This is a genomic window from Gluconacetobacter aggeris, assembly GCF_014174395.1.
In the GTDB taxonomy this organism is placed as follows: Bacteria; Pseudomonadota; Alphaproteobacteria; order Acetobacterales; family Acetobacteraceae; genus Gluconacetobacter; species Gluconacetobacter aggeris.
Genome location: NZ_JABEQD010000008.1, coordinates 1 through 111,469, shown reverse-complemented (window position 1 = coordinate 111,469; position 111,469 = coordinate 1). Strand labels below are relative to the sequence as shown.

Sequence of the window (111,469 nt, the reverse complement as noted above, 5' to 3'; positions counted from 1 at the left end):
GCCCGCATCATGAAGCTGTTCGCCTGCCAGTCCTGCAATCAGGTCCTGTTCTTCGAGAACACGGCCTGCGAGCGGTGCGGTCACAGCCTGGGCTACCTGCCCGAGGAAAATGACCTCAGCGCGCTGGAACCGGTGGCGGGCGAGGATGGCACATGGCACCCGTTGTCGAAGGCCGCGACCGGCTCATCCTACCGGTTCTGCGCCAATGCGGGGCAGAATGCCTGCAACTGGCTGGTGCCGGCCGGCGGTGATGCCTTCTGCCTGGCCTGCCGCCTGAACCGGACGATCCCGGACCTGACGGAGCAGGAGCATCTGGACCAGTGGCGCAAGCTGGAAACGGCGAAGCACCGGCTGGTCTATACCCTGCTGCGCCTGAATTTGCCGATCGTGGACCGGCTGGAAGACCCTGTGGGCGGGCTGGCCTTCGATTTCCTGGGCGATCCGCCCGATGGTGGAAAGGTGCTGACCGGCCATCAGGACGGGCTGATCACCATCGCGCTGCGCGAGGCCAACGATGCCCAGCGCGAGGCGATGCGGATCGAGATGGGGGAGCTGTATCGCACCCTGCTGGGCCATTTCCGGCACGAGGTCGGTCATTACTACTGGAACGTGCTGGTGCGCGACGGCGGGCATCTGGACGGTTTCCGTACCCTGTTCGGGGACGAGCGCGCCGACTACCGGGCGGCGTTGCAGCACCATTATCAGGTCGGGGCGCCCCCGAACTGGCAGGACAATTTCGTCAGCGATTACGCGACCACGCACCCGTGGGAAGATTTCGCCGAGACCTGGGCACACTACCTGCACATCGTCTCGACGCTGGAAACCGCGCGGTCCTATGGCCTGTCGGTCGATATCCATGTGTCCGACGATCCGGTCTTGCAGACCCAGGTCGCGTTCAACCCCTACGCCCCCGGCCCGTTCCAGCGGATCGCCGACGCGTGGTTGCCGCTGACCTATGCGATCAACAGCCTGAACCGCTCGATGGGCCAGATCGATTTCTACCCGTTCGTCCTGGCGCCGCCGGCGCTGGAAAAGCTGGCCTATGTCCATGACCTGATCCACGGCCCTGCGCCGGGCTGACGGGGCCCTTCGGAGCGACCCTTCGCAAGACCGTTTACTGTTGGCGCCGCTTCGCCCATACAACCATGCATCATGGACATGGCGCCCATCCCTGTTGACGAGATGGTTGACGGTCATGGCGGCGTCCGGCCTCACTGGCGGCGCCTGCTCGGCGCGATCAGCGATCTCGGCCATCGTGAACTGCTCGAACGCGGCAGGCAGATGGCGCGCGCCCTGCACGACCAGGCTGGCCCCGCCGAAGGCGCCGCTGCTGGGTGCGACCCGGTCCCGCTGCTGCTGACGGCGCAGGAATTCGCCCGCCTGTCGGAAGGGGTGGTGCAGCGCGCCCGCGTGCTGGAGGCCACATTGCGCGACCTCTACGGGCCGCGCACCCTGCTGGCGGATGGCGTGCTGCCGACCGCCCTGGTCTACCCGGCGCCCGGTTTCCTGCGCATGGGCGGTCCGGTTTCGGGCGCCTTCCTCAATTTCTATGCCGTCGACCTGATTCGCGGCCCCGACGGCGCATGGCACGTGGCCGCCGACCGGGTGGCGCGCGCCAACGGCATCGGCCAGGCGCTGGAAAACCGGCGGCAGATGACCCGAACGCTGCCCGAACTGTTCGCGGGGCGCGAAGTCCAGCCTCTGTCGCCCTTCTTCGACGCGTGGCAGGACAGCCTGCACCGGCTGGCCGGCCTGCCGGACCGCAATCCCGGCCTGGCGCTGCTGACGCCGGGTCCGCGCGGCACGCTGTGGGCCGAGCATGTGATCCTGGCGCGGGAACTGGGCTGCGTGCTGGCCGAGGCCGGCGACCTGGCGGTGCGCGACGGCGCGCTGTGGCTCAAGACGGTGCGCGGCCTCCGCCCGGTGGATGTGCTGCTGCTGCGCCAGGACGGATGGACGGTCGACCCGCTGGAACTGGAAGGCGGCGGCACGCCCGGCATCGCCGGCCTGCTGGACGCCGCGCGCGGCGGCGCGGTCCATCTGGTGAACCACCCGGCATCCGGCCTTGTCGAGGCTCCGGGCCTGGCCGCCTTCATGCCCGCCCTGGCCCGCCGGTTGATCGGCGAGGATCTGACACTGCCCGACGTTCCGGCCCTCTGGCCGGCCCGATACGGGGTCGCTGCCCTGCTGTCCGAAGATCGGAGCCGCTGGTGGCTGCGTGACAGCGTCAGCACCCGCGGGGCGTCCTGCCGCCTCGATCGGGCGAAGGACAGCATGCTGGCAGCCCTGCGCCGGACTCCGGAGCGGTTCGTGGCGGTCGAGGCATTGGCCCCCTCGGTCATGCCGTCGATCGGGTCTGCCGGGATCGAACCCGGCGGCATCGTCCTGCGCCTGTTCGCGCTGTTCGATGGCGGTGCCTGGCAGGTCATGCCCGGCGGCATGGCGCGCCTGCTGCCCGATTCCGACCTGCCGCCCGGTGGCCCGATGGATCGCGCGCGCGGCGGACACAGCATCACCAAGGATGTCTGGGTCACGGTCGAGGACAGCCGGAACCTGGTCGGCATCGCGGCCCCTCCCATGCCGGTCCTGGCCATCCGTCGCGGGCAGGGGGACCTGCCCAGCCGGGCGGCCGACGATTTCTTCTGGCTGGGCCGCTATCTGGAACAACTGGAAGATGCCGGCCGCGTCCTGCGCGTGCTGATGCGCCGGGTCGGCCGGATCGACGGCTCTCCCCGCGAGCGGGCGGAACTGGAAACCGTGCTGCGCCTGGCGGTCCATATCGGCCTGCTGCAGGACGAAAGCATGGCCGGCGCGGGCTTCGCCACCCAGGTGCGGGCCCTGGCCGCCGTCACGCTCGATACCGGCATGCCCCAGCGCCTGCTGTCCGAAATCGCGCGGGTATCGGCGGGCTTGCGCGACCGGATGACGGTCGAGACGTTCGAGACCATCGTCCAGGGCACCGATGCGCTGCGCAGCCAGTTGCGCGAGGCTCGGGTGACGGGCGATGCCGGGCGCACGCTGGAACGGATGGGCCGCGTCACCGACGGCCTGCTGCGCTATGGCGCGACCATCTCCGGCCTGACGGCGGAAAACATGGTGCGCAGCGGCGGCCGCCAGTTCCTGGAACTGGGCCGTCGGGTCGAACGGGCCGGCGCGATCCTGACCTCGACGGCGCTGATCCTGCGCCAGAAGGATGTCGCCCAGCGCGGCCGGATGGAGGGGGCATTGCGGCTGATGCTGGAACTCAGCGACTGCGCCATCACTTATCGGTCGCGCTATTTCGCGGTGTTCCAGCCGGCCCCGGTGCTGGACCTGCTGCTGCTGGATGGCGGCAATCCGCGCGGCGTGGCCAGCCAGATGGCGATGGTCGCCGACGCGCTGGCCGATCTGGAACCCGGCGACGGGACGGGCCTGGCCGGCGCGGCGGCCCAGGTCATGGAACGCCTGCGCGGGGTGGTGAATGACGTGCTGTCGGCACCGCAGCAGGATGTCGCGGCGGCGGCGCTGCCGGAGCGATTGCTCGCCATCCATGCTGGTCTGCGCGACCTGGGGCAGCAGATCGCACGGCGTTATTTCGTCGTGCTGACCTCTCCGCGCGCGGTCGGCGGCTTGCGCACCGTCGATCGTGGCGAGGCAACGGACGAATCATGATCTATCGCGTGCGCCACCTGACCCGTTACGTCTATGGCAGCCCGGTCGACCTGGCGGCCCATATCGTGCATGTCACGCCGCGCGCCCTGCCGGGGCAGGCCGTGCACTGGACGCGGCTGGAAGTTACGCCGGCCCCGGTGCGGCGGGTGGATGGCGTCGATTATTTCGGCAACCTGATCGCCTGGCTGTATCACGAAGCCCCCCATGACAGTTTCGACGTGCTGGCGGAATCGGAGGTCGAGGTCGCCTTCGCCCCGCCGCCGCCCGAAGACGCCACCCTGTCATGGGAGGATGTGGCCGCCCTGGCGCGCGCGGGCGGCGCGCCGGCATGGCAGGCGGCGGAATTCCTGTTCGACAGCCCGATGTGCGCGGCCAACGCGGCGGCGGGCGATTATGCCGCCCTGTCCTTCACCCCCGGCCGGTCGGTCCTGGCGGCGCTGCTGGACCTGAACATGCGGATCTACACCGATTTCCGCTTTCGCGCCGGCGTCACCACGCTCTCCACCCCGATCGAGCAGGTCCTGGCCCGGCGCGAGGGCGTATGCCAGGATTTCACGCATCTCATGATCAGCGCCCTGCGCTGGGTTGGCGTGCCGGCGCGCTACATGTCCGGCTATATCCGCACCCGCCCGCCGCCGGGGCAGGCACGGCGGCTGGGGTCGGACCAGTCCCACGCCTGGGTCGGGGCATGGCTGGGCCCGGCCCATGGCTGGATCGGCCTGGACCCGACCAATGGCATCGTGATGCGCGACGAGCATGTCGTCCTGGGCTGGGGGCGCGATTACGCCGATATCAGCCCGGTACATGGGCTGATCCTGGGCGGCGGCAATGACAGGCTGAAGGTGGGCGTCGATCTGGTCCCCGCCGAGGAATGGGAAGATTCGCCCGCCGAACCGGTCGACGAGACGCCCTGACGCCGGGTCAATGCGCGCCGGACGTCTTCAGCCCGGCTTCGAAGCCTTGGCTCTGCCAGACTTCCTTCTGGGTCTTCGGGGAATGTTTGTGCTTGCCTCCCCCACAGGCGGCAACCGAGAGAACGAGGGCCGCCAGGCCAATAAACCGCATCGTCTGGAGCAAAGGGGGCCTCCTGCCCGGTCTCCGCCCGGCGGAGACTGGATAAAAAGAATATCCTGGTCGCCTGCCGGTCTCGGAAATTCATGCATGAATTTCGCATGCGGGATACCAGGCCGCAGCCGTTCATAGCAGACATTCCGGCTCACGCGGAAGAGATGGCGCCGGCCTTTCCATGCCGGGGAAACGGGCCGATATAACCGGACGCAACCCTCCACGGACGGCAGGACAGATGCTGGAAACGCTTACCACCGACATGCGGACGCTCCATGCCGTCGCCGACTTGCGGCAGGCGGTGCGCGACTGGAAACGGGACGGGCTGACGGTCGGGCTGGTGCCGACGATGGGCGCGCTGCATGAGGGGCATCTCAGCCTGGTGCGCGCGGCCCTGCGCGCCACCGATCGGGTGATCGTCTCGATCTTCGTCAACCCGACCCAGTTCGATAATCCGGCGGACCTCGAAACCTATCCGCGCGTCATGGAAGCCGATGCGCGCCTGCTGGCGGAAGCCGGCGCGCATGTGCTTTACGCGCCGACGGTGGCCGAGATGTATCCGTCCGGCTTCGCCACCACCGTGTCGGTGCGCGGCGTGTCGGATGGCCTGTGCGGTGCCCATCGTCCCGGCCATTTCGACGGGGTGGCGACCGTGGTGTGCAAACTGTTCCTGCAAAGCCAGGCCGACGCGTCCTTCTTTGGCGAGAAGGATTTCCAGCAGGTGCATGTCGTCCGCCGGATGGCCGCCGATCTGGACATCCCGATCCGGGTGGAAACCTGTCCGACCGTGCGTGAGGCCGACGGGCTGGCGATGTCGTCGCGCAACCGTCGCCTGACCGGTCCCGGCGACCGCGACCGCGCCCGCGCCCTGCCACGGGCGCTGGAAGACGCGGCTCGCGCGATCGCCGATGGCCAGTCCATGGACAGGGTCATGGCGACAACGCGCGACCGCCTGCTGGCGGCCGGGTTCAGCGATGTGGAATATCTGGACCTGCGGCGCGAAGCCGATCTGGCGCCGGTGGCCCGCTTCGACGGCCGGCCGGCGCGCCTGCTGGTCGCCGCGTGGCTGGCCGGCGTGCGGCTGATCGACAATGTGCCGGTTCTGCCCGCGAAGATGTAGGCTGCGTCAGGCCAGGGCTCTGCCCTGGACCCGGCAGGGCCTGAGGCCCTGCACCCCGATCATTTGATAACGAATGGGTTTCCAAAGGACGACTGCCCTTTGGTGGGTCAAGGGCAACGCCCTTGTCTCAGGCGTCGAGCGAACGGGCCTCGTCCGGCAGCATGATGGGAATGCCGTCGCGGATCGGAAAGGCCAGACCGGCCTGGCGGCTGATCAGTTCCCCGGCCTCGCGGTCATAGATCAGTGGCCCCTTGGTGACGGGACAGACCAGGATCGACAGCAGGCGCGGGTCCAGGGGGGGCTGGGCGGTTTCGGTCATCGGCTGGTCTCCTGTACGCATGGCCGGTTGCGGAGGCAGCCCATCCGGCGTCGTGTGGATGGGGCCTCACACTGGTGGGTGAGATGCATCGTCGCCGGGTTCATGTCCAGCCAGTTCCAGCAGGGTCTGCAATGTCCGCGCCCGGTCGTTCAGCGAGGCGGATTCGAGCAGCGCCTGTTTTTTGGCGGCGGGGAAGGGGCAGATCATCGGCAGGGTGATCAGCAGCGTCTCGTCATCCATCTGCTCGATCACGTTCCAGCGCGTGCCGAATCCCCGCAGGCTGCAATAGCGCCGCAGCGCCGTCAGCATGCGGCTGCGATCGAAGAACAGGTCCGCACTGTCCGTCAGGTCGCTGGCGAAGGACGACACATCGATTCGCGCCCGGCGATAGCCACGGTGCAGGCCGGTTTCGCGCAACAGGCGGAACCGGGCCAGGCCGGTCAGCGTCACGGCATAGGTTCCGTCGGCCCGTTCGGTGAACGAGGTCACACGCCCGACGGCGCCGATATCGTACAGGGGCGGGAACTGATCCTCGCCGTTCTCGCCATCCTCGTCGTCCATGGCATCGTCACGCGGCTGGATCATGCCGATCAGCCGGTTCCCGGCCAGCGCGTCCTCAAGCAACGCGACATAGCGCGGCTCGAAGACATTCAGCGGCAGCTTGCCCCGTGGCAGCAGCAGAACCTCGCGGAGCGGGAACAAGCCCAGTTCGGCCGGCATGTCCGCCAGCGTCATGTCCCGCAGGCGCGGGACAGCACGGGGAACGTCGTCGTCGATCAACGCTGGCAGGCCATGGGGGCGCACGTCACGAAAACAGCAATGCGGACATGCGCCGCCGCGCCTGCAAGGTCGCGGGGTCGTCATGCCCCCAGGCTTCGAACAGCCGGATCAACTGCAACCGCGCGGCATCGTCATTCCAGCCACGATCCTGACGCATGATGCTCAGCAATTCGTCGGCGGCTTCCTGCCGCAGGCCCGCCGCGTTCAATGCTGCCGCCAGCTCATAGCGTGCCTCATGGTCGGCCGGGTTGGCGGCCAGACGCTGGCGCAGCTCCTCGGCGGCCTCGGCAGCCTTGCGGCCTTCACGCTTCAGGTCCAGGGCCGCGCGGGCACCGGTGATTTCCGCATGTTCGGCGATCTTGGCCGGCACGTCGGCCAGGGCGGCCTCGGCGGCGTCCTCGTCCCCCATGGCGATCAGGGCCCGCGTCAGCCCGCCCCAGGCGGCCGGGTTCTCGGGCTCGATTTCGATGGTCTGGGAATAGAGTCCGGCTGCTTCCTCGGCGCTGCCGGCATCCAGTGCGGCGCGGGCGGCGGCAATCAGGTCCGCGGCCGGCATGCTGCCGCCCCCTGCCGCCTGCAACAGGCCTTCGACGAAACGCTTGATCTCGCTTTCCGGCTGCGCGCCCTGGAACAGGTCGAGAATCTGCCCCTGCCAGAAGGCCGCGACCAGCGGAATGGATTGCAGCGGCAGCCCGACCTGCGCCAACTGCTGGGCCAGGGCCCGGTTGGCATCCACGTCGATCTTGACCAACTTGACCCGGCCACCGGCCGACCGGACGATCTTTTCCAGAACCGGCGTCAACTGTTTGCAGGGCCCGCACCAAGTGGCCCAGAAATCGACTAGGACCGGCATGGTGCGGCTGGCTTCCAGCACGTCCTGCATGAACGTGTCCTGGTTGCCATCGACGATCATCCCGGCGTCGTTATGTGCTGCGGCGCTTGCCATCGCAGGGGCCCCCGCTTCGTCAATCAGGCCACCCGCCGGGCGCTGAGCTGCTCGGGACTGACCGATGATGTACTCCATGAAAACCGATCCTGCCTGTTTTTATCGTGCTCTACCGCCGGGTATGCCCGGCCTCATGCTGACTCTAACATTGTCATCGCCCACCTGTCTCACAAGCGGCAAAGCACCCCCGACATAAAAAACACGGAAGGGCATTTTCCCCCCTTGTCAGCCGATCTGCTTTCCCTTAAACCCCCGTTCACCGACACGGTGAGCGGGCGTAGCTCAGGGGTAGAGCACAACCTTGCCAAGGTTGGGGTCGTGGGTTCGAATCCCATCGCCCGCTCCAGATTTCCACAGGAAATCAGTCGGATACGAGAAAGCCGCCGCAAGGCGGCTTTCGTCGTTTTGGAGCGTGTTGCGCCCCGGACCGTCCTGCAAGCTGTTTAATGACGGCCATTGAGCAACGTGCGACAATCATGGACCGGGCGATAGGTAAGGTTTTATCCTGACGATAGGCATGGCCGCTGGCCCGCCTGATCTATCTCCGCGGAACTGTCCGGATTCTCCGAGATTTATCGAAGTCCCAGAACGTCTTCCATGGTGTACAGGCCCGGCGGGCGGCCCCGCAGCCACAGTGCGGCCCGCACCGCGCCGGCGGCGAAGACGCGCCGATCGAAGGCGCGATGCGTCAGGGCGATCTGTTCGCTGGCCGAGGTGAAGGTCAGCGTATGTTCCCCCACGATCTGCCCGCCGCGCAGGGATGCGAAACCGATCGCGTCGGCCTGGCGCGGGCCGGTATGGCCGGTGCGCCCGGATTCCATATGGCTGGACAGGTCGATGCCCCGCCCGTCGGCCACCGCCTGGCCGATCGCAAGCGCGGTGCCGGATGGTGCGTCGACTTTCTGGCGGTGGTGCATTTCCAGGATTTCGGCATCGTAGACCGCAGCGGGCAGCACTTCGGCCATCTGGCGTGCCAGGCGCGTGACCAGGGTGACGCCCGGTGAGTAATTCGCGGCCTGCACCACGGGGATGGTGCGGGCGGCCGTGGCGACGGCTTCCTGGTCGATGTCCGACAGGCCGGTCGTGCCCAGCACCCAGGCCACGCCTGATTTCGCCAGGGCGGCGGCGTGCGCGCGGACGGTGACGGCATGGGTGAAGTCGATCACCGCATCGCACAGCGGGGCCAGATCGCCGAGCGTGGCGAACAGGCCCTCGGACCTGTCGGCATGCGGATCGCGGCTGGTACCGCCAGCCAGGGTGGCGCCGGCCGCCGCGACCTCTTCGCGCAGAAGGCGCCCGACGCGCCCGTTGATGCCGGCGATGCCGATCCGCATCCTGTCTGTCGTCATTGTCATGCTCCAAAAGCGGCGAGAGGCACGATTGCCCGATAGGTCTGCGCCCCCTGGGACGCATGGATTCCGGCGGTCTTCGTCCACAGGGGGATTCGCCGATGCTTATGCGAACCGGCTGGGCCGATAATCGGAGAGCCAGTCGACGGGAACACCGTTCAGGACTTCCATTGCGATGCATTGTCCCATGATCGGAGCCTGCGTCATGCCGCTGTGCATGACGGCGGCATAGACGTTCGGATCGCTGGCCGAGGCGCCGACGATAGGATGCCCGTCGACCGGCAGTACCCTGTGGCCGAGGGTCATGAATTCGAGCGGCAGGGGGGCCAGGTGAGGGAAGAACTTTCGGACTTGCGCCAGGAACCTCGCGCCCGTGGCGGCGTCGGCCGGCGTATCGCCGCTGTCGCCGAAATTGGAGCCGGTGACAAGGCGCCCATCGGGATTCTGCTTGATGTCGCAGCCCGGCGGCATGACCACCCGCCCGAAAAGAGGGCGAAGCGGCTCCGTATGGGCCAGAACGCCTCTTGATTCCTTGAGCGGAGTCTTCAGTCCCGCCGTTGCCGCCATTGCCGGTGTATCATTGCCCATGCAGAGCACGACGTGATCCGCGCGGATCAGGCCTTTGCCGGTCTGCACGCCCGTGACACGCCCGCCCGTCCGGTCAAGGGCCAGTACATTGGTGCCCATGGCAAGACGCGCGCCCTTCCTGGCCGCGGCCGCGACCAGGGCTTCCGCCGCGGCGACCGGGTCCACCGTCCCGTCGATGTCGGATTTCCAGGCAATGGCGCACGACCCGGTCCGAACGCCCGGCAACTGGGCCTCGACCTCCGCCTTGCCGATCCTGCGGATGGGATAGCCCCAGCCTTCGAGCCTGCGAATGATGTCCAGTGTTTCTTCCACGGCATTCTGTTCGTCGGCGTGCCACGAGACGCCGCCGCCCCATTGGATGGCGAGGTCCGTGCCGATTTCCTGCTGGAGGCGACGCCAGCCCAGGATGCCAAGCATGTTCAATGTATAGTAGGAATAGGGTTTCTTGTTGAATGCATTCAACCAGGCAAAGGATTTGGCCGTGGTTTCCTGCCCTGGGCCGGCACGATTGATAATCGTGACGTCAGCGCCGTAGGAGGCAAGGTGGTAGCCGACCGACGCGCCGATGATACCGGCCCCGACGACGACCACGGATTTGCGGGGCGACGCGGCCAGGGCCGCGGGGGCCGCCGCGCAGGCCAGGCCCGTCAGCAGGTGTCGTCTCTTTAAAAGCATCGGCTTTACTCCTGTACTGTTGGGTATTTTTCTCGCGATCGAGGAGTCAGCAATTCCGCGCCGCCGGCACGACATGGCCGGGCGGGTGCATCAACCGGTTAGCCCAGCCGAAGATCGCAACGGCATGGATAAGGCCGATGATGTCCAAGCTGCTGCGGGCCTGCCCGGGCGATGTCGACCGGTTCGACATAAGGCACCCGCTTCCAGGAAGCGGACGCGAACTCTCCCAGGCATTGCTCAGCCTTTCAGCAGGCGCAGGCCGGCCATCCCCGCGCCGACGACCGCGACATCGATGACCTGCTGCCGATCGACGGATTGCGGCGGCACCCACGGACGCGTCGGAAGATCGAGCCATCGCAGATCCTGCCGTACCCGTTCGTTCAGCCGCTCCAATCCGCCGGAAATTTTCTCGATCCCGGAAGGCGACATTTCCATTTTCCTCTCAGGGAACACATGGATATCACATTATTACGAAATCGGAACTCCTCGCGCCGTGCCCGGGTGCCTGGCCGTGAACCGGCATGGGCGGGGCGGCCTCATGCCGCAAACGCCATTCCATCGCCAGAGGGGAGGGTGGCTGGCGCCGGCGGAGATAAAAAATCCCGGTCGGCCGCTCGATGGCGGCTGAGGCCACGGCCCGTACGCAGAGCGGCGAGCGAAGACTCATGCCTCATCCAGGTGGAGGAAACGGCACGAAATCTTTCCATGAGGTGATCATACGATGAATTTTTTTCGTCTTCGAAATAAAAAGCGATCGATACATTCCGGATTTTCTGAGCGAGGATCGGTCATGCAAGAGGCACAGATCCTGCGCGGCAGATACCAAACAGGGACGATGTCCGGAAACGCGGAAGCGGGAATTCTTTTCATCTTAACCGTAAAAACAATATCAGATCGCGACCTATATATGTTTTGTTGCTTATCCGAACTGAGATAGGCTTCCTCATGCATCGGGTTCGATGCCTGGCGGAATGAGGCAACCATTCTCGATCGGAGCGATCCCGTGTCTGGAGAATGCCGCGTCGCGCGGCGCAGAAGAGGCGAAGAAGGCAGAGCAGAATGAAGCGTCAGGCACTTTTCTCGACGGCTCTCGCCGTTGTACTTCCGGCCGTGATCGCGTCCGAGGGTTTCGCGGCGACCGGTCAGAATACCAAGGCGGCGCGTGCGGCGAAGGGTCACGCCGCCGCGTCGGCGCGCAGTCCGTCCGCGCCGGCGCCACGGCCTGCCTCGCTGCCGGCGCCGATGGCGGCCTCCGTCCTGGCGCCCGTCAAGGCGTCCCCCGCACGCCATTTTGCCTCTGGGGAAGCCGATGAACAGGTGATCGTGACGGGGACCCGCGATCCGCATGCGAAAGCCCGCGACAGTATCAGTCCTGTCGTCGTCATCTCGGCGGCACAGCTCAAATCCACCGGGCAGGCCGACCTGCGCGACGCACTGACCACGCTGATTCCGTCCCTGACCCGCCAGACCGTCGGCACGGGCACAGCCAATACAATCGATTCGATCAACATGCGCGGCCTGACATCGAACCAGACGCTCATTCTGGTCGATGGCAAGCGCCGCCACACCACGTCGACCGTCTATTACGCGCCCGGCCCGCAACAGGGCACCACACCGGTCGATATCGACATGATTCCGGTCTCGGAAATCGATCATATCGAAGTGCTGGAAGACGGTGCTGCCGCTCAGTACGGGTCGGATGCCATCGCGGGGGTCATCAACGTCATCCTGACGCACCGCAAGCATGGTATCCAGATGTCGGCCAATAATGGCGGATATTACAAAGGGGATGGTTTTACCTCGAAGGATTATATCGGGGCCGGCTTCGAATTGCCGAACAATGGCTTCTTCAACCTGGGTGCGGATTTCAAGTTCCAGGATCATGCCATCCGTGGCGGATGGGACAAGCGCACGAACAGATACGACAATCCGATCATGAGCATGCCACGCGCGGTCCAGGTCGTGCTCGGCTACAACATGGAATACAATGTCAGGAACGACCTGACGCTTTATTCCTTCTCGACCTTCGGCCACAAGGTCGCCGACGCGTTGCAGAATTTCCGGACCGGCGTGGACGTGCCGGGGGCGACCTTCCCCACGCTCTTCCCCAACGGCTATGTTCCCATCATCCAGACCGACGAGACCGATTACGGTGTCACGGTCGGCTTCAGGGGGAAGACGTTCCTGGGCTTCGATTTCGATCTGTCGACGACATATGGCGGCAACCATAACGACGTGAACATCGCCAATACCGGCAGCCAGAGCTTGCTGCAAACCTACGGCTACACACCGACCGAATTCCACCAGACCGCCTACACGACCACGCAGTGGACGAACAACCTCGATTTCCGGCGCAGCTTCGATACGGGGGTTCTGGCGGGCCCGCTCAACTTCGCGATCGGTGCCGAATATCGGTACGAGACCTACAAGATCGGTGCCGGGGATTACAACGCCTATTATATATCGGGCGCCCAGGGCCAGCATGCGATCCCGCCCGGCCTCGCCAGCACGTCGAGCCGCGACGTAACGGCGGGGTATATCGATGTCGGGACGGAATTCCTGAAGGGATGGAAAGCCGATTTCGCCGGACGGTTCGAGCACTATACCGATGTCGGCGATACCGAGATCGGCAAGGTCTCGACCCGTTATGACGTGAACAGGTATTTTGCCGTTCGTGGCACCGTCAGCAGCGGTTTTCGCGCGCCGACCCTCGCCGAGCAGAATTTCTCCAGTCTGACGGAATCGCCGACATCGGCCTCCGGTGTCCTGGGCGTGCACTCGCCCGGCGCCCGGCTGCTGGGCGCCCGGCCGCTGAAACCCGAACGCTCGACGAGTTTCAGCGCCGGCATCATCCTCAATCCCATCACGAACATGCATCTCTCTCTGGATGCCTATCAGATCGACATTCGTGACCGTATCGTGATCGGCGGCGTCTATGGCGGTGCCAAGGCCATTCAGGCGATGGAACTGTCCGGGCTCTTCTTCCCTTCCACGTCGGCGACCGCGACGGCACAGTATGAGACGAACGGCGCATCGACGCGCACGCGCGGCATGGACATCACGGCCACCTATCTGACCAATCTGGGCCGATATGGAAGAATCAACTGGGACGCGGCGGTCAATTTCAACCAGACCAACATCCGCTCCGTCGGGACCGACCTGAACGGAAACACGCTGCTGAACGCGCAGCAAAGGTCGTTCCTGACCTCGTACATGCCGCGCAACAAGCTGATCTTCGGCGGCCGCTGGACCTGGGGAAAGCTGGATTTCTCGGTGCATGAAACCCGCTACGGACGCACGACGTCGAACAATACCTATTGGAACGACGTGCCGGCGTCCATGGTCAATTCGGTCACGCAGTTCCTGCGCTGGGTCCAGACGCCGCGCTTCCAGACCGATCTTGCGATAGGCTACCAGGTGACGCCGCGCCTGCACGCCACGCTGGGGGCCAACAATGTCGGCAACGCCTATCCCCGCAAGCTTCCGTACGCGGTGCAATATCTCGGGTCCGAAATCTATAACATGGATGTTCAGCAGATGGGTCTGTTCGGCGGCTACTACTACATGCAACTGGACCTCTCCCTCTGACCCGATCCGGGAATTGTCCCCATGACCAGGAGAGGCCGCCTTGGTGAACGCACCCCAGAAGACCATGTCCCTCGGTCTTTCGATCCGGTACCTGGGTTATCACGCGGCCGGATGGCGACATTCGGCTGCCGACCCTGGCGGCAGTACCAGCTTCCGGCATTTTGCCAAGGTCGCCCGCCTGGCGGAGGAAAGCTGTTTTGACATGCTTTTTCTTGCAGACGGCATCGGTGTGCGGGTCACCGATGCGCCGCCCGGCACCATCGGCCAGTCCTCGCAGGTCGCCGATCTCGAACCGCTGACGCTTCTCTCCGCGCTGTCGGCGGTGACCGAGCGGATCGGCCTGGTGGCGACGGCCTCCACCACCTATAACGAGCCATTCCACATCGCGCGGAAATATGCCTCGCTGGACCGGATCAGTGGCGGCCGCGCCGGCTGGAACATCGTCACGTCATGGTCCGACGCCGAGGCACGCAATTTCGGCCGCGACAGCCATCCCGACTATGACACCCGATATGACCGGGCGCTCGAATTCGCCGAAGTCGTCAAGGGATTGTGGGATTCATGGAGTGCCGATGCGCTGCTCGGCGACAAGGAGGGGGCGCGCTTTCTCGACCCGGCCGGCCTCCATGTCCTGAATCACGAGGGGCCGCATTTTCGCGTGCGTGGTCCGCTCGATGTGCCGCGCAGCCCCCAGGGCCGGCCCATCCTCGTACAGGCGGGGGCGAGCGACGCCGGTATCGAACTGGCCGGACGCAATGCGGAGGTGATCTACGCCCTGCCGCGCTCCCTGGCGGAAGCGCAGGCCTATTCCGAGAAATTGCGTGCGGCGCTGGAGCGACACGGCCGCCGTCGCCAGGACCTGAGGATACTGGCCGGCATCACGCTCTTCTATGGCGATCCGGTCGTACCTGCCCGCGTGGAGCCGGTATCATGACGATTGTCATCATGGGCCATCCGGATATTTTCGCCTTGTTCCGAGGCTATTTTCCAAAGGCCCATTACCTGTCCACGACCGACCAGCCCGTGTGGCACGCCGAGCCTTCGGTCGGGCGGCTGCTGATCACGCAGTTCAGCCTGGCAGTTTTCTGCGGCCTGTTTTTCGGCGCCTACAGCACGGTCGTCGCCGAGGTGTTCGAGCCGGGGTCGCGGACCACGGTGCTGGCGACGGTCCACAATATGACGGTCATGCTGGTGGGCGGCACGTCGCAGGCGACCGTGACATGGCTGCTGGCCGCGACCGGGTCCGCGCTGGCCAGCGGGCTGTACGTTGCCGGGGCGCTTCTGGTCGCGACCGCGGGGGCCGGCTGGCTGGCGGCGGAGCGGCACCCGGCCCGGCGCATGGCGGCCCCCGCGCCGGAACAGGCGGCGTTGCATGTCTGACGTCGGTTCGGGCTCCATGGCCATGCGCAGGCTGCTGCCGCGCTGGGTGGCCCTGGTCGCGGGGTCGATGGTGCTGGCCGAACTGTTGCGCCGCGCCGGCCTGCCGGCATCGGCGCTGCTGGGCCCGATGATCTGTGCCATCGTCGCCGGTGTCACCGGCCAGGAATTGCGCTTTTCCGGCCCGATCTTTCCGCTGGCGCTGGGGGTGATCGGCTGCCTGATCGCCACCAGCCTGCCCTTGTCCGTCCTGGCCAGCATCCTCGACAGGGGGCCGGTCTTTTTCGCCGGGGTCCTGGCCGTCGTGCTGGTCAGCGCCGCCGCAGGTTTCGCCCTCGCGCGGACCGGCGTCCTGCCGGGGACGACGGCGTTATGGGGGTCGTCGCCGGGTGCCGCGACCCCGATGACGATCATGTCCGCCAGTTACGGCGCCGATATGCGGCTTGTCGCCTTCATGCAATATCTGCGCGTGATCTTCGTCTCGGGCAGTGCCGCGGCGGTCACGCGGTTTTTCGCCGCGGCTCCGGCGATGCCGGCCCCGCTGCCGGCGCCCGCGACCGGCGGAGACGCCGACGCGATCGCCGAAACGCTACTGACCATTGCCGCGTCGTCGTTCCTTGCCCGGAAATGGCGTATTCCCGCGGGTGCGCTGATGGTACCGCTGGTCGTCTGCGCGGCGTTGCAGGATACGGGCCTGCTGACGATCGCCCTGCCCGGATGGGTCCGCGTTCCGGCCTATGCGGCGCTGGGGTGGGGGATCGGCCTGCGCTTCACGCCCGGGATCGTGCGCCATGCCCTGCGCGCGTCGCCCTGGGTCGTGCTGTCGACCCTGCTGGTCATCGCGGCGTCGGGCGCGGTGGCGTGGCTGCTGGTCCTGTGCGGCCAGACGGACCCGCTTTCCGCCTGGCTGTCCTGCAGCCCGGGCGGCGAGGATACGATCGCCATCATCGCCTCCACCACGCCTGGGGTGGATATGTCCTTCGTGATGGCGATGCAGACGGTGCGTTTCGTGCTGGTCCTGTTCACCGGGCCGGGCCTCGCGCGCTGGCTCGGCCGCTGGATTCCTTCGGCCTCCGACCCCGGCAGCCACCCGCTTTTCTCGAAAGACGATGCCTCCCGATCCGGGTGATGCCGCGGCGGGGGCGCCTGTCAGCCGGCCAGCGCGGTGGCGATGATTTCAACGCGGATGTCGGGCAGCGCGAGCTTGACCTCGCCGCAGCAGCGCGCCGGGGCCCGGCCGGGAACGATCCAGGAATCGTAGACCTCGTTCATGGCCTTGAAATCGTCCATCGAGGCCAGCCAGATCGTGACGCTCAGCAACCGGTCCTTGCCGCTTCCGGCTTCGGCCAGGATCTGGTCGATCGCGGCGAGGATCTGGCGTGTCTGGCCGGCGGCGTCCTGGCTGCGGTCGGCGGCGGTATGGCCGGCCACGTAAACCACGCCATTCGCCACGACGGCGCGGGATCGGCGATGATTCGTATCGACGTAGAGAATGTCGCTCAATTTCTCGTTCCTTCATATCCGTTGAAATGCAGGGTCCCCGGCGCGGCCTCGCCCAGCCCGCCATAGGCGGCGCTTTCCGCGCAGATCCAGCGGATAAAGGCGGAGATGGCGGGGTCATGGGCTTTCTCGACCGGCGTCACGACGTAATAGGCCCCGCGCGAACGGATCGTCTCGTTGGAGACGACACAGAGCGTGCCATCGGCCAGCTCGCGTTCCACGAAGATCGTGGGGACGAGCGCCACGCCGAAGCCTGCCATCGCCGCCTCGATCGTCGCGTTGAACTGGTCGAAGACATGCCCCTTGAAGGAAGCGGCGCCGGAGACGTTCACCTGTGCGAACCAGAAATCCCACAAGGCGGGACGGGTGGTCAGTTGGATAAGGCTGGCCCGTGCAAGATCCTCGGCCGTCTCCAGTTTCGTCGCGTCGCGAAAGGCCGGGCTGCATACCGGGACGATCGTCTCGTCGAACAGATGATGGAGCTGCCCGTCCGGCCAGACCGGCGCGCCGTAATGTACCGCGATATCGCAGTCGGACCCGTCGAAGCTGAACGGTTCGAAGACCGTGGTGATGTTGACCCTGATCTGCGGATATTGCCTGATCAGCCGCGGCAGGCGGGGGATCAGCCACCGGGACGAAAAGGTCGAGAACATATGCAGGTTCAGCGTGTTCTCGCCGTCTCCCGCGGACAGGACGCGATAGGTCGTGCCGGCGATCTGCTCCAGGATCGAAATCACGGACGGCAGGATCGACTTGGCCTGGCGCGTCATGATCAGACGCTTGCGGCGCCTGTCGAACAGCGAAACGCCCAGCGTCATTTCCATGTTTCGGATCTGCTTGCTGATCGCGCCCTGGGTGAGGCTCAGCTCCTCGGCGGCGGCGCTGAAATTCTGGTGCCGGGCCGCCGCTTCGAAGGCAACGAGTTCGGGCACCGACGGCATCAGGCGGCGGGGAAGGAGCACGGCAACCTCCTTTTCATCTTGCGGCTCAGGCTCAGCAAGGCTGCCGACCAGGCAACGGCAGCCGCGTAGTCCAGGCATAGCAGCGTCGGCCGGTCTGCCACCCGGGCCATGATCATGGCCACCAGCGTCGCGCCGCAGGTCTGTCCCATGATGCGCGCAAGCGCGATCATGCCGCTGGCACTGGCGTTGCGATCATGCGGTGCGGCCAGCACGATGGCGCGGTTGTTGGGCGAGACGAACATGGCGAACCCCATGCCCGCCAGCGCGAAGCGCCACATGATATCGAAACCGCCGGCATCGAGCGGCGTCATCCGGACCATCAGGAAACCGAAGCCATTGATCGCCAGCCCCAGCGAAGACAGCGTGCCCGCCGGAATCCGATCCGAGAGCCGGGCGACAAGCGGCCCCGTCAGCACCATCGCGCCCGGCCATGCCGTGATCAGCAGCCCTGTTGCGACCGGCGAGCGGCCGAACAGGCCGGTCAGGGAGAACGGGATCGAGATCATGAAGAAATTCGCCGCCGTATAGCCCAGGAAACAGGTCATGACGCCGACCGAGAAAGCGGGGCGCGCCAGCAGGTCGACCGGCAGGAGGGGAGAGGCATGCTCTTTCTGGCGAATCAGCAGCAGCCCGCCCGCCACCGCCCCCAGCAGGACCAGGATCGTCCCGCCCGATGCCCATTCGTTACGGGCCACGAAATCGCTGCCGGTCAGGATGAGGCAGAAGGCCGCCATGTTCAGGACGATCGACAGCGGGTCGATCATGCGCTGGAGTGGCGGCGTGGCGGGCAGGCGCGCCTTGCACAAGGCGAACACCAGCGCGCCGGCCGGCAGGTTGAACAGGAACAGCCAGCGCCACGAACCGGTGCAATAGAGGATCGCCGCCGCGACGGAAGGGCCCAGCGCCACGCTCAGCGCCGTGGTCAGCGAATTGAGCGCGAGACAATGTCCGAGACGGGCAGGGGGGCAGACCATCCGGATGAGCGCGGTATTGACCGCCATGATCGCGGCACCGCCCGCCCCCTGCACGCCGCGCGCGAAGGCGAGGGTCGCGATATGGTGCGAAAGCGCGCAGAGCAATGATCCCGCCATCAGCACCGCCAGGCCGCCCAGGCAGACCTTCTTCGCGCCGATCCGTTCGGCGAAGGCCGCAAGCGGCAGAAGCAGCATGCAATTGACGAGCTGATAGGCGTTGACGACCCAGATCGAGACCGAAGCGGAGGCGTGGAGATCCGCCCCGATCGTCGGAAGGGCGATATTGGCGACCGCGTAATCGAGAACCGCCAGCAGGACCGAGAGCAGGATCGCCATCAGCGCGCCCTGCCGGATGGCGGAAAGGCTCTCAGCAGCCGGTGATTCGGGCGCGATCGCGTTCATGCCGCGTTCAGAGACGGAACCGGAGGAACCGGGCGGGGTCGTAGGGCGCGGCCTCGGGGACGCTATCGCCGCCGACCATCCGTCCGATCAGCTCCGCGGTCCAGGGGGCGCTGACCAGCCCCAGATGCCCATGGCCCGTGGCATAGAACACGCCCCGCGTCGAGGGCGAGGGGCCGATGACAGGTAGGCAGTCCGGTGTCGACGGCCGATTGCCCATCCAGTGCCGGACCGTGGAAAAGCCCCCAATCTTGACCAGGGGCAGGCCCTCGCGCAGGCAATCCAGCAGGATACGGGCCCTCCGCCAGTCCGGCGCCGCTCCCTCCGGCGCGAATTCCACCTGCCCGGCGGCGCGCATCCCCCCCTTCATCGGGGTGATGCCGAATTTGAGGTCCGACATCATGACCGGAACGGGCGGTTCGTCCGCCAGGTCGGGAACCTGGACATGATAGCCGCGCTCGCTCACCAGCGGCACGGAATCTCCCAGCATCCCGCCCAGCGCGCGCGCGCCCATCCCGGCGGCGACGATGACGCTGTCGCAGGCCACGACCTGGCCCGCCATGCGCACGCCGCGCACCTGCCCGCCCTCGATCACGAAGCCATCGACATGGCCGTCGGCGAAGCGCGCGCCCTGCGCGCGCGCCAGCGTGGCCAGGGCCGCCACATAGCCCCCCGGGTCGGCGCAATGGGCGCCATCGGGCAATTGCGCCGCAAAACCGTATCGGGGGCTCAGGCCGGGACACGCCGCTTCCAGCGCCGCGCGGTCGAGCATATTCCACCGCACGCCGTTTTCGCGCCGGAGCTGCCAGCCGAACGCATCGGCCTCATAGGCGGCCTTGTCCGGATAGACGATCAGCAGTCCCCTGCGCTGGATCAGTTCGGGAACACCCGCTTCCGCCGCCAGGGCGGCATGCCGGTCCGCCGCATCGGCCAGGAACGGCCGCAGGGCCGACGCAATGGCGCGGGCGCGGGCGCGGGTGGCGCCACAGGCGACGAAGCGCAGCAGCCACAGCCAGATATGCGGCAGCGACGACGGACGCAGGCGCAACGGACCATGGGCATCCAGCAGGTAGCCGGGTACCTTCTTCCACATGCCGGGCATGGAAATCGGTACGACGGACCCCGGGCTCAGCCATCCGGCATTGCCATAGCTCGTCGCATTGTCCGATCCGGGTGCGTCGGAGGACAGAAGGGTGACGTCATGCCCCAGGCGGCGCAGGCGCAGCGCGATCGTCACGCCCACGACCCCCGCCCCGATGACGACGGTCCGCGCACCCTGCGCCGGCGGAGAAGACGTGGCGTCCATCAGGCTTTTCCCATATGGAAATGTTTGAGGAATGTCCGGGTCCGTTCTTCCCGCGGGTCCTCGATGACCTGCCGCGCCGGGCCCGATTCCACGATATATCCATCCGCCATGAAGACGACGGTATCGGCCACGTCCCGCGCATAGGACATTTCATGCGTGACCACGATCTGGGTCATGCCCGCCTGCGCCAGGTCGCGCATCACGCTCAGGATCTCGGCCACGCGCTGCGGGTCGAGCGCGGATGTCGCCTCGTCGAACAGCATGACCTTCGGTTCCATCGCCAGGGCGCGGGCAATCGCCACGCGCTGCTTCTGGCCGCCGGAAAGGCGTTCGGGCATGGTGTCGGCAAAACTCTCCATCCCCATGCGCTCCAGCAGCGGCCGGGCGATCCGCTCGGCCGCGTCGCGCGACTGGCCCCGCACGAAACGCGGGCCGGACATCACGTTTTCCAGGACCGTCAGGTGCGGAAACAGGTTGAAGGACTGGAACACCATGCCGGCTTCCGCACGGAACGCCGCCATGGAATTCGTACGGTGGCGCGACGCCGTGGCACCGAAGCGCATCGTATGGCTGTCGATCGTGACCGACCCGGAATCGGGGGTTTCGAGAAGATTGACGCAGCGGAGCAGCGTGGATTTTCCCGATCCGCTGGGGCCGATCAGGGCAAGCACATTGCCCTTCGGCACCCCCAGCGAGATATCCTTGAGCACCTCGCGCCTGCCGAAACGCTTGGACAGGTTCACGATGTCGATCATCAGCGGTGCCCTAGCCATGACGCCGACGCTCCAGCAGCCGCGCGCCCTGCGTCATCGGAAACAGGATCAGGAAATAGATGATGGCGATCGTGGTATAGACCTCCAGCGGCTTGTAGGTGGCGGAGGCGACCATCTGCCCCTGATAGACAAGGTCGGGAACGGTCACGACCGAGATCAGCGACGTGTTCTTCAATTGCAGCACCACCTGGCTGACGAGCGGGGCGGTCATGCGCCGCAGGGCCTGCGGCATGATGATCCGGCGCATCATCGTGAAGGGCGTCATGCCCAGCGCGGCGGCGGCGTCCCACTGGCCGCGGTCGATCGAATCCAGTCCCGCGCGAAAGATTTCGCTGTAGAACGCCGCGCCGTACAGCGACAGTGCCAGCAGCGCCGCCGTGGCGGGCGACAGGCTCAGCCCCAGCACGACCGGCAGCGCATAGTAGCACCATACCAGTTGCACCAGCGCCGGCGTGCAGCGGAAGATTTCGACGACCGCGCCGGCGGGGATGGACAGGATCTTCCAGCCGCTGCGCCGCGCCAGCGTCAGCAGCAGGCCCGCGGCCATGCCGACGATCGCGCTGGCTAGGGTGAAGCCCAACGTATATTCAAGACCGATCCTGAAAAGAGACCAGTATTGAAGGATCGGACCGAAATCCCATTGATAGGTCATGATGCGGGCCGCATCCGCGTCAGAATTCCAGGCCGGGTGGCAGCGATGCCGGGTCGACATTGCCGGCCCGCAGCGCCTTGAACATCCAGTCCTGCACGATGCCCTCCGAACGGTTGTAGAGAAGCCAGTTATTGACGAAGGTCAGGAAACGCGGGTCGGGCGAGACGGGCACGCCGATACAGGTCGGCTGATGCACCACGGGCTGCGGCAGGACCAGGTCCCCCACCGCCGGATTGCGCGCATGCATCACGGCCGCGATCACCACCACCTGCACCACGCAGTCCGCGCGTCCGGCCTGAAGCGCCATGATCGCGTCGGTCGGGGACTGGACCGCCACGGGGGTGCAGTGGGGCAGCCGGCGCCGGACGAAGATGTCGTGCGACGATCCGGTATCGAAGGCGACGCGGATCTCGGGTTTGTCCAGATCGTCCCACTTCGCGACCGAAAGGCCTTTTTTCGCAATCACCGTGAAGGCATTGTTGATGGCGATGTCGCTGAACTGGATCTGCAGCGCCCGCGCGGGCGTGGGGCTCAGGGCGAACATGACGTCGATCTTGCCGGTCTGGAGGTCCATGACCGACGTTCCCCATTCGGCTTCGATGATATCGGGCACAACCCCCAGCGCCGCGGCCATGTCCTTGACCATGTCGACGCACGCGCCGCTCCAGCCGCCCCCCAGAATATCCTTGTGAAAAAAGGGTTCGGCTCCCGGAATGGCCGCGGTGCGAAGCTTGCCCGAGGCCTTGATGCGCGCGATCGTACCTCCGGCTTCCTGCGCCCGTGCCGGGCGCATGCCCGAAAGGGATGTTGCGGCCGCGACGCCGCCCAGGGCCAGGATTGATGCAAAGGCTCGACGTGTTGTCACTCTAGGACCTCCCCCGCCGCCATCAGGCGAACCGTTTACAACGCATATCGAGTTTAGGGGGGCGGGCGGCACCGTAAAGCCGAAATCGCCCCTGCCTGTCGTCAGACGATCTGATTCTTCAGCGGGGTACCGGCTTCGAGCGCGCCGATGTTCGTCAGCAGCGTGTCCACGACGTTCCGTTCATAGAACTGCGTCTCGCCCGCCGCGTGCGGCGTCACGACCACATTGTCCATCGACCAGAGGGGGGAGGCGGCGGGCAGCGGCTCCTCGACGAACGTGTCCAGCGCCGCCCCGGCGATCCGCCCGGATTGCAGCGCCTCGATCATGGCGCCCTCGTCGACGACCTTGCCGCGTGCCACGTTGATCAGCACCGCATCGGGGCGCATGGCGGCGAAGGCTTCCGCATTCACCAGCCCGAACGTCTCCTCGGTCAGCGGGCAGGTCAGGATCACCACGTCGGCCTGCGGCAGGGTGGACAGGAAATCCCGGTTCGAGATGATTCGCACCCCCTCTGGCTGCGTTTCGGGGACCGAACGGCGCATCGCGATCACGTTCATGCCGAAGGCCCTGCACAGCCGGGCGACACGGGCCCCGATACCGCCATAGCCGACGATCAGGACGGTTTTGCTGTCCAGTTCCTGCAGCCGGTCCTTCGGGTTGCTGCTGGTCGGGCGCCAATAGGCATTCTTCTGGTCGTCGCGCGCTTCGTACAGCCGGCGCGACAGGTTCAGCAGCAGGCCCAGCGCGTGGTCCGAAACGGCGTTCGCATTCACCCCCTGGGCGCTGCACAGATGCACGCCGCGCTCGCGGAACAGGGCGTGGTCGTAATGGTCGACGCCGGCACTGACCGACTGCACCAGTTTCAGTTTCGGTGCCCAGTCGAGAATATGATTCTTCCAGAGCATGGAAACGACCAGCACCTCGGCATCGGCGACGACCCGCTCGAGATCGGTCAGGTTGTTGACCTGGACACAGGGCGGCGGATTGGGGCGGCGTTCCATCTCGCCCTTCAGATCGTAATGCGCATGCGCGACGCAGACTTCGGGTTGTGCCCCGATCCAGGGTTTCGTCATGATTCACGTCCATCCGTTGCAGGAGAAAAGGAGGGGCCGAAACCCGCCTCCCATGATCATCTCTGTCCTGATGGCCACTATCTTATTTCTGTCTCGGAATGAGAAGGCAAAACGCCTCCCACATATATTCCGTTTTGGAATGTTTGATGCTGTTTCAGAACAGGCCGCGATAGTCGCCCCCGTCCACCAGCAGGCTCTGGGCGGTCATGAAACCCGCCTTGTGCGAGCAGAAGAAGGCAACCGCCGCCGCGATCTCCTCGACATCGCCGAACCGTTTCGCGGGGTTGGCGGCGGCGCGCTCCGCCCAGATACTGTCGTAGCTGCGCCCCGTCATGCGCGACAGGTCATGGACATGGGCGTGCTGCGCCGCCGAATCGATGATGCCCGGCAGGACATTGTTGATCGTGACGTTCCGCGCCACCAACTGGCGCGCCAGGCCCGACGAAAAGGCCACCAGCCCCGATCGCGCGGCATTGGAAAGGCCCATCTCGGCCTGCGGATTCTTCACGCTGCGCGAGACGATGTTGACGATGCGGCCGAAGCCGCGTTCGCTCATGCCGTCCACTGCCAGGCGGATCATTTCGATCGGGGCCAGCATCATCATGTCCACGCCCGCGATCCAGTGCGCCCGGTCCCAGTCGCGGAAATCGCCTGGCGGCATGCCGCCGCCGTTATTCACCAGGATGTCGGGCTGGGGACAGGCGGCGAAGATCCGCTGCCGGTCCTCATCCCGCGTCAGGTCCGCCGCCACGACCGCCGCGTCGCGCCCGGTCCGCACACGCACCAGCGACGCGGTTTCCTCAAGCGCCGTACGGTCGCGCGCCACCAGCGTGACCGCCGCCCCTTCGGTGGCCAGCGTCACGGCGATCGCCCGGCCCATGCCGCGGCTGGCACCGCACACGATCGCGCGGCGCCCCTCCAGTCCCAGATCCATGCCCTGGCTTCCCTTCCCGAAAAATTACAGCCGCGAATAATCGCTGGAAAAGACGCGCGGCCGCATGCCGGCCACGAACCATGTGACCATGGAATAGATGTCATAGACCGGCAGCCCGGTCGCTGCGGCGACGGCGGCGGCATAGGGCGGCATGTTGGTACATTCCAGGACGATGGCGCCAACATCCGGATGCCGGCGCACCAGCGCCCGCGCGGCCTCCACCACGTCGCGCTCCGCCAGGGCGACGTCCATCGTCTCGCTTTCCGCCTTGATCAGGACGCGGAAGAACTCCGCGCCATCCTCGGTGCCCATGACGGGCGTGTCCGCGGGCGCCCCCACGGCGGCAAGGTGGGCCTGCGTAAGCGTCGCGGCGCAGACCGTCACGATGCCTGCCCGCCGGCCGGGCGGCAGTGTCGCGTTGACCCATGGAACCTGCATGAGCGACGATGTCGCGACCGGAACATTCAGGGCGGCGGCCAGTTGCGGCTGCAACAGGGCAAGAAAGCCGCAGTTCGTCGTGATGGCCGACACACCCAGGTCGATCAGGCGCCGCGCGGCGCGGATGAAAGGCTTCAGCCATTCGCGCGGGTCGCCCAGGACGATCCGTTCAGGGGTGGCACCCTCCACGACGCAGAGCTGCACGGGAAAGGGCCAGGTCTCGGCATTGCCCATGTCGCCCGGAATACGCGGGAAGCGTGCTTCCAGCATCAGGATACCGAGTGGTACCCCATATATGGCTCGTCCGCCCCGCGCGATCATGCCCGCCATCTTCCGCCGCTCCTAGCGTTTCAGCAACCGCTCGACGCCCGCTTTCATGCGTTCCAGCGCCTCGTCGATCATTTTGTCCGACGCCGCGTAGGAAAGCCGCAAATATCCCGGACCTCCGAAACAGAATCCCGGCACGGCCGCGACATGGCATTCGTGCAGGAAATACCGGCACAGCGCGGCATCGTCGGTCATATCCTTCCGTTTTAATTCCGGTCTAGCAAGGAGCCCGCGCATGTCCGCGAACGCATAGAATGCCCCGTCGGGCAGTAGGCAATGGACATGCGGGATCGTGTTGAGGCCGGCGACGATCCTGTCCCGGCGGCGGCGGAAGGCGTCGCGCCGTTCCGCTATGATGTCCTGCGGACCGTCCAGGGCCTCGATCGCGGCGATCTGGCTGATCGAGCACGGGTTGGAGGAGCTCTGGCTCTGCACGACCGCCATGGCGGCGATGATGTCCGGCGCGGCGGCGGCATAGCCCACGCGCCAGCCGGTCATCGAATAGGCCTTGGAGACGCCATTGACGATGACCACGCGGGGTTTCATGTCCGGGCAGATGGCGGCCATCGTGGCGAATGGTGCCGAATCATAGAGAACATGTTCATAGATATCGTCGGAGACGACGCCGACGCGGGGGGCCGTGCGCAGCACCTCGGCCAGCGCTGCGAGATGCGCCGCGCCATAGACGGCGCCTGTGGGATTGGACGGGGAATTGAGCAGCAGCCAGCGCGTCCGGGGGGTCAGTGCGGCGGCGAGCTGTTCCGGCGACAGGCGGAAACCGGTTTCCGCCGAGCACGGCACCACGGTCGCCGTGCCGCCGGCCAGCCGGATCATGTCCAGGTAGGTCGTCCAGCACGGAGACGGAACGATCACCTCGTCCCCCGGGTTCAGCGTCGCCATCAGGATGTTGAAAAGCACCTGCTTGGCTCCGGCGCCGACACTGATTTCGTCGCCGGCATAATCCAGGCCGTTCTCGCGCCTGAACTTGCGCCGGATCGCGGCCTTGAGTTCAGCGGTGCCGTCAAGGGCGGTGTAGCGGGTCTGGTTGGTCAATATGGCGCCGATGCCTGCCAGCTTGACATTGTCGGGGGTTGGAAAATCGGGCTCGCCCGCGCTGAGGGAGATGACGTCCCTGTGCGTCTCGGCGAGCTTTCGGGCTTCCGCGCCGATGCGGATAATCTCAGAAACGCCGATGCCGCTCAGCTTCGCGGATCTGGAAAATTCGGTCCAGCGACCCATGCTTGCATTCTTCCGTGTATTTTTCCGGTCATAAATTCGTAGCAGATCGGAAGACGCCGAACGCCGTCGTTTGACTTACTTTTGGTACGGTCATCATTCCATCGGAACGGGTGAAGGCCGCCCGATTCCGGCCGTCGGCGGCGACCGGGGCAGCAGGAGGGAAAAGGGACTGGTCTGGAAAACAAGACCCTTATACCCTCGGATCTCGGGATGAATCGACGATCGGGGCCTCTGCGCATGACTTCCGTGAAACAGGACGAGGCGATGGTCAACGCCTTCGACCCCGGCCGCCTGGCGGACTGCGATGCCGAGACGCGCGGCATGATCGAGCGGCGCATGCGCCTGCTCGGCCCGGCCTATCGCCTGTTCTACGAAAATCCGCTGCGCATCGAACGGGGGTGCGGCACATTCCTCTACGACCAGAACGGCGAGGAATATCTCGACGCCTATAATAATGTCGCCGGCGTCGGACATGCGCATCCGCGTGTCGCGGAGGCGATCGCGGCACAGGCTGCGCGCCTGTGTACGCACACGCGCTACGTGCAGGAACCCATCTTGCGCTATGCGGAGCGGATTCTGCCGAGCTTCGGCGGAACGCTGGCCGATGACGGCCACATCATGTTCACCTGCACCGGTTCGGAAGCCAACGACCTGGCGCTGCGCATCGCGCAGCACCATACGGGCCGGAACGGAATCATCATCACGTCCGAGGCCTATCACGGAAATTCCAGCCTCACGGCCGGGCTTTCACCATCGCTCGGGCGCCGCGCGCCACTGGGCCAATGGGTCCGGCAGGTCCCCACCCCCGATTCCTATCGTCTTCCGCGTGACACGATGGTTTCCTGGTTTCTCGACCACGTGGCGCGCCAGATCGACGATCTGGAACGGCACGGAAACGGGCTCGCCGCGTTCATCTGCGATTCCATCTTTTCCTCAGACGGCATCTACGACGATCCGGTCGACCTGCTGGCGCCGGTGGCCGATCTGGTGCGGAGCCGGGGCGGCGTCTTCATCGCCGACGAGGTCCAGGCCGGATTCGGCCGGACCGGCCAGGGATTCTGGGGCTATCGCCGCCATGGCGTCGATCCCGACATGGTGACGATGGGCAAGCCGATGGGCAATGGCTTTCCCGTCGCGGCTCTTGCCGTCCGCTCCGACATCGTCGCCGGTTTCGGACGCGACAGGCGCTATTTCAATACGTTCGGCGGCAATTCGGTTGCGATCGCCGCCGCCCAGGCCACGCTCGACATCCTGCGGGACGACGCCCTGCCCGAACATGCGGATCGCGTCGGGGACTATATCCGCGCCGGCTTCGCCGCATTGCGGAAACGCTTCCCGGTCATCGGCGATATTCGCGGTGCCGGCCTGTATGTCGGGGTGGAGATGGTCCAGGACCCGGCGAGCAAGGCGCCGGACGGCGTGCTGGCGGCACGCATCGTCAACGGCCTCAGGAACCGGCGCGTCCTGATCTCGGCAACGGGGCTTCACGCCAATACGCTCAAGATCCGTCCGCCGCTGGTGTTCACCACGGCCGATGCGGATCGGCTGCTGCATCACGCCGAAGCCCTTCTCGATGAATTGGCGGGATAAGAAAGCCGGCGAAGGTCGCGCCCGCTATCGTCGGCAGGCTCACGCGCCGCCCGGCCGCGTATTCGCCATCCCGGCTCCATCCGCCTCGGGCGCTTCTTCCGGCAGGCGTTCGGCCAGCAACGCGCGGCGCTCGCCAAGCCAGGCGCTGTCCAGAAGGTGATCCCGGCGCGGAAAGCGCGTATTCGGATGGATCAGCACGCTGAGGCTCCGATGATTGAGCATCAGCCACGGCACCAGGGTCGCAAACAGCGCGGTCTCGAAGGCGATCTGGTACATCGGCAGCGTGTGCGGCCCGACCGGCGCCTCATGCCAGCGGCCCAGCCGCACGGCGAAGCGGTCGGCGATGGCGGCGCGCAGGCGTTCGGCCTCCGCGCGCTCCTCCGCGCCGTCGAAATAGACATGGGCATGATAGCTGGCGATCGTCTCGACCGGTCGGATCGGCTCGGGCATCGGGGTCATCTGGCCTTCCACTGGTCGGTCCGTTCGGGACGGGCCTCGGACAGTGCCTTTTTCACGCCGGCAATGTCCAGGTCGGTGGCATAGACCGGCGTGCCGGGCTGCTGCCGCCAGGATTCGTCCAACCCGCCGGCATCCACCGCGTCGAAGCCGAGATCATGCACCAGGTCCATCACGATCCCCTTGGCGATTGGGTCGTCACCCGCGACGGGCAGGGCGATGCGCCCCGGCGTTCCCGGTGGCTTGCCGTTCTCCAGAAGATGCAGGAAATAGATATTGTTGAACGCCTTGATCACCGGATGCCCGATCGTCCGCGCCACCCAGCGGCTCTCCGGCAGGCCGGCCTCGATCGCCGCGACCATGCCGTCCCGCCGCTGCGGGTCATAGTTCCCGGTATCGACCACCGGCAATGCGGGCGGCACGTCCGCGAACAGGTCGTGGGGCAGATGCGGGACGTTCTTCTCCGGAATCGTCAGCACGATCAGGTCGACGCCCTTCACCGCCTCGCGTGGCGTCACGGCGGCGGCCCCGGTTTCCGCCGCCAGGTCGCCCAGCGTCTCGGGGCCACGGGAATTGGCCACCAGAACGGTATAGCCCAGCGCCGCCAGGCGCCGGGCCAGGGTGCCGCCGATATGGCCGGCGCCGATAATGCCGATTTTCATAGGCGTCTCCCCGGGCTGGCACCCTGCCGCTTTCCTGGAGCTATGAACGCGCCGGGGCCGGGGCAAGGGCCACGGCCGGATTGACGCCGCGTTCACGAAAGATCGTCCTCTTCCGAACATTTTGTAATTCGCCATGCGGGATCGCGTCTGGATTTCGCCACAACTGGCCAACATGATCCCGCCACCTGCAGGAGGAGAGCCAGGTGAAGACAAGACTGATTGCGGCCCTGGTCATGAGCTGCGCGATCGTGGGCGCCTCCGGCGCCTACGCCGATCCGTACGGCCCCGGCTATGACCGTGGCGGCCCGAACGGCCAGGGCGACAATCGCGGCCATGGCGGCGGCCCCGGCTATGACCGTGGCGGCCCGAACGGCCAGGGCGACAATCGCGGCCATGGTGGTGGCCCCGGCTATGACCGTGGCGGCCCGAACAATCAGGGCGACAATCGCGGTTATGGCGGCGGCCCTGGCTATGACCGTGGCCGGCCCGCCAATTATGGCGACAATCGCGGCCGTGGACCCGGCGGGCCCGGGTACGACCGCGGCGGCCCGTGGAATGGCGGCGGCCGCGTCTGGAGACGCGGCGATCGCTATGACGGCCCCCGTTCGGGCATGTGGGCAGTGCAGGACTGGCGGCGCTATCGCGGCCTCTACGCCCCGCCGCCGGGTTATTACTGGGTCCAGTATGGCAATCAGTTCCTGCTCACGGCCGTGGCCACGGGCATCATCGCCAGCGTGATCGCCGGTGCCTACGGCGCAGGGCCCATGGGGCCCGGGCCTTACTGAAACGGCGCGGCGGACGCCTCTCCCAGGGGCCCGTCAGCATGTCCGCATGGGCATGCCTGACATCCTTCATGGGGCGGGCCGCCGCGTGGCCCGGGCAGGATCGCCTGCCCGGCACGGATCAGCGTAAAGGGATTCAGTCGGGCCTGCGCGATCTCCGCGCGCCGGATTGATTCCGCGACCACCGATTGCATGCTGAAACGGGCGGGGCGAATGCCGTCGGCGATCTCCCGCGCGGTCAGGTCCAGCGTCAGGTCCCGCGATTGGGTCATGACGGCATGCCGGCTGGCGCACCCTGCCGGCGCTGCGGCTGCTGCCCGGGAAACGCGTCTGGCAGAACCCGTGCTGGGCCTAGGACGGGGCAAACCGGCGCGATCGCGCGGCGTCCTGCTGGAATCGCTTGGCGTGCGCGACGATTGATGCACACTCGTTCTGGAGTGCATATGCTGAAAGAGGCCGATTACCATGAGTGAATCATCCGGGCGCGTGTCCGAAACGCCCGTCGAGCCGCTGATCCTCGACCGCTGGTCGCCCCGCGCCTTTGTCGCCGCGCCGATTTCCGAGGCGGATCTTCTGGCCCTTCTCGAGGCCGGCCGCTGGGCACCGTCCGCCTATAATTCCCAGCCATGGCGCTTTCTCTATGCCCGTCGGGACACACCCGATTGGGAACGCTTCCTCTCCTGGCTGATCCCGTTCAACCATTCCTGGGCCCAGCACGCCTCGGCGCTGGTCTATGTCGCCTCGCACACCATCACGGCGGGCAAGGCCGAGCCGGTCCCCGCCCCGACCCACGCATTCGATGCCGGCGCGGCGGCCGTGCTGGTGCAGCTCCAGGCCGTCCGCGCGGGTTGGGCGACCCACCCGGTCAGCGGGTTCGACAAGGAGGTCGCGCGCGCGGGCCTGGAACTGCCGGACGATTATGCGTTGAACGCGGCCATCGTCATCGGCCGGCAAGGGCCGGCCGACATCCTGCCCGAAGGGCTGCGCGCCCGCGAAACGCCGTCCGGCCGGCGGCCATTGTCCGAACTGGCCTTCGCAGGACGGTTTCCCGCCCAGACGGGCGCATAGGTCCATGATGCCGGCCGGGTATCCCCGGCCAGCAGGGTTTTCAGGGCTGCCGCCCGAACAGGGCCGTCAGGCTGGCCGATCCCAGCGCATGGCTGTGCAGAAAAAAGCCGACCATCGCGCCGGACGCGTCTATGGGCACGCTCAGCGTCTCGGTATCCAGCGCGTGGACGGTAAAGATATAGCGGTGCGCGGGGCCCGGCGGCGGGGCGGCGCCGCCATAGACGTTGCCGCCGAAATCGGTGCGGGTCATGAACGCGCCGTCCGGCAGGTCGGCATCGCCCGATCCGGCGCCGGCGGGCAGGCTGGTGACGCTGGCGGGAATGTTCACCGCCACCCAATGCCACCAGCCCGAGCCGGTGGGGGCGTCGGGGTCGTACATCGTGACGGCGAAGCTGCGCGTGCCCTCGGGCGCGCCGCTCCATGCCAGCGGCGGCGAGATATTGCCGCCGCGATAGCCCATCCCGTCGAAGACCTGCGCGTCCGGCAGGCGCTCGCCGTCCTTGAAGGCGCGGCTGGTCAGGGTGAATGTCATCTCGGTCTGTCCTTCGTTGGCGGGGACGTTACCAGTTCTTGCTGACCATCCAGAATTCCTCCGACGTCAGGGTAATGACGGCACCGCCGGCGGGGGATTGGGCGGCAGCTTCGGCCAGGGCGGCGATGCGCTGGACCATCAGCGTCTTGCGGACATGGGCTTCGGACGTCTCGTCGCTGCCTTCCAGCACGCTCAGGGCGGATTTGCAGGCGCGGGCGACACGGGCGGCATCAAGCGCGGCATAGGACATGGCTCAGGCTCCGATTTGCAATGTGGGGGCGGGAGGCCCCAGAATGAAAGGCTGCCATTCTGACCGGCGGCGGCGCCACTGTCCAACCGTCGCATCGTGCCGGCGCGTTATGCTGGCCACGCGGCGCCGGATTCCGTAAACGGTGCGTCCGATGAGTGACCAAGTCTCCGATTTCGATTTCGACCTGCCCCCCGCCCTGGTCGCCGAACATCCGGCACGCCCGCGCGATGCCGCGCGCCTGCTGGACATCATGCCGACCGGCCCGTTCCATGACCGGGTGGTACGCGACCTGCCCACGCTGCTGCGGCCGGGCGACCTGCTGGTGGCCAATGACACCGCCGTCATCCCGGCGCAGCTCGACGCAAGGCGGGGCGAAGCACGGATCGGCATCACGCTGGACCGCATCCTGCCGGACGGGACCTGGCACGCGCTGGCCCGCAACGCCCGCCGGCTGCGCGCCGGCGACGTGCTGACCTTTCCGGGTACGCCCAACACCGCCAGCATTGTGTCGCGCGATGACGAGGGCGGGGTGATCCTGCGTTTCGATACCGAGGGCGAGGCCTTCGACGCCTTTCTCCAGAAGGCCGGCGTACTCGCACTGCCGCCCTACATCGACCGCCCCCAAGGACCCACCGAACAGGACCGGCAGGACTACGCCACCATCTTCGCCGCCCATCGCGGTGCCGTCGCCGCCCCCACGGCGGGCCTCCACTTCACCCCCCAGCTTTTGGCGGCGCTGGACGCGGCAGGCGTGGAGCGCTGCACCCTGACCCTGCATGTCGGCGCCGGGACCTTCCTGCCGGTGCGGGGCGACAGCATCGCCGGTCACCGCATGCATGCCGAACGCGGCGTGATCACCGAAGAAACGGCGGAACGCCTCAACCGCACCCGCCGCGCGGGCGGCCGGATCGTCGCCGTCGGCACCACGTCGCTGCGCCTGCTGGAAAGCGCCGCCGACCCCGACGGCACGATCCGGCCCTTCGACGGCGACACCGCGATCTTCATCCGCCCCGGCTACCGCTTCCGGGCGGTGGACCTGCTGATGACCAATTTCCACCTGCCGCGCTCGACCCTGTTCATGCTGGTCTGCGCCTTTGCCGGATATGACAGGATGCGCGACGCCTATGCCCATGCCATCGGCGCGGGATACCGCTTCTATTCCTATGGCGACGCCTGCCTTCTGCATCGCGCGCCGACTCCCGAGGGGACGGGCGCATGAGCACCGCATTCCGCTGGGTCGAGCAGGCCCGCTCCGGCCGGGCGCGGGCCGGGCACCTGCACACCGCCCATGGCACGGTACCGACGCCCACCTTCATGCCCGTGGGCACGGTCGGCACCGTCAAGGCGATGACGATGGACGCCGTGCGCTCCACCGGCGCCGGTATCGTGCTGGGTAACACCTATCACCTCATGTTGCGGCCGGGAGCGGAGCGGGTGCGTGCCCTGGGCGGGCTGCATCGCTTCATGGACTGGCCGGGGCCGATCCTGACCGATTCGGGCGGCTTCCAGGTCATGTCGCTGGGCCCGCTGCGCAAGCTGGACCAGGACGGGGTAACGTTCAGCTCGCATATCGACGGCTCCAAGCACCGGCTGACGCCTGAACGCTCGACCGACATCCAGCACGCGCTGGATGCCACAATCACCATGTGCTTCGACGAATGCCCGGCCCTGCCGGCCGCGCCCGAGGTCATCGCGCAGTCCATGCGGATGTCGATGCGTTGGGCCGCACGCTGCCGCGAAGCCTTCGTGCAGCGCCTCGGTTACGCCCAGTACGGCATCATCCAGGGCGGCACCGAGGCCGAATTGCGGGCCGAAAGCGTGCGCGCCCTGACCGGAATCGGCTTCGAGGGCTATGCCATCGGCGGGCTTGCGGTGGGCGAGGGGCAGGAACTGATGTTCTCCACGCTGGACGCCACCACCCCGCTGATCCCGTGGGACAGCCCGCGTTACCTGATGGGGGTGGGTACGCCAGACGACCTGCTGGGCAGCGTCGAGCGCGGGGTGGACATGTTCGACTGCGTCATGCCCACCAGGGCGGGGCGCACGGCGCGTGCCTATACCGAGCGCGGCACGCTGAACCTGCGCAATGCGCGGCACGCGGTGGATTCGCGCCCGATCTCGCCGCATTGCGACTGCCTGGCCTGCACGCGGCATAGCCGTGCCTATCTGCATCATCTGTTCCGTGCGAACGAGATCCTGGGGCCGATGCTGCTGACCTGGCACAATCTGGCCTATTACCAGCGCCTGATGCGCGGGATCCGGTCGGCGATCGTCGAGGGCTCGCTGGAGGCGCACGCGGCGTGGCTGCGCGCGCAATGGGCGATGGAGGACTGGACCCCGGACGAGATGCCACTGCCCGATATTCCACCGGTTCCCTGATGGAGCACGGCCAGCCGCCCGGCCGAGCTGTCGCGCTACGCGAGGCCATTCGCGACAAGGCGCTGGCGCTGGGCTTCGATGCGGTGGGATTCTGCGAGGCCGCGCTGGGGGATGGCGCCCGGCAGCGTCTGGCTGATTTTCTGGCGGCGGGCCATCATGGCGCGATGGGCTGGCTGGCCGAGCGGGTGGAACAGCGCGGCGATCCGCGCGTTCTGTGGCCCGAGGCCCGGAGCGTGATCGCGCTGGGCCTGTCCTACGCCCCGCCCGGCGACGCGCTGGCGACGACGCGCCTGGCGGACCGGGGGAATATCTCGGTCTATGCCCGTCATCGCGACTATCACGATGTGGTCAAGGGCATGCTTAAGCATCTGGCCCAGTTCGTGGTGGCTCAAGGTGCGCGCGCGGGAGCCGCGCCCGAGGTCAAGGTCTTCGTCGATACCGCACCGGTGATGGAAAAGCCTCTGGCTGAGCAGGCTGGGCTGGGCTGGCAGGGCAAGCACACCAACCTGGTCTCGCGCCGGCATGGAAGCTGGCTGTTCCTGGGTGAAATCTATACCACCCTGGTCCTGCCGGCATCCGATGCTTCGGGTGGCCGATGCGGGTCATGCCAGCGCTGCCTGGAGGCCTGCCCGACCGACGCCTTTCCCGCACCATACCAATTGGATGCGCGGCGCTGCATTTCGTACCTGACGATCGAGAATCCCGGACCGATCCCGGAGCAATTCCGGGTGGCGATGGGGAACCGGATCTACGGTTGTGACGATTGCCTGGCGGTCTGTCCCTGGAACCGCTTTGCCACGGAGTCGCGTCACATGAAGCTGCGGGCGCGCGAGGATCTGACGGCGCCACGCCTGGCTGAGCTGGCGCGTCTGGACGATGCGGGGTTCCGCGCCCTGTTCTCGGGCTCGCCCGTCAAGCGGATCGGCCGGGACCGGTTCGTGCGCAACGTGCTGGTGGCTATTGGCAATTCGGGGTATGCCGCCCTGGAGCCGGTGGCGCGAGACCTGTGTGATGATTCGAACGCCGTGGTAGCCGAGACCGCACGCTGGGCGGTCGGGCGACTGGCCGGATGAGCGGCGGCCTGGTCAAGCGCAGCCTGATTCTGTCCGGGCATCGGACCAGCGTGGCGCTGGAACCCGAATTCTGGGCGGCGCTGGAACGCATGGCACGTGCGCGGGGGCTTGGCCTGCCGGCGCTGATCGCCGGTATTGACACCGCGCGCGATCCGGTGCGGCCTTTGGCGTCCGCGCTGCGGGTCGCAGCGTTGCATGCGGCGCAGGCACGCGCTGATTTGGGGGGGACGCCGCACGCATGCTAGACCATAGGTGGTCCGGACATCTGGGCGGGAAGAATGGCGATCTGGGGTAAATTATTCGGCGGTGTGGCAGGGTTCGCGGTTGGCGGCCCCATGGGCGCCGTGCTGGGCGCGGCGCTTGGTCATGCGGCGGATAACGGATCGATCCTGGAAACGCCCGTCGGCGGCTGGACCGACCGCTGGGGCCCCCGAATGAATGCCGACCCGAATGGGGCAGCCACTTTCGTGGCGGCCAAGCTGGCATCGGTGATGGGCAAGCGCGACCAGCTCTATGGGCTGGTGATGGTCGTGTTATGCGCCAAGGTCGCCAAATGCGACGGGCCGGTGAACCGGGCCGAGATCGACGCCTTTAAGCGCCGGTTTCAGATCCCTGTCGAAAATGCAAGCGATGTGGGCCGCCTGTTCGACCAGGCACGGCAGCGGGTTGATGATTTCGAATCCTTCGCCGTCGAGTTGGGCCGGGCGTTTCACGACAAGCCTGAGATGCTGGAAGAGGCGCTCGCCGTCCTGTTCGGCATCGCCCGCGCCGATCTGGGGCCGGACGAGGCGCTGCATCCAGCGGAAATCCGTTTCCTGCGGCGAGTGCACCAGGCCTTCGGCCTCGGCCCCGGGGCGTGGGACCGTGCCGAATCCGGTGGCGCCCGGCCCGATGTGAGCGAGATCGACGCCTATGCCGTGCTGGGCGTGGCCCGCAATGCGACGGACACCGAAGTGCGCGCGGCCTGGCGTGTCCTGGTGCGCGAACATCATCCCGACGCCATGACGGCCCGAGGTGCCGACGAGGCGGCACTGGAGGCCGCGGCCGGGCGGATCGCGCAGATCAATGCGGCGTGGGACCGGGTTAAGCGCGACCGGAAGCTGTAGCCCGCCTGACCGTCGCAGCCACCGTATGGGCCAGTGCCCGATAGGCTTGGCCGGCGGGGCTGTCGGGGGCCGATATGACGATGGGGGCGCCGGCGTCGGCGCTGGCGCGGATATCGGCCAGAAGCGGGATTTCGCCCAGGAAAGGCACGCCCAGCGCATCGGCCTCCGACCGGGCGCCGCCATGGCCGAACAGGTCGGTGCGGTGGCCGCAGTTCGGGCAGCAGAAATAGGACATGTTCTCGACCACGCCGAGCACGGGGACGTTCATCTTCTCGAACATCGCGATTCCGCGCCGGGCGTCGAGTAGCGCGATATCCTGCGGGGTGGAGACGATGACCGCGCCCGCCAGCGAGACCTTCTGCGCCAGCGTCAGCTGCGCGTCGCCGGTGCCGGGGGGCATGTCCACCACCAGCACGTCCAGCGCGCCCCATTCCACGTCGCCCAGAAGCTGGCCCAGCGCGCCCATCACCATCGGGCCGCGCCAGATCATCGCCTGCCGTTCGTCCACCAGCAGGCCGATGGACATGGCGCGGATACCCCACGCCTCCAGTGGCGCCATGCGGCCCTCGCGGATCTGGGGCGGTTGGTGCAGGCCCATCATGCGCGGCAGGGAAGGGCCGTGGATATCGGCATCGAGCAGGCCGACGCGCAGCCCCTCCATCCCCAGCCCGACGGCCAGGTTCACGGCGGTGGTGGACTTGCCGACGCCGCCCTTACCCGAGGCCACGGCGATGACGGTACGCACCTCCGGCAGGATCGGCCCCTGCGTGGGGCGACTGCCGGGGCCGCCCAGATTCAGCGGCCGGTGGCCGCCACCCGGTGCGGGTGCGGGGGCTGATGCGGGGCGGTGGGCGGTGAGGATCACACTAGCGGCACTGACGCCGGGCAGGGCGCGCAGCGCCTGTTCGGCCGCCGGGAGCAGGGGCTGGATGCGTCCGGCCGCCGCCCGGTCGGTGGCCAGGGCGACATGCAATGTCCCGTCGCGCAACATTGTCGTATCCAGGGCCGCATGGTCCAGGATCGTCGATCCGTCCGCGTCGCGGACCTGACGCAGGATGTCGGTGATCTGCGCCGGCGTGGGTTCCGTCATGGTCAGTCCTTCCCTGGCGGCCGCGTGGGGCGTGGTCGCGTCGTTGCCCGGACATAGGCGAAAACCGTCTGCGCGCAAATCGGAATGGTCGCACGGGCATGTTCGGGGCATATGTAAGAAATCGCAACGGGACTGGAGTGGCGGGCGGTTCCGCTCCATTTGTCGAAAGACGCCGCATGTTGCGGCGGAGAGGAGAACCGGCTGATATGACTGCATCCGGGCCTCGCCCGCAGGTTTCGTCCGGGTCAGGACAAGGGGCGACGGTGTCTGTGAGGCCGTCCGGGAGCCGGCGCGACCATCGGATCGATGCACTGCGCGGCGTCGCGCTGCTGATGATGTTCGTCGACCATATTCCGCAGAACGTGCTGAACCGCTTCACGTTGCGCAATGTCGGCTTTGCCGACGCGGCGGAGATCTTCGTGCTGCTGGCGGGCTATGCCTCGTGGCTGGCCTATGGCCGGAATTTCCAGCGGGTGGGGTTGCGTGCCGGTGTGGGCCGGGTGTGGCGGCGTTGCGCGCGGCTGTATGTTTTCCAGGCCGTCATGGTGGTGGTGACAACGGCGACCATCCGCTACTGGCGTGCCTTCTGGCCGGTGCCGGTCGATTTCCTCGAACCCGAACTGGCGCATGGGCTGAGTTCCTTCTGGCGTGTCATGTTCCTCGACGCCCTGCCCAGCAATCTGAACATTCTGCCGCTCTACATGGTGCTGCTGGGTGTCTTTCCGCTGATCTACCTGCTGATCCGCACGAGCCTGCGGCTGACGCTGGCGCTCAGTGGCGGCCTGTGGCTGTTGATCAATCTCGACCCCTCGATCAATTTCCCCAACTGGCTGGACCCGGACGGGTGGTATTTCGACCCGCTGGCCTGGCAGTTCCTCTTCACTCTGGGGGCCTGCGGCGCCGTGGTGGCGGGGCGGCATGACGGCAGCCTGCCGCGCCGGGGCTGGCTGCGCTGGGCCTGCGGCGTCTATCTGGCGGTTTCCGCGCTGGAGGCCTTTCCCTGGCAGCAATGGGGCCTGCCTGACCTGCGGCCCTTCGCCCTGACTGCGCCGGACAAGAGCGTGCTCGCGCCGCTGCGGCTGCTGGACGTGCTGGCGATCTTCTATCTCGTCCAGTCCTCGCACGGTGTGCGCGGTGCCGCCGAAGGGCGCATCGGGCGGGTCATGGCGCTGTTCGGGCGCCATTCGCTGGAAGTCTTCTCGGTCGGGACGGTGATCGACCTGTATGCCCGGCTGGTCTTTACCTCCTTCGGGTCCGGCTGGATGCTGCAGATCGCGGTGAATGTGATCGGATTCACGATCCTGTGGGGCCTGGCGGCGGTTCTCGACCGGGCCCGTGTCAGGCAGAAACAACTTCAGGCGGGACGCGCTCCGGCGGCTGAGGTGCGCGGCAATCCGGCGCCCGCCGCGACCGTGATGGAAAGAGCCCATTGATGAATGAAGCGACCGATCTTCCGCCCTCTCCTGTCCTGCCGCGCCTGACCGATCGGCTGCGGCGCGGCCAGAAGGTGCATGTGACCCTGTTCGGGTCTTCAACCACCGAAGGGATCGGCGCCAGTAGTCCGGAACATGGATTCGCCGCAGTTTTTGAACGGACTTTCGCCCCTTTCGTGACCGGTGGGCTGACGGTGATCAATCGCGGAATCGGCGGCAATGGCGCGCAGGAGATGCATGATCGGCTGTCCGGCGTGCTGGCCGACGAGGCGGACCTTGTGATGTGGCAGACGGGCAGCAACGACGCCTGGCAGGGCGTGAAGCTGGAAACCTATGAGGACCTGACGCGCCAGGACCTGATGACCACCCGTGGCACGGGGGCCGATCTGGCACTGATCGACCCGCAATATTGCCGCATGCTTGAGGAATGCGCAGCCTTTCCGCCTTTCGTCCCGGCCGTGCACCGCATCGGGGCGGAATTGGGGATCCCGGTCTTTGGGCGCTATGCCCGCATGAAATCCTGGTGCGCGGAACTGGGCATGGAGCGTGACGAATTGTCGCCCGATGGACTGCACATGGGTGACCAAGGCTACCTGCTGCTGGGGGAGGCGGTCGCGCGGTGGCTGGTGGAGCTGACGGGGGCGCCGGTGGGAGCGTTCGCGCATGGCGGGTGATTGCCGGTGGGACGGTCCGCCCTTCCGATTTGGGCGCGATCATGCTCTAGGATAGTCGGATCACGACGACCTGCCTGGTGGAAGCGCTTTACCCCATGTCCCTGCCTGTTCCGGTTTCCCATCGTCCGTTCGCCGCTGTCGGGCTGGCGGCGGCTCTTTCCCTGATCGCGGCGGGGGGTGCCCGGGCTGAACCCGCGATGGTGGCATCCCCGCAAGTTGATGCCGCGCCGTCGATCCGCCTGCCCGCGCCGGGCCGGGGTACCCCTGACAGTTTCGCCGACCTGGCGGCGCGGCTGCTGCCGGCGGTGGTCAATGTCTCGACGACCGAGACGGTCAAGCCGGGGGACGATGAGGGGGATTCGGAGGGCGATGGCGAGGACGCGCCGCAGATCCCGAATTTCCCCGAGGGGTCACCCTTCGAGAAATTCTTCCACGACTTCATGAGCCACCAGAACGGCCCCGAGGCCGCGCCGCGCAAGATGCAGGCCCTGGGATCGGGCTTCATCATCGATGCGTCGGGGATCGTTGTCACCAACAACCACGTCATCCGGCATGCGGACCAGATCACGGTGACGCTCCAGGACAATACCGTGCTCAAGGCCAGGCTGCTGGGCCATGACGACCGGACCGACCTCGCGGTACTGAAGGTCGAGACGCCTCACCCGCTGCCGGCCGTGTCCTTCGGCGACAGCGATCATGCGCGGGTTGGCGACTGGGTGTTGGCGATCGGCAACCCGTTCGGCCTGTCGGGCACGGTGACGGCGGGCATCATCTCGTCGCGTGGCCGCAATATCGAGCAGGGGCCGTATGACGATTTCATCCAGACCGATGCGCCGATCAACAAGGGCAATTCGGGTGGCCCGCTGTTCGACATGCAGGGGCAGGTGATCGGGATCAATACCGCGATCTATTCGCCGTCCGGCGGGTCGATCGGCATCGGGTTTTCGATCCCCTCGGCCGAGGCGCGGGGAATCATCGATCAGCTGCGCCGCACCGGCAAGGTCTCGCGCGGCTGGATCGGCGTGCGGATTCAGGACGTGACGCAGGATATCGCCGATGGGCTGGGGCTGAAGGCCGCGCACGGCGCGCTGATCGCCGGTGTCGAGGCCAAGGGGCCGGCCGCCGCCGCCAAATTGCAGGTCGGTGACGTGATCCAGACGCTGAACGGCAAGGATATCGACGGTCGCGCCCTGCCGCGCCTGATGGCCGATACCGCCCCCGGACAGGTGGTGAAGCTGGGCGTCTGGCGGCATGGCCAGGAGGTGACGGCCTCGGTCACGGTCGGTGCGTTGCCGGAAGACCCCAAGGAAGCGCCGGCACCCAAGCCTGATACGAAGGCGCAGGGCAGCGTGCAGCTTCAGGGGCTGGGCCTGACCGTGGGGGCAATCGACGACGTCGCCCGTCAGAAATTCAACCTGCTCGAAGGGCAGAAGGGCGTGGTCGTGACCAGCGTGGCACAGGACGGCGCGGCGGCCGACCGTGGTTTGCGCGCCGGAGATGTGATCACGCAGGTCCAGCAGGCGGAGGTTGCCACACCCGCTGACCTGCGGCGCCTGGTCGATGCGGCGCGGGCGAAGCACCGGCGGTCGATCCTGTTCCTGGTCCAGAACGGCGACGGTCTGCGTTGGGTGCCCCTGTCGCTGGCGGACGATACGAAATAAATTCCGTGGCCGAATGATGGAGCATGACGCCAGGACGGCGGGCGCACCGGCCGCGCCGCCGCCCGCGCGCTGGGCGGCGATTCGCCGGCTGCTGGAGCCAAGGGGGGCCGAGATCCGCCAGGCGGCGCGCTTACTGGTGTCCGTTCTGCTGTCGGATCTTCTGGCGCGGGCGGTGCATCTGCATGAGCCGGTGTGGTCGGTGATCACCTCGGTCATCGTCACGCAGAGCCGCATCACCCAGACCCTGACCACCGGGCGCGACCAGATCGTGGGCACGCTGGTGGGCGCGGGGGCGGGCTTGTTCGCCATCTTGCTGGTCCAGACCGGGACGATGCCGGGCTGGCTGGCCTTCTGGCTGGCGCTGACACCGCTGGCGCTGCTGGCGGCGGCGCGGCCGAACCTGCGCTTTGCCGCCGTGACGCTGATGATTGTCCTGCTGTTTCCCATCAGCGGCGACCCGTTCCTGCGGCCGCTGGACAGGATTGCCTCGATCCTGATCGGCGTCGTGACCTCGCTGGTGGTCACGATGTTCGTGCTGCACGATGGGGCGCGGGGTGATGTGCTGACCGCCTCGGGTCGGCTGATCGCCGATATCGCGGATTTGCTGGATCGGGCGCTGCGCGGCGAACTGGACCATGACACGATCGAGACGATCGACGAGGCCTGCCGCACCCATCTGCAGGAAATCTACGGCGCGGTGGCCGAAACCCGGGTGGAGGGGCTGCGCGTCCTGCGCCGGCGGCCCGATCCACTGCTGGATGTTCTGCCGGGGCTGCTGCGGCGCCTCCGTGGCAGCGCCGTCTTCGCCGCCCGGGCGGCGACCGAAGCCGGGGAATTGCCGACCGTGGATGCCGCGCTGGATGCCGAACGCCGGGCGCTGGCACGCGTGTTGTCGCAGCTTTCCCGCCGCTGCGCCCGCGCGGCGCGCGGGCGCCGGCTGATCGCGCGGGAGGATGCGGCGACGGTACTGGCCGTGCTGCACCCGCCAGGCCCGCACTGGAGCCCGCCCATGCAGTTTACGTTGGGGATGCTGCATGACGATCTGGAGCGCGCGGTTCGGGCGGTCTGGTCTGATGGTGCGGCGCTTCCATATCCAGAGGCGAACAAAAACGGAGGGTAGACGCCATGCTGAACCGGACGATTCTGAAGGCTCTTCCGGCTGGTGTATCCGCCCCGGCCTATGATCCGGCTACCATCGGAACCGGCATCGTGCATTTCGGCGTTGGCAATTTCTTCCGCGCGCACGAGGCCTTCTACGTTGATCGCTGCCTGGCGCTGGCGGGACAGCAAGGGTGGGGCATTGTCGGTGTCGGCCTGACGGCGGGTGGACGTTCCGAACGCAAGGCCGAACAGTTCGCGGCGCAGGATTGTCTCTATTCCCTGACCGAAGCCGCCCCGGACGGTGGGCGCGCGGTGCGGGTGATCGGTGCCCTGCGTGGGTACCTGCTGGCCCCTGCCGACCCGAAGGCGGTGCTGGACCTGCTGGCCGACCCGTCGGTGCGCATTGTCAGCATGACGATCACCGAGGGTGGCTACAATATCGACGAGACGACGGGGGAATTTCGCCTGGATCATGCTGCGGTGCGGACCGATCTGGCCAGCAGTGCCCCGACGACGATCTTCGGCTATGTTGTCGAGGCTCTGGCCCGGCGCCGGGCCGCCGGGGTGGGGCCGTTCACCGTGCTCTCCTGCGACAATCTGCGCCATAATGGGGATGTCGCGCGGACGGCATTCCTGGGTTTTGCCAGGGCGCGCGATCCGGACCTCGCTGCCTGGATCGAGGCGCATGTCTCCTTCCCCAACGGCATGGTCGATCGCATCACGCCGTCGGTGGATGATGCGACTGCCGGTGCGCTGAATGCCGCCAGCGGGCTGGACGACGCGTTGCCGCTGGTGACCGAGGATTTCACCCAATGGGTGGTGGAGGACCGGTTCTGCGCCGGCCGGCCGGCGCTGGAAGAGGCTGGCGTCCAGTTCGTCACCGATGTGACCGGTTATGAGCACGTGAAGGTGCGGATGCTGAACGCGTCGCATATCCTGCTGGCCTTTCCCGGTATCCTGCTGGGCTATCGCCAGGTGGATGAGGCGCTGCGCGACCCCGATCTGGCGCGGCTCGTCAATGCCTATCTGGAACTGGATGTGATTCCGCGTCTGGACGCGCCGCCGGGACTGGACCCGCAGGATTATCGGCGTAGCGTGCTGCGGCGCTTTTCCAACCCGGCGATGGCGGATCAACTGCTGCGGATCGGCGGCGATGGATCGTCCAAGATCCAGGTTTTCTGGACCGAGACGGTAAGGTGTGTGCTGTCAGATGGTGGAGATCTGCGGCGTATCGCCTTCGGCATCGCCGCCTATCTGGAAGCGCTACGTGGGGCGGACGAAACGGGCGTGCCATACACGCCCACCGAACCGACGCTGGACGCCACGCAACTGGAACTGGCGGAGGCCGAAGATTTGGGGGCGGCCCTGGCCCTTCCCGCCTTCGATGGCTGGCGCGATATTCAGTCTCCCGCGCTGACCGACGCCATCGTCACCGCGCGTCGGGCCATTCGTGACATCGGTGTGCGGGCGGCGCTGGTGCAGTATGGCGGCCTGCCGGACTGATGGCTTTGCCGGGCGCTGTGTCAGGCGGGATGTACCGCGCGGATCATCAATCGCGCCTTGGAGTCATAGCTGGCCAGGATCGTGGCGGTCTCGGGCAGGTCGATCGGGGTGAAGCCGACCCGCAACCAGTAGGCTCCGGCGCTGCCGGTGGCGATCAGCGCGATCCGGGACAGGCCGGCCTGTCCCGCGCGCTGGGCCAGGATCGCCAGCGCGGCGCTGGGGGCGCCCCGGCCCCTGGCACCGGGCAGCAGCGCGATATCATGCAGGTACCAGCAATCCGGACGTGTCGGCAGCACGCCCAGCGCGCAATCCAGCGCCGGCGGGGCGGTGGCGCACCAGGGATGGCTGAGGACATAGCCCTCGGGCCCCGTGCCGCCATCGAGGACCAGGCAGCCTGAGGGGCATAGCGCCAGTCGCTCGGTAAAGACCGCCGCATCCTCGGGATAGGCGGGATGCACCTGTGCCGCGATATTGAGCACGGCGGGCAGGTCGTCCGGGCGCATGGCGCGCCAGCTTGCCTGGCGGGGCCCGAGTGGAGAGGGGGCGGTTGGCATGGGCGGTAAAAACGCTCTCGACAGGCAGGCGACAACTCCAGCATAGCATGCGGCGCGCGGGCGGATAGCGTCGGGAATATATCGAGATTGGGGACGGTGCGGGATGGAGGATACGCGTCTGACGGTGCGGATCGACGCGCATGACGCGCCGTTGCTGGGTCATGGCAAGATCCGCCTGCTGGAAGCCATCGGTGCAAGCGGCTCGATTTCCGGCGCCGCGCGGGCGATGGGCATGTCCTACCGGCGCGCGTGGCTGCTGGTCGAAGCCATGAACGCGGCCTTCGTCGAGCCGCTGGTCGCGACCCGTCCGGGCGGGGGCGGCGGTGCCGAACTGTCGCCGGCGGGGGCTGAAATCCTGCGCCTGTATCGTGAGGTCGAGGAACGGGCGGCACAGGCGGCCCTGCCGGCCCTGCGGGAACTGGCCGCGCGCCTCGCGCCGCGCTGGTGATGCCGTGTTTGGGAATTGTAACGGCGCGCCGCAATATGGCCACAGGCCTTTGTCATAATTAAAAGATTGCCTGTATGGCAGGAAAGTGCCGGCGCCGTGGCGTCCGGTGGCAGATCATAGACGGATGGCGCCGCGGGGTGCGGCGTCCGGGGAGTTGGGATGTTAAGACGCGATCTCGTGAAGACCGGGGCGGGTGTGTCGCTGCTGTCGCTGCTGGGGGCAGGCGCACGCGCGGCCCATGCCGACGCGCCGGGCGCCCCCGCGCCGACCGGGGCCTTCGATGCCAGCACGGTGCGGCGGATCGCCGAACGCCTGTCGCGCAGCGCCTATCGCGCGCCCGACCAGACGCTGCCTTCGGCGATCGATTCGCTGAATTTCGACCAGTACCGCTCGATCGCCTATCGCGAGGATCAGGCGCTGTGGCACGGCCAGAATCTGGCCTTCGACGTGGAATTCTTCCCGCGCGGTTTTCTCTACCGTCCGCGCATCGAGATCTATGAAGTCGCGGACGGCAAATCGTCGCCGGTGCCCTATAGTCCCGACCTGTTCACTTATGGCGACCCGAAGCTGAAGGTCGCGGATAATGTGGGCTTTGCCGGGCTGCGGCTGCGTTATGCGATCAACACGCCGGGCGTGATGGAGGAATTCTGCGTCTTTCTCGGCGCGTCCTATTTCCGCGCGGTGGCGAAGGGACAGAATTACGGTCTGTCGGCGCGGGGTTTCGCCGATGGGACGGGTAATCCGAAGGGCGAGGAATTCGCGCTGTTCCGCGCTTTCTGGCTGGAGAAGCCGCAGCCGGGCGTCGATTCCGTGGTCGTGCATGCGCTGCTGGACAGCCCGTCGGTCGCGGGGGCCTTCAGCTTCACCATCCGTCCGGGTGACATGACCGTCTTTGACGTCCAATCCTATGTGTATCCGCGCACGAAGATCGACGAGCCGGGCATCGCGCCGCTGACGGGCATGTTCTATTTCGACGCCAACGACCGTAATCATGTCGATGACTGGCGCCCCGCCGCGCATGACAGCGAGGCGCTGTCGATCTGGACCGGCAGCGGCCAGCAATTGTGGCGGCCGCTGCGCAATCCGCGCGACCTGCAATTCTCGGCTTTTTCGGACAATTCGGTGCGCGGCTTCGGCCTGATGCAGCGCAAGCGTGCCTTCGCCGATTTCGAGGATCTGGCGCTGAATTACGAAAAGCGTCCGTCGCTGTGGATCGAGCCGATCGGTGACTGGGGCGCCGGCGCGGTCGATCTGGTGGAAATCCCGACGCCGAACGAGGTGAACGACAATATCGTCTCGTTCTGGCGCCCGGGCGGCGGGCTGGCGGCGGGCAAGGAATATGCCTTTACCTATCGCATGTACTGGGGGTGGGATACGCCCTGGCCGACCCGGCTGGCGCGGATTGCCGCCACCCGCGTGGGCGCGGTGACCGACGACCCGGCCGCGCGGTTCTTCGCGATCGATTTCAGCGGCGCACCGTTCGACAATCTGCCGCCCGATGCCAGGTTCCATCTCGTGCCCAGCAGTTCGGCCGGCACGATCCGCAATGTTGTGGTCGAGCCTGATCCGGCCATCCATGGCTGGCGCACGACATTCGAATTCGCGCCCGGTGATGCCAAGATCGCCGAGCTGACCTGTGTTCTGGCCAATGATGCGGGACCGGTATCCGAGCAATGGACCTATCGATGGACACCTTAGGAGAAAGCGCGCGGACGGGCGCGGACGGCGGGTTCGGGCGTGGACCGGGCGGCGGCGGCTTTCGTGCCCTGCCTGACGAATCCCCGATGGAGATGGTGGCACAATCGCTGTCGGCGTTGCCCCTGACGCATGGCCGGCCGCGTACGCCGGTAACTGAACCTTCGCTGATAGCGCTGCGGCGGCTGGCGGTGATCGGTTCGGCCACCCTGCTGACGGCTTATGGCGCCTACGAGATGAACCGGGTGCTGAACTCGGCGGGCTATTCGGTGCTGGGCGTGGTCGTGCTGGTGCTGTTCGTGCTGCTGTTTCAGTGGATTGCGCTGGCCTTTACCTCCGCCCTGGGCGGTTTCGTGTCGCTGTTGCGGCACGGCGGACTGGGGTTGGGGATTGCGCGGGAGGGGGCGCTGCCTTCGCTGTCCAGCCGTACCGCCCTGCTGATGCCGACCTATAATGAAAGCCCGGGGCGGGTGATGGCCGGGCTGCGCGCCATGTATGACAGCCTGGCGGCGACGGGCCGGCTGGAATCGTTCGATTTCTTTATCCTGTCCGACACCACCAATCCTGATGTGTGGGTCGAGGAAGAGGCCGCGTTTCTGGCCCTGCGGGCCGCGACGGGTGGAGATGCGCGCATTTTCTACCGTCGGCGACCGGTGAATACCGAGCGCAAGGCGGGCAACATTGCCGAATGGGTGCGCCGCTTCGGCGGGGCCTACGCGCAGATGCTCACGCTGGATGCCGACAGCCTGATGGCGGGCGCAACGGTGGTGCGCATCGTTGCCGCGATGGAGCGCCATCCGGGTGTGGGCCTGATCCAGACCCTGCCGGAAATCGTCAACGGCACCACGCTGTTCGCGCGCATGCAGCAATTCGCGGGCCGGGTCTATGGACCGCTGATCGCCCACGGCATTGCCTGGTGGCACGGCGCGGAGGGCAATTACTGGGGGCATAATGCGGTGATCCGCACCCGTGCCTTCGCCGAGCAGGCCGGCCTGCCGCACCTGCCGGGGCGCAAGCCCTTCGGCGGCCATATCCTCAGCCACGATTTTGTCGAAGCCGCGCTGATGCGCCGGGGTGGCTGGGCCATCCACATGGTGCCGGGCCTGTCTGGTTCGTACGAGGAGAGCCCGCCCTCGCTGACCGACATCGCGATCCGCGACCGTCGCTGGTGCCAGGGCAATCTGCAGCATGCCAAGGTAGTGGGAACGCGCGGCCTGAACTGGGTCAGCCGGATGCATATGCTGATGGGCATCGGCTCCTACGTCACCTCGCCGATGTGGCTGCTGTTCCTGCTCGCGGGTATCCTGATTTCGCTGCAGTCCCGCTTCGAGAAGCCGGAATATTTCGGCGATACCAAATCCCTGTATCCGAACTGGCCGCACGTCGATCCCCAACAGGCGAAATACGTGTTCATCGTCACCATGGGAATCCTGCTGGCGCCCAAGCTGTTGGCCTATGTGGCGCTGCTGTTCGATCCGGCGGCGCGCCGGGGCTGCGGCGGTGCGGTGCGGGCGGCGCTGTCGGTGCTGGTCGAGACGCTGATCGGCGGCCTGGTCGCGCCGGTGGCGATGCTGATCCAGACCTCTGGCGTGCTGTCGATCCTGCTGGGGCGGGATTCGGGTTGGAATGCGCAGCGGCGTGACGATGGCGGGGTGCCGTTCATGGAGACGGTGCGGGGCTACTGGGTCTATACGCTGTTCGGCCTGGTTCTGGGCGGATGTGCGTGGAGCGTGTCGATCCCGCTGTTCCTGTGGATGATGCCGGTGCTGCTGGGGCTGGTCTTTGCCATCCCGCTGGCGGCTGCGACCAGCAGCCGCGATGCGGGACAGGCATTGAGGCGAGCCAGGCTGCTGCTGATCCCCGAGGAAACGTCGCCGCCGGACATCCTGCGCCGCGCCGCCGCCGCCAATGCCGCCCGGCCGGAGGCCGAGGGGGGCGAGGCGATCCATCTGCTGCTGGCCGACCCGGCGCTGATGGCGGCGCACCGCGCGATGCTGCCGCCGCCGCGACGGCCCGGCGACCCGATCAATCCCGATCTGCTGGTGGGTTTGCTGAAACTGGCGGAAAGCCCCGATGCCGACAGCGCCGCTTCGCGATTGGGGCGGACGGAAAAGGCTGCGGTGCTGGGCAGTGCGGATGGTCTGGCGCGGCTTGATGCCCTGCGGGGCAGTGGGCTGCGCGCCTGAATGACGGGGCAGGATGCGCCAGCGTCCTGCCCCTGACGGTTGTTTACTTCGGCGGGGCGGCGGGCTGGTCCAGCGCCATGCAGGCACGGGCCAGCTTGGGGTCGTTGCCGTTCTTTTCACACAATGCGGTGGCGTCCGGGCTGCAGGACTGGACTGCGGTTTCGAAATCCGTTTCCAGCACATCACGCGCGACCCCGACATCGGGATCGTTGGTCCGTTTCTGTTCGGCTTCCAGCGTGTCCTGGGTCTTGTGCAGTTCGGTCAGGGCGTCGACGCATGGCTGGCTGGTGGCGTTGGGGTCGCTTTGCAGGACCGCGACCAGTTTCTGTAGTTCGACCGTGGTGGAGGACGGCGCCCCCTCCTCATCGTCCTGCGCGATCGCGGGAGAGGCGGCGAGGATGCCGGACAGGAACAGGATGGCCAGCCGGCCGGGATGGGTGATCGTCACACTGGGCATTCCACTGGCGCGAGGCCCCGGGGACGCGACGCGTGCTGCTCGACAGCGATCCCGTGCTTTCCCCGGGGGGCGCCGGGCCGGTCTGGCGGCGGCGCCGCGGGATCGGCGGGACTATGGCAGGAAGTGCCGGTGGACGAAAGGGCGCCGGGCGCGACGCCTGCCTGCGCGCCGCGACGCTTTCAAGGGGAAGATGGATTGTGGGCGGCGTAGTTCCGCAGCAGGAGGGCCTGGATGTCCTCATCGGGATTGCCCAGCCAGCTTTGCAGGAACGGATGCTGCGCGTCGGGCCGGACATGCAGCACCCCCCAGGCGGCGTGGCCATCGGCTGCGAAAACGATATCGAGCTGGTTGTTGCCGCAATCGTGCGGCTTGCACAGATGCCCCAGCAGATAGGCGTGGCCCCCGGTTGCGACCGGCGTCACGGGCGTCGAGGTGGCTTGTCCGCGACTGATCCAGTCCGGAAAGCGCTGCATGACGACATAGGCCCGGCGATAGGGGGCCTCGAGCAGCAGGTCGGCGGTTTGCGGCGGTTCGGTCGCCCTGGCGGGATGGTCGATCAGAAGCAGGGCAATGGAGCAGGCATGGATGAGACGCGTAAGACGACACGGCACGTCGGCATGGCTCCTGAGATGAAGGTGAGCGTCTTCCGGCGCTGCCTGATACCGGCACATCGTCAGATTCATGCCAAAACCTTCGACTGCCCGAGGTCACAGGACGCTTATCCGGACGCGAAGTTTAAAATATTCTTCCCGTAGCCCATTTTTGGGGTGGAAACGTAAGGCGGGGCTACCCGTGGCAGGGTGCGTCCGTCTGGTGTAGGATCGCCCCATCAGCCGCGTGCCGGCGCACCGCCCGTTCAGGAATATCGTCCCCGCCATGCGCCAGCGTTTCGCGCCCTCGTCTGTCTTGCCCCGGTTACCGAACCCGAAAAAGCTCAAGCTCGGGGTGCTGGTCGTGCTTGCCGTGGCTTATGGCGTGCTGTTCGTGACACTGTCGCGGCATCCCAAGGCGCCGCCCAAGCCGCGTTACACCGCCATCCCGGTGGCGGTGGTCAAGACCGCGCCACAGATCGAAGCCGCCCCGCCGGTGCCTTCCGTGCAGCTTCAGCCGGTGCCGACGGTCGAGATTCCGCAGCCGCGCCTGACGATCCGCTGAAGCGGCGGGCCGCTCCCGGCCCGTTTTTCCGATCGTGCCTTCAGGCCGGCGCCTGACAGATATCGACCCAGATGGCCTCGGTCAGTTCGGCCAGCCGGCCGGGCGACAGGCGCACGGCGCTGTTGATCGCGCCGGCGGCGGGAATGACCGTTTCGAAAGCGCGCAGCGATACATCGCAATAGACCGGTAGCGGGGCGGGCAGTCCGAACGGACAGACGCCGCCCACCGGGTGGCTGGTCAATTGCTCGACCTCCGCCCGGTCGAGCATGCGGGGCTTGTGACCGAAGACATCCTTGGTCTTGCGATTGTCCAGCCGGGCGGTGCCGGCCGCAACCACCAGCACCACCTCCTCGCCCAGTCGCAGCGAGATGGTCTTGGCGATCTGCGCGGGATGCGCGCCGTGCGCGGCGGCGGCTTCGGCCACCGTTGCGGTCGGCTGGTCCAGTTCGATGATGGCCAGGTCGGGCGCGCGCTCGGCCAGGAAGGCGCGGACGGAGTCCAGGCTCATCGGGCGGAATGGAGAAGGGGGGTGGACATGGGCAACGGCTCCTTGGGCATCCTTGATGCGTCTCGCCGTATCCTGGACCGCCTGCCGGATGGCGTCGAGAGCGGGGGGCTTATGCCTTCCGGCCGCCGTCGAACAGGCGGAACATCGGGCCCGTCAGCACCGTTGAAATCACGGCCAGCAGCATGAGCGAGGCAAAGGCGAAGTTGGAGACCATGCCGCGCTGGTGCAGGATGGTGGCGGCGACGATTTCCATCAGCCCCTTGCATTGCAGCAGGGCGCCGGCCGCCAGCGCCTGCCGGCCGCGGAGGCTGGGTGACGGCGGATACAGCCAGACCGCGCCAAGTTTGCTGGCGATCGAGATCCCGACCAGCAGCAGCGATGCCAGGATCGAGGGAAAGGTCAGGGCGCGGCCGTCGATATGCATGCCGCTATGGCCGAAGAAGAGGGGCGCGAGCCAGACCAGTGCCAGGCTGCCCACCTGTTCGACCGGCAGGCGACGTACCCAGCTTGGGGGCATCAGCGCGCCGGCGGCATAGGCGCCGATCAGCTCATGCAGGCCCAGTTGCATGCTGGCCCATGATCCGGCCGCCAGCCATATCGGCAGCACCCCCCAGATCAGCCACAGGGGCGGTGCGGGAAAACGGCGGGTTGCCCAGCCGCTGACCGCCACCATTGCGCCCAGGAGCAGGACCGCCAGGATCTGGAAATGGCTCCATCCCTGCAGCGCGGAGGAGCCCTTGGCCGCGAATTGCAGCACCGCCAGCCCGGTCCATAGCGCCATGTCGTCCACGACGGCCAGCCGCAGCGCCAATTGCCCCACCCCCCGTTCGGTGGGGGCCAGTTCGCGGACGATGCCGATCAGGACCGGCAGGGCGCTGACGGCGATGCACAGGCCGATCGCCATGGCGCCGATCCAGTTCTGCCCGTCCGGCGCCTGCCAGTCCGGCTGGGGCATCAGCACCGCATGGACCAGCAGCGTGCCGATGCCGAACGGTATGGCCAGGGCGACGAATGCGCTGCCCAGCAGCCTGGGCAGGGAGGTTTCCGGCATGGCAGCCGATGGGTCCTCGCCGGGGTGCTGCCACATTTCCAGCCCGGCGGTGAAGGCCAGGATCAAGACAGCCAGCCAGCCGATCATATCGCCTGTGGCGGACGGCACGCCCAGGCGATCGGTGGGCCAGCCTGTCACGGCGATCAGGATACCCATCACGATCGGCAGCACCGCGATCGGAATCGTTCGCCCCAACAGACGCCAGGCCAGCCATGGAACCATCACGAATACGCCGAAATCCGCGATGATATTCATGCCGTCCCTGCTCCTCCGCCTGCTGCTGACCGTTATCTATGCGATCCATGCATATATTAAATGATATTCAGGGATCAAATCGGGGATAATGGCCGGCCGTTGACTGCCCGTATGGGGACGGCGCGCGACCCATGCGGCTGGCCCGGTTCTGCCATACGATGGACCTATTCCCGCCATGACGGCATGGTTCGGTGCGCTGTAGTCACAGAATGTGAGAATCGATTGATGACGATCCGGAAATCCCTACTTGCTCTTGCCCTGCCCATGACCGTTCTGGCGGGTGGGCTGACCACCGCCATGCCGGCTGCCCGCGCGGCGGATGATGCCTGTACCCAGTCCCGCAACCAGTCGACGGCACCGGGATGGGATGTCGCCGGTCGCCTGGCCCAGCGCGAGGATTGCCTGGCGGGCCGTGGCCGTGCCTATCGCGATGGGGTGACGAACGGCGTGCAGCAGCGGGTACAAAGCGGCCGCGATGCCGTCGACGCCGTGCGCAATACGCCGCAGCGCCAGATGGACCGTCTGCGCAACGCCGGCACGACCGAACAGAACCGTCTGAATGCGCTGGGTCAGCAGACGCGGACGAACGCAGCCAACATGCTGACGGGGGGGCTGTAAAAGACTGCGGTGACCCGCCCGGATCGTGTGATCCGGGCGGGTTACAGTTCTGCCGGCCTTATGCGCCGCGCTTGCGCGACGATGACGGGCCGGCCGCCGGACGACGCCGGGGGGCGCCGGACGGGGGGGCGCCACGCGGGCCACGTCCACGCGGCGCGCCGCCGGGGCCGCGATCGCCGCCTCGGCCACCGCCGCCCGCCGGGGCCTGTGCCGGGCTGATCTGGACCTCGTCGGAATCGGTGGCGGCGACGCAGGCGCTGAAGCGCTCGGCCGAGGCCGTGGCGATTTCGAACAGCGTGTGGTCGCCGGCGATGCGGATCGAGCCGATCTCGTTCTTGCGTACGCCGCCCAGGCGGCAGATCAGCGGCACCAGCCATTTCGGGTCGGCCTTGTCCTGCCGTCCGACGCTCATGGAGAACCACACGCCGTCGCCGCGCGGGCCCTGGTCGTCACGGGCCGGACGCTCGCGGCGGGCGGCGGGTTCGCCGTCACGCGGCGGGCGGGGGGCGTCGACGCGCAGGGGGCGGATGTCCTCAGGGTCCGGCAGGCGGGCGCGGTACATCTGCAGCAGGGCGGTGGCCAACTGTTCGGGGGTGCGGTCGGCGGCCAGGCGGGCGACCTGTTCCTCGTCGCCCGGGGCGGCGGCTTCGGTCAGGCTCTGGTCGGTCAGCAGCCGTTCGAAATCCTGGGCGCGGATGGCATCGGCGGTGGGGACGGCGGTCCATTCCGCCGTGACCTTGGCCATGGCCAGCAGCCGCTCGGCGCGGCGGCGCATCGAGACCGGCACGACCAGGGCGCACACGCCCTTGCGGCCGGCGCGGCCGGTGCGGCCCGAACGGTGCAGCAGGGTGGCGCTGTCGGTGGGCAGGCTTGCATGCACCACCAGGGCGAGTGCCGGAATGTCGATGCCGCGCGCCGCAACGTCGGTCGCGACGCAGACGCTGGCCTGGCCGGTGCGCAGGCTGTCGATGGCGCGGGTGCGCTCGTTCTGGCCCAGTTCGCCCGACAGCGCGACCGAGGCGAAGCCGCGTTCGAGCAGCGCGCCCTGCATGTGGCGCACCAGTTCGCGGGTGGCGCAGAACACCATCGAGGTGGGGCTGTCGGTATAGCGCAGGATGTTGACCACCGCCGGGATGATCTCGCGCGGGTCGGTCAGCACGGCGCGGTAAGTGATGTCGGCATGCTGGCGGGCGCCGGACAGCGTGTCGATGCGCAGCGCGTCGCGCTGGTAGCGCCGCGCCAGCGAGGCGATTTCCTTGGCGATGGTGGCCGAGAACAGCAGCGTGCGGCGCGTGGCGGGCATTGCGTCCAGCAACTGCTCCAGTTCCTCGCGGAAGCCGAGGTCCAGCATCTCGTCGGCTTCGTCCAGCACCACGACGCGCAGTTCCGACAGGACCAGACGGCCGCGGCTCTGATGGTCGCACAGGCGACCGGGGGTGCCGACGACGATATGGGCGCCGATTTCCAGTGCCCGTGCCTCGCGCCGTGCGTCCATGCCGCCGATGCAGGAGACGATGCGCCCGCCCGCCGGCGCGTACAGCCATGTCAGTTCGCGCTGCACCTGCATGGCGAGTTCGCGCGTGGGGGCGACGATGACGGCCATCGGCGCGCCGGCCGGCCCGAACCGCTCCGCCCCGCCCAGCAGCGTGTCGGCCATGGCCAGCCCGAACGCCACCGTCTTGCCCGATCCGGTCTGGGCCGACACCAGCAGGTCCCTGCCGTCCGCCGCGACATCCAGCACGGCCTGCTGGACCGGCGTGGGCTCGTCATAGCCGCGCGCGTCGAGGGCGCGCCGGAGGGCGGGATGGGTTTCGGGAAAAGGCATGGGGCGGATCATCCGGACAGAAGAAGCCACGTCGCGACGTGGCGCGAGACAGGCAAGGGCACAATGGCGGGATCGCGCTCCATAAAGAATCGCAGCCGAAAATACCAGAGCGAAAGCGCCGTCGCGTCGCAGGGGCCTGCCCTGCGCCCGGCAGGGGGCGACCCTGCGGAATCAGGGAACCAGGACGGCCGCGCCCTCGAACCGTCCGGCGCGCAGATCGTCCAGCGCGCGATTGGCATCGCGCAGGGGATAGCGCGTCGTGCGGGTACGGATGCCGATTTTCGGTGCCAGGGACAGGAAATCGATCCCGTCCTGCCGTGTCAGGTTGGCGACCGAGACCAGTTGCCGTTCCTCCCACAGCAGATCGTAGGAAAAGGCCGGGATCTCGCTCATATGGATGCCGGCGCAGACGACGCGCCCGCCCTTGCGCACCGCGCGCAGGGCGGCGGGTACCAGCGCGCCCACCGGTGCGAAGATGATGGCGGCATCCAGCTTCTCGGGCGGCGGGTCGTCCGATCCGCCGGCCCAGGCCGCGCCGAGGCCGCGCGCGAAATCCTGCGTTGCATGGTCGCCCGGGCGGGTGAAGCCGTAGACCTTGCGCCCCTGCCAGATGGCCACCTGGGCGATGATATGGGCGGCGGCGCCGAAGCCGTAGAGGCCCAGCGTCCTTGCGTCCTCGCCCGCCATCACCAGCGATCGCCAGCCGATCAGGCCCGCGCACAGCAGGGGGGCCAGCGCGACATCGTCGCCTTCCTCGCCCAGTGGAAAGGCATATCGCGCATCGGCGATGGCGGCGGTGGCATAGCCGCCATCGCGCGTGTAGCCGGTGAAGAGCGGGTGGTCGCAGAGATTTTCATGGCCGGTGTGGCAGTAGCGGCAGATGCCGCAGGTATGGCCAAGCCAGGGGATACCGACCCGCTGCCCCAGTTGCAGGCCCTGCACTCCTTCGCCCAGCGCGTCGATCCGCCCCACGATCTCGTGCCCCGGTATGACCGGGTGGCCGGGAAAGGGCAGGTCGCCGTCCACCACATGCAGATCGGTGCGGCAGACGCCGCAGGCGCAGACCCGCACCCGGATCTGGCCGGGACCGGGCTGGCGGTCGGGCAGTTCGACCCATTGCAGGGGGGAGTGCGGGGCATCCAGTCTCATCGCATGCATGGTCGGGTCTCCGGCGCGTCGGTCGGGATTGCCTGCTCATTCCATCATGTCGGCATGGCCCTGCGCTATGATCTGGATCAGCGCGCCCAGGCGATGACCCGATCGTGATTCCAGAGGGGGGCGCGTGGGGTCGGGCCAGGGTGACGGGGAGAGAGGACGGTCGCGACGGGGAGATGGCCGACTGGTCCGATCGTGGGCCAGCAGGGAGGAGATCAGGGTGGAACCGGTCGAGAGGTGGCGCTGCATCCGGGACTCCATCGAGTGGGGTGTGACGTCCATTATATTCGAATGATAATCATTCGCAAGTAGAATGCCGCGATTGTCATAACAGAGTTGCGAGGACTGCTAGGCAGCCTTCGTGCGGGCCGGTATGACATTGGGCCCGGATTTCGCGGCGTGCGCATCGCGCGGCCAGGACAGGGCGGGGACAGGCCGGGGACCGCCAGGTTCCTCCGGGCCCAATGACATGTTTCGCCTCGTAGGCAGGAAGAACCAAGAGGAAAAGCCGTATGGCCAAGATCAAGGTGAAGGAACCGGTCGTCGAACTCGACGGCGATGAGATGACGCGGATCATCTGGAGCTTCATCAAGGAGAAGCTGATTCTCCCGTATCTCGATATCGACCTGAAATATTACGACCTGGGAATCGAGCACCGCGACGCCACCGACGACCAGGTGACCGTCGAGGCCGCCGAGGCGATCAAGACATACCGGGTCGGCGTGAAATGCGCGACGATCACCCCCGACGAAGCCCGCGTGGCCGAGTTCGGGCTGAAGAAGATGTGGCGCTCGCCCAACGGCACGATCCGCAACATCCTTGACGGCACGATCTTCCGCGAGCCGATCATCTGCTCCAACGTGCCGCGCCTGGTGCCGCACTGGACGCAGCCGATCGTCATCGGCCGTCATGCCTATGGCGACATCTATCGCGCCACCGAGACCAAGATCCCGGGCCCCGGCAAGGTGACCCTGACCTATACGCCGGCCGACGGCGGCGCGCCGGTTACGCTGGACGTGCATGATTTCAAGGGCCCCGGCGTCGCGCTGGGCATGCACAATACCCGCGCCTCGATCGAGGGCTTTGCCCGCGCGTCGCTGACCTATGGCCGCGACCGCAAGCTGCCGGTCTACCTGTCGACCAAGAATACGATCCTGAAGGCCTATGACGGCATGTTCAAGGACGTGTTCCAGGAGATCTACGACGCCGAGTTCAAGGCCGATTTCGAGACGCTGGGCCTGACCTACGAGCATCGCCTGATCGACGACATGGTGGCCTCGGCCCTGAAATGGAGCGGCGGCTATGTCTGGGCGTGCAAGAACTATGACGGTGACGTCGAGAGCGACATCGTGGCCCAGGGCTTCGGCAGCCTGGGGCTGATGACCTCCGTCCTGCTGAACCCGACCGGCGACGTGGTGGAATCCGAGGCCGCGCACGGCACGGTGACGCGCCATTATCGCGAGCATCAGAAGGGCCGGCCGACCAGCACGAACCCGATCGCCTCGATCTTCGCCTGGACGCGCGGCCTGGCCTATCGCGGCCGGTTCGACAACACGCCCGACGTGACCCATTTCGCCGAGACGCTGGAACGCGTCTGCGTCGAGACGGTCGAGGCGGGGCAGATGACCAAGGACCTGGCCCTGCTGATCGGGCCGGACGCGAAGTGGCTGACGACCCAGGACTTCCTGGCGGTGCTGGACACCAACCTGCGCAAGGCGATCGCGGCCGGCTGATGCCCGAGGCGGCCGGGCTTTCGGGCCCGGCCGCTTTCTTATTGATCGAGTATGGCGACTGCTGTGGCGAAGCTCGGCGCCAGGGGCAGGAGCGGCGTCAGCGTTGCCTGCCAGGCGTGGTAGAGATCGGCCTTGCCTGCATAGACCATGGCCGAAGGGCGGTTGTTCCGGATCGTCGGTCGGCTTGTCCCTGTGGAAATCCTTCAGGATCGTCCAGTCGAGATCGAAATGCTTCGGGACGGCATAGGCGGCGTTGCGGGCGAAGGTATGGATGAAGCGCTCGGCGATCCTGATGGCACGGTGACGCCAGAGCGGATTGCCGGTGACGTCCGCGACCGCCATGACCAGGGATCTGTTGCCGGCGAACGCATTGATCGACGACGTGTTGATGATGGCGCTGCCCTTGCCGAGATGGGGGAGGGCGGCGCGAACGATGTAGAAATAGCCGTTGATGTTCACGTCCATATGGCGCTGCCAGACGTTCTTCCTGAAGGGAAGAGCCGGAAAAATTCCTGATTGCGCAGCAGGTTCAGCCGTTTTGAAAATGGCGATGGGGCATCTCTGCGATCAGTGGCGCATTGCCGGCAGTGTCGAAGGGGACGAAGTCGCCAGGAGCGGCCTCGGGGCACCATTCAATCCCGTAAATCGTAAACGCAGACAGGAATTTGACGGCGCCACGACGCGCCGCCTATTTTCCTTTCTCGATGTCCTTCATCGTCCGTTCGAACTCGGCATCGGCCTCTTTGGCATCGCGGCTGCCTTTGGGGCTTTCTTCGGTCGCTGCCTGATTGTCGACCCACAGCCACAGACCAAACAGAACCGCGGAGACGAGCGCACCAATTCCGAACAAAAACATGCATTTCTCCTTTCGTGGTTGGCTCTTGAAGGTAAAGGACGAGCCGAACCGCGCGAGGTCAAGGGAATTTGCGGTTGAGGGCGGCTTCAGAGAATATCCGTAAAAAGTCTGATCCGGTCAGGAGTTTTATACTGTTGGCATACGAGGACCCTGAACGGATCAAAGTCTTTTTGCTTCTTTTTCTTCAGAAAAAGAAGAAATGCTTAGTCCTCGCCCACTGCACGATAGGGCGACTGCGCATCCAGTTCCGCCATTTCGTGCAGCATGGCCTCGCGTTCGTGGACCACGAAATCGGCTACCGCGCGACGCAGGCCGGGGTGGGCGATCCAGTGGGCCGAGTAGGTGGGGGTGGGGCGGTAGCCGCGCTGGATCTTGTGCTGGCCCTGGGCGCCGGCTTCGACCCGGCGGAGGCCGTGGGCGATGGCGAAATCGATGGCGCGGTAATAGCACAGCTCGAAATGCAGGAACGGGTAGTCGCCGTCGCAGCCCCAGTTGCGCCCGTAGAGCGTGTCCGTGCCCATCAGGTTCAGCGCGCCCGCGACCGGCGTGCCGTCGCGTTCGGCCAGCATCAGGACCACGCGGTCGCCCAGCCGTTCCGACAGCAGGGGGAAGAATTCGGGCGTGAGATAGGCGCTGCCCCATTTGCGATCGACGGTTGCGGTATAGAACCGGTAGAAATGCGCCCAGAGATCGGGGGTGATCGCGCGGCCCTGCACGGCGCGGAATGTCAGGCCGCACTGATTGGCGTCCCGCCGCTCGCGCTTCAGGACCTTGCGCTTGCGCGAGGCGAGCGTGGCCAGGAAATCGTCGAAGCTGGCATAGCCGCCATTGTCCCAGTGGAACTGGACCCCCAGCCGTTGCAGCCAGCCGGCCTCGCCCAGCAGCGTGTATTCGTCCTCGGTGCAGAAGGTGACATGGACCGAGGAGACGCCCAGTTCGGTGGCGGCCTGGCGCAGGGCGCCGGCCAGGGCCTGACGCAAGCCCGCACTGTCCGCCGCGTCGGCACGCACCAGCAGCCGGGGGCCCGGCACCGGCGAGAACGGCACCGCGACCTGCAGTTTGGGATAATAATCGCCGCCGGCCTGCTCGAACGCCCGTGCCCAGGTCTGGTCGAAGACATATTCGCCGTAGGAATGCGATTTGGCGTACATCGGCGCCACGGCCAGCAGGCGGCCGGCGGCGTCGCGGATGGCGGCGTGCTGCGGCAGCCAGCCGGTGCGCGGGCCGGTCGATCCGCTGTCTTCCAGTGCCGAGAGAAAGGCGTGGCTGACGAATGGATTGTCGGGGCCGGCGCAGGCATCCCATTCCGTCGCCGGGATGTCGGCGATGGCGGGATGCAGGCTCAGGGTCAGGGCGGTCATGTCCGCGCCGCCCGGGTCAGGCGATCTCGAACAGGCCTTCGACCTCGACGGCGGCATCGAGCGGCAGGGACGGCACGCCGATGGTCGAGCGTGCGTGCCGGCCGGCATCGCCGAAGATCGCGACCGCGAGGTCCGAGGCGCCGTTCATCACCGTGGCATGCTGGGTAAAGCTGGGCACGCAGGAAATGAAGCCGCCCAGGCGGACGACGCGGCGGACCCGCGACAGGTCGCCCACCGCGGCGCGGACCTGCGCGATCACGTTGATCATGGCGTAGCGGGCGGCTTCGACCCCGACCTCGACCGCGACGTCGGCGCCGAGCTTGCCGGTGGCGAACAGCTTGCCTTCGGCCAGCGGCAACTGGCCGGAGACGACCAGCAGCGACCCGCTGAGCACGGTGGCGACATAGGTGGCGACGGGGGCGGGGGGCACGGGCAGGATGATGCCGTGCCGGTCCAGGCGGGTTTCGGGTGTGTCGGTCATGAACGGGGCTCCTTGTCCGAAACGGGCGGGCGGCTTTGCAAACGGCCTCTCAGCCGACCAGGCGCAGTCTGCCGCGCCGGGTGGTATTGTCCCCCTTCGTTTCGGGGAAATCCAGCGGCAGCATCGGCGCCGGGATGTCGGTCAGCCCGTCCTGATGCGGCGCGTCGGGCAGTCTGTGGCCCAGATAGGCATCCGACAAGGCCCGGAACGCGTAATCCAGCATCGAGGTCGCGTAGGAGGCGACCGGATCGCCCTCGACCGTGCCGGCGGGGCCGAAACGGGTATAGGCGAAGGCATCGACATATTCGTTCAGCGGGGCGCCATATTGCAGGCCGATGCTGACGGCCTGGCCCAGCGCGTCCAGCAGGCCGCGCGTCATCGGCCCCTCGCGCGCCGGGGTGATCGTGACCTCGCCCAGCGACCCGTCCTCATATTCGCCGGTGCGCAGGAACAGGCGGTGGCCGCCGACGCTGGCCTTCTGCGTGAAGCCGCCGTGACGGGCGGGCAGATGCCGCCGCACCCCGCGATCGAGGGCCAGCCGGGCGCGCAGGGTGGGCATGGCCGTCGGGTCCGGCCGGGCCGGCATGCGGTCGACGAAGCCGGCCAGCGCGCGGTGCATCGCCTTGTGGGCCTCGATATCCGGCAGGGGCAGCACGCTTTCGCCCGCCAGGGCGGCGGCGAAGGCGGCCTCGGGCGTCAGGCCCCGCGCGGTCAGGCGCGACAGGGTGCTGGCGGCCAGCCGGCCATCGGGGCGGAGCGGCGAGAAGATGGGCGCGAGGCCGCAGGCCTCCACCCCCAGCAGCGCGTCGATCGGGCCGGGGGCGGAAAAGCCGGTCTCGATCCGGGGCAGGGGGGTGTCGGTCTCGACCGCCGCGTCGCGCCAGACGGCGCGGGCGGTTTCCGCGAGGCCGGGGACGGTGCTGCGCGCGGGGGGCAGCAGCAGGGTTTCGGCCCCGCATCCGGCATGGGCGACCGAGGTTGCCAGCGATGCCAGGCTGCAGGCCACGTCGCGGCCGGCGTCGCCGTCATAATCCAGCCCCAGCGCCGCCAGGCAGGCATCGAGATTGGTCATCAGCAGGTCGCCGGCCACCGGCGCGGGGCCGGTCGGCTGGGGTTCGGGGGTGGTCCTGGCCTTGCGTCCGCGCGGCGCCGGGGGCGGCGCCAGCTCGGGGAAGGGCAGCTCGCCATTGCGCAGCGACGCCTTGCGGTCCGCCACGTCGCGCAGCACCAGGCAGAGCAGGCGCAGCGCGGCCACGAAATCCTCGGCCAGGAAGCCGCTGCCCGGCTGCACGAAGGCCGCCAGATTGACCACGAAGCCGGGCCGCCGGTCGTGCTGGCCGGTCCAGAGGGACTCGGTCGGGGCCGCCTGGCGCAGCATGAGAAGGCAGGACAGCGACCGGGCCTGCGTGGCCAGGGAGTCGACCGCCAGATCGTCCACCCAGCGCGCGGCTTCGGTCGCCAGGCGTGCCGCGCCACGACCGGGTGCCAGGCGTGCCAGGGCCGCCGCCGCCTCGTCGTCCCAGTCGACGGGCAGGGTGACGGCGCGGAGGGCGTCGTCCGGGTCCGCGGCGGCCTGCGTGGTACGCATGCGCACGCCGTTCCAGTGGCTTCGGGCTGTCATGGCATTCACTCTAGGCCCGCTTCGGGACGGGGCGGAAGCCGTATATGGTGGGTCCTGGACTATACAGACCACTGTATATTGTGGATATGGGGGATAAGTTGGTGGTTTCCCGATCCCGGAGTTGTGAACGGCCGAGTCCCCGGGCAGCGGGTGGACCACCCGCCGGAAAGAGGGTTATCCTCGGCACATGGCAAATCTCGGCACCCGCATCTACACCAGGTTCAAGGGCCGGCTGGTCGGCAAGGATGCCGATGGCCGGTGCTATTACGAGGCGCGTACCGCGAATCGTACCGGCGGCGGTCTGACGCGGCATGAGCGCTGGGTCATCTATCACAAGGGCGAGGACGCGTCGGTCGTGCCGCCCGAATGGTGGGGATGGCTGCATCATGTCGATGAGGCGCCCCTGCCGGAGAGTGCACGCCAGCCGTGGCAGATCCCCTATCCGGGCAACCGGACCGGGACGGTCGATGCCTATCTTCCGCCGGGAAGCGACTATCGCGGCGGTCGCCGTGCCCCCTCGACCAGCGATTACGAGGCCTGGATTCCCGAAGGGTGAAACGGCGGGCGGAACCTGTTAAGGTTCTCGCATCGCCGTGAATTGGGGAACAGAGTCAGAATGGTCAGTGCGGTTGCAGGCCGGATGAGCCGGAATTCGGCCGAGCTCGCCGCCGGGTGCGGTGTTCTTGTGCTGCTGGGCGGCCTTTTGGCGCTTGCCGTGGTCGATAAGGGGCGCCGGCATGAGACCGGCTACCGGCTGCATGCCGCCTTCGCCCATATCGACGGGTTGTCGGTCGGGTCCGATGTCCGGCTGGCCGGGGTCACGGTGGGGCAGGTGGTCGACGAGCGGGTCAATCCGTCCGATTTCAAGGCGCAGGTGACCTTTACCGTGCGTCCGGACGTCCAGTTGCCGACCGACAGTGCCGCCATCATCACCAGCGACAGCCTGCTGGGCGGCAAGTATGTGGCCCTGTCGCCGGGGGGCAGCGAGTCCATGCTGCGGCCGGGGGCCGCGATTACCGAGACCCAGGGGGCGATCAGCCTGGAGCAACTGCTCAGCCGCTTCATCTTCTCGGTGACCGATACGATGACCAAGGCCAACCAGCAGCGTGCGAACCAGGGCGCCGCGCCGCCGGGGGCCACACCCGCGCCGGGAGGTCACACCGGGGGGAGCGACCTGCCATGAGCGATGGCGCTCTTCCGCCGCCGCCTGCCGTCTGGCGCCAGTCCGACGGCAGCCCGGTTTCGTGCCAGGACAAGATCAGGGTGCTGACTGAAAATTATGCCGAACTTTGCGAGGTCATGCGTGACACGTTCGAGGACGCGGTGCTGATCGGTGTCGACGAGGATGGCATGCGGCGTCTGATCATGGAGGTCGCGGCCGCGCTGCGAAGCCCGCGATCGTGAGGCGTTGCGACTGGCGCCTGGTCCGCCCGGTATCGTGCCGGGCGGTGCCTTTCCGCGCGACCCTGGCCGCCGTGCTGGCGCTGGGCTGGGGCGGCATCCCTGCCGGGGCGCAGGAAATCGTGCCGCCGCCGGCGATCTATCCCGCCGATACCTGGCAGGGACGCACGGTGGCGACCGTGCGGGTGCTGGATACGCTGGATTCCAGTGTCCAGGTGCTGACCATTCCGGTGGGGCAGGATGCGACCTTCAAGGCGCTGACGATTCACGTCGGTGCCTGCCGCGACCGGCCGGCGACGCTGGCCCCGGACGCGGCGGGCTGGCTGGCGGTGCGCGATACGCGGCAGGACGGGCCGGGGTTTCGCGGGTGGATGCTGGCGGGGGAACCGTTCCTGGGTGTCTTCCAGGACCCGGTCTATGCCGTGCGCCTCATTGGCTGCGCGGGCGACGCGGTGGCCCCCGTTCCGCCGCCCCTGGCAGCCCTGGCGGCGGCCACGGTTCCGTCGGCCGATCAGCCGGTGCCGGGCACGCAGGGGGCGGACACGCCGGCACCCGGTGCGCCGGCGGCGGACGCCCCGGTACCGGGGACGCGGATCGTGACGGTTCCGGCCGCCCCCTCGGCCGGCCAGCCCGCCGTCACGCCCGCTCCGGCACCCGCCGCGCCCGTTGCGCATCTCGGCGGGGCGCATCTTGGCGGGGCGCCGCTAGCCCTGTTGCCGCCCGACGAGTCCGCACCCGTGCCGGCCGCCGTTCCCCGGCCCGCCGGCGCCGCCGCGCCGCCGGCGGGCCGGCCGCTGCCACTGCCTCCGCCGGTGCCTTTCGAGACCGGCGCGGCGGCAGCCGCCCGGCCTGCGCCTGCATCGAGTGCCCCCCCGGCGTCGCAGGCCCAGCCGGGTCAGCCGCAATCCCTCCTGCCCCCCTGACGGGGGTGGGAGGCAACCTGTCCCGCCGGTGTCGGTTCGGGATGAATGACGCGCCTTCGGTCCCAAGGAGTCGAGAATGCCCATGAGCCCGACGGATTATGCCGGCCCGGCCGGCCGGTTCATGCCGCCCCCAGCCGAGGCGGCCCTGCTGCTGGATTTCGACGGCACGCTGGTGGATATCGCGCCGACCCCGGAATCGGTTGTCGTTGCCCCCGGCCTGCCTGACGTGCTGCGGCGGCTGCGGGCGAAGTGCGGCGATGCGCTGGCGGTGATCTCGGGCCGCGCGGTGGACCAGATCGACCATTTTCTCGGCGATGTGCCCTTTGCCGTGGCGGGCGAGCATGGCCTGGCCGTGCGGCATCGTCCGGGTGGCCCGATCGTGCGGACCGAACAGCCGCCCCTGCCGCCGACCTGGCTGCCGGCCGCCGAAACCCTGGCCGCGCAGCATCCCGGCGTGCGGATCGAGCGCAAGCCGGCGGGTTTCGTCCTGCATTACCGGGCGGCGCCCGAGGTTGCGGATCTGCTGCGCGAGGTCGCGGAATCGTGGGTGGCGTCGACCCATGGGCGCTTTCATGTCCAGATGGCCAAGATGGCGTGGGAAATCCGCCCCCACGGCGTGGACAAGGGCCATGCGGTGGCGGCGCTGATGCAGTCGCCGCCCTTCGCGGGGCGGCATCCGATCTTCGTCGGCGACGATGTGACGGACGAGGACGGGATACGCGCGGCCGAGGCGCTGGGCGGGGCCGGGTTCCGCATCCCGCGGGATTTCCCCGACCCCGCGGCCTTCCGGGCATGGCTGGCCACGCTGGCGGCGGGAGGGGCGGATTCATGGGGCGTCTGATCATCGTATCCAACCGGGTACCGTCGCCGCGCGAGCGTCTTCAGCCGGCGGGTGGCCTGACCGTGGGACTGAAGGATGCGCTGCGCGGCGGGTCGTCGCTGTGGTTCGGCTGGTCGGGCAACCAGTCCGAGTTCGCGGGCGATCCCGTCACGGGGATGGATGAGGTCGATGGCGTGACCTATGCCACGATCGACCTGACGGCGCGCCAGCATGAGGGATTCTACCAGAATTTCTCGAATGGCATCCTGTGGCCGCTGTTCCATTACCGTGTCGGGCTGATGAGCTATTCGCGGCGCGACTGGCAGACCTATCTGGAGGTCAATGCCATGTTCGCGCGCAGCCTGCGCGCGCTGCTGCAGCCGGACGACGTGATCTGGGTCCATGATTATCACCTGTTCCCGCTGGGCCAGGCGCTGCGCGACCTGGGTGTCGCAGGGCGGATCGGGTTCTTCCTGCATATTCCCGTCCCGCCCTGGAGCCTGGTGCGCTCGATGCCCGGGGCGCGCCTGCTGCTGGAAGACATGCAGGCCTATGACCTGATCGGGGTGCAGACCGAGGAGGATGCGGACAATCTGAACCATGCCTTCCGCCAGAACGGGCTGGCCGAGCGGGCGCGGGCCTTTCCGATCGGCATCGATCCGCACGAGTTCCGCGAACAGGCCGAGGCCGGGGTCAGGCGCGACGAGGCCGAGCGCCTGCGCGCCAGCCTGCGCGGGACGGCGCTGATCCTAGGGGTAGACCGGCTGGATTATTCCAAGGGCCTGCCCGAGCGCTTTCGGGGGTATGAGGCGTTCATGGCCCGCTATCCCGAACATCGGGGCCGCGTTTCGTTTCTTCAGGTCGCCCCGGTGTCGCGCGGCGATGTGGAGGAATATCGCCAGCTCCGGCGCCAGCTCGACGAGCTGACGGGCCGGATCAACGGCGCCTATGCCGAATTCGACTGGACGCCGATCCGCTACCTGACGCGGCCGGTCGCGCGGGACATCCTGGCCGGGTTCTACCGCATGGCCGATGTGGCGCTGATCACGCCGCTGCGCGACGGGATGAACCTGGTGGCGAAGGAATATGTCGCGGCGCAGGACGCGGCCGACCCCGGTGTGCTGGTCCTGTCGCATTTCGCGGGGGCGGCGCCGGAAATGGATGAGGCGGTGCTGGTCAATCCCTATGACGCCGACGAGATCGCCGATGCGCTGCACCAGGCGCTGACCATGGGGCTGGAGGAACGCCAGCGGCGCTGGACCCGCCTGGACGAGGATGTGCGCCGGACCACGGCGGGCTGCTGGGCGCGGGATTTCCTGCAGGCGCTGGACGCGGCACCGCCGGTCGGGGCGCCCCTGGCCGCCGCGCCATGAGGCGGCGGGACGGGGGGATGGGATGGGCCCCCGGTGCGATGCTGATGGTTGCCGGCCTGGCGGCCCTGGGGATTGCCGCCTGGGTCGAGCACGGGCTGGGCGAGGTGCCATGCGGATTGTGCCTGTGGGAACGCTGGCCCTGGCGCGTGCTGGCGGTCCTGGGCCTGTTCGCCGCCCTGTCGCGCGGCCGGGTGGCGCGGGGCCTGCTGTGGCTGGGCATTCCGGTCATGCTGGCGGCCTGTGGCCTGTCGGCCGTTCATGTCGGGGTGGAGCAGGGCTGGTGGCCCAGCCCGCTGCCGGAATGCCAGGCCCCGGTCTTTCATCCCGGCACCTTCGCCGAGCGCCTGGCCGCCATGCCCCTGCGCCCGTCGAAGCCCTGCGACGCGCCGACCTATCTGGTCGGCGCGCTGCCGGTGTCCATGGCCGGGATGGACGGGCTGTATGCGGCCTGTGTGCTGGCGGTCATAGCGTACTGCCTCGCCCGCGGCCGAAGATCAGGCCGACGATGAACAGCACGAGGAAGATGAAGAACAGGATCTTGCCGATATAGGCGAAATCGGCCGCGAACCCGCCGAAGCCGAAGACCGCGGCCAGCAGGGCGAGGACAAGAAAGATCAGGGTCCAGCGTAAGAGGTCCATCGGGATATCCTCCGATTCATGTGTCTGGACCGCAGGGTCCGTCAGGGCTTCAATCGCTGGCTGTCGTCAGGGTTGCGTTTTGCGTGGCGGATTCATGCGCTACGACCTGTTATGGCGCGGTTGTGATGGCTTGCCGCCATGCGTGCCCGATGGGGCGATTCAACCTCCCTGCCCCATGTTTCGGGCAGGGCTTCCAGCAGGCGGGTGACTTATCGTGCCGGATTTTCGCTCTCTCTATCGTCAGGGTTTCGCGCGGGTGGCGGGATGCACCCTGCCGGTGGCGCTGGCGGACCCGGCGGCCAATGTCGCGCGCATGGCCGATATGGTGCGGGCGTGCCATGAGCAGGGCGTGGCGCTGGCGGTCTTTCCCGAACTGGGCGTGTCGGGCTACGCGATCGACGATCTGCGCCAGCAGGACGTGCTGCTCGACGCGGTCGGGCGGGCGCTGGCGAGCCTGGCGGAGGCGACGGCCGGCCTGATGCCGGTGGTGGTGGCCGGCGCGCCCCTGCGGCATGGCGATGCGCTGTACAATTGCGCGGTGGTGCTGCATCGCGGGATCATTCTGGGCGTGGTGCCCAAGAGCTACCTGCCGAATTACCGCGAATTCTACGAAGCCCGGCATTTCGTCGCCGGGGCCGGCCTGCGCGGCCGGACGATCGATGTCGCGGGGCAGACGGCGCCGTTCGGTACCGACCTGCTGTTCGAGGCCGAGGACCTGCCCGGCCTGGTGATCGCGGTCGAGATCTGCGAGGACGTATGGGTGCCCGTGCCCCCCAGCACGGAGGCGGCGCTCGCGGGTGCCACCGTGATCGCCAACCTGTCGGCCAGCGACATCACGGTGGGCAAGGCCGAGCAGCGCGACCTGCTCTGCCGCTCGCAATCGATGCGCGCGCTGTGTGCCTATGTCTATGCGGCGGCGGGGGAAGGGGAATCGACCACCGACCTGGCCTGGGACGGGCAGGTGTCGATCTATGAAAACGGGGCGCTGCTGGCGGAAACGGTTCGTTTTCCGCAGGGGCCGCACCGCGCGGTGGCGGATGTCGATCTGGACCTGTTGCGGCAGGAACGCAGCCGCATGGGGACGTTTGCCGATTGCCGGAGGGCGCGGGGGGATGCGGCATGGCGGCGGATCGGCTTCGCGCTGGCGCCGCCGCCGGGCGATCTGGGGCTGTTGCGGCGGATCGAGCGTTTTCCGTTCGTGCCCAGCGACCCCGCGCGGCTGGAGCAGGATTGTTTCGAAGCCTGGACGATCCAGGTTTCGGCCCTGAAGCAGCGCCTGCTGGCCACCGGGGCGCGGCGCATGGTGATCGGCGTGTCGGGGGGGCTGGATTCCACCCAGGCGCTGCTGGTGGCGATCCGGGCCGCCGACGAGCTGGGCCTGGGGCGCGATGCGGTGCTGGCCTATACCATGCCCGGCTTCGGTACCAGCCCCGGCACGCAGTCCAACGCCATGGCGCTGATGCGGGCGCTGGGGGTCGCGGCGGCCGAGCTGGATATCCGCCCGACCGCGCGGATGATGCTGGAACAGATGGGGCACCCTTTTGCCAGCGGCGTGCCGCAATATGACGTGACGTTCGAGAACGTGCAGGCCGGGTTGCGGACCGATTTCCTGTTCCGGCTGGCCAACCAGCATGGCGGGATCGTGATCGGTACCGGGGATCTGTCGGAGCTGGCGCTGGGGTGGTGTACCTACGGCGTCGGCGACCAGATGTCGCACTACAACGTCAATGCCGGCCTGCCCAAGACGCTGATCCAGCATCTGATCCGCTGGGTCGTCGCCTCGCGCCGGGTGGAGGATGACGCGGCGCGGGTGCTGGAGGCGATTCTGGCAACCGAGATCTCGCCCGAGCTGATCCCGGCCGGTTCCGACCAGGCCTTGCAGAGCACCGAGGAGAAGATCGGGCCCTACGCGTTGCAGGATTTCACGCTCTACCATGTGCTGCGCCATGGTTTCCGGCCGTCGCGCATTGCCTATATGGCGGAAATCGCCTGGCGCGACCCGGCGGCGGGCTCCTGGCCGCCGGGGTTCCCGGCCGATCGGCGCGTGGCCTATGACCTGCCTGCGATCCGGCATTGGCTGTCGGTGTTCCTGAGCCGGTTCTTCGGCTTCAGTCAGTTCAAGCGTTCGGCGATGCCCAATGGGCCGAAGGTGGTGGCCGGCGGCGCGTTGTCGCCGCGCGGCGACTGGCGCGCGCCCTCGGACGGCAATGCGCTTCTGTGGCTGGAGGAGCTGGAGCGCAACGTTCCCCGGGCCTGATCCTTCATTCCGCCGTTGCCACGGCCAGGAGCGCCCTGTCCATCGCCGCCGTGGACCGGCCGACATCCGGCGGTACGTCGTTGGCGAAGAAGGAGACGATCAGCATCCGCCCGCTGGCGGCCATCATGTAGCCGGACAGCGCGTGCGTGGCGTTGAGCGTGCCGGTCTTGGCGAAGAGCCTGTCGGCCAGTGCCGTGCCCGCGAAGCGTTTTGCCAGCGTGCCGTCTTCGCCCGCGACCGGAAAATCCTGGCGCCATGCCGGCCCCCATGGCTGCCGGTTCGCCCAGCGGAGCAGGGCCGCCACGGCACGGGGCGTCACGCGGTCGTATGTCGACATGCCCGAGCCATCGGCAAGAGAGAAGCCGGAGCGGGGAACGCCGGCGGCGGCGAGGATGGCGTCGCGCCGTGCGATGCCCTGCGCGGTCGATCCCGTTCCGTGTGCCAGTGCGAGACGTCGCAACAATAGTTCCGCGTGGAGATTCTGGCTGACCTTGAGAAGATGACGGATATCGTCCGCCAGCGGCGGCGGGGTCAGGCGGGCGAGTACGGGCGCGGGCGGAAGGGGGGACGGCGGCGGGGCATTGGCGTCATCGCCGAGGGTGAGCGGGCGATGCCACGCGCCACTGCCGCCCTCCACCGCGATTCCGCGTGCCTCCAGCAGGCGGCGGAAATGCCAGGCCGCGAAGTCGGCGGGGTCCTCGATGCCGATGCCCAGGATTTCCGGCGGTGCCCCGGCCGCGATGGTGCCATAAAGCCGTACCCAGCGCGCGCCGGGCTGGCGCTCGATCCGGAGGTCGGTCTTGCCTTGCCCGACGGTGACGGCCTGGTTGTCGAGCTTCAGATAGGTTTCTCCGTCCTTCCAGGTGGCGGATGGCGGAGAACCCGCGGCGGAGCCCGGCGTCACGGACAGCGCGGCGACATTGTCGTCGAGCGTGAGTGCGGAGACCGCCGCGCCCGAACGGGTTTGCAGGGTGTTCCAACTCCATCCGGGTCCCCAGCGTTCGTCAGGGAAGAGTCTGTCGTCCCCCATGACGTCATGGACGCGCCGGATGCCCGCTGCGGCCGTGGCATCGGCGAGACGCGACAGGCAATCGGTCCGGCAATCGGGCCGGTCGGACAGGCTGGCGTCGCCCGCGCCGATCAGGGCGACGTCCGGAGCGCCGCCTTCATGGGGCACCAGCCGCACCGCGGCGCCTCCCGCGCGGTCGGGGTCGGACAGGTCCGGCAGGGATGCGAGGGCGGCCGCCGTCGTGAACAGCTTGGTGTTGGATGCCGGGACGAACCGCCGGTCGGGATCGATGGCCAGGATTTCCTGCCCGTCCATGTCGGTGACGAGCAGTCCCCAGCGTGTGCCGCCGAGCGCGGGCGCATCGAGAATGGCGTGAACCTGCCTGGCGAGGACAGGTGTGCCACCCGGAGGCGGGAGACCGGGCGAGGACAGCGTGCAGGCGGAGAGGAGCAGCGGCAGGCAGAGCCGCAATGCGGCCGGGCGGTAAGGCGATACCGCATGTCCGGGCCTGTGGCGGGTATATCCGGGAGCGCGGGTCATGGTGTCCTTTCCCGGCCCGCAGGCTGGAAATCCAGCCGCCTCGATGAGGGCCGCGACGAATCCGGAAATGTACAAAACAGGAAATAGGCCGATATGGGCGTGCCCTGCCTGCCGGCTGGCGATACCGATCGGCCCCGTTGCCCCTGGTCTTACTGGAGTTCGAAGCGAATGCCGCCGCGGAAGGTCCGTCCGAGGAGGCTGCTGTAGGTGCTGTCGGCGGCGAGGCCGCTTTCGGGCACGATGACCGGACCCGCATTGGCCAGGTTGGTGACATTCAGGAAGACCTGCATGTTTCCGAAATTACTGTATTTGAGCTTGTAGGTGAAGTTCATGTCGAAATAGAAGGTGCCCTTGACATGATTGTCGTCGATCGTGGGGAAGTAGGCGTTGTAGGCGGGGCAACTGGTGGTGCATTGCACGTAGCTGTTCGAATAGTTGCCGGCGCTGATGCCGCGGGCGACGGCGGTGACGTTGAAGCGGGACGTGTCGTAGGACGCCGAGAAGCGATAGATCCATTTCGGCGGTCCGGTGGTGATGTCACCCGCCGTATCGATCGCGGGGCTGAGGCCGGAATCGGCGACATAGCTGAGATAGTTGCTGGCCTGGCCGTGCAGCGTGAAGAGTCCGTCCGCCTTGGGGAAGATACGACGGACCGGGAACTGGTATGTCGCATCGATGTCGATGCCGCTGGTCGTGATCTGGCTGAAGTTGAAGGGGCTGGCGCTGAAGAGCAGGTCGCGCTGTCCCGAGGGGTCCGGGCGGAAGGCGGAGCAGAAGCTCTGATTGCCCTGGTAGCACTGATCGATGATATCCTGCGAGTAGAACTGCTGGATGGCGTTTTTCAGCCTGGTGTGGAACCAGTCCACCGAGATGGAAAGACCGGGCGCGAAGCGCGGCGTGATGACCGAACCGACCACCGTGGTATCGGCTTTTTCGGGCTTGAGCTGGCTATTGCCCGTCGTCGTTTCCAGGACGGTGTCGGTGTTTCCGGTCCAGGGGTCCAGGACGGAGGTCGTGCGCGACGTTCCGGCCTGGTACAGCTCGTTGATGTTCGGGGCGCGGATGTCGCGCGATCGGGTGGCACGGAACAGGATATCCGGGACGGGCTGCCAGACGGCGCCGATTTTCCATGTCGTGACGTAGCCGGACGTGGAGTAGTCGGTGCCGCGCACCGCGCCGTTGAAGGAAAGCCCCTTGGCAAGAGGAACGTTCGTTTCGAGATAGGCTTCCTTGACATCGTAGCTGCCGAAGGTCGGCAGGAAGTTGCCGACCGACCAGCCCGACTGATATTGCGTCGGCACGTAGCCGGATACTCTTTCGTCCCTGTATTCGCCGCCCACGGCGACGTTCACATCGCCGGCCCAGGTGGCGAAGGGCGTCATGGACAGGTTTACGCCTGAAACGATTTCCTCGAATTTTTCGTCGCGCCAGGGATTTCCCAGCGCATAGTCGATGGACGATGCCGACATCACGCCGGTGCCCAGCCAGTCGATCGGCGAGCAGCCATTGCCCGGACTGGTCAGCGTCGAACGGCATGCGACCGTGCCGGCCGGTATGCCCGCCGCATTGCCCGCGGGCGCGCGGACGGCGTCGGTCGCGTTCGCGATCCTGGACGTGTTCATGACGTTGTAGATCTGTTCGTGCGTGCGTGTGGCGCTGTACTGGGCGTAGGCGCTCCAGGATGCGCGCTTGCCGAACATGGTGAAATTGCCTTCGCCCCCGAACGTGTAGCGCTGCACGTTCCGCCGGTTGTCGGTCCTGCGATAGGGCATGTCATGGGCCGTCGTGCCCAATGTCGCGGACGAGACCCCCCGGAGCGCGTTCGGGCCCAGCGCATCCATCAGATAGGCATTGTCGCCCTTCAGCTTGACGGTGGTGAGATATTGCGGGCCGGCGTTATAGACATACTCGCTCTCGTTGTAGGCGCCTTCGGCATACAATGTCATCCACGGGGCCACATCGTAGCTGACGCGGCCGTAGAGGTTCTTGCGGTCGCTGCCGGGGGACAGGCCGATGTTGCGGCCATTGTCCGCCAGGGCATAATCGCCGCCGAGCGACGTGGTGGACGTCGAGTACGAGCCGTAACGATAGTGGTTAACGCTGCCGCCCTGTCCGAAATAGAGTCCCCTCAGCGAATTGGCGACCGGCCCGACCGACGCGTTGATGATGCCGCCCGGCAGGGCATTGTTGGTTCCGGCAGGGCCCCGCACGATATAGTAGGGCTGGCCGTTGCCTGCCGCATAGGCGGGGTTGGCCATGATCCGGTTGTTGTTCTCGTTCCATGAGCGGGTCACGCTGTAGATGCCGTCCTGGTGGGCATAGTCGCCGCTCAGCAGCACATGCCCCCTGTCGTGCGCGAAGCCGAAGCCGCCCGCGACCGAGGTCGCGTAGTTGGTGCCGTCGCCGTAGGTCGAGACGCCCGAATCGGCATTGACCTTCAGGCCGGTATAGGTCTTGTCGAGTACGAAGTTGGTCACGCCCGCGACGGCGTCCGAGCCGTATTGCGCGGATGCGCCGCCCGTCACGACGTCCACCCGCTTCACGAGCTGTTGCGGAAGCGTGTTGATATCGACGATGCCCGTGATGGCGGATGGCGCGGTACGCCGGCCGTCGAGCAGCACGAGCGAACGGACCGCGCCGAGGTTGCGCAGGTTGAGGGCATTGATGCCCGCCGTCCCGCCACTGAGCGCCAGGCGGGAATTCTGCGGCGTCGTGCTGCCGGCGAACTGGGGAAGCTCGTTGACGAGATCCGCGAGATTGTTGGTCGGCGACTGGTTCTGGATGTCGCTCAGGGTCAGGGTGCTGACGGGTGTCGGAGTCTTGGCATGCGCATTGGCAATCCGGCTTCCGGTCACTGTGATCACTTCATCGTTCGCCGATTTTCCCGAGATGGGCGCTTTGGATGAAGTATTCGCGTTTCCGCTTTTCCTGGTCCTGGTGTCCTTGTTTTCCGTATCCGACACGGGCGCGGCAGAGGCCGTGTTGAGGGAAATAACGGCTGCTCCGACGAGAAGTGATATTCTGCGTAGACGCCGAGTGACGATCATAAAAATATCCCCCACACGCGCACGGCGACCGCGTACCATTTCATTGTGATTTCATATCAAATGTAAATTCGGGGATGAGTTATGTCGATATCGAAATTACACGTACTCAATAACCCTAGGTTAAGGGCCGGGCCGCGCATTTATGCCGGCCGCGTGGCCGGCGTGCCGTGGCTCAACGGCACCGCGCCGGATCCGCAGGCCGGCCGACCTTGCACGCGGACTGGCCTTGTATTGCCGGGTCATGGTGATGCCGGCCACCCTCATGGCCCTCATCATCCTTCTGAACGGCTTGCCATGATACACGATCAGGGCGGGCAGGGCTGGACAGACCTGCCCGCCGGCCTGAAAGACTGACGCGATGGAATTCACGGAATCTGACATCTCCACCCTGAATCGTATCCTGCGCTGGCGCCGAGATGTCCGCCATTTTCGCCGCGACCCGATCGACGAGCCGGTCATCGCGCGGCTCCGCGAGGCGATGGATCTGGCGCCATCGGTCGGCAATGCCCGGCCCTGGCGTGTCATCCGCGTCGACAGTCCCGCATTGCGTGCCGCCGTGCGTGCCGATTTCAACCGCTGTAACGCCGAGGCGGCCAGGGCCTATGGCGGACGGCAGCACGAGGATTATCTGCGCCTGAAGCTCGCCGGGCTGGATCATGCGCCGCTGCAACTCGCGGTCTTCACCGTGTCCGATCCCGCAGAAGGCCACGCGTTGGGGCGCCGGTCCATGCCGGATACATTGAGCGCCTCGACGAACATGGCGATTCACACCCTATGGCTGGCCGCAAGAGTGGAAAATCTGGGCCTGGGCATGGTGTCCATTCTCGATCCCAAGGTCATGGAGCAGATCTTCGATTGCCCTGCCGAATGGCGGTTTTCCGCCTATCTCTGTATCGGCCATTCGGAATGCGATGATAACATGCCCCTGCTGCACCGCGTCGGCTGGCAGGAGAACCATACCCACCCATGGGAGATACGCTGAGTTTTCCATCGCCTCGCCATAGGCCAGCGTCGAGGGCGCGGCGCCGAGCTGGCGCGGGAATGAAACGTGGGTCACGAACAGCCCGATCCGGCATTTGGTGATCTTGCCGGCAGACCCGGTATATTGCCGTTCCACCCCGCACGGGGGATGCCGCGGACGACGGATTAACAATACCCAATCTTTCCGGGAGCCTCTTGTGCCCCTTATCCTCGCGTTCATAATTATGGCCACGTCGGAAATCAGATTGTGACCATCCCATGCCGAGCGGCTGCATGACCAATGAATGGGCCGCTGCCGCTCCGGAAATCCTTTGGGTGGAGGATGATCGGCAGACCGTCGCCTATGTCATTGGATCCGGGCATCTTGCCCATATCGCGATCACGGTGGCCGAGGACGGGAAACGCGGGCGGGCACTGGCGCTGGCGGGCGGGTGGGACTGCATCATTCTGGATCGCCGCCTGCCTGGTGGCGACGGTCTGGCGATCCTGGCCGACCTGCGCGCTATGGGAATGCTGGTGCCCGTCCTGATCCTGACGACCATGGACGGTATCCAGGACCGTGTGACGGGACTGCGACGCGGGGCTGACGATTATCTTGTCAAACCGTTCTCGATCCGCGAATTGTCGGCTCGCCTGGACGTCCTGATGCGCCGGTTGCGGCCCCCGTCCCAGGCGATGCGGCTGATTTTCGCGGATATCGAGGTCGATCTTGTCGCACGCCAGGCGTACCGCGCGGGAAAAAAACTGTTCATTCAGGATCAGGAATTGAAACTCCTAGAATATTTCATGCGCCATCCGAATATTGTCCTGTCGCACGAGATGCTGTTGCAGGCCGTCTGGGACATCGATTTCCCGATCCGCACCAACCTGCTGGAATCGAATGTCAGCCGTCTTCGGGACCGGCTGGGCCGGGACGCTCCATCCCTGATCCATACAGTACGGGGACAGGGTTACATGCTGCGAGTCCAATGATATGGACGGGCAGGCGGGTGGAACCCCGTGGAAGCTGTCCGTCCTGCGCAGTTCGTCCTTCCGCATCGTCGCCCTGTTCGCCGCTTGCTGCTTTATCTGCGGAATGACGGTCACCGCGCTGTCCGGCTATCGCAGCCTGCATTCGCTGACCCGGCAGATCCACGAAGCCGTCGCCAATGAACGGGATGAGGCACTGTCGGGTGTATCCAGCCGTGATGTCGCGCATCTCACGTCCGCCATCCGCTCGGCGATCCGGTCCGATCCCACCGTCTATTATCTTCTGCAGGACGCGCACGGGCGGACCGTGGCCGGCAACATGCGCGACCTGCCGCGCATCGACGGCCCGCGTCATCTGTCCTGGACCTGGTTTCCGCTGCCGCCGGACGGACATCCGGTCGTTGGCCAGGGACAGGTGCTGGACGACGGCGGATATTTCTTCGTCGGCATGGACGGCGCGTCCCTGCGCTCCATGCGGCGTGACGTATGGCTCACACTGGTCTGGAGCGGCGGGGGGTTCCTCCTGATCGGCCTTGGCGGCGGCTTCGTCCTGAGCCGCCTGGTGTTGCGGCGGATCGAGACCATCAGCCAGACTGCGCGCGATATCATGCGCGGCGACATTTCGCGCCGCATCGTCCTGAACGCGACGAACGACGAATTCGAACATCTGGCCGGCAGCCTCAACGCCATGCTCGACAGGAATGAGGCGCAGATCGCCAGCATCCGCCAGGTCACGAACGATATCGCGCACGACATGCGTCGTCCGCTGGCGCGCCTGGGCGAGCAACTGGACATGGCCGCCGAGGCCACGGCGCCGCAGGACCGCGTGCGCGCGATCACGCGGTCGATGGCCTGTCTCGACGAGGCGCTGGAGATCTTCTCCACGCTGCTCAAGCTGGCGCAGATCGAGGCCGACGACAGGGCGCCCGACCCCCAGAGACTGCCGATCGCCGATCTTCTGGCGTCTCTCGCCGGTCTCTACGGCCCGGTGGCCGAGGATCACGGACAAACGCTGGTCCTGGTCCCGCCGGAAGGCGGACTGGAACTGGACGGCAACCGCGTCCTGCTGACCCAGGTGCTGGCGAACCTGATCGAGAACGCGATCAACCATTCCCCCGCGGGAACCCGGATCACGGTCACCGCGCGGCGGGCGGGCGGGAAGGTCGTCCTGGCCGTTGCCGATACCGGCCCGGGCATTCCGGCGCATGAGCGCGAGCGTGTGTTCGGCAAGATGGTCCGTCTGGACGGCAGCCGTGCCACGCCGGGAACGGGCCTGGGGCTGAGCATGGTGCGCGCGATCGTCCGTCTTCATGGTGGTGAGATCAGGCTGCTGGACAATGCGCCGCATGGCCTGCGCTGCGAAGTGACCATGCCGGCCACCACCGGACGCGCACCGGAATGGCTGGTAAGTTAACAATGCCCAACATAGATTAAGTATTGCTACACTTTGGACTGTAACCCAATCTTCATGCGCAAATATTGTAAAAAACTGTAATTGGCTGTTCGCGGATATGGTTTTGGCGGAGACCGGTAAGGCGCCGTCCGAGAGTGCCGCACTCTATATTTACCGGTTAAAAGGTGTCTTATGCAGTATTCTGCTCATCGCAAGGTATGTCGGTACGGTAGTCTCGCCATTTCTTTGACTTTGATGGCCGGAGTTTCCATGCCGGCATCCGCGCGCGCCGGCGACGGCACCAGTCACCAGGACCCGCTGGCGAAGGGCGGCAAGGCCGGGACGCGCAAGCACATGGTGGCCCGCCATGCCCACCGCACGGCCCAACCCGCCGCCGCCGCTGCTGCCGCTGCTCCAGCCACGGCCGCCGCCATCCACGACGATGCGCCGGCCCACAATGGGGGGGCGGGCGAGAAATTCGACGTGATCGGCGCCTTGACCGGCATTGCGGCATCGAATGCGTCCGAACGCAACGCACCGAATGCGATCACCGTCCGCACGGCGGAAGAAATCCGCAAACTCCCCGATATCAACATGGCCGAGGCGATTTCGCGCATGTCGGGCGTCTCGCTCCAGACCGATACCGGAGAAGGGCGATTCGTCAATATTCGCGGTCTCGACGCGGATTTGAGCGGTGTTACGTTCGGCGGCGTGCGCGTGATGCCGTCGAACCAGGCTTCGGTCTTCGGCGGTGCCCGCGCGGTCGCGCTGGATGCGATTCCGGCCGGCATGGTGGCCTCGGTCGTCCTGACCAAGACGATGCGTCCGGACCAGGATGGCGAGGCCATGGGCGGTACGATCGACCTCGTGCCCCGCACGCAGGAACCCAACGGCAAGCCGTTCGTCGAATTTGACATCGGCGGCGGCGCCGAGCCCCTGCGCGGCACGCCGGTGGTCAACGGCCAGATCACCGCCGGAGCCAGCTTCGGCTTCGGCGGGCATCCGGGCCCCTATGGCCAGGCCGGGTCGGGCGTGGGTGGGGGTTGGGTTTCCAACCCGCGGCCGTTTTCCATCTTCGCCACGGCCGGCATGTATAACGACCAGCGCGGCGTCGACGATGTGGAAGAGGCGTATTCCGACCAGCAATCCCTGGGCTATCCGGACAAGCTGCTCTCGACGATCGACATGCGGCGCTATCAGTATTTTCGCCGCCGCTACAATCGGGGCGGCGAACTGGATTTCGATCCGAACCGAGACAATCATTTCTTCGTCCGATTCGCGGAATCGGGCTATCACGAAGGGTATCACCGGTACAGCCTGATCGCGAACGGCCTGGATTCGGGCGCCGGGGACGGCAATTGTCCTGCGCCCTATAATTGTCTTGCCGGTACGAACCAGGCCGGATTCGTCGCCCCGCAGGCGACCTTTCAGAAACAGGCTGTCGAGCGCCTGAACACGGTCCAGAACGACATGGCGACCTGGGGAGGGCGGAACACGATCGGCCGGGTCAGGATCGACTATCATGGAGCCTGGTCGCATGGCGACGGCAATTTCCCGCTGGCCCGGACGGCCACCTTCACCGACATGTCCGGCCCGACCGCCGTCGGCTACAACAATATGGCCACTCCCAACCAGCCGACGCTTGCCGCACTGGATGGCACAGGCTACGCGAACCGCGATTACAGGCTGACCAGCCTCGCGGACAATATGCAGAAAAATTCCGACAATGAATGGTCGGGCGGTGCCAACGCCCTGATCCCGCTGGACGTCCTGCGCAATCAGAGTTCGTTGAAGGTCGGCGTCCTGGTCCGTCTGCGTCGTCGCACCACGTCCCAGGATAGCAGGCACTGGACCGGCGACGGCACGATCCCGCTGTCCAGCTTCGCCTACGGTCCGGACAATCTTTATTACAAGAACCAATATAATATCGGCCCGTTCGTGGACAGCGCCGGGATTTACGCCCTTGCCGGTACGCCCGCCCTGCCCCAGTCCGACCCGGCGGGCGACGCGATTTCCAGCCTGCAGGGAACGCAGCTCGACCACGAAAATGTCTATGCCGGCTATTTCCAGTATGAAGGGAACATCTCCGAGGCACTCCATGTCATGGCCGGCATGCGTTTCGAGGCGACGAACGGACATTACCAGGGCGTTCTGACGACGATCGACGCCAATGGCAATACAGTGCTCTCCCCGGCGACAGTCAGGCAGAATTATTTCAACTACCTGCCGGATATCGAATTCCGTTACACCTTCATGCCGCGCCTGATCGGGCGGCTGTCCTATTCCACCGCGCTGGCGCGTCCCGGATTCAACCAGAATACCGCCTCCACGACCGTCGATGCCAGCTCGGGCACCATCTCGCGCGGTAATCCCGGCCTGCCGGCCATGACGAGCGACGCCTTCGATGCATCGCTCGAATATTATACCGGCAATGGAGGGCTGATCTCCGTCGGCGCCTTCGACAAGGAAATCAGCAACTACATCATGCCGCGGCAGGATCGTTACGTGAATTACGGCGGCCTGACCGGCATCGTGAACGTCGTCAGCTGGAAAAATATTCCTCATGCCCAGGCCTACGGTTTCGAGGCCGTCTATAACCAGAAATTCGCGTTCCTGCCGAGCATCCTGAAATATACGGGGTTCGAGGGAAATTATACCTGGATCAACTCGACCGGGCAGGTCCATCCCGGTATCGACGCGCCGCTGCCATCCACCTCGAACAACAATATCAATGCGGCGCTCTATTACGAGGACCCGAAATTCAGCATCCGCGTCGGCGTCAACTATGTCTCGCGCAACCTGTTCGCGATCGGCGGTTCCCAGGCCACCGATATCTGGACGGCGGACCGCCTGCGCGTCGACATGTCGGCGTCCTATTCCATCACGAAAAACCTGGCGCTCTATGCCTCGGTCAAGAATCTGACCAATACGCCGTTGAAGTTCATCGAAGGTACCAGCGACAGCCGGCCCATCCAGCGCGAGGTCTATTACGAGACCGTGCTGGGCGGCGTGCGCGGGCATTTCTGAGCCGGGGCGTCGGTCGACGCGTCACGGCACGACAGTATATCGGAAATCTGGAGAATATGACATGAAGCGTGGATTGAAATCGATCGGATGGGGCTTCGTGGCCGGCATGGTCGCGGCATGCGCCTGCGCGGCGCCGGCTGCCCGGGCCGGCGACCTGCCGGGGCCGGACGGCAATTACGACTATGCGGCATTCGATCGCGGGACGGGCCACCTGTATGTCGCGCGGGCGACCTCCGTGACGGATTACGACCTGAAGAACGGGAAGGCCGCCGTCAGCATCGGGCAGATTCAGCATGGCCATGCCGTGCTGCCCTTGAAGGGCCGCACGGATCTGCTGGTGACGAGCGGTGACGACGATACCGTTCGTTTCATCGACAGGACAGACGGACATGAAACGGGCCGCGTCGCCGTCGGCCGCAAGCCGGATGGCGCCGTCATCGACGAGCGACACGGACGGGCATTCGTGATGAACGCCAAAGGCGGTACGGTGTCGGTCATCGACCTGGCATCCAGGAAGGTCACGGCCACCGTGACGCTGAAACCGGGGCTGGAATTCCCCGCGCTGGGCCAGGATGGAACGCTGTACGTCAATAACGAGGACGCCAACGAGATCGAGACGGTCGACACCGCCGCCATGGCGGCGGGGCCGGCCATCGCGCTGGGCGCGTGCACCGGGCCCAGCGGCCTGGCGTACGACAAGTCATCGGACCGGCTGATCGCGGCTTGCGCCAATGGCAAGGCCGCAATCGTCTCGGCCGGGCGAAAGACGCTGGAAGGCCTGGTCGCCATCGGCGACAGGCCGGATGCCGTCATCCTCGATGCCATGCGGCGGCGCGCCTACATCCCGTGCGGCGCCAGCGGGGAACTGGACCAGATCTCGCTGGCGGGTGCCGGCGTGCCCGGGGACGTGAAGCGCATTCCGACCGAAACGGGCGCACGCACCGGCGCCCTGGACGCCCGGACCGGCACGCTGTATCTGCCCGCCGCGCGTTTCTCGCCCCCCGCGCCCGGGCAGACGCACGGGGCCATGATCCCAGGCAGCTTTCACGTTCTGGTCGTACGCCCCGGCTGAACGCGGCATGCCGGCGCGCGGCGTTCAGCCGGTCGCCGGCGCCGGAACCTTGGGTGCCATACCGGCACGGTTCTCCTGGGGGGCCGCGCCGGTATATGGGGTGGCGGCTTGCAGACATGGCGCCCGTGCGGGATCAGCCAACGGCGAGCCGGGCGCCCGTCAGGCCCGGCTTCTCGCCTCCGGCGCGGTCAGGCGTATCCAGGGATGGCGGGCGCGCAGCAGGGCGACCACGCGTTGCTTGTGGGCCGCGCGTTCGGTCACGCCGTCGGTCATGGCGGCGTCGTGGACGCGGTATTCGGCCAGGATTTCGGGCACATGCGCTCCGGCGATGCCCCGTTCGGCCAGGCTGCACCAGAGATCGTAATCCTCCCACCCCATGGCGTCGCGGGAGACGTAATAGCCGCCGGCCGCCGCCCACGCCCATTTTGCGACCATGGCCATGGCATCGACGACATTGCCGCCGACCAGGCGCCCCGGATGCCAGGGGATATCGCCCATCACGCCGTCCGCCCGGCCGAAGCGGCGGATGATGGGATAGGCGAAGCCCGCATCCGCCTGCCGGATGGTATCCAGCAGGCGGGCGCACGCGTCGGGCAGCAGGCGGTTGTCGGCATCGAGCTGCATGACATATGGGGTTTCGGCGGCGGCCATGCCGATATTGCGGGCGCCGCCCAGCCCGGCATTGTGGCGCGCGCGCAGCAGCAGCAGGCGGTTGAAGCGCGTGCCGTGCCGGGCCATCCAGCCGCCGACCAGGGCCGCCGTATCGTCGGTCGAGGCATCGTCCACCACGATCAGGTCCAGCGGTTCGAGCGTCTGGTGGCGGACCGATTCCAGGGCCTCGATGACGTGATCGGCATACTGGTACGTGGTGATGACGATTGTGACGGCGGCATCCTGCAACTGGTCCTGGTGCAGCAATGTCTCGCTGTCGGGGATGGCGGGCACGGTGCGCACGCGGGTGGTGCCGCAGGCCAGCGCCAGCGCGCCGGCCTGCGCGGTGGCCTGGCCGCCCGCCAGGCCCGCGATCGTCAGGCCCAGCAGGGTGGCCTGGCGCTGGGGGCCGTATTCCCACAGGACCGTATGCAGCGCGTCGCGCGCCATGTGGGCGCGCAGGGATGGATCGTCCACCAGCCGGAGCAGGGCTTCTTCCCATTCCGCGTCGCTGTCGGCCAGCAGGCCGGTGACGCCGTCGCGGATCGCCGCCCGGAAGGGGGCGGTCGGCGACGCGATGGTGCAGGTTCCGGCCAGGGCGGCCTCGAAGAATTTCAGTTCGCTCTTGGCTTCGCAGAACGGATTGCCGGTTTCCAGGGGGGCGATCGAGATGTCCAGCCGCGCCAGTTCGTCGGGCAGGGCGTCCAGCGCGACCATGTCGCGCCATTCGATCTGCGATGCGCGGGCGCGCAGGGCGGGGAATTCCTCGGTCAGCAGCAGCGGGCGGCCGCCCCCCGGTTCGCGGAACAGGACCAGCCGCACCTCCGGCCGCCGGGCCATGACCGCCAGCAGCCCCGGCAGGGCGCGGGCGAAATCGCGCTGGTGGGTGCGCGATCCGGTGGCGTAGCCGATCCGCACCAGCCCGTCGGATGGGGTGGCCGCGCGGCGGCGGGCGGCCCGGCGCGACCGCTCCAGCGTGTCCTGGTCGTGGATGTTGGGCACGATCGCCGTCAGGGGGGTGTAGGGGCGCATCCGGTCGCCCAGGGTTTCGGTGGTGGCGATGGCGAGATCGCACTGGCGGAGGGTCCGCTGCATGTCGGCATACATGCGTTCGATCCGCGCCACGGGGGCGGGGCTGGTGCGGATGCCGTCGATCAGGTCGCCGCGGGCCAGTTCGGGTTTGAACACGATATCGTCGGCGTCGAAGGCCAGCAGGGCGCCGCGCGCGCGCGCCATCCGGATCAGCGTATCGACATGGCCGCTATATTCCACGCGCCACAGGACGATCAGGTCGGCCCAGAGAATGTCGTCGGGGCCGACGGCGGCGCAGTCGCGGCTTTCAGCCTGGTACCCGGCTGCGCGGCAGGCGGCTGCGTTGCGGTCGACACGGTAGATCGTGCCGGGTGTCGCCGGTTCGCCCGAGATGAACAGGACCGTGCGGATGGGCCGGCGGGCGCGTGCCGGTTCGGGAGGCGGTGTTTCCGCCGGGATGGGCTGCGGGCGTGCCAGCCGCCGGGCCAGCCGGGCCAGCCGGGCCCGCAGGGCGGGTGTGGGCGTGGGTGGTGGCGCGGAGGTGGCTGGCGTTGGAGCGTCGGGAGAAGGGGCGGCCGGCGGATCGGCGGGCGGTACGTGCCGGTTCCGTTCGAGCCGCAATTCCATGGCGTCCAGCCGGGCGCGGCTGAGGGAGGCGCGGGTCTCGGCCAGTTCCGCCCGCGCATCGGCCAGGGCGCGCCGGGTTGCCCAATGCGTGCCGATGGCGGCGAAGCGGCTGGCCAGGTTGGCGGCCACGCTATCCCCCTGCGCGCGGTTCAGGGCGTCGCAGAGGCCGGCGAGCGGTGCGCCCGGCCCGGGCAATGCCCCAGGGAATGCCCCAGGGAGTGCCAATATCAGCCCGCGGCCCAGCGGCATTGTGGCGTGCGGGATTTCGGCCAGCCAGCGGGACCATGCGGCATGCCCGTCGGTTGCGCGATCCAGCCCGTACAGCAGCAACGCACCGTGCGGTGACAGGAGCGGGGCGAGATGTTCCGGTGTCTGGTCGCCGATATCCGCCGGCGGCAACGCCACCCACAGCAGGTCGCAGGTCCCAGGACATGGACGGTCGGTCATGGCATGGACGCTCAGCGTCAGGCGCAGGCGCTGGGCCTGTGCCGTCAGGAGCGCGTGCAGGGCGGGGCGGCCGGGGGCCAGGCCGATGCTGTGGGGGCGGGCGAGGGTGACCACCCAGGCCAGGAACGGCAGCACCATAGTGATGGCGGGATCGGGGTCCAGGTCCGGCGGCGTCAGGAAATAGGGATCGAGCGCGTCGCATCCGAGCAATCCGGGCGCGTCCGGCAGCGTGTGGGCCATGGGGAGCCAATCGTCTGCATCCATCGGAATGTCGTGCGTCCCTCTTGCGGTGGCCGATGATTTTTTGATCCTGCACGACAGGATGTTAATATTTTGGGAAGGTCTCCACGCTTACATGGCCCCGTCATTCCGGGCGGGCATCCTCATGCGATGCGGCTCCGGATCGGTTTGGAATGGCTGATGACATGTCGTCGTCCGGCCAGGCAATGTCGGGGAGCGGGCTGTGGCGATTGTAACCGTGATGGGTGCCGCGGGCACCAATGTGAACGTGACGGTCGATGGCGGCGATACGCTTGCCCTGGCCAATGCCTATGCGGCGGCTCTGCGGGCAAGCGCCGGGAACAAGAATTTTTCGACCTTGCAGAATGGCTTCAATACCGCCGGCAGTACCGGTTCGGTCGGGGTGATCACGGTCGGCGGCGCCTATGCGCTGGATGGGGCCTATGTCAACATCGTGGCGGGCGCGCTGTCGGGCAGCGCGCCGGATGCCGTGCTGAGGGCGCCGGTGGCCATCGACGCCCACAAGGTCACGACCCCGGTGGATGTCATTTCCGGCACGCTGGGCGGCACGACCTTCCTGGGCGGGCCGGCTGGCGGAAGTTTTCTGGCGACGGCCGGCGACAATGTCTTCATCGGCGGGGCAGGTAACTTTACCATCAATATGGGCGCGGGCAACGATCTGGTCGTGACCGACGGCGGCAACGATACCGTCAATGCGGGAAGTGGCGACAACCGGATCTTCCTCGGTGAAGGCAACAACGATGTCGTCTCGATGGGGACGGATACCATTGTCGGCGCTCTCGGTACCCAGTCGGTGACCATCAATGCCGGCAGTTCGCTGGTCCTGCTGGGGGCGAATGCGACCGTCGTCGACAATGCCGCCGGCAGCATCGTCTCGGTGGGCGGGGGCAGCACCGTCTCCGGCGGGGCGCAGGACCGGGTTTCGTTCACCGGGTCGTCGGGCACCATCGGCGGTGCGGTTTCCGATACGATTTCCGCAGCCGGAGACCTGCAGGTTGTCCAGGGTGTCGGCAATACGATCAGCGTGACCGGCAGCCTGACCTTCCTGAACGGCACCGGCATGACCAGCGTGGTGGCCGGCCAGTCCACCATCTTCGGCGCCGCGGGCCTGAGCATGACGCTGGGGGCCTCCGGCCCGACCCTGTTCGTGGCCAATGAGGGCAACGAGACGCTGGACGGCGCGCAGGCCAGCAACCCGCTCCATGCCTTTGCGAATGGCGGCGATGTGACGTTCGTCGGCGGGACGGGCAACGATACGCTGGTGGGCGGCACCGGCAGCGCGACGATGACGGGTGGCAGCGGCGACAATCTGTTCGCCTTCACCAACGGGCCCAGCAGCGGGGGGACCGATATCATTACCGATTTCGGAAGCTCGGCCGGGAACCTGGTCGCGCTGTATCAATACGGATACCAGAACAATAACGGGTTGCAGGGCATTCTGTCCGCCGCGACCGTTGCGGGCGGCAACAGCACGATCCAGCTGAGCGACAATACGCGGATCACGTTCGTTGGCATTACCGACCTGAAGGCCAGCGACTTTACCCTGAGCTGATCGCGGCACATGGACGGTTCCGCTTCCGCTTCCGGCCTGCTGCCCGCCGACGATCCTGGCCTTGCGCAGGCCGGCGTGCGGTTGCAGGCCGCGCGGGCGGCGGACCTGCGGGCGGAACTGGACCGGTTGCGCCATCTGGTGACGCTGCAGGATCGGGCATTGTCCGGTCGTCTCATGCGTGTGGCGCGGATTGTCCGGGCGATGACGCTCGGTCGCGATCCGTTTGGTCGCCCGTTGGGCGAGGCGGCGGCGCGCCTGTGGGCCCGGGTCGGGCGCGACGGAGTCGGGCCGGCATTGGGCCATGTCGGGCGCGCGCTGTTTCCGCGCGCGTCCGGCGCCCCGTCGCGCCGGGGGCAGGAAGAGATCCTGCCCGTGGTGACGCCGGCCGACTGGACGCCCGTGATCCTGATCATCGCGGAAATCCGGCTGGCCCAATGTGCGAAATATCGTGTCTGGCAGCGCGTCGAACAGATGCGGCTCCTGGGCTGGGAATGCCGGGTGGTGGATTGGCGCCATACCGCCCAGGCGCTCGGCGCGCTGCAATTCTGTTCCGGCGTGGTGTTCTATCGCGTGCCGGCCTTCGCATCCGTGCAGGGGATGCTGGAGGAGGCGCGTCGTCTCGCCATTCCGTCCTGGTGGGAGGTCGACGATCTGATCTTCGACCGTGACCTGTATGCCCGGAATGGCAACCTGGCGACGCTGTCGAAGCAGGAGCGTGGGCAGCTTCTGTTCGGGGCGGGACTGTTCCGCGCCTGCATGCTGGGGTGTGAAAAGGGAATTGCCTCCACCCCCGTTCTGGCACAGGCGATGCTGGATGCCGGCGTGGTGGACGTGGCCGTCATCGACAACGCACTTGATGCGGAAACGCTGGATGCGGCGGAGTCGGCTCTGGCATCCCTGCCGCGCCGGGCGGACGATGAGGGCGGGCCGGTCGTCGTGATCTACGGATCGGGCACGCGCACGCATGATGCCGATTTTCTTGTGGCGGCGCCAGGGCTGATCGCGGCGATGGCGGAAGATGCGCGGCTGGTCCTGTGGATTGTGGGCGAGCTGGCATTGCCGCCCGCGATACGGGCGTTGGGTGAGCGGGTCGTGGTGATGCCCGGCCGGCCCTATGCGGAGTATCTGGCGCTGATGGCGCGCGCGGATATCGCGATCGCGCCTCTGGAAGACAGCGTCTTCAATGATGCGAAGAGCAACATCAAATATCTGGAAGCTGCTGCTGTCGGGGTGCCGCTGGTCTGTTCGCCCCGGCGGGCTTTTGCCGATGTGATCGTCGATGGCCACACCGGTTGTCTGGCCGCGCGCGAAGCGGACTGGACGCGTGCGCTGCTGGCGCTGGCGGGCGATGGGGCGCTGCGGCGCGCCATGGGGGAGCGGGCGCGCGCCGATATCATGGCGCGCTATGCCCCCGCGCGGGTGGCGCAGGCGCAGGTGCGGGCGGCATTCGGCGCGCCGCCGCCCGTGGTCCGCGACGGGCGGTTGAGGGTGTTGTGCGTGAATGTCTATTACCCGCCGAGGGCTTTCGGCGGGGCGACGCATGTTGCCGTGGAAATGGTCGAGCGGTTGCAGGCCAGCGGGCGGGCCGCGCTGTCGGTTTTCACCGCCCGGCCGGGTCATGGGGGCGATCCGGACCGTCCGGCGGCGGCGGCGCGCTATACGCATCGCGGCGTGCCGGTGGTGGCGGTCGATCTGCCGGAGACGGCCGATGGCATCATGATGTTTCATCATCCGGCGGCCGCCGTGCTGTTCGACCAGCATGTCGCGGCGTTTCGTCCCGATGTGGTCCATCTTCATGCCACCCAGGGGCTGGGCGTGGGGCTGGTAGATGTGTGCCGGGCGCGGGGCATTCCTTATGTCATCACGCTGCATGATTCCTGGTGGTTGTGCGACCGGCAGTTCATGGTGCGCGCGGATGGGCGGTTCTGCGGCCAGAAACGGATCGATCTTCGGGCCTGCCAGCGCTGCCAGTCGGAGGCACGGCATCTGGAGGATCGGGCGGCGCTGGCGGGGGCCGCGCTGCGCGATGCAGCACTCCTGCTCAGCCCCAGCGCCACGCATCGCGACCTGCATCTGGCCAATGGTGTCGATCCGGCGCGGATCGTGGTGCATCGCAACGGCTTTCGCTGGCCGGTCGGGCGCAGGTCGCGGCGGCCGGCCGGCAGCCCGCTGCGTTTCGGCTATGTCGGGGGTGTGGAGGCGGTGAAGGGTTATCCGCTGATCCGTGCCGCGTTCGAGGCGCTGGGGCGGGGGGACTGGGTGCTGCGCCTGGTCGACAACAAGACGGTGCTGGGCATGAACACGGTCGACGTCGCCGACTGGCGGGCGCAGGGCACGGTCGAGGTGGTGCCGGCCTATGATGACGGGACGATCGATGCCTTCTTCGATTCCATCGACGTCCTGCTGTTTCCGTCATGCTGGCCGGAAAGCTATGGCCTGACCGTACGCGAGGCCCTGGCCCGCGATGTATGGGTTGTTGCCTCGGCGCCGGGGGGGCAGGCGGAGGATATCGTGGCCGGCGTGAACGGCACCCTGATCGGGCTGACGGCCGATGCGAACGCGCTTGTGGCGGCGGTGACGGAACTGCTGGACCGGCCGGACCGTCTGGCGGGCCATGTCAATCCCTGCAAGAGCCAGTTGGCTACCTGGCAACAGCAGGCGGAGACATTGCTGGAACTGCTGCGGGGGGCCGCCGGGTCATGGCCCGAAGGATCGCCGGCCAGTCCCGGCTGAGCAGCAGGAACAGCAGGCGGCTTTTCCACCCGGCCATGCAGGCGGTGTCGGGCCGGCCACGCAGCATGTCGTCGATCCAGGCGGCGGGGAAATGATCGCGTTGCGCCAGCAGGCCGCGCCAGGCGCCTGTCCAGCCGATTCCACATGGATTGTCGCGCAGAAGCTCGATCTTGATGAAGGGGGTGTCGGGCGCGCGCGCGATCGACAGCCAGTCGATATGCATCGGATTGACGGGGACGAGGCGGCGCGGCCCCCGTGCGGTGTCGGCCCAGGCCGAGGCGGCGCGCAGGCCCGCCGCGCGGATGGCGGTGCCCAGGCCCATTTCGCCGTGCAGGATGATCTCGTCCTTGTTCATCTCGGCGAATGGCAGGGCGAGGACGCGCTGGATGGCCGGGTGGGCGAGCGCATCGGCGCCGAAACACAGGAACCAGGATTGCAGATGCCAGACCGGAAAGCGGGATTCGACGAGGCCCCAGACATCGGCGGAGCGCGCCATCATGCGCTCCAGGACCGGTGCCAGGGGACGCAGCGGGCCGAACACGCTGTCATTGGCAAGGATGATCCGTTCGGCGCCCCTGGCGCAGCCGGCGGCCAGAAGATCCTGCCATGCGCCGAAATCCATGCCGCGATTGGGCCGGAGATGCGGCGTGATGCCCCGCTCCGCGCAGAAGCGGGCGATGTCCGCCGACAGGTCGCGGGCCCCCGAAAGGGCGAGATGGACCGTCATGCCGCTGGCGGCGAACTCGCCCAGGTAATGGCGGACATGTGGGCGCAGCAGGCCTGCCGGGTCGTATTGGGCGAACAGGCAGGTGACGCGCGGCCGGGTCATCGGACGAAAAGTGGTGCGGGGCCGTTATCTTTCATCGTCTCTTGTCCAGTTTTCCGCGAAATCGGGCAGTTTCGGGAAGGGGTGGCTATTTCGCAGTGCGTGTCAGCAAGAATTCGCATGCATCAAAGAATTTTGTGGCATAATATTTAACAGCGCGCTAAAAGCCGCGACCGCTGATTCAGAGCGTCGCAACGGTCCGCCCCGTTGCGAATGTATTTCCAGGACCTGGCAGGAGAAGAGAGAACACATGAGCAAAGCCTTCATTGCAGCCGTCATCCAGGATTCGATCGACTGCACGGGGGTCGCCGCCAACCAGGCCGCGTCCGATCTGATTGCCGCGATCGTCAAGGAACTGAAGAAGGAAGGCGGGTTCACGCTGCCGTCTTTCGGGACCTTTACGGTCAAGAAGACCAAGGCGCGCAAGGCGCTGAACCCGCGCACCGGCGAGCCGGTGAAGGTGAAGGCCGGCAAGACCGTTCGTTTCAAGGCCAGTCCGAACCTGAAGAAGGCGGTCTGAACAGCCTACCCGCCACGGCCGCCTGTCGGCCGTGGCCCACGCCTGCGTGACGGGTGTGAAAAGGTCCGCTTTCCCTGCCCGATCGGAGAGGGCGCGCCGGTTCCGTTCTTCAGGGGCCCGGTCCCGACGCGATCATGGCGTCGTCAGTGCAAGGAATGGCCGCGATTTCGGTCTGTCAGGATCGAGGTCGGAAATATCCTGCGCATGTCTTGCTGATTATGAAATTCCGGCATCCGGGTCCACTGACCGTCTGTTGCGGGCAGGCTGCGCGCGGCCGGCATAATTGCCGTGACCGGCTGACGATATGATCGCGCAACGGAAATCTTCAATAGATTATTTCTTTTCGAAATCAATATGAAGAAGACCCGTGGTGGCGATGGGGATGGGCTCCGCTGCGGATGCGTGGCCGGTCGTGCCCGGCCCCTGCGTTCGCGGGGGCAGCGGCGGGGGAGCATGGCATCGCATTGTGAGACTGGCTGGGGCGGGAGGATTCGAACCTCCGCATGGCGGAATCAAAATCCGCTGCCTTACCGCTTGGCTACGCCCCATTTGGACCCGATCGTGTCGGCCACGCCCTTCTAGAGGGAAGGACGGGGCCGCGTAAAGGGGGTTCTGTCTCGCGGGTTCAGAACTGGTCGGGCTGCGGGTCGAGCGGCAGGTCGATCGACGGATCGATCGGCTCCATGGGCTGCGTGATCTCCGGCGTGGCCGCGCGGCGGCGGGTCAGCATGCTGCCCAGGCGGGTGGCGCGGTCCAGCGCCTGGTCCAGGGCCGCCATGGTGCGGGACATGTCCTCGCTGTCATCGCGTTCCCACGCGCGCATCGTATAGGCCCAGACGCCGATCAGGCCCTGGATGCGCAGCGCGCCCGCGGGGCCGGAGATGTCGAGGCCGGCGGCGCCCGCCATCCAGCGCATGCTCTCGGCCGTGGTGGCGGCCAGGAACAGGGCCAGCGCGGGGTCGAAGGGCAGGGCGCGCATGACCGCGCGCACGCCCTCGCGATATTGCTGCAGGACGTCGAAGCGGCGCATCAGCACGTCGAACAGCCGTTCCCGCACGTCCCCCGTGCTGCCGTCATCGACCAGGGCGGATTCGTCGGCCAGCCGTCCCAGCTTCAGCAGGATGGCGGTCTTGACCGGAAAGCGGCGCCTTGCCTCGTCCAGCGGCACGCCGGCATCGCGCGCGGCATCGACGACGCTCAGCCGTCCCCAGCCGTAGAGGGCGGCACGCTCCATGGCGGCGCGAAGCAGGGCATCGTCGAACTGATCGTTATCCATAAGCTTTCTGACGGTCATCTGGTCTGTGGCCCGGTCCGGCCGATCCGGAAGGCTTGGTCTTCATTGCGGTTAAATTACGGCGCAGGCGCGTGCAAGTTCGCCGCTCAGGATGCGAGTTCGCGCGCGCGCCGCGTGGCGGCGGCGATGGCCTGCTCCATCGTCGCCGGCCAGGCCTGCGGGGCCATCAGCACCTCCAGCGCCTGCTGGGTGGTGCCGCCGGGGCTGGTGACGCGGCGGCGCAGTTCGGCCGCGTCGATGCCGGACTGCTCCATCAGCGCGCCGGCGCCCGAGACGGTGCGACGGGCGATCCGCCGGGCCAGGTCGGCGGGCAGGCCCTGGGCGATGCCGGCCTGCTCCATCAGCTCGGCCAGCAGGAAGACATAGGCCGGGCCGCTGCCGGATACGGCGGTGACGGCATCCATCTGGGCCTCGTCCGCCACCCAGGCCACGTCGCCCACCGCCGAGAGAAGGCGGGTGCAGAGTGCGCGATCGGCCTCGGTCGCCGTGGGAGGGGCGAAGCAGACGGTCATGCCCCGGCCGACGGCGCTGGGCGTGTTGGGCATGGCGCGGATGACGGTCGCGCCCGGGGTGCCGGCTTCGGCAAGGGCTGCGGTGAGGCCGCCGACCGTCTTGCCGGCCATGACCGACAGGATGGGCGCGCGGCGGGCGAAATGCGCGATGGAGGGCAGGATCTCGGCCGCCTTCTGCGGTTTCGTCGCCAGGATGACCAGGGCGGGCGCGAAATCGTCCGGCAGGTCGGAGGCCTGCCGGACCACGCCGTGCGGTGCCGGGATATCGTCGCGGTGCCGGTCGAGGATGACGGACGGGGCCAGCCCGTCCGCCAGCCAGCCGGCCAGCATCGCCCCGCCCATCTGCCCGCATCCGACGAGCAGCAGCGGGGGAAGCGAACCCGCCGGGGTCTTGCCCTCGGTCACGCCTCGCCCGCGCAGTCGAGCATGGCGGCCTCAAGCGCCTCGGCCGGGGTCTTGCCGCCCCACAGCACGAACTGGAAGGCGGGGTAGAAGCGTTCGCACTCGGTGATGGCGATGTCGATCATGTCTTCCAGGCTTTCCATCGACGCGCCGGGCGCGCCGCGCAGCAGGACGGCGTGGCGAAACAGCGGCATCCCGCTTTCCAGGTCCATCCCGAAATGACCGATCCACAACCGCTCGTTGGCCAGCGCCACCAGTTCGAACAGGGCCCGGCGCTGCTGGGGCGGGACCTTGAGGTCGAACGTGCAGGTGAAATGCATGGCGCTGACTTCGCGCGACCAGGAGAAGTACAGACCGTAGTCGCACCATTTCCCGGGGGCCTCGGCGGCCATTTCCGAATCGTTGCGGCGTTCGAACGCCCATTCGTACCCGCCGACGATCTGTTCCATCAGGTCGAGCGGATTGGCGTCATGCTTGGGAGAGGAGATGGAGAGGGCAGGCATGTGGGACTCCCCTAGGCCGTGGAGGGAGGGGGCCGGCGTCGAGCGTCGGACCCCGTACGTCTGCAGAACGGACCGTGTGCCGTTCCCGCCACGGGTGGGAACGCGGTCACACCCCAACCCTATGGGCGGTCTTGCCATGCTGGCAAGCGCACGCGCATGCGTGCGGACAATGGAGACGAAAAATTTATTTTTCAGGCGTAATTGCCGAACGGGCCGCCCGGCGGTTCGGGTGCCTGGAAGGGCTGGTCGGGGGCGATGACGGTTTCCAGCGTCGCGACTCGGGCTTCCAGCGCCTCCAGGCGGGCGTCGGACTCCTCCTGGGCCGCGCGGGCGCGGGCGGCGAGTTCGCGCACGACCTCGAATTCCTCGCGCCGGACCAGGTTCAGCGTCGACAGCACTTCGTCGACCCGCGCGCGGACGATGGCGCCGACCTCTTCGCGCACGCCGGCCAGGGCCGAGAGCGCGCCGCCGGCGACACCGGCGAGATCGTCAAAAAAACGTGGCCTGTCGGACATGGCGGGTCCTCCTGTGTTCGGTACCGGGTCTGCGCCCGCACCCGCCGGGGCGGCACGGACCAGGGAATTGCATGCGCAGCATATAGACAGTCCGGCGCCGCAAGGCCATCCGCCAATGCGGATGGGTGGGTGGCTGACGTGGCGCCTCTTCGAACGCGGCGCGATCTGTTTTATAGAGCAGGGCATGATCATCATCACCGGAGGGGCCGGTTTCATCGGCTCGTGTCTACAGGCGGCGCTGCGGGCGCGGGGCGAGGAGACGGTGGTCGTCGACTGGCTGGGGACGGGCGACAAATGGCGCAACGTGGCGCGCCATGCGCCCGACCGGCTGGTGGCCCCCGAGGCGCTGGACGCGTTCCTGGACAGTCGGCCGGACGTGTCGGCCGTGCTGCACATGGGTGCGATCAGCGAGACGACCGCCCGGGACGGCGACCTGGTCTGGCGGACCAATGTCGACCTGTCGGCGCGCCTGTGGCAGTGGTGCGCGCGGGAAGGGGCACGGTTCATCTATGCGTCCTCGGCCGCGACCTATGGCGGTGCCGACCGGCCGGAGCTGTTTTCCGACGATCCGGCGCGGCTGGAGGCGTTGCGGCCGCTGAACCTGTATGGCTGGTCGAAACATGTGTTCGACCGTCATGTGCAGGGCTGGGTCGCCGGGGGGGAGCCGGCGCCCGCGCAATGGGCCGGGCTGAAATTCTTCAACGTCTACGGCCCCAACGAGTATCACAAGGGCGGCATGATCTCGGTCGTGAAGGTGAAGTACGACGAGGTGCGTCGTGGCCAGCCGGCCACGCTGTTCCGCTCGAACGTGCCGGGGCTGGCCGATGGGGCGCAGGCGCGCGACTTCATCTGGGTGGGAGACGTGGTGAACGTCATGCTGTGGCTGCTGGACAATCCGCAGGTCAGCGGGCTGTTCAATTGCGGCACCGGCGTCGCGCGGACCTATCTGGACCTGGCCCATGCGGTCTGCGATGCCGCCGGGCTGCCCCGGCAGGTCGCGTTCGTCGACATGCCCGAGGCGCTGCGCGGGCAATATCAATCCTATACCTGCGCCGACATGACGCGGCTGCGGGCGGCGGGATACACCAGGCCCTTCACGTCGCTGGAGGATGGCATCCGCCGTTACGTTCACGATTATCTCGCCACCGACGACGCGTATCTGTGACGCCCGCCCGGTTCCTGCCCTTTTCGACGTCGAAGGACGCCGCATGCTGCCTGTACTGATCTTTCCGCAATTCGATCCGGTCATGGTGCATGTCGGGCCGCTGGCGATCCGCTGGTATGCCATGGCCTATATCACCGCGCTGGTGGTCGGCTGGCGGCTGGTGCGCCGTCTGGTCACGCTGACGCCGCAGGCCGGCACGCCGGAGCAGGTCGACGATTTCCTGACCTGGGCGACGCTCGGCGTCGTGCTGGGGGGGCGGCTGGGCTATATCCTGTTCTATCAGCCCCAGCTTTATCTGGAGCATCCGCTGGCCGCCTTGCAGGTGTGGCATGGCGGGATGTCCTTCCATGGCGGCGCGCTGGGGGTGGTGTTGGCGCTGGCCCTGTTTGCCTGGCGCAATGGGCTGAGCTTCCTGGCCTTTTCCGACCGGGTGACGATCGTGGTGCCGATGGGGCTGGGGCTGGGCCGGGTCGCGAACTTCATCAACGGGGAGTTGTGGGGCCGTGCCGCGCCGGCCGACCTGCCCTGGGCGATGGTCTTTCCGCAGGCTGGGCCGGAGCCGCGCCATCCTTCGGAACTGTATGAGGCGCTGCTGGAAGGTGCGGTGCTGTTTACGATCATGTGGCTGGTGGCGCGCAGCGAGCGGATTCGCGAACGGCCGGGCTTCCTCGCCGGGCTGTTCCTGTTCGGCTATGCGGTGGCGCGCAGTTTCTGCGAGTTCTTCCGCGAGCCCGATGCGTTTATCGGGTTCCTGCCCTTCGGGACCACGATGGGGCAGATCCTGTGCATTCCGATGGCGATCGCGGGGGCGGGACTGATGGCGCAGGCGATGATGCGGCCGCCGCGTCCGGTGCTGATGCCGGCCGCAATCGGGACGGAAGGGGCGGAGCGCCCGTGAGGGGCCCATGAGCGGCACCGTGCCGGAGCGGCTGGACCGGTTCATGGCGCGGGCCAATGCGGCCTATTATGCCGGGCGCGACCCGTTCGCCGATTTCGTCACGGCGCCCGAGATCTCGCAGATGTTCGGTGAGATCCTCGGTGCCTGGGTGGCCATTGCGTGGCAGGGGATGGGGCGGCCGGACCCGTTCATCCTGGCCGAGGCGGGGCCGGGGCGCGGTACGCTGATGGCCGACATGATGCGGCTGCTGGCGCGGGTTGCCCCGGATTGCCATGCGGCGGCCCGGGTGCATCTGGTCGAGACCTCGCCCCGGCTGCGCGACGTGCAGCGCGCGGCGCTGGCGGGGCGGACGGCGCAGCCGGCGGCGTGGCATGACCGGATCGAGGCGCTGCCGGACGGGCCGGTGATCCTGCTGGCCAATGAATTTCTCGATGCGTTGCCGATCCGGCAGTTCGTGCGAACCGGGGCGGGGTGGAGCGAACGCTTCGTGCAGGGGGTGGGGTTTGTGGGCCTGCCGGCGGGGGATATGCCGGAGGGGCCGTTCGACCGGCCGGTGCCCGAGGGCGAGATCCTGGAATGCTGCCCGGAGGCGCTGGCGGTGGCGCGGGGGCTGGCGGCGCGGTTCGTCCGGTCGCCCGGCACGGCCCTGTTCATCGATTATGGATATGACGGCGCGCTGTGGGGCGACACGTTGCAGGCCCTGCGGGATGGCCAGCCGGCCTGGCCGCTGGCCGATCCCGGGCTGGCCGACCTGACGGCGCATGTCGATTTCGCGGCCTTTGCCCGTGCGGCGGCGGGGGCGGCCTGCCACGGCAGCGTGACGCAGGGGGCGCTGCTGGCCGGGCTGGGCCTGTTCGCGCGGGCGGAGCAACTGGCCCGCAACCGGCCGCCGGTGGAAGCCCATGCCATTCGCGACGCCGCCCAGCGACTGGCGGCGCCGGACCGGATGGGGCGCCTGTTCAAGGCGCTGGCGATCACGTCGCCGGGTCTGCCCGTGCCCCCCGGCTTTGCTGTCGCGCCGGCCGGGGGTGATGGGCGATGAGGGAGGATGCCATGATCCGTGATGATATCGAGGGGATGATTCCTTCGGATGCGATCCTGCGCCATGATCTGCTGGGCGGTGTGCCGCACGGGTTCTTTACCCGGTTGGGCGGCGTGTCGGAGGGGCCTTATGCCAGCCTCAACTGCTCGACCCGCTCGGGCGATGATCCGGCGGCGCTGGCGGAAAACCGGCGGCGGGTGGCGCTGGCCCTGGGTGTGGCGCCGGAGTGCCTGCTGGGCGTGACGCAGGTGCATGGGGACGGGGTGGCGACGGTGACGGCCCCCTGGCCGGTGGGGCAGGGACCTTCCGCCGATGCGATGGTGACCGACCGGCCGGGTCTGGCGCTGGGGGTGATTACCGCCGATTGCGGCCCGGTCCTGTTCGCCTCGGCGGATGGCAGGGTCGTTGGGGCGGCGCATGCCGGCTGGCGCGGAGCCGTCGGCGGGGTGCTGGAGGCGACGCTGGCGGCCATGGCGGCGCTGGGGGCGGCGGCGTCCGCGGTGCGGGCGGTGGTCGGTCCGTGCATTGCGCAGGAGAGTTACGAGGTCGGGGGCGATATGCGCGCCCAGGTGCTGGCGGCCGATCCGGCGGCGGCATCGTTCTTTGCCGCTGGCCGGCGGGCGGATCATTTCCAGTTCGATCTGGCGGGGTATTGCGTGGCGCGCCTGCGCCGTGCGGGCGTGGGACAGGCGGTGGCGCTGGGCGTCGACACGCTGGGCGACGAGGTGCGTTTTTTCAGCCATCGGCGGCGGACGCTGGCCGGGGGCGGGCCGATCGGGCACCAGATTTCGGTCATTGCGGCGGCTGGTGCTACAGGTCTGGCATGATTCGCGTGCTTCCCGTTCGTCGTCTCGCCGGCCTGGCCGGTGCCGCCAGCCTGCTGCTTCTGTCCGGATGCCTGGACGTGCCGCACCCGTTCCGCGATCCGGGGCGGGTCGGGCGGTCGCTGGCGCGCAATGCGCCGCCGGCGCGGCTGGCGATTCCGCTGCCGGCGGCGGCCCTGCTGGGTGACGATGCCGCGCGGGAATGGAGCCGCGACATGGCGGCCGCCCTGCTGGAGCAGACGGTGCCGGCCCTGGCCCAGCCGGTGCGCCCCGGCGACTGGTGGCTGCGGCTGGGAGCCGAGGCGCGGGGCGGGCAGGTGGTCCCGACCTACAGCATCATGACGCCGGCCGGTGCGGTGCGCGGCTCCGGGGAAGGGGTGGGTGTTCCCGCCGCCGCCTGGGCGGCCGGCGATGCGGAGGCGCTGCGGCAGTCCGCGCGCCAGCTTGCGCTGTCGATCGCGGGTGCCCTGACGGGTATCCAGGCCGATCAGATGGCGCAGGACCCGCACAGCCTGAAACACCGGGCCGCGCGGATCTATTTCGCCGGGGTGAAGGGGGCGCCGGGCGATGGCGACGTGGCGCTGGCCCAGGCCTTCGTGGCGTCGCTGCGCGATGCCGAGGATGCGGTGCAGGAGAGTCCGCGCGAGGCGGATTTCACCGTTTCCTGCGCGGTGAGTGTCAGCGAAGTCATTCCCGGGGGCTCCGGCCATCCGCAGCAGCACCTGCAACTGGTGTGGCGGGTGGTGGATGCGCAGGGCAAGGAATCGGGAGCTGCCACGCAATTGCATGACATCGACGCCCATTCGCTGGACGGGCATTGGGGCGAGGTGGCCCTTGCCGCCGCGCAGGAGGCGGCGGGCGGGGTGCGGCAGGTGATCTCGCGCTATTCGGGGCGTGACAACACGCCGCTGCCGCCGCCGGCCGGGGCGCCTGCTGTGGCGAAGGCGCAACGCCAGGGATGATCCCGCGTTCGCGGCATGGCCGACATGCGCGATCGATACGCGAGACGGATGACAGGACGGGGCGCGGTTGCTAGAACCCGCGCGCCAGCCATGAGTGCGCCGTCCGGGAGCGTTGCCAGATGAAGATCGTCGCCTGTAACAGCAATCTGCCCCTGGCCGAGAAGGTCGCGGCGGAATTGCGGATGCCGCTGTGCAATGTCTCGGTCCGGCGCTTCGCGGACATGGAAGTGTTCGTCGAGATCCACGAGAATGTGCGCGGCGAGGATGTCTTCGTTATTCAGAGCACCTGCTCGCCGACCAACGACAATCTGATGGAACTGCTGATCATGCTCGACGCGCTGCGTCGGGGGTCGGCGCGTCGGGTCACGGCGGTGATGCCCTATTTCGGCTATGCGCGGCAGGATCGCAAATCCGGGCCCCGCACGCCGATCAGCGCCAAGCTGGTGGCGAACCTGCTGGTCGAGGCCGGGGCGAACCGCATCCTGACGATGGACCTGCATGCGATGCAGATCCAGGGCTTCTTCGACATTCCGGTGGACAATCTCTATGCCGCGCCGCTGTTCACGCGCGACATCAAGGGGCGGATCGAGCCCGGTTCGCTGCCCTATGCGGCGCCGGCGCTGGATATTCCCGGCGGGTTCGAGAACCTGATGATCGTCTCGCCCGATGTCGGCGGCGTGGTGCGCGCCCGGCAACTGGCGCAGCGGCTGAATGTGGACCTGGCGATCATCGACAAGCGGCGCGAGCGGGCCGGCGTGTCCGAGGTGATGAACGTGATCGGCGACGTGCGCGGCCGGTACTGCATCCTGGTCGACGATATCGTCGATAGCGGCGGGTCGCTGTGCAATGCCGCCGTGGCGCTGATGAACGAGGGCGCGGTGGCGGTCGAGGCCTATGTGACCCATGGCGTGCTGACCGGCAGCGCGGTGTCGCGCGTCGCGCAGTCGCCGATCCGCATGCTGACGCTGACCGACAGCATCGCGGCGACCGAGGCGGTGGCGAAGGCGGAGAATATCCGCCAGATCAGCACCGCCAACCTGCTGTCGCGCGCCATGCGGGCAGTGTCGGACGAAAGCTCGGTGTCGTCGCTGTTCGACTGAGGGGATGCGCGCCGGATTGACCGGTGGGGTGCCGGCGACCTATCCGGGAGGGGTGGATCGAGAATAGGAGCCCCCGGACATGACCCGGATGATCGCCCGGCCTTACTGGTATCTGCGTCATGGCGAGACGGACTGGAACGCCGAGGGGCGCTCCCAGGGGCGGTCCGATATTCCGCTGAACGCGCGCGGAATCGCCCAGGCCGAGGCGGCGGGTGCGCTGCTGGCCCGGGACGAGGCTGCGTATGCGCCGGTTGCGCGGATCGTGTCCTCGCCGCTCAGCCGTGCCCTGCGTACGGCGCAGATCGTGGCGCGGGCGATGGTCGGGCCGGGGGCGGAAGCCCTGCCGGTTGCGGTGGATGACGGGCTCCAGGAGGTCTGCTTCGGCGATCAGGAAGGCCAGCCGATGGGCGACTGGTACGATAGCTGGATTGCCGGAGACTATACGCCGAAGGGCGCCGAACCGTTCGCCGAACTGCGGGCCCGGGCGGTGGCGGCCGTGAACCGCGCGCTGGATGGCGAGGGGACGGTGCTGATCGTCTGCCATGGGGCGATGTTCCGGGCCCTGCGGTCGGCGATGGGCCTGCCGGCCAATGTGCGCCTGCCCAATGCCACGCCGCTGTGGGTTCAGCCGCCGGCGGATGGCACTGTGGCGTGGAGCCTGGACGTGATGGGCTGAGAGGCTGTTTCAAAGGCCCCGCTGGCGGCGGCCTGACGGCGGTTTCCTGCGCTTCGGTGCTCTCGGCCATCAAGGCCGCTCCGCTCCGATGCTCAAAAACCACCGCCAGATGCATGGCTGGCGCCACGCTTCCACGCGCCATCGAAGCTTTTGAAACAACCTCCGTGCGCGCCGGTCGGTGCCGAAATATTTGCCTCGGTCGGGCTTTTCCGTTAAACGCCCCCACGCGCGGGCACCCCTGGAGGCCTGCGTGAACAGGTTTTCAGGAGCATTACAGTGACCCAATTTACGAAACTCGAGGCTTCTTCGCGCGCGAAGGCTGGTAAGGGGGCAGCGCGCGCGACGAGGCGTGCCGGTCAGGTGCCGGCCGTTGTCTATGGTGCGAAGCAGGAACCGACGCTGATCGCGCTGGACCCGCGTCTGGTGCTGCGCGAGATGCACAAGGGCGGCTGGCGTTCGCGCGTGTACGACATCACCGTCGACGGTGTGTCGTCCACCGCGCTGATGCGTGAAGTGCAGCTTCACCCGGTGACCGACCAGCCGGTCCATGTCGACTTCCAGCGTCTGGCCGCCGGCGAGCACGTGCATGTCGAAGTGCGCATCATCTTCACCGGTGAAGACAAGTCCCCCGGCATCAAGCGCGGCGGCGTGCTGAACATCGTCCGCCACAGCGTGGAAGTCAGCGTCGATCCGGCGAACATTCCGTCCTCGTTCACGGTCGATCTGTCGCAGCTCGACATCCACGACAACGTGCGCTGGGACGATCTGCAGGGCACCGCGGATGTGACGCCGCTGCTGCAGATCCCGAACTTCGTCATTGCCACCGTCGCGGCGCCGAGCGTCGACGATACGGCTCCTGCGGAAGCAGCGGCGGCCCCGGCCAAGGCGGCGCCGGGCAAGGGCGCGGCGAAGAAGTAAGAACGGCCAGACGGCCAGACGACAGGAACGTGCAATGCTGCTCTGGACCGGGCTCGGTAATCCTGAGCCGGGAATGAGCCGGCATCGGCACAATGTCGGTTTCATGGCCGTCGACCGCATCGCGTCCCGCCATGGCTTCACGCCATGGCGGAAACGCTTTCGCGGCGAGGTGGCCGAGGGGCGGGTGGGCATGCACAAGGTGCTGCTGCTCAAACCCATGACCTATATGAACCTTTCGGGCGAAAGCGTTCAGCAGGCGGCTGCCTTCTACAAGATACCAGTCGAGTCCATCATCGCCTTCCATGACGAGCTGGACCTGGCGCCCGGGCGGGTGCGGGTGAAGCGGGGCGGCGGGGCGGCGGGCCATAACGGCCTGCGGTCGATGGACAGGATGCTGGGCAGCCAGGATTACTGGCGGGTACGCCTCGGCATCGGGCACCCCGGCGCGCGCGAGCGTGTGACGGGCCATGTGCTGGGCGATTTCTCGAAAAGCGATCAGGACTGGCTGGAGCCGATGCTCGACGGCCTGTCCGACACGGCGCCGGTCCTTGCGGACGGGAAGCCCGAACTGTTCATGACCAAAATGGCTATGCTGGCCGGGGAGAAGGGCTGATGGGGTTCAATTGCGGTATCGTGGGCCTGCCGAATGTCGGCAAGTCGACCCTGTTCAACGCCCTGACCGAAACGGCTTCGGCCCAGGCCGCGAACTATCCCTTCTGCACCATCGAGCCGAATGTCGGCCGGGTGGCGGTGCCTGATCCGCGCCTGTCGTCGCTGGCGGCGATCGGCAAGTCGCAGAAGATCCTGCCGACCAGCCTGGAATTCGTCGATATCGCGGGCCTGGTGCGCGGCGCCTCGCGCGGGGAAGGGCTGGGCAACCAGTTTCTGGCCAATATCCGCGAGGTGGATGCGATCATCCATGTGCTGCGCTGTTTCGAGGATGACGACATCACGCATGTCGAAGGCGGGGTCGATCCGATCCGCGATGCGGAGATTATCGAGACCGAGCTGATGCTGGCCGATCTGGAGTCGCTGGAAAAGCGGATCGTCGCCCTCCAGAAGAAGGCCAAGGGCAATGATCGCGAGGCCGCCGCCCAGGTCGCGCTGATGGAGCCGCTGATCGCCGCCCTGCGCGAAGGGCAGCCGGCGCGCACCGCGATCCCCGCCGGGCAGGAGGAGGCCGTGCGCCGCTTGCAGCTGATGACCAGCAAGCCGGTCCTGTATGTGTGCAATGTCGAGGAGGCCTCCGCCGCCACCGGCAATGATTTCTCCGAGCGCGTGCGGGCCCGTGCCGAGGCCGAGGGCGCGGCCTCCGTCGTCGTTTCGGCGGCGATCGAGGCCGAGGTCAGTCAGTTGGGCGCCGAGGACCGCAAGGAGTTTCTCGAAGGGCTGGGGCTGGCCGATAGCGGGCTGGATCGCGTGATCGCCGCCGGCTACCGGCTGCTGGGGCTGCGGACCTATTTCACCGTCGGCCCGAAGGAAACCCGCGCCTGGACGATCACGGCCGGCACCCGCGCGCCGCAGGCGGCCGCCGTGATCCATAATGATTTCGAGCGCGGTTTCATTGCCTGCGAGACCGTGGCTTATGAGGATTACGTTCGCTACCAGGGCGAGGCGGGGGCCAAGGAAGCGGGCAAGCTGCGGATCGAAGGCCGCGACTATGTCGTGCAGGATGGAGACGTGCTGCTGTTCCGCTTCAACGTGTAGGGGCGTCTTCTTCTTTTTCTGAAGAAAAAGAAGCAAAAAGACTTTGATCCGTTCAGGGGCATCGTGTGCCCTGCACAAGGCTTCTGACCGAATCAAAGTTTTTTGGTTCTTTTTTTCAAAAAAGAACGGAAAATCGGTTCGCATATCGAGGCAGGGAGGCCGGCTATGAACGCAGTCACGTCCGTCATGGAAGCAGAGGGCCGGTGGGTCCCGGCCATGCCGGAGCTGGCCGCGCGGGCCCGTGCCGCTGCCCGGGTTCTGGCGCAGAGTTCGTCCGAGACGCGCAATGCCGCCCTGCGCCATGCGGCTGCTGCCCTGCGGGAGCGGCAGGACGAGATCCTGGCGGCGAATGCGCTTGATCTTGCCGCGTCTACCGCGGCGGCCGCGTTCCGTGATCGGCTGACCCTGACTCCGGCGCGGGTGGAGGCGATGGCGGCGGGGCTGGACGATATCGCGCAACTGCCTGATCCGGTCGGGCGGGTGCTGGCGGAGTGGACTCGGCCCAATGGGCTGCGCATCAGCCGGGTGGCGACGCCGGTGGGCGTGATCGGCATGATCTATGAAAGCCGCCCCAATGTCGGGGCCGACGCGGCGGGCCTGTGCATCAAGTCGGGCAATGCGGTGATTTTGCGCGGCGGGTCGGAAAGCCTGCAGAGCGCGCGGGCCATCCATGGGGCGATGGTGGCCGGCCTGCGTGCCGCCGGCCTGCCGGAGGCGGCGGTGCAGATCGCGCCCGATACCGACCGGCGCCATGTGGCGGACATGCTGGGGGCGGCCGGGCAGATCGACCTGATCATTCCGCGTGGCGGCAAGTCGCTGGTCGAGCGCGTGCAGCGCGAGGCGCGGGTGCCGGTGCTCGCGCATGCCGAGGGGCTGTGCCACACCTATGTCCATGAAGCCGCCGATCCGGAGATGGCGCGGGCATTGGTGGTCAATGCCAAGATGCGCCGGACGGGGATCTGCGGTGCGACCGAGACGCTGCTGATCGATGCCGCGGTGGCGCCGGCGCTGTTGCCGGGCATTGTGGCCGATCTGGCGGCGAAAGGATGTGCCTTCAAGGCCGATGCACGGGCGCGGGCGATTCTGCCCGATCTGCCGGCGGCCAGTGAGGCCGATTTCGGTACCGAATGGCTGGATGCGATCCTGTCTATCGCGGTGGTCGATGGGGTGGACGATGCGCTGGCGCATATCGCGCGGTTCGGCAGCGCGCATACCGAGGCGATCGTGACCGAGGATGCCGAGGTCGCGGCGCGGTTCCTGAACGGCACCGACAGCGCGGTGGTGATGTGGAATGCCTCGACCCAGTTCTGCGATGGCGGGGAGTTCGGATTCGGGGCGGAAATCGGCATCGCGACCGGGCGCATCCATGCGCGTGGTCCGGTCGGGCTGGAGCAGTTGACGACCTTTCGCTACGAAGTCATCGGGACGGGCCAGCTTCGTCCCTGACCATGACAGCGCTTCCGGTGTGGGGAGACGGGCGGCGTATTCGGGTCGGTCTCCTGGGGGGATCGTTCAATCCGGTGCATGTCGGCCATCTGCAACTGGCGCGGCGGGCGTTGCGGCTGCTGCGGCTCGACCAGGTCTGGCTGATGGTCTCGCCGGGCAATCCGCTGAAACCCGCAAAGGGCATGGCGCCGCTTGCGGCCAGGCTGGCGGCGGTGGCGGCACAGGTCGATGGGCGGCGCATCATCGCCACCGATATCGAGCGGCATCTCGGCACACGCTATACGGTCGACACGCTGGCTTTGCTGGTCAGGCGTTTTCCCAATGTGGAATTCGTCTGGCTGATGGGGGCGGATGGGCTGGCGGAATTGCCCCGCTGGCGGCGCTGGCGGCGGATCGTCTCGACGGTTCCGTTCGCGGTGCTGCCCCGGCCCCCTTACAATCCGGCGGCTTTGCGGGGGCGGGCGGCGCTGGCGCTCGGCCGCTGGCGGCGGCCGGCGCGGGAGGCGCCGATCCTGGCCGATTGCACGCCGTGCGCCTGGGCCTTTCTTCCTGCCCCGCAGATCGGTATATCAGCAACGGAATTGCGTGCTGGCGCGTTGAAGAGTGCGATGGCGCGGCAAGATGATCCCGCACAGGATGAAGCAGGAGTAAGAGTCATCGCCAGGAAGCCTCCGGCCGATACGGGTACCACTCGTCGCGCGGCACCCAAGAAGACAGCCGGCACGACCGGCAGGAAGACTCCGGCCGGATTGGCCGCGGTACCCGGTGCCGCACGGGCGCCGGGTACGCCGCGCAAGAAGGCGGCCGTTGCCGGCCCCGGCAAGGCGGTGAACCGCGAGCCCGCGGAAATCAGCAAGCTCGAGAAATATCTGACGGTCATCACCGAGAGCCTGGCGGACGACAAGGGCGAGGATATCGTGGTGCTGGACCTGACGGGGCGCGCGTCGTTCGCCGACCGGATGGTGATCGCGACCGGCATTGCCGACCGCCAGATTTCGGCGATGGCGATGCATCTCGAACGCAAGCTGGGTGAAGCGGGGCTGAAGCGGGTGCTGATCGAAGGCGCGAATGGGTCGGACTGGGTGCTGATCGATGCCGGGGATATTGTCGTGCACCTGTTCAAGACCGACGCGCGGGCCCAGTACGGCCTGGAACGCATGTGGGGGGCCGATCTCGACGTGCCGCCCGGCGGGGCGCCGGAGGCCGAGTAGGACGCGGTCCGATGATGCGGCTGATCGCTGTCGGGCGCATGAAGGACCGGGTGGAACGCGACCTGTTCCAGCGTTATGCCGAACGGCTGACGCCGAAGCTGGACATGGTCGAGGTCGCCGAGGGCAGGGGGGCTGCGGCGGAAATCAAGCGGCGCGAAGGGCAGGCGCTGCTCTCCGCCCTGCCTGACCGGGCCTTCGTCATTGCAATGGACGAGGGCGGGCGGGCGCATGCCAGCCTGGATTTTGCCCGGCATGTCGAGCGCTGGCTGGGCCTGTCGCGGCCGGTCTGTTTCCTGATCGGGGGAGCGGAAGGGCTGGATGGGCCGGTGCTGGCGCGTGCCGACGATACATTGTCGCTGGGGCCCATGACGTGGCCGCATATGCTGGTGCGGGGCCTGCTGGCCGAGCAGCTTTATCGCGCGCGGGCGATTGCGTCAGGCCATCCCTACCACCGCGCCGGACGCCCCTGAAAAGCCTGCTTGGAAACGCACGACGGGCGCGCCGCTATGCGGCACTCTCGCTCACCAGCCCGCATTTCCAAGCAGGCTTTTGGAGTGCATGCTAGCTTAGCGAATGGAACGGTTCGGGGCGTCTTCGCGGAAGGCGTGGCCGTAGGTGACGCTCGGCAGGCTCTCGGGCGCTTCGGCCACTTCGGTCGTGCGCATCGGGTGGCGCAGGTCGCTCGGTGCGCTGTTGAGGGTCTGCGGGACCGAGCGTTCGCTGCTGGCGGTCATGATGCGGCCGCTGGTGTCCGGACGGGAGTAGATGAACCCGTAGGTCGGATAGATGCTGCCATAGGCGCCGTTCTGGTTCAGCGCGACGCGAACCGCCGTCCAGTCATTGTTGGGCGAGACGTCGATCACCGCCACGTTGCGGCTGATGCCACGCTGGGCCCAGTGCGACTGGTCGATCACGATGGTGCGGCTGTCGACGATCTGGCGGACGACCGCGACATGACCCAGCGGCATGCGGCGATTGGCGCGGAAATTCAGGATGCTGCCGGCTTCGGGCGCGGCACCGCGGGCGTAGACGCCGGCGGCATTGTACCACCAGTTGGCGGCGTTTCCGCGCAGCATGACGTCGGATGCCGACTTGGCGAAGGCCACGCACTGGATGACCCGGCCGGCTTCATGATGCCTGCCGGTGCGGAACGCGACGTGGCGTCCGTGATGCGCGGCGTAGGCCGTATGATTGGCATGGATGATATGCGTGGCGCGATGAACCGACCGGCGGGCATCTGCGTTGGAGGAGAAGACGAGGCCCAAGGACGCCGCTGCTACAGAAAAGAGGAACGCACGTCCCAAACCACCTGCCCGCATCCCACAAGACCTCATACGCACTGTCGTTGCCCAAACAGGGGTAGCAACGAGGCCGCAACCCTGACAAGACGCCGCCGCATTTCTCATGCGCGATCGATGACATTTTCAGAAAACCGGCGGCTTGGATTCAAAAAATAGGAATATATTCCTCATCGAAAAATGCAGACCGCAGTTTTTCAATGAAAAATGGAAATTGCGGGGAGCCGGGTGGACGAAAGGTCCGAGGCAGGCGGCAGCAGAATCGGAATCGGGACCCGTTGCATAAAAGCGACAGCCTTTGTGGCTGGCGGGTCCCGCTCCCGAGCTGGTCGAGGGCTTACTTGGTGCAGATCAGCATGATCTCGACCAGGACGTCCGGGCTGGCCATCGTGGCCTGGACGCAGGCGCGGGCCGGGGCGCCATCCTTGGGCAGCCAGGCGGACCACAGGACATTCAGGGCGTCGCGGTCGGCGATGTCCTTCAGCCAGATCTGGGCCTGGAGCAGGCGGGTCTTGTCCGTGCCGTGCAGTTCCAGCGCTTCGTCGATCTGCTCCAGAATATCGCGCGTCTGGGCGGAGACGTCGCCCTTCAGGTCGCGCGCGACGAAACCCTGGGTAAACAGGAAGCCGTGATATTCCACGACCTTGGACAGGATCGCGTTCGGTTCCGTGCGGATGATCTTGCTCATTGGGCCAGTCCTTCATGTTGGCGGCCACCCGGGCCGCGCCTGCCCTTCTCCGACACCGGGCCGGGGGCGGTCAACCGCCCTGGAGTGGCTCCGGGGGCGGTCCAGGGGGTGGCCCGGGGGATGGCCCAGGGGATGGCCCAGGGGACGGCATTGTCACGGCGAACCGTTCCAGCCGGGCGGGCGTGTCGAAATCCTCGTGGATCGTCTCGTCGCCCGGCACGATGGCCGCGCGGGCGCCCAGGGTGCGGATCAGGGCGCCGCCGCCCCGGTCGCCGTTCAGGGTCATCAACGCCGGGATCATCGTCCGGTCCCACAGGACGGGATGGCCTTGTCGTCCGGCATGAACGGGGATGGTGACGGGTGGCGTGTCGCGCCGGTGGCGGGTGATCAGCCGGTCGATCAGGTCCGGGCGAAGGTTCGGCATGTCGCCCAGGCAGACCAGCACGCCTGTGGCGGGCCGGCCGGCGATTGCCCGCAGGCCGGCGCGCAGGCTGGCGGACAGGCCGGTCGCATGGTCGGCTGCGACGGTGACGCTCACGGGCCGGGCATAGGGTCCGTGGGCGTCGATCGCGGCCCGCAGCTCCGCCGCGCGGTGGCCCAGCACGATGACGACATGGTCGACCGTGCTGGCGCATACGGCCTGCAGGGTGCGGGCGATCATCGGTGTGCCGGCGGCATCGGCGACCAGCAGCTTGTGGTGCGGGGCCGAGCGTGACGACTGGCCGGCAGCCAGAATCAATGCGGCGATGGGGGCTGGAGCCGGAATCATGTCCAGCCGGGGTGGCGGCCCAGGGCGGCGTCGCGGCGCACGGCCACGATTTCGGCCAGGATCGACAGGGCGATCTCGGCAGCGCCGATCGCGCCGATGGCCAGCCCGACCGGTCCGTGGATGCGTGCCGTTCGTTCGGGGCCGACACCGTCGGCGGCCAGCCGGGCCAGGCGCGATGCCTGCGTCTTACGCGACCCCAGCGCACCTATATAGAAGGCAGGACTGTCCAGTGCCGTCCGCAGGGTGGGGTCGTCCAGCTTGGCGTCGTGGGTCAGGGTGACGATCGCGGTATGGGTGTCGATGGAAAGGGTTTCCAGGGCCTCGTCCGGCCATTCGGTGACCAGTGCGATGCCGGGGAAGCGTTCCGGGGTGGCCAGTTGTGTGCGCGGGTCGATGACGGTCACCGCGAAGCCCATCGTTGTCGCCAGCGGGGCCAGGACCTGGGCGATATGGACCGCGCCGACGATCAGCAGCCGATAGGGTGCCGTCAGCAGGTGCAGGAACCAGGATTCGTCGTCTGCACAGGTGACGCGGCGGCTGCGGCCATCGCGGAACACCTGCTCCAGCATCGGAGCCAGGTGCGGATCGATCGGGCCGTCGGCGACGCTTGTGGGTTCATCGCCGGCCGTGCGTGTGATCAGGACGTGGTGCATGTCGGACAGGCGCGTCGCCAGCAGCGCCGGTTTCCGCTGGTGCCGCAACGCGACCGCCGTGCGCAATATGGCCATGGGCAGGGTGCCGCCTGGTCCGATCGCTTCCACCAGCACGTCCAGTTCGCCGCCGCAGGCCAGGCCGACTGTCCATGCCTGTTCCGATGTCACGCCATAGGATAGCAGGTTGGGCCGGCCATCATACATAGCGGTCATCGCCGCATCGAGGACGGACGCCTCGACGCAGCCGCCGCTGACCGATCCTTCGATGCGGCCGCCGCCATTGACCGCCATCATGCTGCCGGAGGGACGCGGGGAACTGCCCCAGGTGGCGATGACGGTGGCCAGCGCCGCCGGCTGTCCGGCTTCGGCCCAGGCGACGGCCAGGTCCAGCGGATCGTGAAGGAGGGGCTGCGACATCATGTCGGCCACTCTATCAGCGCGGATATAGACAGGCCAGCGGTGCCCGCTGCGGGGCAGGGTAGTCTTGCTCCACCGGCCGCCGGCTCGTACACAACGGAAACCTTTGGTGCCGGGTGCGGGCCGGAGGTCGGAAACCAGCCCGGAACCCGCCTTCGCGGCGTGTAAGGCCAGGAGTCGTCGTCATGTCTTTGTCTTCCGTGCCGGATCTGGCCGGGCTGGAACTGGCTGTCGTGCCGGTGACCGCCTTCGGGCAGAATTGTTCGATCCTGTGGGACCCCGCCACGCGCTATGCGGTGGTGGTCGATCCGGGCGGGGATGTTCCTGTCCTGCTGCACGCGCTCGCGGCCCGCGACCTGACGGTGGATTGCATCCTGCTGACGCATGGCCATCTGGACCATGCCGGTGGGGCGGATGCGCTGCGCAATGAACTGGTTCGCCTTCAGGGTGGAACGGTGCCGATCATCGGGCCGGATGCGCGCGATGCGTTCCTGCTGTCCGATATCGCGGCGCAGGCGGCCCGGTACGGGTTGACGGGCATGGGCAACGTGACGGTGGACCGTTATGTGACCGATGGTGAGATCCTGCCGGTGCTGGGCCGGTCGCTGGCGGTGCTGCATGTTCCCGGTCACACGCCTGGCCATGTGGTGTTCCACGACCCGAAGGCCGGTTTTGCCTTCGTGGGGGATACGTTGTTTCGTGGATCGGTCGGGCGCACCGATTTTCCCTATGGAAACGGTCCTCAACTGCTTCAGGCCATTACCGATCGTCTTCTGCCGCTGGGCGACGAGGTGACGATCCTGCCTGGCCATGGTGACATGACCACGATTGGTGCCGAACGGCGGACCAACCCGTTCCTGCGCTGATGCCGCCGACAAACAGAAGAGAGCAATGAATGATGTGGGATATGCGCATGTGTGCCGCTGCGTGCGGTCTGGTCGTGGCGCTGGCCGGAGGGCAGATGCTCGGAACGGCCCGGGCCCAGGATGACACCCCGACCAAGGCGCAGTCCGAACTGCCGCGCGAGACGCTGACCATCACGGGCGCGAAGGGGGCGAAGCACGTCTTCTCCGTCGAACTGGCCACCACCCCGGATCAGCAGCGCATCGGCGAGATGTTCCGCACCGCGGTGCCGGCCGATCGCGGCATGCTGTTCGTCTGGCCCTATCCGCAGCAGAGCGACATGTGGATGGAGAATACGCTGGTCTCGCTGGATATCGTCTTCATCGGTGAGGATGGGCGGATTTCGGCAATTGCCGAGAATGCCGTGCCGCAGAGTCTGGCGCGGATCAGCAGCCATGGGCCGGTGCGCGCAACGCTGGAATTGCAGGGCGGCCTGACCGAAAGGCTGGGTATCGTCGTTGGTGACAAGGTGGAGAGCAAGACGCTCGCGGCCCCAGCGGGCTGAGAGACTGCTGATAAGGCTGTTCTGCCGGCGATTCGACGCGTGTTTCTTGTGTTTCCGGGGCTGCGGCCCGTCTGGCCGCCCCGTGCCGATGTGGGGATACATGCGCCGAATCGCTGTTATGGCGCTGCAAAGTCTGATGGGGCCTGGTCTGGTAACGATCGGTGATCAGTCTCGGGTGCTGTCGTAATGGTTTTGGACGGGATTGGTGGTTCGTCCCGCAATGGTTTGCCCTGGGGCTGCGAAGAAGGCCGGCCGGCCGCGCATGCTGCGGCAAGTGACGATCGGGCCGTGCTTCTTGTGCATGGCATCGCGGCCCGGCGTCCGGCCGCCCCAGATGCGGTGACCACGTTGCTCCTGGAACTGACGTAATCGTTCCCCTGCAATTCTGGCGGATTGGGATCATGGCGCCGCTGATCGCCTGGTGCGCTGCTTTCTTCAGCTATGCGCCGCGTGCCGACTGTAGAATGTCGTGGATAAAGGCGGTGGGGCGAATCACGGATGGGCGTATCCGGGGAGTTCTGAGTCATCTGCGTGATTTTTTTTGAATCGGGAAAAATCGCGGTTTCCTGCGCCTTGCGGCGGTCTGGGAGGCGCAGGGGTGAATTTTTTATGCCCTCGGATGAAAGTCGGCTGTTGACGGTATTAGGGGTGGGGTGTAGATCGCTGTTCACCGCCGGGGCTGAGGTTCTTGACCTGGTGGTTTGGACCTGCTAGTTTCTTTGGCCCTTCTGGGGGCGGATGG

At 67.2% G+C, this 111,469-nt stretch carries 108 protein-coding genes, 2 tRNA genes and 2 pseudogenes; 62 read left to right on the top strand and 50 right to left on the bottom strand.

Features of this window, described 5'->3' with window-relative positions:
* Positions 1-9: 9 nt before the first annotated feature.
* The 3 genes from HLH36_RS12480 (at position 10) to HLH36_RS12470 (ending at position 4,565) form a co-directional block, all read left to right on the top strand.
* Entirely contained in the window at positions 10-1,080 is a 1,071-nt protein-coding gene (locus tag HLH36_RS12480) for a zinc-binding metallopeptidase family protein (protein WP_182986685.1), read from the top strand.
* Between the two features lie 78 nt (positions 1,081-1,158).
* Positions 1,159-3,651, top strand: a complete 2,493-nt coding sequence (locus HLH36_RS12475) for a circularly permuted type 2 ATP-grasp protein (RefSeq protein WP_246376774.1) — start codon at positions 1,159-1,161, stop codon at positions 3,649-3,651.
* Positions 3,648-4,565 (top strand): transglutaminase family protein, encoded by a 918-nt coding sequence (locus tag HLH36_RS12470; RefSeq protein ID WP_182986683.1) that lies wholly within the window; start codon positions 3,648-3,650, stop codon positions 4,563-4,565. Before HLH36_RS12475 ends, HLH36_RS12470 begins: the two co-directional genes overlap by 4 nt.
* Positions 4,566-4,572: 7 nt before the next feature.
* Here the strand turns inward: HLH36_RS12470 and HLH36_RS12465 are convergent, their stop codons facing one another.
* Positions 4,573-4,728 (bottom strand): hypothetical protein, encoded by a 156-nt coding sequence (locus tag HLH36_RS12465; protein WP_182986682.1) that lies wholly within the window; start codon positions 4,726-4,728, stop codon positions 4,573-4,575.
* A 226-nt stretch (positions 4,729-4,954) separates the two neighbouring features.
* On the opposite strand from HLH36_RS12465, the gene panC reads away from it, so the two are divergent.
* A complete protein-coding gene (gene panC, locus HLH36_RS12460) occupies positions 4,955-5,836 on the top strand; it encodes a pantoate--beta-alanine ligase (RefSeq protein WP_182986681.1) in 882 nt (293 codons plus the stop codon).
* A gap of 127 nt (positions 5,837-5,963) precedes the next feature.
* Here panC and HLH36_RS12455 read toward each other — a convergent pair whose 3' ends face one another.
* From HLH36_RS12455 to HLH36_RS12445, 3 genes are all read right to left on the bottom strand, one after another.
* Complete coding sequence (locus tag HLH36_RS12455; protein ID WP_114729276.1) at positions 5,964-6,155, bottom strand: Trm112 family protein; 192 nt, start codon at positions 6,153-6,155, stop codon at positions 5,964-5,966.
* Positions 6,156-6,221: 66 nt separating this feature from the next.
* The gene (locus HLH36_RS12450) at positions 6,222-6,890 is read right to left on the bottom strand and encodes an LON peptidase substrate-binding domain-containing protein (protein WP_182986753.1); all 669 of its coding nucleotides are present in this window, start codon (positions 6,888-6,890) and stop codon (positions 6,222-6,224) included.
* 70 nt (positions 6,891-6,960) lie between these two features.
* Complete coding sequence (locus tag HLH36_RS12445) at positions 6,961-7,959, bottom strand: tetratricopeptide repeat protein (protein WP_182986680.1); 999 nt, start codon at positions 7,957-7,959, stop codon at positions 6,961-6,963.
* 193 nt (positions 7,960-8,152) lie between these two features.
* Between HLH36_RS12445 and HLH36_RS12440 the strand changes: the two genes are divergently transcribed.
* Positions 8,153-8,227, top strand: a tRNA-Gly gene (locus tag HLH36_RS12440).
* Between the two features lie 226 nt (positions 8,228-8,453).
* Here the strand turns inward: HLH36_RS12440 and dapB are convergent.
* The 3 genes from dapB to HLH36_RS12425 form a co-directional block, all read right to left on the bottom strand.
* Positions 8,454-9,230, bottom strand: a complete 777-nt coding sequence (gene dapB, locus HLH36_RS12435; protein WP_182986679.1) for a 4-hydroxy-tetrahydrodipicolinate reductase — start codon at positions 9,228-9,230, stop codon at positions 8,454-8,456.
* Between the two features lie 105 nt (positions 9,231-9,335).
* Positions 9,336-10,568, bottom strand: coding sequence for an NAD(P)/FAD-dependent oxidoreductase (locus HLH36_RS12430; RefSeq protein WP_182986678.1), 1,233 nt, complete (start codon positions 10,566-10,568; stop codon positions 9,336-9,338).
* Positions 10,569-10,730: 162 nt separating this feature from the next.
* The gene (locus HLH36_RS12425) at positions 10,731-10,922 is read right to left on the bottom strand and encodes a hypothetical protein (RefSeq protein WP_182986677.1); all 192 of its coding nucleotides are present in this window, start codon (positions 10,920-10,922) and stop codon (positions 10,731-10,733) included.
* Positions 10,923-11,552: 630 nt separating this feature from the next.
* Between HLH36_RS12425 and HLH36_RS12420 the strand changes: the two genes are divergently transcribed.
* From HLH36_RS12420 to HLH36_RS12405, 4 genes are read left to right on the top strand one after another with little or no spacing between them, the layout of a single operon-like run.
* Positions 11,553-14,081, top strand: a complete 2,529-nt coding sequence (locus HLH36_RS12420) for a TonB-dependent receptor plug domain-containing protein (RefSeq protein ID WP_182986676.1) — start codon at positions 11,553-11,555, stop codon at positions 14,079-14,081.
* A gap of 43 nt (positions 14,082-14,124) precedes the next feature.
* Positions 14,125-15,015: an NtaA/DmoA family FMN-dependent monooxygenase gene (locus HLH36_RS12415; protein WP_338030450.1), complete on the top strand. Its 891-nt coding sequence runs from the start codon at positions 14,125-14,127 to the stop codon at positions 15,013-15,015.
* Complete coding sequence (locus HLH36_RS12410) at positions 15,012-15,461, top strand: MFS transporter (RefSeq protein ID WP_182986675.1); 450 nt, start codon at positions 15,012-15,014, stop codon at positions 15,459-15,461. Before HLH36_RS12415 ends, HLH36_RS12410 begins: the two co-directional genes overlap by 4 nt.
* Positions 15,454-16,587 carry an AbrB family transcriptional regulator gene (locus HLH36_RS12405; RefSeq protein WP_182986674.1) on the top strand — a complete coding sequence of 378 codons (1,134 nt, stop codon included), beginning with the start codon at positions 15,454-15,456 and terminating at the stop codon, positions 16,585-16,587. The genes HLH36_RS12410 and HLH36_RS12405 overlap by 8 nt, the downstream gene beginning before the upstream one ends.
* A gap of 20 nt (positions 16,588-16,607) precedes the next feature.
* Here the strand turns inward: HLH36_RS12405 and HLH36_RS12400 are convergent, their stop codons facing one another.
* The 11 genes from HLH36_RS12400 to HLH36_RS12350 form a co-directional block, all read right to left on the bottom strand.
* Entirely contained in the window at positions 16,608-16,961 is a 354-nt protein-coding gene (locus HLH36_RS12400; protein ID WP_182986673.1) for a RidA family protein, read from the bottom strand.
* Positions 16,958-17,920 carry a LysR substrate-binding domain-containing protein gene (locus tag HLH36_RS12395; RefSeq protein WP_182986672.1) on the bottom strand — a complete coding sequence of 321 codons (963 nt, stop codon included), beginning with the start codon at positions 17,918-17,920 and terminating at the stop codon, positions 16,958-16,960. The genes HLH36_RS12400 and HLH36_RS12395 overlap by 4 nt, the downstream gene beginning before the upstream one ends.
* Positions 17,899-19,296 carry an MFS transporter gene (locus HLH36_RS12390; protein WP_182986671.1) on the bottom strand — a complete coding sequence of 466 codons (1,398 nt, stop codon included), beginning with the start codon at positions 19,294-19,296 and terminating at the stop codon, positions 17,899-17,901. Before HLH36_RS12390 ends, HLH36_RS12395 begins: the two co-directional genes overlap by 22 nt.
* Positions 19,297-19,303: 7 nt before the next feature.
* Positions 19,304-20,599, bottom strand: a complete 1,296-nt coding sequence (locus HLH36_RS12385; RefSeq protein ID WP_182986670.1) for an NAD(P)/FAD-dependent oxidoreductase — start codon at positions 20,597-20,599, stop codon at positions 19,304-19,306.
* Positions 20,599-21,372: an amino acid ABC transporter ATP-binding protein gene (locus HLH36_RS12380; protein ID WP_275943794.1), complete on the bottom strand. Its 774-nt coding sequence runs from the start codon at positions 21,370-21,372 to the stop codon at positions 20,599-20,601. The genes HLH36_RS12385 and HLH36_RS12380 overlap by 1 nt, the downstream gene beginning before the upstream one ends.
* Positions 21,365-22,024, bottom strand: a complete 660-nt coding sequence (locus HLH36_RS12375) for an amino acid ABC transporter permease (protein WP_182986669.1) — start codon at positions 22,022-22,024, stop codon at positions 21,365-21,367. The genes HLH36_RS12380 and HLH36_RS12375 overlap by 8 nt, the downstream gene beginning before the upstream one ends.
* A gap of 19 nt (positions 22,025-22,043) precedes the next feature.
* The gene (locus tag HLH36_RS12370) at positions 22,044-22,889 is read right to left on the bottom strand and encodes a transporter substrate-binding domain-containing protein (RefSeq protein ID WP_182986668.1); all 846 of its coding nucleotides are present in this window, start codon (positions 22,887-22,889) and stop codon (positions 22,044-22,046) included.
* Positions 22,890-22,990: 101 nt separating this feature from the next.
* Positions 22,991-23,962 carry a D-2-hydroxyacid dehydrogenase gene (locus HLH36_RS12365; protein ID WP_182986667.1) on the bottom strand — a complete coding sequence of 324 codons (972 nt, stop codon included), beginning with the start codon at positions 23,960-23,962 and terminating at the stop codon, positions 22,991-22,993.
* Positions 23,963-24,116: 154 nt separating this feature from the next.
* Positions 24,117-24,896 (bottom strand): SDR family oxidoreductase, encoded by a 780-nt coding sequence (locus tag HLH36_RS12360; RefSeq protein ID WP_182986666.1) that lies wholly within the window; start codon positions 24,894-24,896, stop codon positions 24,117-24,119.
* A gap of 24 nt (positions 24,897-24,920) precedes the next feature.
* On the bottom strand, positions 24,921-25,664 hold the full coding sequence (locus tag HLH36_RS12355) for an aspartate/glutamate racemase family protein (protein WP_182986665.1): 744 nt from the start codon (positions 25,662-25,664) through the stop codon (positions 24,921-24,923).
* Positions 25,665-25,676: 12 nt separating this feature from the next.
* Positions 25,677-26,900, bottom strand: a complete 1,224-nt coding sequence (locus tag HLH36_RS12350) for a pyridoxal phosphate-dependent aminotransferase (protein WP_182986664.1) — start codon at positions 26,898-26,900, stop codon at positions 25,677-25,679.
* A 237-nt stretch (positions 26,901-27,137) separates the two neighbouring features.
* Between HLH36_RS12350 and HLH36_RS12345 the strand changes: the two genes are divergently transcribed.
* Positions 27,138-28,490: an aspartate aminotransferase family protein gene (locus HLH36_RS12345; RefSeq protein WP_220792822.1), complete on the top strand. Its 1,353-nt coding sequence runs from the start codon at positions 27,138-27,140 to the stop codon at positions 28,488-28,490.
* A 39-nt stretch (positions 28,491-28,529) separates the two neighbouring features.
* Here the strand turns inward: HLH36_RS12345 and HLH36_RS12340 are convergent, their stop codons facing one another.
* Positions 28,530-28,949, bottom strand: a complete 420-nt coding sequence (locus tag HLH36_RS12340; protein ID WP_182986663.1) for a DOPA 4,5-dioxygenase family protein — start codon at positions 28,947-28,949, stop codon at positions 28,530-28,532.
* Positions 28,946-29,608 carry an NADPH-dependent F420 reductase gene (locus HLH36_RS12335; RefSeq protein ID WP_182986662.1) on the bottom strand — a complete coding sequence of 221 codons (663 nt, stop codon included), beginning with the start codon at positions 29,606-29,608 and terminating at the stop codon, positions 28,946-28,948. The genes HLH36_RS12340 and HLH36_RS12335 overlap by 4 nt, the downstream gene beginning before the upstream one ends.
* A 203-nt stretch (positions 29,609-29,811) precedes the next feature.
* Here HLH36_RS12335 and HLH36_RS12330 point away from each other — a divergent pair, with 203 nt between their 5' ends.
* The gene (locus HLH36_RS12330; protein WP_338030449.1) at positions 29,812-30,393 is read left to right on the top strand and encodes an RcnB family protein; all 582 of its coding nucleotides are present in this window, start codon (positions 29,812-29,814) and stop codon (positions 30,391-30,393) included.
* On the opposite strand, the gene HLH36_RS12325 is transcribed toward HLH36_RS12330, so the two are convergent.
* Complete coding sequence (locus tag HLH36_RS12325; RefSeq protein WP_182986661.1) at positions 30,387-30,662, bottom strand: hypothetical protein; 276 nt, start codon at positions 30,660-30,662, stop codon at positions 30,387-30,389. The two genes, HLH36_RS12330 and HLH36_RS12325, sit on opposite strands and share 7 nt — an antisense overlap.
* Positions 30,663-30,855: 193 nt before the next feature.
* Between HLH36_RS12325 and HLH36_RS12320 the strand changes: the two genes are divergently transcribed.
* Positions 30,856-31,458: a nitroreductase family protein gene (locus tag HLH36_RS12320; RefSeq protein ID WP_182986660.1), complete on the top strand. Its 603-nt coding sequence runs from the start codon at positions 30,856-30,858 to the stop codon at positions 31,456-31,458.
* A gap of 40 nt (positions 31,459-31,498) precedes the next feature.
* On the opposite strand, the gene HLH36_RS12315 is transcribed toward HLH36_RS12320, so the two are convergent.
* Positions 31,499-31,990 (bottom strand): kinase inhibitor, encoded by a 492-nt coding sequence (locus HLH36_RS12315; protein ID WP_182986659.1) that lies wholly within the window; start codon positions 31,988-31,990, stop codon positions 31,499-31,501.
* Positions 31,991-32,018: 28 nt separating this feature from the next.
* Entirely contained in the window at positions 32,019-32,240 is a 222-nt protein-coding gene (locus HLH36_RS12310) for a hypothetical protein (protein WP_182979432.1), read from the bottom strand.
* Between the two features lie 151 nt (positions 32,241-32,391).
* Between HLH36_RS12310 and queA the strand changes: the two genes are divergently transcribed.
* Genes queA through HLH36_RS12285 form a run of 5 tightly spaced genes read left to right on the top strand, consistent with a single transcriptional unit; the run spans position 32,392 to position 36,798 of the window.
* Positions 32,392-33,459 (top strand): tRNA preQ1(34) S-adenosylmethionine ribosyltransferase-isomerase QueA, encoded by a 1,068-nt coding sequence (queA, locus tag HLH36_RS12305; protein WP_182986658.1) that lies wholly within the window; start codon positions 32,392-32,394, stop codon positions 33,457-33,459.
* Positions 33,456-34,619 (top strand): tRNA guanosine(34) transglycosylase Tgt, encoded by a 1,164-nt coding sequence (tgt, locus tag HLH36_RS12300; protein ID WP_182986657.1) that lies wholly within the window; start codon positions 33,456-33,458, stop codon positions 34,617-34,619. Before queA ends, tgt begins: the two co-directional genes overlap by 4 nt.
* Positions 34,619-35,692, top strand: coding sequence for a tRNA epoxyqueuosine(34) reductase QueG (queG, locus tag HLH36_RS12295; protein WP_182986656.1), 1,074 nt, complete (start codon positions 34,619-34,621; stop codon positions 35,690-35,692). The genes tgt and queG overlap by 1 nt, the downstream gene beginning before the upstream one ends.
* Positions 35,689-35,937 carry a ribbon-helix-helix domain-containing protein gene (locus HLH36_RS12290; RefSeq protein ID WP_182986655.1) on the top strand — a complete coding sequence of 83 codons (249 nt, stop codon included), beginning with the start codon at positions 35,689-35,691 and terminating at the stop codon, positions 35,935-35,937. Before queG ends, HLH36_RS12290 begins: the two co-directional genes overlap by 4 nt.
* A gap of 33 nt (positions 35,938-35,970) precedes the next feature.
* Complete coding sequence (locus tag HLH36_RS12285; RefSeq protein ID WP_182986654.1) at positions 35,971-36,798, top strand: TerB family tellurite resistance protein; 828 nt, start codon at positions 35,971-35,973, stop codon at positions 36,796-36,798.
* Here the strand turns inward: HLH36_RS12285 and HLH36_RS12280 are convergent.
* A complete protein-coding gene (locus HLH36_RS12280; protein WP_182986653.1) occupies positions 36,776-37,888 on the bottom strand; it encodes an Mrp/NBP35 family ATP-binding protein in 1,113 nt (370 codons plus the stop codon). The genes HLH36_RS12285 and HLH36_RS12280 overlap by 23 nt on opposite strands.
* A 206-nt stretch (positions 37,889-38,094) precedes the next feature.
* On the opposite strand from HLH36_RS12280, the gene HLH36_RS12275 reads away from it, so the two are divergent.
* The 5 genes from HLH36_RS12275 to HLH36_RS12255 all read left to right on the top strand — a co-directional run bounded on the left by HLH36_RS12275 (position 38,095) and on the right by HLH36_RS12255 (position 44,260).
* Positions 38,095-39,321, top strand: coding sequence for an OpgC family protein (locus tag HLH36_RS12275; RefSeq protein ID WP_182986652.1), 1,227 nt, complete (start codon positions 38,095-38,097; stop codon positions 39,319-39,321).
* Entirely contained in the window at positions 39,321-39,995 is a 675-nt protein-coding gene (locus HLH36_RS12270) for an SGNH/GDSL hydrolase family protein (protein WP_182986651.1), read from the top strand. Before HLH36_RS12275 ends, HLH36_RS12270 begins: the two co-directional genes overlap by 1 nt.
* A 95-nt stretch (positions 39,996-40,090) precedes the next feature.
* Complete coding sequence (locus tag HLH36_RS12265; RefSeq protein WP_182986650.1) at positions 40,091-41,656, top strand: DegQ family serine endoprotease; 1,566 nt, start codon at positions 40,091-40,093, stop codon at positions 41,654-41,656.
* Between the two features lie 13 nt (positions 41,657-41,669).
* Positions 41,670-42,776, top strand: coding sequence for an FUSC family protein (locus tag HLH36_RS12260; protein WP_182986649.1), 1,107 nt, complete (start codon positions 41,670-41,672; stop codon positions 42,774-42,776).
* 5 nt (positions 42,777-42,781) lie between these two features.
* A complete protein-coding gene (locus HLH36_RS12255; RefSeq protein ID WP_182986648.1) occupies positions 42,782-44,260 on the top strand; it encodes a mannitol dehydrogenase family protein in 1,479 nt (492 codons plus the stop codon).
* A gap of 20 nt (positions 44,261-44,280) precedes the next feature.
* Here the strand turns inward: HLH36_RS12255 and HLH36_RS12250 are convergent, their stop codons facing one another.
* Complete coding sequence (locus HLH36_RS12250; protein ID WP_246376773.1) at positions 44,281-44,814, bottom strand: GNAT family N-acetyltransferase; 534 nt, start codon at positions 44,812-44,814, stop codon at positions 44,281-44,283.
* Positions 44,815-44,917: 103 nt separating this feature from the next.
* Between HLH36_RS12250 and HLH36_RS12245 the strand changes: the two genes are divergently transcribed.
* The 3 genes from HLH36_RS12245 (at position 44,918) to mdoH (ending at position 49,143) form a co-directional block, all read left to right on the top strand.
* Positions 44,918-45,262, top strand: a complete 345-nt coding sequence (locus tag HLH36_RS12245) for a winged helix-turn-helix domain-containing protein (protein ID WP_182986647.1) — start codon at positions 44,918-44,920, stop codon at positions 45,260-45,262.
* Positions 45,263-45,421: 159 nt separating this feature from the next.
* On the top strand, positions 45,422-46,960 hold the full coding sequence (locus HLH36_RS12240; protein WP_182986646.1) for a glucan biosynthesis protein: 1,539 nt from the start codon (positions 45,422-45,424) through the stop codon (positions 46,958-46,960).
* A complete protein-coding gene (gene mdoH, locus HLH36_RS12235) occupies positions 46,948-49,143 on the top strand; it encodes a glucans biosynthesis glucosyltransferase MdoH (RefSeq protein WP_275943793.1) in 2,196 nt (731 codons plus the stop codon). Before HLH36_RS12240 ends, mdoH begins: the two co-directional genes overlap by 13 nt.
* Positions 49,144-49,186: 43 nt before the next feature.
* Here the strand turns inward: mdoH and HLH36_RS12230 are convergent, their stop codons facing one another.
* A complete protein-coding gene (locus HLH36_RS12230; protein ID WP_182986644.1) occupies positions 49,187-49,591 on the bottom strand; it encodes a hypothetical protein in 405 nt (134 codons plus the stop codon).
* 188 nt (positions 49,592-49,779) lie between these two features.
* Positions 49,780-50,211 (bottom strand): Ivy family c-type lysozyme inhibitor, encoded by a 432-nt coding sequence (locus HLH36_RS12225; protein WP_338030448.1) that lies wholly within the window; start codon positions 50,209-50,211, stop codon positions 49,780-49,782.
* A 265-nt stretch (positions 50,212-50,476) separates the two neighbouring features.
* Between HLH36_RS12225 and HLH36_RS12220 the strand changes: the two genes are divergently transcribed.
* Positions 50,477-50,755 (top strand): hypothetical protein, encoded by a 279-nt coding sequence (locus HLH36_RS12220; RefSeq protein ID WP_220792821.1) that lies wholly within the window; start codon positions 50,477-50,479, stop codon positions 50,753-50,755.
* A gap of 40 nt (positions 50,756-50,795) precedes the next feature.
* On the opposite strand, the gene HLH36_RS12215 is transcribed toward HLH36_RS12220, so the two are convergent.
* Together HLH36_RS12215 and HLH36_RS12210 are read right to left on the bottom strand one after the other, a co-directional pair.
* Positions 50,796-51,263, bottom strand: coding sequence for a YbaK/EbsC family protein (locus HLH36_RS12215; protein ID WP_182986643.1), 468 nt, complete (start codon positions 51,261-51,263; stop codon positions 50,796-50,798).
* A 109-nt stretch (positions 51,264-51,372) separates the two neighbouring features.
* Positions 51,373-52,569, bottom strand: a complete 1,197-nt coding sequence (locus tag HLH36_RS12210; RefSeq protein ID WP_182986642.1) for a cation:proton antiporter — start codon at positions 52,567-52,569, stop codon at positions 51,373-51,375.
* Positions 52,570-52,794: 225 nt separating this feature from the next.
* Between HLH36_RS12210 and HLH36_RS12205 the strand changes: the two genes are divergently transcribed.
* Positions 52,795-53,187, top strand: coding sequence for a hypothetical protein (locus HLH36_RS12205; protein ID WP_246373840.1), 393 nt, complete (start codon positions 52,795-52,797; stop codon positions 53,185-53,187).
* Between the two features lie 58 nt (positions 53,188-53,245).
* Here the strand turns inward: HLH36_RS12205 and HLH36_RS12200 are convergent, their stop codons facing one another.
* The 3 genes from HLH36_RS12200 to HLH36_RS12190 form a co-directional block, all read right to left on the bottom strand.
* The gene (locus HLH36_RS12200; protein ID WP_182986641.1) at positions 53,246-55,012 is read right to left on the bottom strand and encodes a DEAD/DEAH box helicase; all 1,767 of its coding nucleotides are present in this window, start codon (positions 55,010-55,012) and stop codon (positions 53,246-53,248) included.
* A gap of 171 nt (positions 55,013-55,183) precedes the next feature.
* On the bottom strand, positions 55,184-56,170 hold the full coding sequence (locus tag HLH36_RS12195; RefSeq protein ID WP_182986640.1) for a zinc-dependent alcohol dehydrogenase family protein: 987 nt from the start codon (positions 56,168-56,170) through the stop codon (positions 55,184-55,186).
* Between the two features lie 36 nt (positions 56,171-56,206).
* The gene (locus HLH36_RS12190) at positions 56,207-56,416 is read right to left on the bottom strand and encodes a hypothetical protein (RefSeq protein ID WP_182986639.1); all 210 of its coding nucleotides are present in this window, start codon (positions 56,414-56,416) and stop codon (positions 56,207-56,209) included.
* Positions 56,417-56,679: 263 nt separating this feature from the next.
* Between HLH36_RS12190 and HLH36_RS12185 the strand changes: the two genes are divergently transcribed.
* A complete protein-coding gene (locus tag HLH36_RS12185; protein WP_182986638.1) occupies positions 56,680-57,900 on the top strand; it encodes an NADP-dependent isocitrate dehydrogenase in 1,221 nt (406 codons plus the stop codon).
* A gap of 38 nt (positions 57,901-57,938) precedes the next feature.
* On the opposite strand, the pseudogene HLH36_RS12180 reads toward HLH36_RS12185, so the two are convergent.
* Positions 57,939-58,380 (bottom strand): annotated as a pseudogene (locus HLH36_RS12180) (SDR family oxidoreductase); the annotation flags it as partial.
* On the opposite strand from HLH36_RS12180, the gene HLH36_RS12170 reads away from it, so the two are divergent.
* Positions 58,352-58,834 carry a hypothetical protein gene (locus HLH36_RS12170; RefSeq protein ID WP_182986637.1) on the top strand — a complete coding sequence of 161 codons (483 nt, stop codon included), beginning with the start codon at positions 58,352-58,354 and terminating at the stop codon, positions 58,832-58,834. The pseudogene HLH36_RS12180 and the gene HLH36_RS12170 sit on opposite strands and share 29 nt — an antisense overlap.
* A gap of 125 nt (positions 58,835-58,959) precedes the next feature.
* On the opposite strand, the gene HLH36_RS12165 is transcribed toward HLH36_RS12170, so the two are convergent.
* The 3 genes from HLH36_RS12165 to HLH36_RS12155 are packed head-to-tail and all read right to left on the bottom strand — an operon-like array spanning position 58,960 to position 62,219.
* A complete protein-coding gene (locus tag HLH36_RS12165) occupies positions 58,960-60,117 on the bottom strand; it encodes a GNAT family N-acetyltransferase (RefSeq protein WP_182986636.1) in 1,158 nt (385 codons plus the stop codon).
* A 16-nt stretch (positions 60,118-60,133) separates the two neighbouring features.
* A complete protein-coding gene (locus HLH36_RS12160; RefSeq protein WP_182986635.1) occupies positions 60,134-60,598 on the bottom strand; it encodes a RidA family protein in 465 nt (154 codons plus the stop codon).
* 49 nt (positions 60,599-60,647) lie between these two features.
* A complete protein-coding gene (locus tag HLH36_RS12155; RefSeq protein ID WP_220792820.1) occupies positions 60,648-62,219 on the bottom strand; it encodes a TSCPD domain-containing protein in 1,572 nt (523 codons plus the stop codon).
* 187 nt (positions 62,220-62,406) lie between these two features.
* On the opposite strand from HLH36_RS12155, the gene HLH36_RS12150 reads away from it, so the two are divergent.
* From HLH36_RS12150 to HLH36_RS12120, 7 genes are all read left to right on the top strand, one after another.
* A complete protein-coding gene (locus tag HLH36_RS12150) occupies positions 62,407-62,775 on the top strand; it encodes an NADH-ubiquinone oxidoreductase subunit NDUFA12 family protein (RefSeq protein WP_182986633.1) in 369 nt (122 codons plus the stop codon).
* A gap of 60 nt (positions 62,776-62,835) precedes the next feature.
* Positions 62,836-63,402, top strand: coding sequence for an outer membrane lipid asymmetry maintenance protein MlaD (mlaD, locus tag HLH36_RS12145; RefSeq protein ID WP_182986632.1), 567 nt, complete (start codon positions 62,836-62,838; stop codon positions 63,400-63,402).
* Complete coding sequence (locus HLH36_RS12140) at positions 63,399-63,623, top strand: hypothetical protein (RefSeq protein ID WP_182986631.1); 225 nt, start codon at positions 63,399-63,401, stop codon at positions 63,621-63,623. Before mlaD ends, HLH36_RS12140 begins: the two co-directional genes overlap by 4 nt.
* A complete protein-coding gene (locus HLH36_RS12135) occupies positions 63,620-64,543 on the top strand; it encodes a DUF2155 domain-containing protein (RefSeq protein ID WP_338030447.1) in 924 nt (307 codons plus the stop codon). The genes HLH36_RS12140 and HLH36_RS12135 overlap by 4 nt, the downstream gene beginning before the upstream one ends.
* Positions 64,544-64,625: 82 nt before the next feature.
* Positions 64,626-65,384, top strand: coding sequence for a trehalose-phosphatase (gene otsB / locus HLH36_RS12130; protein ID WP_182979473.1), 759 nt, complete (start codon positions 64,626-64,628; stop codon positions 65,382-65,384).
* Positions 65,372-66,736 (top strand): alpha,alpha-trehalose-phosphate synthase (UDP-forming), encoded by a 1,365-nt coding sequence (locus HLH36_RS12125; protein WP_182986630.1) that lies wholly within the window; start codon positions 65,372-65,374, stop codon positions 66,734-66,736. The genes otsB and HLH36_RS12125 overlap by 13 nt, the downstream gene beginning before the upstream one ends.
* A gap of 17 nt (positions 66,737-66,753) precedes the next feature.
* The gene (locus HLH36_RS12120; protein WP_182986629.1) at positions 66,754-67,245 is read left to right on the top strand and encodes a disulfide bond formation protein B; all 492 of its coding nucleotides are present in this window, start codon (positions 66,754-66,756) and stop codon (positions 67,243-67,245) included.
* On the opposite strand, the gene HLH36_RS12115 is transcribed toward HLH36_RS12120, so the two are convergent.
* Complete coding sequence (locus tag HLH36_RS12115; RefSeq protein ID WP_182986628.1) at positions 67,199-67,375, bottom strand: DUF1328 domain-containing protein; 177 nt, start codon at positions 67,373-67,375, stop codon at positions 67,199-67,201. The genes HLH36_RS12120 and HLH36_RS12115 overlap by 47 nt on opposite strands.
* Before the next feature lie 214 nt (positions 67,376-67,589).
* Between HLH36_RS12115 and HLH36_RS12110 the strand changes: the two genes are divergently transcribed.
* The gene (locus HLH36_RS12110; RefSeq protein WP_182986627.1) at positions 67,590-69,632 is read left to right on the top strand and encodes an NAD(+) synthase; all 2,043 of its coding nucleotides are present in this window, start codon (positions 67,590-67,592) and stop codon (positions 69,630-69,632) included.
* A gap of 4 nt (positions 69,633-69,636) precedes the next feature.
* On the opposite strand, the gene dacB is transcribed toward HLH36_RS12110, so the two are convergent.
* Positions 69,637-71,181, bottom strand: coding sequence for a D-alanyl-D-alanine carboxypeptidase/D-alanyl-D-alanine endopeptidase (gene dacB / locus HLH36_RS12105; protein WP_182986626.1), 1,545 nt, complete (start codon positions 71,179-71,181; stop codon positions 69,637-69,639).
* Between the two features lie 149 nt (positions 71,182-71,330).
* Positions 71,331-74,036 carry a TonB-dependent receptor plug domain-containing protein gene (locus HLH36_RS12100; RefSeq protein ID WP_338030446.1) on the bottom strand — a complete coding sequence of 902 codons (2,706 nt, stop codon included), beginning with the start codon at positions 74,034-74,036 and terminating at the stop codon, positions 71,331-71,333.
* 550 nt (positions 74,037-74,586) lie between these two features.
* On the opposite strand from HLH36_RS12100, the gene bluB reads away from it, so the two are divergent.
* The 5 genes from bluB to HLH36_RS12075 all read left to right on the top strand — a co-directional run bounded on the left by bluB (position 74,587) and on the right by HLH36_RS12075 (position 81,670).
* Entirely contained in the window at positions 74,587-75,210 is a 624-nt protein-coding gene (gene bluB / locus HLH36_RS12095) for a 5,6-dimethylbenzimidazole synthase (protein ID WP_182986624.1), read from the top strand.
* A 272-nt stretch (positions 75,211-75,482) separates the two neighbouring features.
* Positions 75,483-76,181 carry a response regulator transcription factor gene (locus tag HLH36_RS12090; protein WP_182986623.1) on the top strand — a complete coding sequence of 233 codons (699 nt, stop codon included), beginning with the start codon at positions 75,483-75,485 and terminating at the stop codon, positions 76,179-76,181.
* A 1-nt stretch (position 76,182) separates the two neighbouring features.
* Positions 76,183-77,592: a HAMP domain-containing sensor histidine kinase gene (locus tag HLH36_RS12085; protein WP_182986622.1), complete on the top strand. Its 1,410-nt coding sequence runs from the start codon at positions 76,183-76,185 to the stop codon at positions 77,590-77,592.
* A 249-nt stretch (positions 77,593-77,841) separates the two neighbouring features.
* Positions 77,842-80,598: a TonB-dependent receptor gene (locus HLH36_RS12080; RefSeq protein ID WP_182986621.1), complete on the top strand. Its 2,757-nt coding sequence runs from the start codon at positions 77,842-77,844 to the stop codon at positions 80,596-80,598.
* Between the two features lie 61 nt (positions 80,599-80,659).
* Positions 80,660-81,670, top strand: coding sequence for a YncE family protein (locus tag HLH36_RS12075; RefSeq protein ID WP_220792819.1), 1,011 nt, complete (start codon positions 80,660-80,662; stop codon positions 81,668-81,670).
* Between the two features lie 159 nt (positions 81,671-81,829).
* Here HLH36_RS12075 and HLH36_RS20075 read toward each other — a convergent pair whose 3' ends face one another.
* The gene (locus HLH36_RS20075) at positions 81,830-84,691 is read right to left on the bottom strand and encodes a glycosyltransferase (RefSeq protein WP_182986620.1); all 2,862 of its coding nucleotides are present in this window, start codon (positions 84,689-84,691) and stop codon (positions 81,830-81,832) included.
* Between the two features lie 199 nt (positions 84,692-84,890).
* On the opposite strand from HLH36_RS20075, the gene HLH36_RS12065 reads away from it, so the two are divergent.
* Positions 84,891-86,240 (top strand): calcium-binding protein, encoded by a 1,350-nt coding sequence (locus HLH36_RS12065; protein WP_182986619.1) that lies wholly within the window; start codon positions 84,891-84,893, stop codon positions 86,238-86,240.
* A gap of 9 nt (positions 86,241-86,249) precedes the next feature.
* Complete coding sequence (locus tag HLH36_RS12060) at positions 86,250-88,973, top strand: glycosyltransferase (RefSeq protein ID WP_182986618.1); 2,724 nt, start codon at positions 86,250-86,252, stop codon at positions 88,971-88,973.
* On the opposite strand, the gene HLH36_RS12055 is transcribed toward HLH36_RS12060, so the two are convergent.
* Positions 88,882-89,802: a rhamnan synthesis F family protein gene (locus tag HLH36_RS12055; RefSeq protein ID WP_182986617.1), complete on the bottom strand. Its 921-nt coding sequence runs from the start codon at positions 89,800-89,802 to the stop codon at positions 88,882-88,884. The genes HLH36_RS12060 and HLH36_RS12055 overlap by 92 nt on opposite strands.
* A 247-nt stretch (positions 89,803-90,049) precedes the next feature.
* Here HLH36_RS12055 and HLH36_RS12050 point away from each other — a divergent pair, with 247 nt between their 5' ends.
* Positions 90,050-90,319 (top strand): HU family DNA-binding protein, encoded by a 270-nt coding sequence (locus HLH36_RS12050; RefSeq protein WP_182968648.1) that lies wholly within the window; start codon positions 90,050-90,052, stop codon positions 90,317-90,319.
* 473 nt (positions 90,320-90,792) lie between these two features.
* Here the strand turns inward: HLH36_RS12050 and HLH36_RS12045 are convergent.
* The 5 genes from HLH36_RS12045 to HLH36_RS12025 all read right to left on the bottom strand — a co-directional run bounded on the left by HLH36_RS12045 (position 90,793) and on the right by HLH36_RS12025 (position 93,545).
* Positions 90,793-90,867 (bottom strand) — tRNA-Gln (locus tag HLH36_RS12045).
* A 77-nt stretch (positions 90,868-90,944) separates the two neighbouring features.
* The gene (locus HLH36_RS12040; RefSeq protein WP_182986743.1) at positions 90,945-91,595 is read right to left on the bottom strand and encodes a TetR family transcriptional regulator; all 651 of its coding nucleotides are present in this window, start codon (positions 91,593-91,595) and stop codon (positions 90,945-90,947) included.
* A 104-nt stretch (positions 91,596-91,699) separates the two neighbouring features.
* The gene (gene proC, locus HLH36_RS12035) at positions 91,700-92,530 is read right to left on the bottom strand and encodes a pyrroline-5-carboxylate reductase (RefSeq protein ID WP_338030445.1); all 831 of its coding nucleotides are present in this window, start codon (positions 92,528-92,530) and stop codon (positions 91,700-91,702) included.
* Complete coding sequence (locus tag HLH36_RS12030; RefSeq protein WP_182986616.1) at positions 92,527-93,030, bottom strand: type III secretion system chaperone family protein; 504 nt, start codon at positions 93,028-93,030, stop codon at positions 92,527-92,529. Before HLH36_RS12030 ends, proC begins: the two co-directional genes overlap by 4 nt.
* A gap of 191 nt (positions 93,031-93,221) precedes the next feature.
* Entirely contained in the window at positions 93,222-93,545 is a 324-nt protein-coding gene (locus tag HLH36_RS12025; RefSeq protein ID WP_182986615.1) for an accessory factor UbiK family protein, read from the bottom strand.
* A gap of 184 nt (positions 93,546-93,729) precedes the next feature.
* On the opposite strand from HLH36_RS12025, the gene rfaD reads away from it, so the two are divergent.
* From rfaD to HLH36_RS11955, 14 genes and pseudogenes are all read left to right on the top strand, one after another.
* Positions 93,730-94,710 carry an ADP-glyceromanno-heptose 6-epimerase gene (rfaD, locus tag HLH36_RS12020; RefSeq protein ID WP_182986614.1) on the top strand — a complete coding sequence of 327 codons (981 nt, stop codon included), beginning with the start codon at positions 93,730-93,732 and terminating at the stop codon, positions 94,708-94,710.
* 43 nt (positions 94,711-94,753) lie between these two features.
* Positions 94,754-95,608, top strand: coding sequence for a prolipoprotein diacylglyceryl transferase (gene lgt, locus HLH36_RS12015; protein ID WP_182986613.1), 855 nt, complete (start codon positions 94,754-94,756; stop codon positions 95,606-95,608).
* A 7-nt stretch (positions 95,609-95,615) separates the two neighbouring features.
* A complete protein-coding gene (locus tag HLH36_RS12010; RefSeq protein ID WP_182986612.1) occupies positions 95,616-96,650 on the top strand; it encodes a class I SAM-dependent methyltransferase in 1,035 nt (344 codons plus the stop codon).
* A 35-nt stretch (positions 96,651-96,685) separates the two neighbouring features.
* Positions 96,686-97,477 (top strand): peptidoglycan editing factor PgeF, encoded by a 792-nt coding sequence (pgeF, locus tag HLH36_RS12005; protein WP_408871890.1) that lies wholly within the window; start codon positions 96,686-96,688, stop codon positions 97,475-97,477.
* Positions 97,474-98,436, top strand: a complete 963-nt coding sequence (locus tag HLH36_RS12000; protein WP_182986610.1) for a hypothetical protein — start codon at positions 97,474-97,476, stop codon at positions 98,434-98,436. Before pgeF ends, HLH36_RS12000 begins: the two co-directional genes overlap by 4 nt.
* A 119-nt stretch (positions 98,437-98,555) precedes the next feature.
* Positions 98,556-99,536 carry a ribose-phosphate pyrophosphokinase gene (locus HLH36_RS11995; protein ID WP_182986609.1) on the top strand — a complete coding sequence of 327 codons (981 nt, stop codon included), beginning with the start codon at positions 98,556-98,558 and terminating at the stop codon, positions 99,534-99,536.
* Positions 99,537-99,615: 79 nt separating this feature from the next.
* Positions 99,616-100,212, top strand: coding sequence for a histidine phosphatase family protein (locus HLH36_RS11990; RefSeq protein ID WP_182986608.1), 597 nt, complete (start codon positions 99,616-99,618; stop codon positions 100,210-100,212).
* 276 nt (positions 100,213-100,488) lie between these two features.
* Positions 100,489-101,130 carry a 50S ribosomal protein L25/general stress protein Ctc gene (locus HLH36_RS11985; RefSeq protein WP_182968640.1) on the top strand — a complete coding sequence of 214 codons (642 nt, stop codon included), beginning with the start codon at positions 100,489-100,491 and terminating at the stop codon, positions 101,128-101,130.
* Positions 101,131-101,164: 34 nt separating this feature from the next.
* A complete protein-coding gene (gene pth / locus HLH36_RS11980) occupies positions 101,165-101,743 on the top strand; it encodes an aminoacyl-tRNA hydrolase (RefSeq protein ID WP_182986607.1) in 579 nt (192 codons plus the stop codon).
* On the top strand, positions 101,743-102,837 hold the full coding sequence (ychF, locus tag HLH36_RS11975) for a redox-regulated ATPase YchF (RefSeq protein WP_182986606.1): 1,095 nt from the start codon (positions 101,743-101,745) through the stop codon (positions 102,835-102,837). The genes pth and ychF overlap by 1 nt, the downstream gene beginning before the upstream one ends.
* Before the next feature lie 186 nt (positions 102,838-103,023).
* Positions 103,024-104,283, top strand: coding sequence for a glutamate-5-semialdehyde dehydrogenase (locus HLH36_RS11970; RefSeq protein ID WP_408871889.1), 1,260 nt, complete (start codon positions 103,024-103,026; stop codon positions 104,281-104,283).
* A 2-nt stretch (positions 104,284-104,285) separates the two neighbouring features.
* Positions 104,286-104,903, top strand: a pseudogene (locus HLH36_RS11965) (nicotinate-nucleotide adenylyltransferase); the annotation flags it as partial.
* A 129-nt stretch (positions 104,904-105,032) separates the two neighbouring features.
* Positions 105,033-105,494: a ribosome silencing factor gene (rsfS, locus tag HLH36_RS11960; RefSeq protein WP_338030453.1), complete on the top strand. Its 462-nt coding sequence runs from the start codon at positions 105,033-105,035 to the stop codon at positions 105,492-105,494.
* Between the two features lie 14 nt (positions 105,495-105,508).
* Entirely contained in the window at positions 105,509-105,964 is a 456-nt protein-coding gene (locus HLH36_RS11955; protein WP_182968658.1) for a 23S rRNA (pseudouridine(1915)-N(3))-methyltransferase RlmH, read from the top strand.
* 96 nt (positions 105,965-106,060) lie between these two features.
* Here the strand turns inward: HLH36_RS11955 and HLH36_RS11950 are convergent, their stop codons facing one another.
* The 4 genes from HLH36_RS11950 to HLH36_RS11935 all read right to left on the bottom strand — a co-directional run bounded on the left by HLH36_RS11950 (position 106,061) and on the right by HLH36_RS11935 (position 109,319).
* The gene (locus HLH36_RS11950) at positions 106,061-106,828 is read right to left on the bottom strand and encodes a CHAP domain-containing protein (protein WP_408871886.1); all 768 of its coding nucleotides are present in this window, start codon (positions 106,826-106,828) and stop codon (positions 106,061-106,063) included.
* Between the two features lie 301 nt (positions 106,829-107,129).
* Entirely contained in the window at positions 107,130-107,480 is a 351-nt protein-coding gene (locus tag HLH36_RS11945; RefSeq protein ID WP_114729578.1) for a RidA family protein, read from the bottom strand.
* 70 nt (positions 107,481-107,550) lie between these two features.
* On the bottom strand, positions 107,551-108,249 hold the full coding sequence (locus HLH36_RS11940; protein WP_182986603.1) for a nucleotidyltransferase family protein: 699 nt from the start codon (positions 108,247-108,249) through the stop codon (positions 107,551-107,553).
* Positions 108,246-109,319: an XdhC family protein gene (locus HLH36_RS11935; RefSeq protein ID WP_182986740.1), complete on the bottom strand. Its 1,074-nt coding sequence runs from the start codon at positions 109,317-109,319 to the stop codon at positions 108,246-108,248. Before HLH36_RS11935 ends, HLH36_RS11940 begins: the two co-directional genes overlap by 4 nt.
* 185 nt (positions 109,320-109,504) lie before the next feature.
* On the opposite strand from HLH36_RS11935, the gene HLH36_RS11930 reads away from it, so the two are divergent.
* From HLH36_RS11930 to HLH36_RS11920, 3 genes are all read left to right on the top strand, one after another.
* Positions 109,505-110,185, top strand: a complete 681-nt coding sequence (locus HLH36_RS11930) for an MBL fold metallo-hydrolase (protein ID WP_182986602.1) — start codon at positions 109,505-109,507, stop codon at positions 110,183-110,185.
* Positions 110,186-110,232: 47 nt separating this feature from the next.
* Complete coding sequence (locus HLH36_RS11925; RefSeq protein ID WP_408871885.1) at positions 110,233-110,727, top strand: DUF192 domain-containing protein; 495 nt, start codon at positions 110,233-110,235, stop codon at positions 110,725-110,727.
* Positions 110,728-111,128: 401 nt separating this feature from the next.
* Positions 111,129-111,272 (top strand): hypothetical protein, encoded by a 144-nt coding sequence (locus tag HLH36_RS11920; protein WP_182986601.1) that lies wholly within the window; start codon positions 111,129-111,131, stop codon positions 111,270-111,272.
* Positions 111,273-111,469: the final 197 nt, after the last annotated feature.

What these genes read in the sequence shown, in the direction of transcription:
- HLH36_RS12240 (WP_182986646.1), top strand. Translation starts at nt 45,422, where the DNA reads ATGTTAAGACGCGATCTCGTGAAGACCGGGGCGGGTGTGTCGCTGCTG.
- HLH36_RS12275 (WP_182986652.1), top strand. Translation starts at nt 38,095, where the DNA reads ATGACTGCATCCGGGCCTCGCCCGCAGGTTTCGTCCGGGTCAGGACAA.
- HLH36_RS11955 (WP_182968658.1), top strand. Translation starts at nt 105,509, where the DNA reads ATGCGGCTGATCGCTGTCGGGCGCATGAAGGACCGGGTGGAACGCGAC.
- HLH36_RS12160 (WP_182986635.1), bottom strand. Translation starts at nt 60,598, where the DNA reads ATGACCGACACACCCGAAACCCGCCTGGACCGGCACGGCATCATCCTG.
- HLH36_RS11950 (WP_408871886.1), bottom strand. Translation starts at nt 106,828, where the DNA reads ATGAGGTCTTGTGGGATGCGGGCAGGTGGTTTGGGACGTGCGTTCCTC.
- HLH36_RS12060 (WP_182986618.1), top strand. Translation starts at nt 86,250, where the DNA reads ATGGACGGTTCCGCTTCCGCTTCCGGCCTGCTGCCCGCCGACGATCCT.
- HLH36_RS12165 (WP_182986636.1), bottom strand. Translation starts at nt 60,117, where the DNA reads ATGACCGCCCTGACCCTGAGCCTGCATCCCGCCATCGCCGACATCCCG.
- HLH36_RS12040 (WP_182986743.1), bottom strand. Translation starts at nt 91,595, where the DNA reads ATGGATAACGATCAGTTCGACGATGCCCTGCTTCGCGCCGCCATGGAG.
- HLH36_RS11970 (WP_408871889.1), top strand. Translation starts at nt 103,024, where the DNA reads ATGGAAGCAGAGGGCCGGTGGGTCCCGGCCATGCCGGAGCTGGCCGCG.
- HLH36_RS11995 (WP_182986609.1), top strand. Translation starts at nt 98,556, where the DNA reads ATGAAGATCGTCGCCTGTAACAGCAATCTGCCCCTGGCCGAGAAGGTC.
- HLH36_RS12480 (WP_182986685.1), top strand. Translation starts at nt 10, where the DNA reads ATGAAGCTGTTCGCCTGCCAGTCCTGCAATCAGGTCCTGTTCTTCGAG.
- mdoH (WP_275943793.1), top strand. Translation starts at nt 46,948, where the DNA reads ATGGACACCTTAGGAGAAAGCGCGCGGACGGGCGCGGACGGCGGGTTC.
- mlaD (WP_182986632.1), top strand. Translation starts at nt 62,836, where the DNA reads ATGGTCAGTGCGGTTGCAGGCCGGATGAGCCGGAATTCGGCCGAGCTC.
- HLH36_RS12310 (WP_182979432.1), bottom strand. Translation starts at nt 32,240, where the DNA reads ATGTCCTATGCCGCGCTTGATGCCGCCCGTGTCGCCCGCGCCTGCAAA.
- HLH36_RS12120 (WP_182986629.1), top strand. Translation starts at nt 66,754, where the DNA reads ATGGGATGGGCCCCCGGTGCGATGCTGATGGTTGCCGGCCTGGCGGCC.
- HLH36_RS12125 (WP_182986630.1), top strand. Translation starts at nt 65,372, where the DNA reads ATGGGGCGTCTGATCATCGTATCCAACCGGGTACCGTCGCCGCGCGAG.
- HLH36_RS12080 (WP_182986621.1), top strand. Translation starts at nt 77,842, where the DNA reads ATGCCGGCATCCGCGCGCGCCGGCGACGGCACCAGTCACCAGGACCCG.
- HLH36_RS12470 (WP_182986683.1), top strand. Translation starts at nt 3,648, where the DNA reads ATGATCTATCGCGTGCGCCACCTGACCCGTTACGTCTATGGCAGCCCG.
- pth (WP_182986607.1), top strand. Translation starts at nt 101,165, where the DNA reads ATGCTGCTCTGGACCGGGCTCGGTAATCCTGAGCCGGGAATGAGCCGG.
- HLH36_RS12455 (WP_114729276.1), bottom strand. Translation starts at nt 6,155, where the DNA reads ATGACCGAAACCGCCCAGCCCCCCCTGGACCCGCGCCTGCTGTCGATC.
- HLH36_RS12335 (WP_182986662.1), bottom strand. Translation starts at nt 29,608, where the DNA reads ATGAAAATCGGCATTATCGGCGCCGGCCATATCGGCGGCACCCTGGCC.
- HLH36_RS11990 (WP_182986608.1), top strand. Translation starts at nt 99,616, where the DNA reads ATGACCCGGATGATCGCCCGGCCTTACTGGTATCTGCGTCATGGCGAG.
- HLH36_RS12085 (WP_182986622.1), top strand. Translation starts at nt 76,183, where the DNA reads ATGGACGGGCAGGCGGGTGGAACCCCGTGGAAGCTGTCCGTCCTGCGC.
- HLH36_RS12090 (WP_182986623.1), top strand. Translation starts at nt 75,483, where the DNA reads ATGACCAATGAATGGGCCGCTGCCGCTCCGGAAATCCTTTGGGTGGAG.
- HLH36_RS11940 (WP_182986603.1), bottom strand. Translation starts at nt 108,249, where the DNA reads ATGATTCCGGCTCCAGCCCCCATCGCCGCATTGATTCTGGCTGCCGGC.
- HLH36_RS12215 (WP_182986643.1), bottom strand. Translation starts at nt 51,263, where the DNA reads ATGAGCCTGGACTCCGTCCGCGCCTTCCTGGCCGAGCGCGCGCCCGAC.
- HLH36_RS12270 (WP_182986651.1), top strand. Translation starts at nt 39,321, where the DNA reads ATGAATGAAGCGACCGATCTTCCGCCCTCTCCTGTCCTGCCGCGCCTG.
- HLH36_RS12375 (WP_182986669.1), bottom strand. Translation starts at nt 22,024, where the DNA reads ATGACCTATCAATGGGATTTCGGTCCGATCCTTCAATACTGGTCTCTT.
- queA (WP_182986658.1), top strand. Translation starts at nt 32,392, where the DNA reads ATGAGTGACCAAGTCTCCGATTTCGATTTCGACCTGCCCCCCGCCCTG.
- HLH36_RS12140 (WP_182986631.1), top strand. Translation starts at nt 63,399, where the DNA reads ATGAGCGATGGCGCTCTTCCGCCGCCGCCTGCCGTCTGGCGCCAGTCC.
- HLH36_RS12385 (WP_182986670.1), bottom strand. Translation starts at nt 20,599, where the DNA reads ATGGACGCCACGTCTTCTCCGCCGGCGCAGGGTGCGCGGACCGTCGTC.
- HLH36_RS12290 (WP_182986655.1), top strand. Translation starts at nt 35,689, where the DNA reads ATGAGCGGCGGCCTGGTCAAGCGCAGCCTGATTCTGTCCGGGCATCGG.
- rfaD (WP_182986614.1), top strand. Translation starts at nt 93,730, where the DNA reads ATGATCATCATCACCGGAGGGGCCGGTTTCATCGGCTCGTGTCTACAG.
- panC (WP_182986681.1), top strand. Translation starts at nt 4,955, where the DNA reads ATGCTGGAAACGCTTACCACCGACATGCGGACGCTCCATGCCGTCGCC.
- HLH36_RS12055 (WP_182986617.1), bottom strand. Translation starts at nt 89,802, where the DNA reads ATGACCCGGCCGCGCGTCACCTGCCTGTTCGCCCAATACGACCCGGCA.
- HLH36_RS12185 (WP_182986638.1), top strand. Translation starts at nt 56,680, where the DNA reads ATGGCCAAGATCAAGGTGAAGGAACCGGTCGTCGAACTCGACGGCGAT.
- tgt (WP_182986657.1), top strand. Translation starts at nt 33,456, where the DNA reads ATGAGCACCGCATTCCGCTGGGTCGAGCAGGCCCGCTCCGGCCGGGCG.
- HLH36_RS12220 (WP_220792821.1), top strand. Translation starts at nt 50,477, where the DNA reads ATGCGCCAGCGTTTCGCGCCCTCGTCTGTCTTGCCCCGGTTACCGAAC.
- HLH36_RS12260 (WP_182986649.1), top strand. Translation starts at nt 41,670, where the DNA reads ATGATGGAGCATGACGCCAGGACGGCGGGCGCACCGGCCGCGCCGCCG.
- HLH36_RS12285 (WP_182986654.1), top strand. Translation starts at nt 35,971, where the DNA reads ATGGCGATCTGGGGTAAATTATTCGGCGGTGTGGCAGGGTTCGCGGTT.
- HLH36_RS12170 (WP_182986637.1), top strand. Translation starts at nt 58,352, where the DNA reads ATGTTCACGTCCATATGGCGCTGCCAGACGTTCTTCCTGAAGGGAAGA.
- lgt (WP_182986613.1), top strand. Translation starts at nt 94,754, where the DNA reads ATGCTGCCTGTACTGATCTTTCCGCAATTCGATCCGGTCATGGTGCAT.
- HLH36_RS11930 (WP_182986602.1), top strand. Translation starts at nt 109,505, where the DNA reads ATGTCTTTGTCTTCCGTGCCGGATCTGGCCGGGCTGGAACTGGCTGTC.
- HLH36_RS12115 (WP_182986628.1), bottom strand. Translation starts at nt 67,375, where the DNA reads ATGGACCTCTTACGCTGGACCCTGATCTTTCTTGTCCTCGCCCTGCTG.
- HLH36_RS11935 (WP_182986740.1), bottom strand. Translation starts at nt 109,319, where the DNA reads ATGTCGCAGCCCCTCCTTCACGATCCGCTGGACCTGGCCGTCGCCTGG.
- dapB (WP_182986679.1), bottom strand. Translation starts at nt 9,230, where the DNA reads ATGACGACAGACAGGATGCGGATCGGCATCGCCGGCATCAACGGGCGC.
- HLH36_RS12325 (WP_182986661.1), bottom strand. Translation starts at nt 30,662, where the DNA reads ATGACCCAATCGCGGGACCTGACGCTGGACCTGACCGCGCGGGAGATC.
- HLH36_RS12030 (WP_182986616.1), bottom strand. Translation starts at nt 93,030, where the DNA reads ATGCCTGCCCTCTCCATCTCCTCTCCCAAGCATGACGCCAATCCGCTC.
- HLH36_RS12410 (WP_182986675.1), top strand. Translation starts at nt 15,012, where the DNA reads ATGACGATTGTCATCATGGGCCATCCGGATATTTTCGCCTTGTTCCGA.
- HLH36_RS12350 (WP_182986664.1), bottom strand. Translation starts at nt 26,900, where the DNA reads ATGGGTCGCTGGACCGAATTTTCCAGATCCGCGAAGCTGAGCGGCATC.
- HLH36_RS12000 (WP_182986610.1), top strand. Translation starts at nt 97,474, where the DNA reads ATGATTCGCGTGCTTCCCGTTCGTCGTCTCGCCGGCCTGGCCGGTGCC.
- HLH36_RS11925 (WP_408871885.1), top strand. Translation starts at nt 110,233, where the DNA reads ATGTGTGCCGCTGCGTGCGGTCTGGTCGTGGCGCTGGCCGGAGGGCAG.
- ychF (WP_182986606.1), top strand. Translation starts at nt 101,743, where the DNA reads ATGGGGTTCAATTGCGGTATCGTGGGCCTGCCGAATGTCGGCAAGTCG.
- dacB (WP_182986626.1), bottom strand. Translation starts at nt 71,181, where the DNA reads ATGACCCGCGCTCCCGGATATACCCGCCACAGGCCCGGACATGCGGTA.
- HLH36_RS11945 (WP_114729578.1), bottom strand. Translation starts at nt 107,480, where the DNA reads ATGAGCAAGATCATCCGCACGGAACCGAACGCGATCCTGTCCAAGGTC.
- queG (WP_182986656.1), top strand. Translation starts at nt 34,619, where the DNA reads ATGGAGCACGGCCAGCCGCCCGGCCGAGCTGTCGCGCTACGCGAGGCC.
- HLH36_RS12250 (WP_246376773.1), bottom strand. Translation starts at nt 44,814, where the DNA reads ATGCCAACCGCCCCCTCTCCACTCGGGCCCCGCCAGGCAAGCTGGCGC.
- HLH36_RS11920 (WP_182986601.1), top strand. Translation starts at nt 111,129, where the DNA reads ATGGCGCCGCTGATCGCCTGGTGCGCTGCTTTCTTCAGCTATGCGCCG.
- HLH36_RS12320 (WP_182986660.1), top strand. Translation starts at nt 30,856, where the DNA reads ATGAGTGAATCATCCGGGCGCGTGTCCGAAACGCCCGTCGAGCCGCTG.
- HLH36_RS12445 (WP_182986680.1), bottom strand. Translation starts at nt 7,959, where the DNA reads ATGGAGTACATCATCGGTCAGTCCCGAGCAGCTCAGCGCCCGGCGGGT.
- HLH36_RS12155 (WP_220792820.1), bottom strand. Translation starts at nt 62,219, where the DNA reads ATGACAGCCCGAAGCCACTGGAACGGCGTGCGCATGCGTACCACGCAG.
- HLH36_RS12315 (WP_182986659.1), bottom strand. Translation starts at nt 31,990, where the DNA reads ATGACATTCACCCTGACCAGCCGCGCCTTCAAGGACGGCGAGCGCCTG.
- HLH36_RS12190 (WP_182986639.1), bottom strand. Translation starts at nt 56,416, where the DNA reads ATGCAGCGCCACCTCTCGACCGGTTCCACCCTGATCTCCTCCCTGCTG.
- HLH36_RS12420 (WP_182986676.1), top strand. Translation starts at nt 11,553, where the DNA reads ATGAAGCGTCAGGCACTTTTCTCGACGGCTCTCGCCGTTGTACTTCCG.
- pgeF (WP_408871890.1), top strand. Translation starts at nt 96,686, where the DNA reads ATGATTCCTTCGGATGCGATCCTGCGCCATGATCTGCTGGGCGGTGTG.
- HLH36_RS12430 (WP_182986678.1), bottom strand. Translation starts at nt 10,568, where the DNA reads ATGTCGTGCCGGCGGCGCGGAATTGCTGACTCCTCGATCGCGAGAAAA.
- HLH36_RS12200 (WP_182986641.1), bottom strand. Translation starts at nt 55,012, where the DNA reads ATGCCTTTTCCCGAAACCCATCCCGCCCTCCGGCGCGCCCTCGACGCG.
- HLH36_RS12265 (WP_182986650.1), top strand. Translation starts at nt 40,091, where the DNA reads ATGTCCCTGCCTGTTCCGGTTTCCCATCGTCCGTTCGCCGCTGTCGGG.
- HLH36_RS12475 (WP_246376774.1), top strand. Translation starts at nt 1,159, where the DNA reads ATGGCGCCCATCCCTGTTGACGAGATGGTTGACGGTCATGGCGGCGTC.
- HLH36_RS12245 (WP_182986647.1), top strand. Translation starts at nt 44,918, where the DNA reads ATGGAGGATACGCGTCTGACGGTGCGGATCGACGCGCATGACGCGCCG.
- HLH36_RS12390 (WP_182986671.1), bottom strand. Translation starts at nt 19,296, where the DNA reads ATGAACGCGATCGCGCCCGAATCACCGGCTGCTGAGAGCCTTTCCGCC.
- otsB (WP_182979473.1), top strand. Translation starts at nt 64,626, where the DNA reads ATGAGCCCGACGGATTATGCCGGCCCGGCCGGCCGGTTCATGCCGCCC.
- HLH36_RS12210 (WP_182986642.1), bottom strand. Translation starts at nt 52,569, where the DNA reads ATGAATATCATCGCGGATTTCGGCGTATTCGTGATGGTTCCATGGCTG.
- HLH36_RS12360 (WP_182986666.1), bottom strand. Translation starts at nt 24,896, where the DNA reads ATGGATCTGGGACTGGAGGGGCGCCGCGCGATCGTGTGCGGTGCCAGC.
- HLH36_RS12380 (WP_275943794.1), bottom strand. Translation starts at nt 21,372, where the DNA reads ATGGCTAGGGCACCGCTGATGATCGACATCGTGAACCTGTCCAAGCGT.
- HLH36_RS12405 (WP_182986674.1), top strand. Translation starts at nt 15,454, where the DNA reads ATGTCTGACGTCGGTTCGGGCTCCATGGCCATGCGCAGGCTGCTGCCG.
- HLH36_RS12355 (WP_182986665.1), bottom strand. Translation starts at nt 25,664, where the DNA reads ATGGCGGGCATGATCGCGCGGGGCGGACGAGCCATATATGGGGTACCA.
- HLH36_RS12205 (WP_246373840.1), top strand. Translation starts at nt 52,795, where the DNA reads ATGACGATCCGGAAATCCCTACTTGCTCTTGCCCTGCCCATGACCGTT.
- HLH36_RS12340 (WP_182986663.1), bottom strand. Translation starts at nt 28,949, where the DNA reads ATGACCCCGATGCCCGAGCCGATCCGACCGGTCGAGACGATCGCCAGC.
- bluB (WP_182986624.1), top strand. Translation starts at nt 74,587, where the DNA reads ATGGAATTCACGGAATCTGACATCTCCACCCTGAATCGTATCCTGCGC.
- HLH36_RS12050 (WP_182968648.1), top strand. Translation starts at nt 90,050, where the DNA reads ATGAGCAAAGCCTTCATTGCAGCCGTCATCCAGGATTCGATCGACTGC.
- HLH36_RS12150 (WP_182986633.1), top strand. Translation starts at nt 62,407, where the DNA reads ATGGCAAATCTCGGCACCCGCATCTACACCAGGTTCAAGGGCCGGCTG.
- HLH36_RS12025 (WP_182986615.1), bottom strand. Translation starts at nt 93,545, where the DNA reads ATGTCCGACAGGCCACGTTTTTTTGACGATCTCGCCGGTGTCGCCGGC.
- HLH36_RS12365 (WP_182986667.1), bottom strand. Translation starts at nt 23,962, where the DNA reads ATGACGAAACCCTGGATCGGGGCACAACCCGAAGTCTGCGTCGCGCAT.
- HLH36_RS12075 (WP_220792819.1), top strand. Translation starts at nt 80,660, where the DNA reads ATGAAGCGTGGATTGAAATCGATCGGATGGGGCTTCGTGGCCGGCATG.
- HLH36_RS12425 (WP_182986677.1), bottom strand. Translation starts at nt 10,922, where the DNA reads ATGTCGCCTTCCGGGATCGAGAAAATTTCCGGCGGATTGGAGCGGCTG.
- HLH36_RS12010 (WP_182986612.1), top strand. Translation starts at nt 95,616, where the DNA reads ATGAGCGGCACCGTGCCGGAGCGGCTGGACCGGTTCATGGCGCGGGCC.
- HLH36_RS12450 (WP_182986753.1), bottom strand. Translation starts at nt 6,890, where the DNA reads ATGACGCTGGCGGACATGCCGGCCGAACTGGGCTTGTTCCCGCTCCGC.
- HLH36_RS12255 (WP_182986648.1), top strand. Translation starts at nt 42,782, where the DNA reads ATGCTGAACCGGACGATTCTGAAGGCTCTTCCGGCTGGTGTATCCGCC.
- HLH36_RS12195 (WP_182986640.1), bottom strand. Translation starts at nt 56,170, where the DNA reads ATGCATGCGATGAGACTGGATGCCCCGCACTCCCCCCTGCAATGGGTC.
- HLH36_RS12280 (WP_182986653.1), bottom strand. Translation starts at nt 37,888, where the DNA reads ATGACGGAACCCACGCCGGCGCAGATCACCGACATCCTGCGTCAGGTC.
- HLH36_RS20075 (WP_182986620.1), bottom strand. Translation starts at nt 84,691, where the DNA reads ATGGATGCAGACGATTGGCTCCCCATGGCCCACACGCTGCCGGACGCG.
- HLH36_RS12345 (WP_220792822.1), top strand. Translation starts at nt 27,138, where the DNA reads ATGACTTCCGTGAAACAGGACGAGGCGATGGTCAACGCCTTCGACCCC.